The sequence below is a fragment of the Nonomuraea sp. CA-141351 genome (assembly GCF_050944675.1).
In the GTDB taxonomy this organism is placed as follows: domain Bacteria; phylum Actinomycetota; class Actinomycetes; order Streptosporangiales; family Streptosporangiaceae; genus Nonomuraea.
In genome coordinates this window covers 3,202,150-3,317,492 of the sequence record NZ_CP191982.1, presented here as the reverse complement: position 1 = coordinate 3,317,492, position 115,343 = coordinate 3,202,150, and the positions used below count along the sequence as shown (strand labels likewise).

Annotated in this window: 93 protein-coding genes and 1 pseudogene (2 of these 94 only partly in view); 61 read left to right on the top strand and 33 right to left on the bottom strand. The window is 70.3% G+C overall.

What is annotated here, in order from left to right; translation table 11 throughout:
• Positions 1-389, bottom strand: partial view of a TetR/AcrR family transcriptional regulator gene (locus ACQPWU_RS15905; protein WP_433440647.1) — the 5' portion only. It extends 202 nt beyond the left edge of the window; only the first 389 of its 591 coding nucleotides appear in the window; it begins with the start codon at positions 387-389; the stop codon falls past the left edge of the window.
• 87 nt (positions 390-476) lie between these two features.
• On the opposite strand from ACQPWU_RS15905, the gene ACQPWU_RS15900 reads away from it, so the two are divergent.
• Positions 477-1,505 carry a saccharopine dehydrogenase NADP-binding domain-containing protein gene (locus ACQPWU_RS15900; RefSeq protein ID WP_433440645.1) on the top strand — a complete coding sequence of 343 codons (1,029 nt, stop codon included), beginning with the start codon at positions 477-479 and terminating at the stop codon, positions 1,503-1,505.
• Complete coding sequence (locus ACQPWU_RS15895; RefSeq protein ID WP_433440643.1) at positions 1,502-2,338, top strand: NAD(P)H-binding protein; 837 nt, start codon at positions 1,502-1,504, stop codon at positions 2,336-2,338. Before ACQPWU_RS15900 ends, ACQPWU_RS15895 begins: the two co-directional genes overlap by 4 nt.
• 50 nt (positions 2,339-2,388) lie before the next feature.
• Here ACQPWU_RS15895 and ACQPWU_RS15890 read toward each other — a convergent pair whose 3' ends face one another.
• The 9 genes from ACQPWU_RS15890 to ACQPWU_RS15850 all read right to left on the bottom strand — a co-directional run bounded on the left by ACQPWU_RS15890 (position 2,389) and on the right by ACQPWU_RS15850 (position 13,163).
• On the bottom strand, positions 2,389-4,098 hold the full coding sequence (locus tag ACQPWU_RS15890; protein WP_433440641.1) for an ABC transporter family substrate-binding protein: 1,710 nt from the start codon (positions 4,096-4,098) through the stop codon (positions 2,389-2,391).
• On the bottom strand, positions 4,095-6,164 hold the full coding sequence (locus ACQPWU_RS15885; RefSeq protein ID WP_433440639.1) for an ABC transporter ATP-binding protein: 2,070 nt from the start codon (positions 6,162-6,164) through the stop codon (positions 4,095-4,097). The genes ACQPWU_RS15890 and ACQPWU_RS15885 overlap by 4 nt, the downstream gene beginning before the upstream one ends.
• Positions 6,161-7,003 (bottom strand): ABC transporter permease, encoded by an 843-nt coding sequence (locus tag ACQPWU_RS15880; protein ID WP_433440637.1) that lies wholly within the window; start codon positions 7,001-7,003, stop codon positions 6,161-6,163. Before ACQPWU_RS15880 ends, ACQPWU_RS15885 begins: the two co-directional genes overlap by 4 nt.
• 1 nt (position 7,004) lies before the next feature.
• Positions 7,005-7,982 (bottom strand): ABC transporter permease, encoded by a 978-nt coding sequence (locus ACQPWU_RS15875; protein WP_433440635.1) that lies wholly within the window; start codon positions 7,980-7,982, stop codon positions 7,005-7,007.
• A gap of 369 nt (positions 7,983-8,351) precedes the next feature.
• The gene (locus ACQPWU_RS15870; RefSeq protein WP_433440633.1) at positions 8,352-8,672 is read right to left on the bottom strand and encodes a hypothetical protein; all 321 of its coding nucleotides are present in this window, start codon (positions 8,670-8,672) and stop codon (positions 8,352-8,354) included.
• A gap of 62 nt (positions 8,673-8,734) precedes the next feature.
• On the bottom strand, positions 8,735-9,487 hold the full coding sequence (locus ACQPWU_RS15865) for an SDR family NAD(P)-dependent oxidoreductase (RefSeq protein ID WP_433440631.1): 753 nt from the start codon (positions 9,485-9,487) through the stop codon (positions 8,735-8,737).
• A 394-nt stretch (positions 9,488-9,881) separates the two neighbouring features.
• Entirely contained in the window at positions 9,882-11,237 is a 1,356-nt protein-coding gene (locus ACQPWU_RS15860; RefSeq protein WP_433440629.1) for a four-carbon acid sugar kinase family protein, read from the bottom strand.
• Positions 11,234-12,478 carry a RuBisCO large subunit C-terminal-like domain-containing protein gene (locus tag ACQPWU_RS15855; RefSeq protein WP_433440627.1) on the bottom strand — a complete coding sequence of 415 codons (1,245 nt, stop codon included), beginning with the start codon at positions 12,476-12,478 and terminating at the stop codon, positions 11,234-11,236. Before ACQPWU_RS15855 ends, ACQPWU_RS15860 begins: the two co-directional genes overlap by 4 nt.
• A gap of 37 nt (positions 12,479-12,515) precedes the next feature.
• Positions 12,516-13,163, bottom strand: coding sequence for an aspartate/glutamate racemase family protein (locus ACQPWU_RS15850; RefSeq protein ID WP_433440625.1), 648 nt, complete (start codon positions 13,161-13,163; stop codon positions 12,516-12,518).
• An 84-nt stretch (positions 13,164-13,247) separates the two neighbouring features.
• On the opposite strand from ACQPWU_RS15850, the gene ACQPWU_RS15845 reads away from it, so the two are divergent.
• The 6 genes from ACQPWU_RS15845 to ACQPWU_RS15820 are packed head-to-tail and all read left to right on the top strand — an operon-like array spanning position 13,248 to position 18,713.
• The gene (locus ACQPWU_RS15845) at positions 13,248-13,970 is read left to right on the top strand and encodes a FadR/GntR family transcriptional regulator (protein WP_433440623.1); all 723 of its coding nucleotides are present in this window, start codon (positions 13,248-13,250) and stop codon (positions 13,968-13,970) included.
• A gap of 28 nt (positions 13,971-13,998) precedes the next feature.
• Entirely contained in the window at positions 13,999-14,763 is a 765-nt protein-coding gene (locus tag ACQPWU_RS15840; protein ID WP_433440621.1) for an enoyl-CoA hydratase/isomerase family protein, read from the top strand.
• Complete coding sequence (locus ACQPWU_RS15835) at positions 14,763-15,953, top strand: CaiB/BaiF CoA transferase family protein (protein ID WP_433440619.1); 1,191 nt, start codon at positions 14,763-14,765, stop codon at positions 15,951-15,953. Before ACQPWU_RS15840 ends, ACQPWU_RS15835 begins: the two co-directional genes overlap by 1 nt.
• Complete coding sequence (locus tag ACQPWU_RS15830) at positions 15,941-16,969, top strand: hypothetical protein (RefSeq protein WP_433440617.1); 1,029 nt, start codon at positions 15,941-15,943, stop codon at positions 16,967-16,969. Before ACQPWU_RS15835 ends, ACQPWU_RS15830 begins: the two co-directional genes overlap by 13 nt.
• The gene (locus ACQPWU_RS15825; protein WP_433440615.1) at positions 16,966-17,670 is read left to right on the top strand and encodes an SDR family NAD(P)-dependent oxidoreductase; all 705 of its coding nucleotides are present in this window, start codon (positions 16,966-16,968) and stop codon (positions 17,668-17,670) included. Before ACQPWU_RS15830 ends, ACQPWU_RS15825 begins: the two co-directional genes overlap by 4 nt.
• A complete protein-coding gene (locus ACQPWU_RS15820; protein ID WP_433440613.1) occupies positions 17,667-18,713 on the top strand; it encodes an aldose 1-epimerase family protein in 1,047 nt (348 codons plus the stop codon). Before ACQPWU_RS15825 ends, ACQPWU_RS15820 begins: the two co-directional genes overlap by 4 nt.
• Here the strand turns inward: ACQPWU_RS15820 and ACQPWU_RS15815 are convergent.
• Positions 18,706-19,536, bottom strand: a complete 831-nt coding sequence (locus ACQPWU_RS15815; RefSeq protein ID WP_433440611.1) for an amidohydrolase family protein — start codon at positions 19,534-19,536, stop codon at positions 18,706-18,708. The two genes, ACQPWU_RS15820 and ACQPWU_RS15815, sit on opposite strands and share 8 nt — an antisense overlap.
• A 264-nt stretch (positions 19,537-19,800) precedes the next feature.
• Here ACQPWU_RS15815 and ACQPWU_RS15810 point away from each other — a divergent pair, with 264 nt between their 5' ends.
• Entirely contained in the window at positions 19,801-22,206 is a 2,406-nt protein-coding gene (locus ACQPWU_RS15810) for a glycoside hydrolase family 95 protein (RefSeq protein ID WP_433440609.1), read from the top strand.
• A gap of 449 nt (positions 22,207-22,655) precedes the next feature.
• Here the strand turns inward: ACQPWU_RS15810 and ACQPWU_RS15805 are convergent, their stop codons facing one another.
• Positions 22,656-23,741, bottom strand: a complete 1,086-nt coding sequence (locus ACQPWU_RS15805) for an FCD domain-containing protein (protein ID WP_433440608.1) — start codon at positions 23,739-23,741, stop codon at positions 22,656-22,658.
• A 161-nt stretch (positions 23,742-23,902) separates the two neighbouring features.
• Here ACQPWU_RS15805 and ACQPWU_RS15800 point away from each other — a divergent pair, with 161 nt between their 5' ends.
• From ACQPWU_RS15800 to ACQPWU_RS15755, 10 genes are all read left to right on the top strand, one after another.
• Complete coding sequence (locus ACQPWU_RS15800) at positions 23,903-25,174, top strand: ABC transporter substrate-binding protein (protein ID WP_433440606.1); 1,272 nt, start codon at positions 23,903-23,905, stop codon at positions 25,172-25,174.
• Positions 25,171-26,103: a carbohydrate ABC transporter permease gene (locus tag ACQPWU_RS15795; RefSeq protein ID WP_433440604.1), complete on the top strand. Its 933-nt coding sequence runs from the start codon at positions 25,171-25,173 to the stop codon at positions 26,101-26,103. The genes ACQPWU_RS15800 and ACQPWU_RS15795 overlap by 4 nt, the downstream gene beginning before the upstream one ends.
• Before the next feature lie 10 nt (positions 26,104-26,113).
• A complete protein-coding gene (locus ACQPWU_RS15790) occupies positions 26,114-26,920 on the top strand; it encodes a carbohydrate ABC transporter permease (protein WP_433440602.1) in 807 nt (268 codons plus the stop codon).
• A gap of 65 nt (positions 26,921-26,985) precedes the next feature.
• A complete protein-coding gene (locus ACQPWU_RS15785) occupies positions 26,986-28,857 on the top strand; it encodes a hypothetical protein (RefSeq protein WP_433440600.1) in 1,872 nt (623 codons plus the stop codon).
• Positions 28,858-28,865: 8 nt separating this feature from the next.
• Entirely contained in the window at positions 28,866-29,633 is a 768-nt protein-coding gene (locus tag ACQPWU_RS15780; protein ID WP_433440598.1) for a hypothetical protein, read from the top strand.
• Positions 29,630-31,441 (top strand): right-handed parallel beta-helix repeat-containing protein, encoded by a 1,812-nt coding sequence (locus tag ACQPWU_RS15775; RefSeq protein ID WP_433440596.1) that lies wholly within the window; start codon positions 29,630-29,632, stop codon positions 31,439-31,441. Before ACQPWU_RS15780 ends, ACQPWU_RS15775 begins: the two co-directional genes overlap by 4 nt.
• Before the next feature lie 53 nt (positions 31,442-31,494).
• Positions 31,495-34,419, top strand: a complete 2,925-nt coding sequence (locus ACQPWU_RS15770) for a glycosyl hydrolase (RefSeq protein ID WP_433440594.1) — start codon at positions 31,495-31,497, stop codon at positions 34,417-34,419.
• A gap of 529 nt (positions 34,420-34,948) precedes the next feature.
• Positions 34,949-35,092, top strand: a complete 144-nt coding sequence (locus ACQPWU_RS15765; RefSeq protein WP_433440593.1) for a hypothetical protein — start codon at positions 34,949-34,951, stop codon at positions 35,090-35,092.
• A gap of 2 nt (positions 35,093-35,094) precedes the next feature.
• Entirely contained in the window at positions 35,095-35,445 is a 351-nt protein-coding gene (locus ACQPWU_RS15760) for a helix-turn-helix domain-containing protein (RefSeq protein WP_433440591.1), read from the top strand.
• Between the two features lie 358 nt (positions 35,446-35,803).
• Positions 35,804-36,163: a hypothetical protein gene (locus ACQPWU_RS15755; RefSeq protein WP_433440589.1), complete on the top strand. Its 360-nt coding sequence runs from the start codon at positions 35,804-35,806 to the stop codon at positions 36,161-36,163.
• 147 nt (positions 36,164-36,310) lie between these two features.
• Here the strand turns inward: ACQPWU_RS15755 and ACQPWU_RS15750 are convergent, their stop codons facing one another.
• Positions 36,311-36,952, bottom strand: a complete 642-nt coding sequence (locus tag ACQPWU_RS15750; RefSeq protein WP_433440587.1) for a histidine phosphatase family protein — start codon at positions 36,950-36,952, stop codon at positions 36,311-36,313.
• Between the two features lie 155 nt (positions 36,953-37,107).
• Here ACQPWU_RS15750 and ACQPWU_RS15745 point away from each other — a divergent pair, with 155 nt between their 5' ends.
• Together ACQPWU_RS15745 and ACQPWU_RS15740 are read left to right on the top strand one after the other, a co-directional pair.
• Entirely contained in the window at positions 37,108-38,010 is a 903-nt protein-coding gene (locus ACQPWU_RS15745) for an aminoglycoside phosphotransferase family protein (protein ID WP_433440585.1), read from the top strand.
• A gap of 472 nt (positions 38,011-38,482) precedes the next feature.
• Positions 38,483-38,839, top strand: coding sequence for a hypothetical protein (locus tag ACQPWU_RS15740; protein ID WP_433440583.1), 357 nt, complete (start codon positions 38,483-38,485; stop codon positions 38,837-38,839).
• Between the two features lie 381 nt (positions 38,840-39,220).
• On the opposite strand, the gene ACQPWU_RS15735 is transcribed toward ACQPWU_RS15740, so the two are convergent.
• Together ACQPWU_RS15735 and ACQPWU_RS15730 are read right to left on the bottom strand one after the other, a co-directional pair.
• The gene (locus tag ACQPWU_RS15735) at positions 39,221-39,607 is read right to left on the bottom strand and encodes a VOC family protein (RefSeq protein WP_433440582.1); all 387 of its coding nucleotides are present in this window, start codon (positions 39,605-39,607) and stop codon (positions 39,221-39,223) included.
• Positions 39,608-41,113, bottom strand: coding sequence for an MFS transporter (locus ACQPWU_RS15730; protein WP_433440580.1), 1,506 nt, complete (start codon positions 41,111-41,113; stop codon positions 39,608-39,610).
• A 105-nt stretch (positions 41,114-41,218) separates the two neighbouring features.
• Between ACQPWU_RS15730 and ACQPWU_RS15725 the strand changes: the two genes are divergently transcribed.
• Entirely contained in the window at positions 41,219-41,845 is a 627-nt protein-coding gene (locus ACQPWU_RS15725; protein ID WP_433440578.1) for a TetR/AcrR family transcriptional regulator, read from the top strand.
• Between the two features lie 87 nt (positions 41,846-41,932).
• On the opposite strand, the pseudogene ACQPWU_RS15720 reads toward ACQPWU_RS15725, so the two are convergent.
• Positions 41,933-42,121: pseudogene (locus ACQPWU_RS15720) on the bottom strand (hypothetical protein); the annotation flags it as partial.
• A gap of 75 nt (positions 42,122-42,196) precedes the next feature.
• On the opposite strand from ACQPWU_RS15720, the gene ACQPWU_RS15715 reads away from it, so the two are divergent.
• The gene (locus ACQPWU_RS15715; RefSeq protein ID WP_433440576.1) at positions 42,197-42,451 is read left to right on the top strand and encodes a hypothetical protein; all 255 of its coding nucleotides are present in this window, start codon (positions 42,197-42,199) and stop codon (positions 42,449-42,451) included.
• 64 nt (positions 42,452-42,515) lie between these two features.
• On the opposite strand, the gene ACQPWU_RS15710 is transcribed toward ACQPWU_RS15715, so the two are convergent.
• The 3 genes from ACQPWU_RS15710 to ACQPWU_RS15700 all read right to left on the bottom strand — a co-directional run bounded on the left by ACQPWU_RS15710 (position 42,516) and on the right by ACQPWU_RS15700 (position 48,076).
• Positions 42,516-44,615 (bottom strand): ATP-binding protein, encoded by a 2,100-nt coding sequence (locus ACQPWU_RS15710; RefSeq protein ID WP_433440574.1) that lies wholly within the window; start codon positions 44,613-44,615, stop codon positions 42,516-42,518.
• 8 nt (positions 44,616-44,623) lie between these two features.
• Positions 44,624-46,978, bottom strand: coding sequence for an ATP-binding protein (locus ACQPWU_RS15705; RefSeq protein WP_433440572.1), 2,355 nt, complete (start codon positions 46,976-46,978; stop codon positions 44,624-44,626).
• A gap of 225 nt (positions 46,979-47,203) precedes the next feature.
• Entirely contained in the window at positions 47,204-48,076 is an 873-nt protein-coding gene (locus tag ACQPWU_RS15700; protein WP_433440570.1) for a nucleoside hydrolase, read from the bottom strand.
• Positions 48,077-48,183: 107 nt separating this feature from the next.
• Here ACQPWU_RS15700 and ACQPWU_RS15695 point away from each other — a divergent pair, with 107 nt between their 5' ends.
• The 17 genes from ACQPWU_RS15695 (at position 48,184) to ACQPWU_RS15615 (ending at position 71,809) form a co-directional block, all read left to right on the top strand.
• Positions 48,184-49,629, top strand: coding sequence for a pectinesterase family protein (locus ACQPWU_RS15695; RefSeq protein WP_433440568.1), 1,446 nt, complete (start codon positions 48,184-48,186; stop codon positions 49,627-49,629).
• A gap of 33 nt (positions 49,630-49,662) precedes the next feature.
• The gene (locus ACQPWU_RS15690) at positions 49,663-50,907 is read left to right on the top strand and encodes a hypothetical protein (protein WP_433440566.1); all 1,245 of its coding nucleotides are present in this window, start codon (positions 49,663-49,665) and stop codon (positions 50,905-50,907) included.
• A gap of 36 nt (positions 50,908-50,943) precedes the next feature.
• Complete coding sequence (locus ACQPWU_RS15685) at positions 50,944-51,855, top strand: nucleoside hydrolase (RefSeq protein WP_433440564.1); 912 nt, start codon at positions 50,944-50,946, stop codon at positions 51,853-51,855.
• 312 nt (positions 51,856-52,167) lie between these two features.
• Positions 52,168-53,100: a sugar-binding transcriptional regulator gene (locus tag ACQPWU_RS15680; protein WP_433440562.1), complete on the top strand. Its 933-nt coding sequence runs from the start codon at positions 52,168-52,170 to the stop codon at positions 53,098-53,100.
• A 755-nt stretch (positions 53,101-53,855) separates the two neighbouring features.
• On the top strand, positions 53,856-56,192 hold the full coding sequence (locus tag ACQPWU_RS15675) for an Ig-like domain-containing protein (protein ID WP_433440560.1): 2,337 nt from the start codon (positions 53,856-53,858) through the stop codon (positions 56,190-56,192).
• Between the two features lie 16 nt (positions 56,193-56,208).
• Entirely contained in the window at positions 56,209-58,191 is a 1,983-nt protein-coding gene (locus tag ACQPWU_RS15670; RefSeq protein ID WP_433440558.1) for an ABC transporter substrate-binding protein, read from the top strand.
• Between the two features lie 9 nt (positions 58,192-58,200).
• On the top strand, positions 58,201-59,199 hold the full coding sequence (locus tag ACQPWU_RS15665) for an ABC transporter permease (RefSeq protein ID WP_433440556.1): 999 nt from the start codon (positions 58,201-58,203) through the stop codon (positions 59,197-59,199).
• 6 nt (positions 59,200-59,205) lie between these two features.
• Positions 59,206-60,336, top strand: a complete 1,131-nt coding sequence (locus tag ACQPWU_RS15660; RefSeq protein WP_433440554.1) for an ABC transporter permease — start codon at positions 59,206-59,208, stop codon at positions 60,334-60,336.
• Entirely contained in the window at positions 60,311-61,306 is a 996-nt protein-coding gene (locus tag ACQPWU_RS15655; protein WP_433440552.1) for an ABC transporter ATP-binding protein, read from the top strand. Before ACQPWU_RS15660 ends, ACQPWU_RS15655 begins: the two co-directional genes overlap by 26 nt.
• Positions 61,303-62,343 (top strand): ABC transporter ATP-binding protein, encoded by a 1,041-nt coding sequence (locus ACQPWU_RS15650; RefSeq protein WP_433440550.1) that lies wholly within the window; start codon positions 61,303-61,305, stop codon positions 62,341-62,343. Before ACQPWU_RS15655 ends, ACQPWU_RS15650 begins: the two co-directional genes overlap by 4 nt.
• Positions 62,340-63,380: a sialidase family protein gene (locus ACQPWU_RS15645; RefSeq protein ID WP_433440547.1), complete on the top strand. Its 1,041-nt coding sequence runs from the start codon at positions 62,340-62,342 to the stop codon at positions 63,378-63,380. The genes ACQPWU_RS15650 and ACQPWU_RS15645 overlap by 4 nt, the downstream gene beginning before the upstream one ends.
• Positions 63,377-64,558, top strand: coding sequence for a sialidase family protein (locus ACQPWU_RS15640; RefSeq protein WP_433440545.1), 1,182 nt, complete (start codon positions 63,377-63,379; stop codon positions 64,556-64,558). The genes ACQPWU_RS15645 and ACQPWU_RS15640 overlap by 4 nt, the downstream gene beginning before the upstream one ends.
• On the top strand, positions 64,555-65,985 hold the full coding sequence (locus tag ACQPWU_RS15635) for an ABC transporter substrate-binding protein (protein ID WP_433440543.1): 1,431 nt from the start codon (positions 64,555-64,557) through the stop codon (positions 65,983-65,985). Before ACQPWU_RS15640 ends, ACQPWU_RS15635 begins: the two co-directional genes overlap by 4 nt.
• Positions 65,986-65,998: 13 nt before the next feature.
• Positions 65,999-67,375: a DUF5060 domain-containing protein gene (locus ACQPWU_RS15630; protein WP_433445218.1), complete on the top strand. Its 1,377-nt coding sequence runs from the start codon at positions 65,999-66,001 to the stop codon at positions 67,373-67,375.
• A complete protein-coding gene (locus ACQPWU_RS15625) occupies positions 67,372-68,373 on the top strand; it encodes a DUF5605 domain-containing protein (protein ID WP_433440541.1) in 1,002 nt (333 codons plus the stop codon). The genes ACQPWU_RS15630 and ACQPWU_RS15625 overlap by 4 nt, the downstream gene beginning before the upstream one ends.
• Positions 68,370-70,496, top strand: coding sequence for a hypothetical protein (locus ACQPWU_RS15620; protein WP_433440539.1), 2,127 nt, complete (start codon positions 68,370-68,372; stop codon positions 70,494-70,496). The genes ACQPWU_RS15625 and ACQPWU_RS15620 overlap by 4 nt, the downstream gene beginning before the upstream one ends.
• Positions 70,493-71,809: a glycoside hydrolase family 28 protein gene (locus ACQPWU_RS15615; protein ID WP_433440537.1), complete on the top strand. Its 1,317-nt coding sequence runs from the start codon at positions 70,493-70,495 to the stop codon at positions 71,807-71,809. Before ACQPWU_RS15620 ends, ACQPWU_RS15615 begins: the two co-directional genes overlap by 4 nt.
• Positions 71,810-71,930: 121 nt before the next feature.
• Here the strand turns inward: ACQPWU_RS15615 and ACQPWU_RS15610 are convergent, their stop codons facing one another.
• On the bottom strand, positions 71,931-73,805 hold the full coding sequence (locus ACQPWU_RS15610) for a glycoside hydrolase family 127 protein (RefSeq protein ID WP_433440535.1): 1,875 nt from the start codon (positions 73,803-73,805) through the stop codon (positions 71,931-71,933).
• Between the two features lie 103 nt (positions 73,806-73,908).
• Between ACQPWU_RS15610 and ACQPWU_RS15605 the strand changes: the two genes are divergently transcribed.
• The 3 genes from ACQPWU_RS15605 to ACQPWU_RS15595 are packed head-to-tail and all read left to right on the top strand — an operon-like array spanning position 73,909 to position 79,450.
• Positions 73,909-75,615, top strand: a complete 1,707-nt coding sequence (locus tag ACQPWU_RS15605; protein WP_433440533.1) for a hypothetical protein — start codon at positions 73,909-73,911, stop codon at positions 75,613-75,615.
• Between the two features lie 2 nt (positions 75,616-75,617).
• Positions 75,618-78,281 (top strand): family 78 glycoside hydrolase catalytic domain, encoded by a 2,664-nt coding sequence (locus tag ACQPWU_RS15600; RefSeq protein ID WP_433440531.1) that lies wholly within the window; start codon positions 75,618-75,620, stop codon positions 78,279-78,281.
• 17 nt (positions 78,282-78,298) lie between these two features.
• Positions 78,299-79,450 carry a GDSL-type esterase/lipase family protein gene (locus tag ACQPWU_RS15595; RefSeq protein WP_433440529.1) on the top strand — a complete coding sequence of 384 codons (1,152 nt, stop codon included), beginning with the start codon at positions 78,299-78,301 and terminating at the stop codon, positions 79,448-79,450.
• Here the strand turns inward: ACQPWU_RS15595 and ACQPWU_RS15590 are convergent.
• On the bottom strand, positions 79,447-81,165 hold the full coding sequence (locus ACQPWU_RS15590) for an acyltransferase (RefSeq protein ID WP_433440527.1): 1,719 nt from the start codon (positions 81,163-81,165) through the stop codon (positions 79,447-79,449). The genes ACQPWU_RS15595 and ACQPWU_RS15590 overlap by 4 nt on opposite strands.
• A gap of 15 nt (positions 81,166-81,180) precedes the next feature.
• Positions 81,181-84,093, bottom strand: a complete 2,913-nt coding sequence (locus ACQPWU_RS15585) for a glycoside hydrolase family 2 TIM barrel-domain containing protein (RefSeq protein ID WP_433440525.1) — start codon at positions 84,091-84,093, stop codon at positions 81,181-81,183.
• A 161-nt stretch (positions 84,094-84,254) separates the two neighbouring features.
• Here ACQPWU_RS15585 and ACQPWU_RS15580 point away from each other — a divergent pair, with 161 nt between their 5' ends.
• Genes ACQPWU_RS15580 through ACQPWU_RS15565 form a run of 4 tightly spaced genes read left to right on the top strand, consistent with a single transcriptional unit; the run spans position 84,255 to position 90,769 of the window.
• Positions 84,255-85,757 (top strand): alpha-L-fucosidase, encoded by a 1,503-nt coding sequence (locus ACQPWU_RS15580; protein ID WP_433440523.1) that lies wholly within the window; start codon positions 84,255-84,257, stop codon positions 85,755-85,757.
• A 15-nt stretch (positions 85,758-85,772) separates the two neighbouring features.
• A complete protein-coding gene (locus ACQPWU_RS15575) occupies positions 85,773-88,370 on the top strand; it encodes a family 78 glycoside hydrolase catalytic domain (RefSeq protein ID WP_433440521.1) in 2,598 nt (865 codons plus the stop codon).
• A complete protein-coding gene (locus ACQPWU_RS15570) occupies positions 88,367-89,362 on the top strand; it encodes a hypothetical protein (protein WP_433440519.1) in 996 nt (331 codons plus the stop codon). The genes ACQPWU_RS15575 and ACQPWU_RS15570 overlap by 4 nt, the downstream gene beginning before the upstream one ends.
• Before the next feature lie 9 nt (positions 89,363-89,371).
• The gene (locus ACQPWU_RS15565; protein WP_433440517.1) at positions 89,372-90,769 is read left to right on the top strand and encodes a glycoside hydrolase family 28 protein; all 1,398 of its coding nucleotides are present in this window, start codon (positions 89,372-89,374) and stop codon (positions 90,767-90,769) included.
• Positions 90,770-90,773: 4 nt separating this feature from the next.
• Here the strand turns inward: ACQPWU_RS15565 and ACQPWU_RS15560 are convergent, their stop codons facing one another.
• Both ACQPWU_RS15560 and ACQPWU_RS15555 read right to left on the bottom strand, forming a co-directional pair.
• Positions 90,774-91,430 (bottom strand): response regulator transcription factor, encoded by a 657-nt coding sequence (locus ACQPWU_RS15560; protein ID WP_360698445.1) that lies wholly within the window; start codon positions 91,428-91,430, stop codon positions 90,774-90,776.
• A complete protein-coding gene (locus ACQPWU_RS15555; protein WP_433440514.1) occupies positions 91,427-92,419 on the bottom strand; it encodes a HAMP domain-containing sensor histidine kinase in 993 nt (330 codons plus the stop codon). Before ACQPWU_RS15555 ends, ACQPWU_RS15560 begins: the two co-directional genes overlap by 4 nt.
• A gap of 322 nt (positions 92,420-92,741) precedes the next feature.
• Between ACQPWU_RS15555 and ACQPWU_RS15550 the strand changes: the two genes are divergently transcribed.
• The 3 genes from ACQPWU_RS15550 to ACQPWU_RS15540 all read left to right on the top strand — a co-directional run bounded on the left by ACQPWU_RS15550 (position 92,742) and on the right by ACQPWU_RS15540 (position 95,359).
• On the top strand, positions 92,742-94,028 hold the full coding sequence (locus tag ACQPWU_RS15550; protein WP_433440512.1) for an SLC13 family permease: 1,287 nt from the start codon (positions 92,742-92,744) through the stop codon (positions 94,026-94,028).
• Positions 94,029-94,113: 85 nt separating this feature from the next.
• On the top strand, positions 94,114-94,722 hold the full coding sequence (locus tag ACQPWU_RS15545; protein WP_433440510.1) for a hypothetical protein: 609 nt from the start codon (positions 94,114-94,116) through the stop codon (positions 94,720-94,722).
• A 94-nt stretch (positions 94,723-94,816) separates the two neighbouring features.
• Entirely contained in the window at positions 94,817-95,359 is a 543-nt protein-coding gene (locus ACQPWU_RS15540) for a hypothetical protein (protein ID WP_433440508.1), read from the top strand.
• Positions 95,360-95,396: 37 nt separating this feature from the next.
• On the opposite strand, the gene ACQPWU_RS15535 is transcribed toward ACQPWU_RS15540, so the two are convergent.
• Entirely contained in the window at positions 95,397-95,756 is a 360-nt protein-coding gene (locus tag ACQPWU_RS15535) for a nuclear transport factor 2 family protein (RefSeq protein WP_433440506.1), read from the bottom strand.
• Positions 95,757-95,934: 178 nt separating this feature from the next.
• On the opposite strand from ACQPWU_RS15535, the gene ACQPWU_RS15530 reads away from it, so the two are divergent.
• Positions 95,935-96,543, top strand: a complete 609-nt coding sequence (locus ACQPWU_RS15530; protein ID WP_433440504.1) for a hypothetical protein — start codon at positions 95,935-95,937, stop codon at positions 96,541-96,543.
• 4 nt (positions 96,544-96,547) lie between these two features.
• Here the strand turns inward: ACQPWU_RS15530 and ACQPWU_RS15525 are convergent, their stop codons facing one another.
• Positions 96,548-97,429: a MurR/RpiR family transcriptional regulator gene (locus ACQPWU_RS15525; protein ID WP_433440502.1), complete on the bottom strand. Its 882-nt coding sequence runs from the start codon at positions 97,427-97,429 to the stop codon at positions 96,548-96,550.
• A gap of 144 nt (positions 97,430-97,573) precedes the next feature.
• Here ACQPWU_RS15525 and ACQPWU_RS15520 point away from each other — a divergent pair, with 144 nt between their 5' ends.
• Genes ACQPWU_RS15520 through ACQPWU_RS15500 form a run of 5 tightly spaced genes read left to right on the top strand, consistent with a single transcriptional unit; the run spans position 97,574 to position 102,807 of the window.
• The gene (locus ACQPWU_RS15520) at positions 97,574-98,947 is read left to right on the top strand and encodes an MFS transporter (protein ID WP_433440500.1); all 1,374 of its coding nucleotides are present in this window, start codon (positions 97,574-97,576) and stop codon (positions 98,945-98,947) included.
• On the top strand, positions 98,944-99,372 hold the full coding sequence (locus tag ACQPWU_RS15515; RefSeq protein ID WP_433440498.1) for a GAF domain-containing protein: 429 nt from the start codon (positions 98,944-98,946) through the stop codon (positions 99,370-99,372). Before ACQPWU_RS15520 ends, ACQPWU_RS15515 begins: the two co-directional genes overlap by 4 nt.
• On the top strand, positions 99,369-100,592 hold the full coding sequence (locus ACQPWU_RS15510) for an amidohydrolase family protein (protein WP_433440496.1): 1,224 nt from the start codon (positions 99,369-99,371) through the stop codon (positions 100,590-100,592). Before ACQPWU_RS15515 ends, ACQPWU_RS15510 begins: the two co-directional genes overlap by 4 nt.
• A 53-nt stretch (positions 100,593-100,645) precedes the next feature.
• Positions 100,646-101,446, top strand: coding sequence for an alpha/beta hydrolase (locus tag ACQPWU_RS15505; protein ID WP_433440494.1), 801 nt, complete (start codon positions 100,646-100,648; stop codon positions 101,444-101,446).
• Between the two features lie 50 nt (positions 101,447-101,496).
• The gene (locus tag ACQPWU_RS15500) at positions 101,497-102,807 is read left to right on the top strand and encodes a hypothetical protein (RefSeq protein ID WP_433440492.1); all 1,311 of its coding nucleotides are present in this window, start codon (positions 101,497-101,499) and stop codon (positions 102,805-102,807) included.
• Here ACQPWU_RS15500 and ACQPWU_RS15495 read toward each other — a convergent pair.
• On the bottom strand, positions 102,802-103,470 hold the full coding sequence (locus ACQPWU_RS15495) for a GntR family transcriptional regulator (RefSeq protein WP_433440490.1): 669 nt from the start codon (positions 103,468-103,470) through the stop codon (positions 102,802-102,804). The genes ACQPWU_RS15500 and ACQPWU_RS15495 overlap by 6 nt on opposite strands.
• Positions 103,467-104,591: a CaiB/BaiF CoA transferase family protein gene (locus ACQPWU_RS15490; RefSeq protein ID WP_433440488.1), complete on the bottom strand. Its 1,125-nt coding sequence runs from the start codon at positions 104,589-104,591 to the stop codon at positions 103,467-103,469. Before ACQPWU_RS15490 ends, ACQPWU_RS15495 begins: the two co-directional genes overlap by 4 nt.
• Positions 104,592-104,757: 166 nt before the next feature.
• Between ACQPWU_RS15490 and ACQPWU_RS15485 the strand changes: the two genes are divergently transcribed.
• Positions 104,758-105,921: an acyl-CoA dehydrogenase family protein gene (locus ACQPWU_RS15485; protein ID WP_433440486.1), complete on the top strand. Its 1,164-nt coding sequence runs from the start codon at positions 104,758-104,760 to the stop codon at positions 105,919-105,921.
• On the opposite strand, the gene ACQPWU_RS15480 is transcribed toward ACQPWU_RS15485, so the two are convergent.
• Positions 105,922-106,989, bottom strand: a complete 1,068-nt coding sequence (locus ACQPWU_RS15480; RefSeq protein WP_433440484.1) for a C45 family autoproteolytic acyltransferase/hydolase — start codon at positions 106,987-106,989, stop codon at positions 105,922-105,924.
• Positions 106,990-107,319: 330 nt separating this feature from the next.
• On the opposite strand from ACQPWU_RS15480, the gene ACQPWU_RS15475 reads away from it, so the two are divergent.
• Positions 107,320-107,895 carry a Uma2 family endonuclease gene (locus ACQPWU_RS15475; protein WP_433440482.1) on the top strand — a complete coding sequence of 192 codons (576 nt, stop codon included), beginning with the start codon at positions 107,320-107,322 and terminating at the stop codon, positions 107,893-107,895.
• An 8-nt stretch (positions 107,896-107,903) separates the two neighbouring features.
• On the opposite strand, the gene ACQPWU_RS15470 is transcribed toward ACQPWU_RS15475, so the two are convergent.
• The 4 genes from ACQPWU_RS15470 to ACQPWU_RS15455 all read right to left on the bottom strand — a co-directional run bounded on the left by ACQPWU_RS15470 (position 107,904) and on the right by ACQPWU_RS15455 (position 112,009).
• Positions 107,904-108,791, bottom strand: a complete 888-nt coding sequence (locus tag ACQPWU_RS15470) for a TauD/TfdA family dioxygenase (protein WP_433440480.1) — start codon at positions 108,789-108,791, stop codon at positions 107,904-107,906.
• Positions 108,792-108,886: 95 nt separating this feature from the next.
• Positions 108,887-109,612 carry a response regulator gene (locus ACQPWU_RS15465; RefSeq protein WP_433440479.1) on the bottom strand — a complete coding sequence of 242 codons (726 nt, stop codon included), beginning with the start codon at positions 109,610-109,612 and terminating at the stop codon, positions 108,887-108,889.
• 127 nt (positions 109,613-109,739) lie between these two features.
• Entirely contained in the window at positions 109,740-110,858 is a 1,119-nt protein-coding gene (locus tag ACQPWU_RS15460; RefSeq protein WP_433440477.1) for a hypothetical protein, read from the bottom strand.
• A complete protein-coding gene (locus ACQPWU_RS15455) occupies positions 110,855-112,009 on the bottom strand; it encodes a hypothetical protein (RefSeq protein ID WP_433440475.1) in 1,155 nt (384 codons plus the stop codon). The genes ACQPWU_RS15460 and ACQPWU_RS15455 overlap by 4 nt, the downstream gene beginning before the upstream one ends.
• A gap of 306 nt (positions 112,010-112,315) precedes the next feature.
• On the opposite strand from ACQPWU_RS15455, the gene ACQPWU_RS15450 reads away from it, so the two are divergent.
• The 3 genes from ACQPWU_RS15450 to ACQPWU_RS15440 form a co-directional block, all read left to right on the top strand.
• Positions 112,316-113,065: a PP2C family protein-serine/threonine phosphatase gene (locus ACQPWU_RS15450; RefSeq protein WP_433440473.1), complete on the top strand. Its 750-nt coding sequence runs from the start codon at positions 112,316-112,318 to the stop codon at positions 113,063-113,065.
• An 81-nt stretch (positions 113,066-113,146) separates the two neighbouring features.
• Entirely contained in the window at positions 113,147-115,024 is a 1,878-nt protein-coding gene (locus ACQPWU_RS15445) for a M6 family metalloprotease domain-containing protein (protein WP_433440471.1), read from the top strand.
• A gap of 66 nt (positions 115,025-115,090) precedes the next feature.
• A protein-coding gene (locus ACQPWU_RS15440) for an SAM-dependent methyltransferase (protein WP_433440469.1) crosses the window boundary here: on the top strand, positions 115,091-115,343 show its start. The gene runs 542 nt beyond the window's last position; only the first 253 of its 795 coding nucleotides appear in the window; its start codon is at positions 115,091-115,093; the stop codon falls past the right edge of the window.

Sequence of the window (115,343 nt, the reverse complement as noted above, 5' to 3'; positions counted from 1 at the left end):
ATGTGGCCGTACTCGATCTCCCGGGTCGTCTCCCAGCCCAGCACCGACGGCGCATCCAGCAACACGATCTGCCGGAAGCCCGGATCGAGGCAGTGCTCCAGGAACGTCCGGCAGCCGCGCCGCAGCGCGGCCCACGGGTCGCCCTCCTCGGCGGCGACCTGCTCGAGCTTGGCGTCGACCGCCTCCAGCTCCCCCACGAACGCCGCGCGGAACAGCTCCACCTTGCCGCCGAAGTGGTGATAGGCGGCCCCCTTGGTCACCTCGGCCGCGGCGGCGATGGCGTCGATCGACGTGACCGCGTATCCCTGCGCGCCGAACAGCTCCCGCGCGGCCAGCACCAACCGCCCCGTCGTCTCGTCGGATCGCTCTGCCTGGGTACGGCGGATCATCGTGCTGCTCCCATTGACTTACATACTCGCGGTACGTAACTTCGAAGGACAGTTACGTACTCCCAGTATGAATCATGGAGGTGAGCCGTGTCCTCACCGCACATCGCCGTCTACGGCGCCACGGGCCACACCGGACGACTGGCGGCGGCCGAGCTCCGCGCCCGCGGCCGGGACGTCATCCTGGCCGGTCGCGACGGCGGAGCCCTCAAGGCCCTGGCAGACGAGCTCGGCGGGGCGCCCGTGCACCAGGCCGCGCTGGACGACCCCGCCGCGTTACGCGCGCTCGCCGAGCGGGCGGACGTGCTGATCCACTGCGCGGGCCCGTTCACGCACACCGGCAAGCCCGTCGCCACGGCGGCGGCCGAGGGTGGTTGCCACTACGTGGACCACGCCCTGGAGCAGCACCACACGAAGTGGATGTTCGAGGCCATGTCCGAACCCGCCAGGAAGGCGGGCATCGCCATGATCACGGCGATGAGCTTCTACGGCGGGATGGGCGACCTGCTCGCCGGGGCCGTGGCCGGCGGCATGACGGACATCGAACGGGTGATCAGCGCGTACGCGGTGAGCGGCTGGCGGTTGACCGCGGGCGCCAAGAAGACCGCCGAACTGCTGTTCGCCGATACCCAGCGGATCACCTACGCGGACGGAGCCCAGCACGTCGGCTACGTCGAGCCGCGTAACGCCGTCTTCCCGTTCCCGCCGCCGCTCGGCCCCCGCACGATGATCGCCCCCGTCCCGTTCTCCGAGGTGGTCACCGTCCCCAGACATGTGCCGGCGAAAACGGTGGAGGCACAGCTCACGGCGCACACGTTCGAGGAGCCGGAGGCGTTCACCAGCGAGGACGTGGACGCCGGCACCCGGGCGGGCTCCAGCTTCACGGTCGCCGTCCAGGTGATCACCGATAAGGGCGGGCGCGCGGGGCAGGTCAGCGGTCAGGACCTGTGGCGCCTGAGCGCGCTGGCCTCGGTGGAGGCCGCCGTCAGGCTGACGGAGAACCCCGTTGGCCCGGGTGTGTACGGCCCGGCCGAGGCGTTCCCCGCCGGGCCGTTCCTGCGCGATCTGGAGCGGCTCGGCCTGTTCACGCTGACCCTGCCGGAAGAGGAGGAGCGATGATCCTTGTCACTGGAGCGGCGGGCGGGCCCCAGGGTTCGACCGGGCGGCACGTGACGAACCTGCTGCTGGAGCGCGGCGAGGCCGTGCGCGCCTTCGTGCACTCCGACGACCACCGCGCCGAGGAGCTGCGCAAGCTCGGGGCCGAGGTGGTGGTCGGCGACCTGCGGGAGATCGCGTCGGTGCGGCCCGCCATGCGCGGGGTCAGGAGGGCGTTCTTCACGTATCCGGTGACGGCGGGGCTGCTCGACGCCACCGGCGTGTTCGCCGCGGCGGCCAAGGAGGAGGGCGTGGAGCGCGTCGTCGAGGTGTCGCAGCTCGACGCTTCCCCCGAGGCGGGGACTCCGCGGATGCGCCGGCACTGGGTGGCGGAGCAGGTCTTCGACTGGGCCGGGGTGGGCGCGGTGCACCTGCGGGCCGGGGTGTTCTTCGAGAATCTCGCCGTCGCCGCCTCGGGCGGCACGCTGGCACTCCCGCTGGGGCCGCCGGACACGTGGGTCCCGCTGGTCGCGGGTGAGGACGTGGCGAGGGTGGCGGCCGGGGTCCTGCTGGACCCGGGGCCGGCGGAGCCGGTGTGCCTGGTGAACGGGCAGATGGCGACGATCGGGGAGGCGGCGGACGCGCTCGGGGTCCCGTACGTGGATCTGCCGCCCGAGGAGTGGGAGGCGCGGGCGCTGGGTTTCTACGGCGACCCGTACGCGGTCGAGCACCTGACGCACCTGTGGGCGATCTTCCGCTTCATCGGCTCCGGCGACCATCCGCTCTTCCGGGTCACGGAGAGCATCCAGCGCTACGGCGGCCGCCCGCCGATGACGCTGCGGGAGTTCGCCGGATAACGGGAAACCCCCGGCCGGGAAGCCGGCCGGGGGTCCGTCCTACGCGGAGATCAGCCGGTGAAGCCGACGATCGAGTAGTCGAGGCTCTTGTAGCCGCGCGCGCCCCAGTTGGCGAGCGTCTTCTTGGTCGCCTGGATGTCGGGACGCTGGTACAGCGGGATGGTGTGCACCATGTCCCAGACCAGCTTGTCCGCGGCGTTGGCCTTCTCGATGGCCTTGGCCGGGTCCATCTCGTCCACCGCCGCGTCGATGGCGGCGTCGACGGCCGGGTCGCTGGCCTTCGGGAAGTTGCTCTCGGAGCCGGTGTAGTAGATCTGCTTCAGGCCGCCGATGGGCAGCGGCGTGCCGATCCACGAGAACGGCACCAGGTCGAAGTCGCCCTTGATGATGTAGTCGGTGAAGAACTTGTCAAGCGGGACGGGCTTGATGTTGACCTTGATCCCGGCCTCCTTGAGCATGGCCTGGGTGAGCTCGCCCTCCGTCTGCGACACCGGCGTGCCCGTCGGGATGACGAAGTTCAGGTCGAACTCCTTGCCGTCCTTCTTGCGGTACTCGCCCTCCTGCTTCCAGCCGGCCGCGTCCAGCAGCTGCTTGGCCTTCTCCAGGTTGTACTTGCCGAGGTCGCCGGAGTTGTCGACGTAGCCCTTGTGGTTGTTCATGAAGACGTGGTTGCCGAGCGTCTGCAGCGGCCAGTCCATGTCCTTCAGGTCCGACTGGGTGATCACGTCACGGTTGATCGCGTACGAGACCGCGTGCCGGATGTTCTTGTCCTTCAGGAACTCGCTCTGGTTGTTGACCGTGATGTGCCGCCAGTTCGGGCTGAGCGCCTTGCGGATGTCCACATTCGGGACTTCCTTGGCCCGCTTCAGCTCCGCCGGGGCACCCGACGGGATCTCCACGCCGTCGAGCTCGCCGTTGGCGAAGGCGTTCACCTGCGCTTCCGGCGACTCGATCGCCCGGAAGATGACCTTGTCGAGCTTGGCCTTCTTGCCCCACCACTTGTCGTCACGCACGAGCGTGAGCGTCTTGGTGCCCTCGTCGATCTTCTCGACCTTGAAGGGGCCCGCGGTGGCCGGGATCTTCTGCAGGTAGTCCTTCTCGTACGCCTCGGGCGTCTCGATGTGCTTGGCGGGGTAGAGGTGCGGCGACCGGGAGAACTGCCCCATCCACTCCGGGTACGGCTTGGCGTAGGTGACGATGGCGACCTTGTCGGTGTCGCCCTTGGTCACCGATTCGATCTTGTCCCAGCCGTCCGTGGACGCCGGCTTGAACTTCTTGTTCTTGCCGCTGTTGGCCTTCCACGCGGCCTCGAGGTCCTTCCACGTCATCGGCGTGCCGTCCGACCAGGTGGCCTTGTCGTTGATCGTGTAGGTGACGACCTGCTTGCCCGACGACAGGTCGTTCTTCACGTCGGTCAGGTAGTCGGGGTTCGCCGTGAATTGCGCCCCTTCGTCGGACACCATGAGCTGCGGCATGATCGGGTCGAGCATGTCCGCCGTGTCGGCCTGGTTGCCGTCGACGTGGTTGCCGTTCCACTGGGTCGGCCACTGCCCGACCGCGAGCGTCAGCGTGCCGCCGTCCTTCACCTGCTCGTAGGGGACCGGGTTGATGCTGATCGCCGGGGTCTCCGACATCTGCTTCTGAGCCTGCTGCGACTGCTCGGCGCTCGGCTTCTTGGCTTCGCCGCCACCTCCGCCACAGGCCGCGACGGCCAGGGCCAGCACCGCGACGCCCGCGGCCGCACGGTAACGAACCTTCACTTTTCCTCCTGATCGTCCGAGGCCGTGATGACCTCGATCTCCTCCGCGTAGTGGCAGGCGGCGCCGTGGTCCACGGCACGCGCCAGCCGAGCAACCGAGGGCTCTTCGTCCACACACCGCCGCCGTTCCGCCTCGCTGAGCACGGCGAACTTGGGACAGCGGGTGCGGAACCGGCATCCCGACGGTGGGTCTGCCGGGCTGGGCAGGTCGCCTTCGAGCAGGATCCGCACGCGAGTGCGTTCCATCTCGGGGTCCGGCAGCGGGATCGCCGACAGCAGCGCCTGCGTGTAGGGGTGGGCTGGATGGTCGTAGACGTTCTCGACCGTCCCGATCTCGGCGATCCTGCCGAGGTACATGACGGCCACACGGTCGGCCAGATGCCTGACCACGGCCAGGTCGTGGGCCACGAACAGGTACGACAGCCCCAGCCTGTTCTTCAGCTCCTCCAGCAGGTTGATCACACCGGCCTGGATGGAGACGTCGAGTGCCGAGACCGGCTCGTCCAGCACCAGCAGCCTCGGCTCCAGCGCGAGCGCGCGGGCGATGCCGATGCGCTGGCGCTGGCCGCCGGAGAACTGGTTCGGATAGCGCTCCGCGTGCTCGGGGGAGAGCCCGACGAGCTGGAGCAGTTCAGCGACCTTCTCGGCCACGTTCTTCTTGCCGTGCGCGCGCAGCGGCTCGGCGATGATGTCGCTGACCGGCATGCGCGGGTCGAGCGCGGCCATCGGGTCCTGGAAGACGATCTGCAGATCGCGGCGGAGGCCCTTGCGCGCCGCGCCGTCCAGCTTGGCGCTGTCCTTGCCGAGCACCACGACCCGCCCGCCCTGCGGCGGCTGGAGCTGCATGATCTGCTGCAGCGTGGTGGTCTTGCCGCAGCCGGACTCGCCCACCAGCGCCAGCGTCTCGCCCTCGGCGATGTCGAAGCTGATGCCGTCGACCGCGAACACGGTGCCGACGCGGCGCTTGAAGACCGCGCCCTTCATCAGCGGGTAGTGCCTGATCATGTCGTCGAGCTCGAGCACCGTGGCGCGCTCGGCGCGCGGCACGCGTACCACGTCGCTCGGCGGGATGACCGGCACGGGGAACACGTCGGCCCCGGTCAGGCCCTTGTGCTCGATCTCGTGCGAGCGGATGCACGCCACGTGGCGACCACCGCCGAACGGGGTCAGCGGCGGCTCCTCGTCGTCGCACATGTCCACCTTCATCGGGCAGCGCGGCGCGAACGGGCAGCCGGGCGGCAGCGCCGACGGGGAGGGCGGGTTGCCCTCGATGGGCACGAGCGGCCCTTCCTCGCCGTCGACCCTGGGGATCGAGGCGAGCAACCCCATCGTGTACGGCATGCGCGGCCGGTAGTAGATGTCGTCCACCGGCCCCTGCTCGACCGGCCGGCCCGCGTACATGACCAGCACCCGGTCGGCCATGCCGGCGATGACGCCCAGGTCGTGGGTGATCATCACGATGCCGGCGCCCGTCTCCTGCTGGGCGGTCTTGAGCACCTCCAGCACCTGCGCCTGGATGGTCACGTCGAGCGCGGTGGTCGGCTCGTCGCAGATCAGCAGGTCGGGGTCGTTGGCGATGGCCATGGCGATCATCGCGCGCTGGCGCATGCCGCCGGAGAACTCGTGCGGGAACGCCTTGGCCCGCAGGTGCGGATTCGGGATGCCGACCAGGTCGAGCAGCTCGACCGCCCGCTTGGCGGCCTTGTCCTTCCCCATTTTCTGGTGGATGCGCACGGCCTCGGCGATCTGGTCGCCGATCGTGTAGACGGGCGTGAACGCCGACAGCGGATCCTGGAAGATCATGCTGATCGTCTTGCCGCGGACCTTGATCTGCTCGTCCTCGTCCATGCCGAGCAGCTCACGGCCGTGCAGCTTGACCGAGCCGCTGACCACGGCCTTCGGCGGCAGCAGGCCCATGACGGCCAGCGAGGTCACCGACTTGCCCGAGCCGGACTCGCCGACGATGCCGAGCACCTCGCCGCGCTCGACCTCGTAGCTGACGCCGCGCACGGCCTCGATGCCGCCGGGGAAGGTGACGGTGAGGTCCCTGACCTCCAAGATGCTCACGAGTTGCTCCCCGGGTCGAGTGCGTCACGCAGGCCGTCGCCGATCAGGTTCACGCTGAGCACGAGAAGCACCAGCAGGCCCGCGGGGAAGGCGAACAGCCATGGATAGCCGGTGGCGTTGCCGGAGCCGGCCGCGATCAGCGTGCCGAGCGAGACGTCCGGCGGCTGGATGCCGAAGCCGAAGAAGGACAGCGCCGCCTCGCCGATGATCGCGCCGGAGACGTTGACCGTCGCGTCGATGATGAGCAAGGAGGACATGTTGGGCACGATGTGCCGGAAAATGATCTTCCAGCGCGCGATGCCCATGTAGACGGCGGCCTGGACGTACTCCCGCTCACGCAACGAGATCGTCATGCTGCGCACCACTCTGGAGGTGATCATCCAGGAGAAGGCGGCCAGCAGCACCACGAACCAGAGCCAGGAGGAGCCTGCCTTGAGCCGCGGCGAGATGATCGCGATGATGAGGAAGCTGGGCAGGACCAGTAGCAGGTCCACGCCCCACATGAGCACCCGGTCCACCCAGCCGCCGAAATATCCGGCGAACGCGCCCACGACCGCGGCCAGGCCGGTCGAAATAAGCGCGACCAGGAGGCCGATGACGATCGACTTCTGCATGCCGCGCAGCGTGATCGCGTACATGTCCTGGCCGATCGAGGTGGTGCCCCACCAGTGGTCGGCGTCGGGAGGCGACAGGAAGGCCAGGAAGTCCTTGTCCGTCCAGTCGTACGAGCCGAAGTAGGGGCCGAGGTAGGCCAGCGCCACCAGCAGGATCAGGGCGGCGAAGCCGTAGCGTGCCTGATTGTTCCGGATCAGGCGCCGGAGGACGACTTTCGAGCGCATGTCAGCTCACCCGCACCCGAGGATCGAGGGCCGCCACCAGCACGTCGGACAGGAAGGCGGCGAACAGGACACAGACGGCGGTGAAGAAGGTCACCGCGGCGACGGAGTTGACGTCGTTCGCGTTGATCGAGTCGACCAACCAGGCGCCCATACCGTGCCAGGCGAAGATCTTCTCAGTGAAGGTGGCTCCCGTGAACAGCGTCCCGAACGCGAAGGCGAAGTAGGTGGCGACGGGGATCAGCGCGGTGCGCAGCGCGTGCTTGGTGAGCGCCGTCCTGCGCCGCAGGCCCTTGGCCATCGCGGTGCGGACGAAGTCCTGGTTCAGCACGTCGAGCATCATGTTGCGCTGGATCCGGCTGTAGAAGGCGACCAGGCCCAGACTGAGCGAGATGGTCGGCAGGATCAGGTGGTTCAGCCGGTTGACGAACTGGTCCCAACCCGACAGCCGGGGGTTGTACTCGCCGGTGTACTCGATCAGCGTGAACCCGAGCCCTCTGTTCAGGTTGTACGTGGCGATCGCCAGCAGGGTCGCGAGGACGAGAACCGGCACCGCCATGATCACGAACGAGCCGACACCTATTAACCGGTCGCTGAGCTTGTACTGCTTCACCGCGGACCACGCACCCATGGCCACGCCGATGACGAAGCCCACGATCGTGCCGATGAGCATCAGCCGAAGGCTGACCATGATCCGGCGGCCCATCTCATCGTTGACCGAGCCACCGTTCCAGGTCTTGCCGAAGTCGCCGGTGATGACGCCCTTCGCCCACGTGCCGTACCGCACGAGGACCGGGACCTTGTCGTTCAGGTTGTAGGCGTCGAGGGTTCGGTCGATGACCTCCTCGGCGATCGGGGGCTGGCGCCCCTGGTATGCCGATCTCGGGTTCATAGTGCTGGCAGCGAGCATGTACGCCAGACTTGCCGCGATCACAACCAAGATCACATTTATGACCAACCTGCGGAGCAGGTACCTGCCCATTACTCTCCGTTCGCGCTGACCGGGAACACGTGCTTCCATCCGGAGAGGTGTCCCCGCAACGAAAACCCACCTCGTGCCGCATAAATCACTAGCAGCTCAAGATGGCGATCAACGCGCAGAATATAAGCAAAAATGTAACAGTCAGAAACCGTTCGACATAACGGTCAGGTCACTCGCAATAGCCCCACAGGGTCGGTCAGCCGCCTTACCATACCTACCTTGACCTGCGGAAACGCCCCTTATTCAGAGGTCATTTAGGGCATCCGCCGAGGGTCCAGTGTCACAGAATCCGGACATAATTTCATGGTCACGGAAAGTGATCCGCTTCACGTTGAGCTGATCGTCAAGTGAGTTCGGACAGTACCCTGGTCACGGCCTCGTAGGAGTCCCGCACACCGTCGGCGTTGCCCAGGCGGTGGCGCTCCAGCCGGATCGCCCCGAGGTGACGCATCCCATAGACCAGGGAACGCCAGGTCGCGGCCGGGCCGCGGTCCGGTCCAGGTCGAGCACACCGGTGATCGTCGGCTCAGGGGCCCCGGCGGCGATCATGGTGTTGACCGTCCACAGGTCGCCGGCGAGCAGGCGGGGCTCGGTGATCTCGTCGAGCACCGAGCGGTGCTCTTCCGCCAGTGCGGCGGCCTTGCGGATGTCGGCCGCGTCCAGCCCCGTACGGTCGAATGGGAAGCTCACGCACAGCGGCGCAGTGTGTGAGCTTCACGCCCGGCAACCTCCCCGCGCGGCGAAGATGGCCACTACGGCATCCACTTGCCGCCCGCGACGTCGATCGTGAGCCCGGTGAGCCACGAGGACGCCTCGGAGGCGAGGAAGGCCGTCACGTTCGCCACGTCGAGCGGCGTGCCCAGCCGCCCGAGCGGGTGCTCGGCCAGCAGCCGCTCCTTGAACTCCCACGGCATCCGCTCCTCCAGCCGCTCCGTCATGATCGTGGACGGGGCGACGACGTTGGCCCGGATGCCGGTGGGCCCCAGCTCGTACGCCAGCTGCTTGGTCAGCGCGATGACTCCGGCCTTGGCCGCCGTGTACGCCACCGAGGCGGCGGTCGGAGTGCGGGCCGCCAGCGACGACATCGTGATGATCGACCCGCTGCGCCGCTCTCTCATGCGGGGCAGGAAGCTCCCGATGACCAGGAACGTCGAGGTGAGGTTGGCGTTCAAGGTGGTGTGCCATTCCTCCTCGCTCATCTGGTCGATGGGCCGGGGCATCCCGGTCCCGCCGCCCGCGAAGACCGCCAGCACGTCCACGGGCCCGAGCCGCCGCTCGACCTCCTCACGCATCGCCTCGACGGCGGCGAACTCGGTGGTGTCGGCGGCGATGCCGATCGCGGCGCCACCGATCTCCTTCACGGCCGCCTCGATGGCCACCGGGTCGCGCCCGTTGACCACGACCCGCATCCCCTGCTCGGCCAGCACCCGGGCGGTCTCTCGCCCGATCCCCCCGGAGCCGCCGGTAACCAGCGCCACCTTGCCCTGCAGGTCCGGATACATCATGACTTCCACTCCCTCTGCGCATCGCAGCCGTCTCGTGTGAGTCCACGTTGCCGTGTGCGAGGGGCTCAGGTCATCAGGCGCGAGGGGCGTTTCTGACTGCGTCCGCGGGAGTGCGCCAGGGGCGCGGTCCGTACTTCGTAGGTCGTACGCGAGGGTATGTCAGGGCGGCGGCGGCATCCGGCTCGCCCTTGAGGATCGCGACAATCGCGCTGGTGTCGATGATCACGTGGGGAGCCCTGTCTCGGAGTCATACAGGACGTCAGTGGACAGGTCCGCAGCACCCAATCTCGAACGGATCTTCGCAGCGAGCACGAGTAGCTCTTCCGCCATCGTGGTGTCTTCCTCCTGGCGCTTGGCGAGCAGACGCTCACGCCGCTCGCCCAGGGCTTCCTTATCAGCGCGCGACGGCGAGGAAGTAGTCGTCGCCGCCCACCTGGCCGCCCTTCAGCGCCACTTCGAGCTCGTCGCATGCGGGATCGTCCGAGGTCAGTACGCACACAGGGGCGCCAGGGGCCAGCGAGGCGACCACGTCCAGCGAGCGAGCACCGAGGGCTGCCACGACCTGGCCCGACGTGTCGCCGCCCGCGACCACCAGGCGCCGGACCAGCCCCGCTCGGACGGCTACCGAGGCGATGCGGCCGAGGAGGTCCCCGATGGCCGCGGGGTCTCGGGCTGGGCCGCGCGTTGACTGGACGATCGTGTGCCGGCCTTCGCCCAGGCTCTCCGCCACCTGGGCGAAGAGGTCCGCGAAGGAGCCCCAGCCCGGTTCGGTGGTCGCGCCAGTGGCCACATCCATGACGCCGTCGTGGATCGCGCGTCGAAGGCCTTCTGAGGTGTCCAGCACGCGCCACCCCGCCCGCTCGGCCGTGTCGATCTGGCGGGCGGTGATCGGGGAGCGGCTGCCCGACACGACCAGCACCGCCGCACCACCCGATCCCGAGGCCACCGCGGCGGGCGAGTCCGGGGCTGGTGTGCCGTCCGAGATCGTGCCCAGCGTGTCGGCTGGTGCCGAGGTCCCTGTGGTCCAGGCTGAGGCGAGGGCGTAGCTCAGGCCGCCGGAGCCGACGCAATACAGCGGGGCGCGGCCGGCGGCGTCGGCGAGCAGGAGGCGGCCGAGCGCCCGGACGTGGTCCTCGGTCAGCGCGTCCGCGACGAAGGCCGAGTCCTCGCCCGGCGCCCGATAGGCCTCCTCCGACGGCGACGGCGACGACGGCGGCAGGAAGGGCGACGCGGGCAGCCAGCCGACGCGCCCCGCGCCCTGCTCGGTCAGACGGATCCGGAGGTCGGACTCCGACGCGGGCGTGACCGGGTGGTCGCGCATCGGCGGGTAGCGGTCGAGCCGGAGGACCTCGTCGCCCGCCCGTACGAAGTGGTTGGCGAACCACGTGTAGCGCCCCAGCTCGGGCTGGGCGGCGAGCACCGGCACCGGGCCCCGCGCCAGGCCCTCACGGTGGAGGGCCGCGATGACCGCGCCGATGCTCCCGTGCGCAGGAGAAGAGTCGAACGTCGAGCAGACCTTGTACTGGATGACCAGCGGCTTCAGCGCCGCCAGTGCCTTGAGCGCGGGCAGCGCCACCGACACCGGGTCCGCGGACGCCCGGCAGGTGGTGGCGATGCCGATGACGTCGTCCGCGTCGTGCAGGCGGGCCACGTCGGTGACCAGGGAGCCGGTCAGCCCGAACCGCCTGAACTGCCACAACGCGTCGGTCGCCCCCGTGAAGTCGTCCGCGACGAAGGCGAACAGCGTCACTTCCGGATCACCCCGCCGAAGTGCTTCAGCGCCGCCCGTAGCTCCGGCTCGTCCACCTCGTCCAACGGGACGCCCGCCTCGGAGGCCGCCCACGCCTGCCGGATGCTCGCGATCCCCGCCGCCGGCCCGTCCGGGTGGCCGAGCACCCCACCCCCGGCCAGCACCAGCAGGTCGGTGGTCCCCGTGCGTTCCAGGGTGACGGGCGCGGTGCCGGCCCACTGGGCGGACGACAGGACGGGAAGGCAGGGGAAGCCGCCGAGCAGCGGTTCGCGCACCGCAGCGACCGCTGAGGCCACCTCGTCGTCCGTGACGTAGAACTTGCTGTGGAACCCGCCGCAGTGCAGGTGGTCGACGCCTGTCAGGCGGGCCAGCTTCTGGTACGCGACGTGCCCGATCCCGAGCCCCGGATGCCGGGCCAGCGCCCCGATGCCGGTGACGTGCGCGTGGATCGGCACCCTGGCGTGCCGGCGCAGCATGGCGACGGCCGGGAAGCCGACGATGTTCAGGTTGACCATCACGCAGGTGCCGCCGGCCGCCACCACCATGTCGTGGTTGCGCAGCATGCGGTCGGGCTCGTCGCTGATGTTGAACGCGTACATCGGCCGTCGCCCGGTCCGCCGCTCCACCTCGTCGAGGGCGGCCGTGACCGCACGTATCCGCTGAGGGAGCGGGGCGGGCGGGCAGTCGGCGTTCACCTCGTCGTCCTTGATGAAGTCGACCCCGGCCACGCCCAGCTCGCGTACGAGGTCCACGTAGTCGGCGGGGCGCAGCCCGACGTTGGGCTTGACGATGGTCCCGATCAGCACCCCTGAGGGGCGTCCCACCAGCTGCCGGGTGCCCGAGACGGCGAACCGCGCCGGGAGGTACGAGGAGCCGAAGGCCGCGGGCAGCTCCAGGTCGACCAGCTTGAGCCCGGCCAGCTCGCGCAGCTCGTAGAGGTTGCCCGCGACCACGGGCAGCAGGTTCGTGAGCGAGGGTCCCGTGTTCTCCAGCGGGAAGCCGATCTTGACCAGGCCCGCCGTCAAGGGCCCATCCCCGATCGCCCCCGGCAGGGGTTCGGAAGCGGGAGGGATCTCCGTGATGGACAGCACCACGGCGCTGTGGCGGGCGCGCAGTTCGTCGGTCTCGCCGCGCACGCTGACGAAGGTGCCAGTGCTCTGCTCCCCCGCGATCGCGCTCACGGCCTGCTCCAGCGGCAGGCGCGTGAGCACGCGGTACGTGGCGACGGTCAGCTCGCTCACCGCGCGCCTCCCGTGGCCGAAGACACCATCTGCCCGCTCACAGCGCGGCCGCCAGGTGCTCCATGGCGAGAGGTGGGCTGGCCAGGATCGGGACCGGGGCCTCGACGGTTCCGGCCACGCGGGCCATCGACGCCTGGGCCAGCACGATCACGTCCACCTCGCCGCCCAGCGCGACCAGCGCCTCGGCCACCTGGGCGTCGTGCGTGGCGGCGTCCCCGCCCATCAGGGCCTCGAAGGCGCCCTCGCACAACCTGGCCGTCAGCGAGATCTCCCTGTTCAGGGCGGTCGCGCGGCGACGGACCAGGTCGGCGGTGGGTTCGAGGGTGGTGGACAGGGTGGCGAGCACGCCGATCCTGCGGCCGAGCGCGACGGCGCGGTCGGCCATCGGGCGGTCCACCCGCGTCACCGGCACGCCGGTCAGCGGCTCGGCGGCCTCGACGGCGGCGCCGATCGAGGAGCAGGTCACCAGGATGTGGTCGGCCCCGGCCGCCTCCGCGGAGCCGATGTGGCCGGCGACGCGCCGGGCGGTCTGCGGGGTGAGGTGGCCGGCGGCGATGGTGTTCTTGATCAGACTGTCGTCGACGATGTTGAACGTCTCCACTCCCGGCAGGTGCTCGGCGCACAGCTTGGCGAACACGTCGACCAGGGTCGCGGAGGTGTGGATCAGTCCTAGTCTCTTGGTCATGAGCCCCCACTTCATCGGATGAAATCTCATCTTCATCGGATGAAATGCTATGAAAAATCTGGCGCTGGCGGTAGCGTCCAGGGCGTGGCAATCGATCCCAAGCGGGACAGGCACGTTCAGGTCGTCCAGGCCCTCGGCGCCCGCATCGTCACCGGCGAGCTCGCCCCCGGCACGTCCATCCCCATCGAGGAGGACCTCGTCGGCGAGCTGGGCATCGGCCGCTCCGCCGTACGCGAGGGCGTGAAGGTCCTGGCCGGCAAGGGCCTGCTGGAGACCAGGCGGAGCGCGGGCACCAGAGTGCGCCCGCGCGAGTCCTGGAACCTGCTCGACCCCGACGTCCTGAGCTGGCGGTTCGAGCCCGAGCCGCGCCCCGGGGACATCCAGATGCTCGCGGACCTGCGCGTCGCCCTGGAGCCCGGCGCGGCCAGGGTGGCGGCCGAACGGGCGGATGCGACCGCGGTCCAGCGCATCGACGAGGCCCTGGCCGCCCTGTACGCCACGGCCGACGACCCCGAGCCGTTCATCGAGGCCGACCTGGCCTTCCACAAGGCCGTGTTCGCCGCGGCGGACAACGACCTGCTGCTCTACATCTACGACATGATCAGCATCGCCCTGCGGTCCGTACGGCAGGTGCACACCCGTTCAGTCGCGCACAACAAGGAAACGCTGCCCGGCCACGAACGCGTGGCGCTGGCCATCAGGCGCCACCACCACCGCAAGGCCGAGGAGGCCATGCGCGAGGTGGTCGAGGTCGCCCGCGCCGACGCCGAGCAGCATGCCGATAAGCAAGCACGCCTCTGCTGCTAGAACCACCTCCGCAAGAAAGAGCCAACCCTTGGACGTCCTCATCGACGTGGACGGCCCTGTGGCCGTCGTCACCCTCAACAGACCCGCCAAGCTCAACGCGATCACCCCCGACATGGCCGCCGCGCTGCGTGCCTGCCTGAGCCGGGTGGACGCCGACCCCGCCATCCGGGTGGCGGTGCTCACGGGCGCGGGCGAGCGCTCGTTCTGCGTGGGCAGCGACATCCGGGAGCTGGACGAGTACGCCACGCCGTGGGAGTTCCGCAACCGCGGCGACTACGGCGACGCGGTCCGCGCCCTGCGCAAGCCGATCATCGCGGCCGTCAACGGCTACGCCTACGGCGGCGGCCTGGAGCTGGCCATGGCCTGCGACATCCGGCTGGCGGCCGACACGGCGACGTTCGCCGCGCCGGAGATCAAGCTGGGCTGGATCGGCGGCAGCGGCCAGTCCGCGCTGCTGGCCCACTCCGTCGGCCCCGGCAACGCGGCCACGATGCTGCTCACCGGCGACCCGGTCAACGCCGACCGCGCCCATGCGTGGGGGCTGGTCACCGACGTGTTCCCGCAGGACAAGCTGATGCCGGCGGCGCTCGAGCTGGCCGGGACGATCGCCAAGCGGCCGCCGATCGCCGCGCAGACCGCCAAGGCCAACCTCAAAGCGGCCTACTCGATGCCGCTCGACCAGGCCATCCAGTACGAGCGCGACCTGCAGACCGTCTGCTTCGCCACAGAGGACGCCGCCGAGGGCAGAGGCGCCTTCGCCGAGCGCCGCGAACCCGTCTTCGAGGGGCGCTGATGGGCGTCCTGGACGGCTACCGCGTGGTCGACCTGTCCATCGCGATGGCGGGCCCGCTGGCCGCGATGCGGCTGGGCGACCTGGGCGCGGACGTGGTCAAGGTGGAACCGGTGACCGGCGAGTGGCAGCGGCACGCGCCTGCCGGAGGGGCGAAGGGCAACGAGGTCAACGCCTCGTTCCTGTCGCTCAACCGGAACAAGCGCAGCCTCGCCGTCAACCTCAAGTCCGACGAGGGCCGCGCCATCGTGCACAAGCTCGCCACGACGGCCGACGTGTTCCTGCAGAACTACCGTCCCGGCGTGGCGGAGCGGCTCGGCATGGACTACGGCACGATCAGCGGCATCAACCCCCGCATCGTGTACGTCTCCATGTCCGGGTACGGGGAGACGGGCCCGTACATGTCGAGGCCGGGTCAGGACCTGCTGCTGCAGGCCATGAGCGGCGCCATGCTGAGCACGGGCCGCGAGGGCGACCCGCCCGCGCCCGCGGGGACGTACGCCATCGACGCCATCACCGCCTACAGCGCGTTCGAGGGCGCGCTGGCCGCGCTGCTGCACCGCGCGCGCACCGGCGAGGGCCAGCGGGTGAGCGTCAACATGCTGGACGCGGCCATCGCCGTGCAGATGCAGGAGCTGTCGATCTTCACGGTCGGCGGGGTTCCGCAGCGGCGCGGGCAGGAGCCGCACGGCCACACCTACATCCGCGCGCCGTACGGGGTGTTCGCCACCAAGGACGGCTACCTCGCGCTCGGCATGCCCAGGCTGGACGCGCTGGCCGTGGCGCTGGACCTGCCGGAGCTGGCCGGCATGGACGGCGACGCCGACGGCCACACCAGGCGTGACGAGATCACCGCGATCGTCGCCGGGCGGCTGCCGGACCGCACCACCGCCGAGTGGCTGGAGATCTGCGCCCGCCACCACCTGTGGGCGGGCCCGGTGTACGGGTACGCGGAGCTGGTGGCGGACCCGCAGGTCGAGCACAACGGTTCGTTCGTCACCTACGACCACCGCACCGAGGGCAGGGTCACCACGCCCGGCTTCCCCTACGGCTTCAGCGCCACCCCGCCGGAGGTGCGCAGGGGCGCGCCGCTGGTGGGCGAGCACACGAGGGAGCTGCTCGAAGAGCTCGGCTACCCGCCGGAGCGCACGGCCGAGCTGGTGGCGGAGGGCGTGCTGGCATGCGAGGACTGACCTGGGACCATCCCCGGGGGTACGCGCCGCTGGACGAGCTGACGCGGCTCGACCTCGCCGGGCGGAACCCGTACGGGGATGTGCCGGAGCCGGTCGAGTGGGACCGGCAGCCGCTCGAAGGCTTCGAGTCGGAGCCGATCGCCGAGCTGTGCGAGACGTACGACGTGCTCGTCATCGACCACCCCGGGCTGGGCGCGGCGATGGACGCGCTGGTGCCGATGGAGGAGCTGTTCGAGCCGGACGAGCTGGCACTGCTGCGGGCGGGCACGGTCGGCCGCACGTGGGACAGCTATCACCTGGAGGGACGCCAGTGGGCGCTGCCTCTCGACGCGGCCACCCAGGTCGCCGTCGCCCGGCCTGGCATCGAGGCGCCGGGAACGTGGCCGGAGGTGGCGGAGTTCGCCAAGGGCACGCGGACGGCGCTGTGCCTGGGCGGGCCGCACGCCTTCCTGATGTTCTGCGCGCTGTGCTCGGGCGACTTCCTCGACGAGGATGGCGGGCTCCGGGCGCTGGAGCTGATGGCCGAGTTGCTCGCGCTCGCTGATCCGACGGTGTCGCTGCTCAACCCGATCGGCGTCCTCGACGCCATTACGGCGAACGCCTCGGACTACTGCCCCCTGGTGTACCAGTACACCGCGTACCCGCTGGCCTTCTCCGACGCGCCGGCCTGGCCCGGGCGGGCGCCAGGGAGCGTGCTGGGCGGCACGGGGCTCGTGGTCTCCAGGCGGCGCATCGACGCGATCCGCGAGGCCGTACGCGCCCACCTGCGACGCCTGCTGTCGGAGCCGGTGCAGACCGGGCTGTTCCCGGCCTCCGGCGGGCAGCCCGCGGCCCGCTCCGCCTGGAAGGACGACCCTGCGGTCGCCACTATGGAGGCCGCCTGGATCAGGCCGCGCTTCCCCGGCTACATCGCCCTGCAGGAGAGGTCGTCCGCGCTGATCCGCGACGGGCTGCTCGCCCGCGTCAAGGCGCGCGATCTCCTCAGGGACCTGCACAAGGAATGGAGGCAAACATGACCACGGCGCTCGTGACAGGCGCCGCCGGAGCGCTCGGCAGGGCGATCGTCCGCCGCCTGGCCTCCGACGGCCACCAGGTGGCGGCGCTCGACCTCGACGCGAGCGCGCTGGAAGGCGCCCTCAACCTGAAGACCGACCTGCGCGACCCGGCCGCGATCGAGGCCGCGTTCGCCGAGACCGCCGCGCGGCTCGGCCCGGTGGGCGTCCTCGTCAACAACGCTGCCATCTATCCGGCCAGGCCGTTCCTGGAGGTGCCGCTGGCCGAGTACGAGGACGTGCACGCCGTCAACCAGCGGGCCTACTGGCTGGCGGCTCAGCACGCGGCCAGGCAGATGGGCGAGCTGGGCGGCGGCGCGATCGTCAACGTCGCCTCGATCACCATGCACGGCGGCTGGTCCGACCTGGCCGCGTACGTGGCGACCAAGGGCGCGGCGGCGGCGCTGACCAGGGCGCTGGCGCGTGAGCTCGGCCCGCGCGAGATCCGGGTCAACTGCGTCTCACCGGGCGCCTTCCCCACGGCGGCCGAGGAGATCCACGAGGACCCGGAGGCGTACAACCGGCTCGTCCTGGAGCGGCAGTCGCTCCAGCGGCGCGGCACGCCCGAGGAGCTGGCGGCCGTGGTGTCGTTCCTCGCGGGGCCCGACGCGTCGTTCGTCACGGGCCAGACCATCGAAGTCAACGGAGGGTGGGTGATGGCATGACGCCGGACCGCAGGCGGCTGGCCGAGCTGACCGGGGACCTGAGCGCGGCCGGCGGGGTCCGGCTGGTGACGCTCGGGGACGGCCTCGAGCGCGGCATCAGGACGCTGGAGTTCCGCACCGGCTCCGGGCTGGCGTTCGACGTGCTGGTGGACAGGTGCATGGACATCGGGCACGCCGAGCACGCCGGGCGCTCGTTCGGCTGGCGCTCCCCCACCGGCTTCCGCCACCCCGGACTGCACGAGAACGCCGACGAGGACGGGCTGTCCTGGCTGCGCTCGTTCTCCGGGCTCATCGTCACGGCCGGGCTCGACCACACGCTGTTCGGGGGCGACGTGCCCGCCGACGCCTACCGCTACCCGCCCCGCAAGTCCGTACGGCATGGGCTGCACGGCCGGGTGGGCAACATCCCGGCCCGGCTCACCGGGTACGGCGAACGCTGGGACGGCGACCGCTGCGTGCTGTGGGCCGAGGGAGAGGTGCGCCAGGCCGCGGTCTTCGCCGAGAACCTGCGCCTGGTCCGCCGCATCGAGGCCGACCTGGGCGGGAACGAGATCAGGCTTGTCGACACCGTGACCAACGCCGGGTTCGAGCCGGCGCCGCACATGTTCCTCTACCACATCAACCTGGGCTGGCCGCTGCTCGACGAGGGCGCCAGGCTCGAGGCCGACATCCGCGAGACGCTCTGGCAGAGCGACAGCGTGGCCGAGCAGAAGGCCGACCACGTCACCTTTCCGGGGCCGGCGCCGGGGTTCGTGGAGCAGGTGTACGAGCATGCGCTCATCCCCGGCGCCGACGGGCTGCACCGGGTGGCGGTGGTCAACGACCGGCTCGGCATGAAGGTCGCCGTGGAGTGGCCGGCGCAGGAGTTCCCGTACTTCTTCGAGTGGCTGAACCTGCGCTCGGGCAACTACGCGGTCGGGCTGGAGCCGTCCACCCACCACGTGTCAGGCGACGCGGCGGCCAGGGAGGACGGCAGCATGATCTGGCTGGGACCGCAGGAATCGCGGTCGTACCACACGACCTTCCGTGTCTCGATCAGCTGATGCGGTAGGCGCGGCGGGCCGTACCGGCGAAGACCTCGGCCCGCTCGCCTTCCGACAAGCCCGCGCACAGCTCGTCCGCCGCCTGCGCCACCTGCTCGTACTCGGCGGCGAGCAGGCACACCGGCCAGTCGGAGCCGAACATCACCCGCTCGGGCCCGAACGCCTCCAGCACGGTCTCGGCGTACGGCCGCAGGTCGGCCACCTGCCAGGACGCCCAGTCGGCCTCGGTGACCATGCCGGACAGCTTGCAGTAGACGTTCGGGTGGGCGGCCAGCTCCAGGATCCGGCTCCGCCACGGCTCCAGCTCTCCCGAGGCGATGGGCGGCTTGGACAGGTGGTCGAGCACGAACGTCAGCTCGGGCAGGGCGGCCACCGTGTCGATGGCGGCGGGGAGCTGGTGCGGCAGCGTGAGCAGGTCGTACGCCAGCCCGGCGGCGGACACCGCGGCGAGCCCCCGCCGCACGTCGGGCCGGGTCAGCCAGTCGGGGTCCGGTTCGGACTGCACGCCGTGGCGGACGCCCACCAGCCCTGCCGGCAGCCCGGCCAGGGTGTCGGCGGCGTCGGGGGCGGTGAGGTCGATCCAGCCCACGACGCCCGCGACCAGCTCGGACTGCGCGGCCAGGGCCAGGAACTCCCGCGTCTCCGCCAGGTCGTGCAGCACCTGCACCAGCACGGTCGCGGTCACCCCCGCCGCAGCCGCCGGCCCGGCGAGGTCGTCGAGGGTGAACGTGCGGCGGACGGGCGCCATCGGCTCGGAGTCGAGCCAGCCGTGCGGGCGGGCGGCGAGGTCCCAGACATGGTGGTGGGCGTCAATGCGGCTCATAGGTCAATCCAACTCGGTCCGGGGCGGCCAAAGGGCTCGGCCATGGGAGACGGGGACGCCGCTTGGACCGAGCTTCTCCATGATCGGCAAATTAGCAGACCTCCCATCTTTCGGCTAGACCAGAGAGAGGTATGGACATCTGATGACCTTGTAGCGTAAAGATACATCCTACGTTCACCGCGCCTGTGGCGTCCCTGTGAGCGGCTTCCACGCCGGACAGGTCGTACGCATCCACGCGCTCTCTCACTGCCTTCTGGAGTAACTGTGTCCAACGACGGCTACACACGACGAGGCGTACTCAAGACCGGTTTAGGAGCCGCCGCGGGCTCCCTGCTCGTGACCAGCCCGGCATTCGCGTCCGAGCCAGGCAGCAGCCCGCTGGTGCTCTGGTACAACCGCCCGGCGGCGGCCTGGCTCGAGGCGACGCCGATCGGCTGCGGGCGGCTCGGGGCCATGGTCTTCGGCGGCGTCGCCACCGAGCGCCTGCAGCTCAACGAGGACAGCATCTGGGCCGGCGGGCCACACGACTACGACAACCCCGAGGCGCTGGCCGCGCTCCCCCAGATCAGGCAATGGGTGTGGGAGGACAAATGGCAGGCCGCGCAGAACCTGGCGGACAAGAAGTTCCTCGGCAAGCCCAGCGAGCAGGCGCCGTACCAGGTGCTGGGTGACCTCGCGCTGACCTACCCGGGCTCGGCCGAGTTCACGGAGTACCGCCGCGAGCTGGACCTGACCCGTGCCGTCTCCACCGTCACGTTCGTGCGGGACGGCGTGCGTCACACGCGCGAGGCCTTCGCCAGCAATCCCGACCAGGTCATCGTCGTACGGCACACGGCCGACAAGCCGGGCTCGGTGAGCTTCCAGGCGACCTTCTCCAGCCCGCAGACGTCCTCCTCGTCCTCGGCCGGTCGTGACTCGATCGCTCTCGACGGCGTGAGCGGCGACACTCAGGGCTTGAAGGGCGAGGTCCGCTTCCGCGCCGTGGCCAAGGCCGAGGCTCGCGGCGGCACGGTCCGCACGGACGGCGGCACGCTGATCGTCGAGGGCGCCGACGAGGTCACGCTGCTGATCTCCATGGGCTCCAGCTACCGCAGCTTCAAGGACGTCGGCGGCGACCCGGCCGAGGTGGCAGGGCGGCATCTCGTGCGCGCGGGCGGGCAGCCGTACGAGGTGCTGCGGCGCAAGCACGTACGGGACTACCAGGAGCTCTTCGGCCGGGTGGAGATCGACCTGGGCACGACGGAGGCGGCCGCGCTCCCCACCGACGAGCGGATCGCACGCAAGCAGCTCGACACCGACCCCGGGCTCGCCGCCCTGTACTTCCAGTTCGGCCGCTACCTGCTCATCTCCTGCTCCCGCGCGCCCGGCTACGCCGCCAACCTGCAAGGCATCTGGAACGACTCGCTCACGCCCGCGTGGGAGTCGAAGTACACCATCAACATCAACTGCGAGATGAACTACTGGCCCGCCGCACCCACCAACCTGGTCGAGTGCATGGACCCGCTGGTCGACCTGATCAAGGACCTGGCGGAGTCGGGAGCCAGGACGGCCGAGACGCAGTACGGCGCGAAGGGCTGGGTGGCGCACCACAACACCGACGGCTGGCGCGGCACGGCTCCTGTGGACTTCGCGTTCTACGGCGTGTGGCCGAGCGGCGGGGCGTGGCTGTGCCTGATGTTGTGGGAGCACTACCTCTACACGGGCGACGAGCGGCGGCTGCGCGAGCACTTCCCGCTGATCAAGGGGTCGGTGGAGTTCTTCCTGGACACGTTGCAGACCGATCCCAGGACCGGCTACCTGGTGACGAACCCGTCCCACTCGCCCGAGGTCGGGCACCACGAGGACGGCGGGGAGAACGTCAGCATCTGCGCCGGGCCCACGATGGACATGCAGATCCTGCGGGACCTCTTCCAGGCTTTCGCGGAGGCGTCTTCGATCCTGGGCGTCGAGGACGGGATGGGCTCGAAGGCCCTTGAGGCCCGGTCGCGGCTCGTTCCCAACCAGATCGGGCACCTGGGGCAGATCCAGGAGTGGCAGGAGGACTACCGGGGCGACGCCGCGCTGTCGCGCAGCCGCCACACCTCCCACCTGTGGGGCCTGTTCCCGGGCCACCAGATCGACCCCCGCCTCTCGCCCGACCTCGCCGCCGCCGCCCGGCGCACCCTGGAGCTCCGTGGCGAGGCCGGGGCAGGGTGGTCGCTGGCGTGGAAGATCAACTTCTGGGCGCGGCTGCTGGACGCTCCTGAGGCGTACAAGCGGCTGTCGAATCTGCTGCTGCCTGCCCGTACGGCGCCGAACATGTTCGACCTGCATCCGCCGTTCCAGATCGACGGCAACTTCGGCGGGGTGTCGGGGATGACGGAGATGCTCCTGCAGAGCCACGGCGACCAGGTGCACCTGCTGCCCGCCCTGCCCGCCGCCTGGCCCGCCGGGTCGTTCCGCGGGCTGCGGGCGCGGGGCGGCTTCGAGGTGGACGTGACGTGGAACGCCGGCGCGCTGGCCCGGGGGCGCATCCGCTCGGACCTGGGGCGCAAGCTCACGCTCCGGACGGCTCAGCCGGTGACGGTGACGGAGCACGGGCGCCCGGTCGACGCCGACCGCCCTGAGCCGGGCGTGCTCGTCTTCGACACCCGTCGAGGCGCCACCTACGACCTCACGCCCTCGGCCTGAGGCCGCCCCACCGCCCGCCCACCGCGCCCGCTTCGCGGCGGGCGGGCGTCCCTCAGGTGCACCAGGAGGAACGGGGACCGCCACCCGGGCCGGCGCCGACGGACGGCGCCCGCCCTGCGCATATGACGCCGGACGCGGCGCGGCGACGCTGTGGGCCCTCGGGCGCCGCACCAACCACGGCGCCCCATGACGCGCCCGAGCGGACGTCCCACGGCGTGGCGCGCGATGCGCTCGGGCAGGCATCCCATGGCGTGGCGCGCCGAGCGCTCGAGCGGGCGACTCCTCGGCGAGGCGCGCGATGCGCCGGGAAGTCGGCCCAGCGGGGTCCCCACTCACAACGCGCGACGCGCCAGGCGAGCGTCACGAGGGCGGCCACGGGACGGCGCCTCGCCCCTCGGGCGCCGTACCAACGACGGCGCGCCCGAGCGGGCATCCCCGCGGCGGGCGCGTCAGAAGACCGTCTCGGGGGTGGTGTCCGGGCGGGTGCGGGGGCGGGTGCGGGAGGCCTCGCCGCGGGCGTGGGCGGCGAACAGGCGGGCCGCCTCGTCGGGGTCGCCCGACGCCAGGGCCGACACCAGGTCGTCGTGGTGACCGGCCATCGCCGTCCAGTCCCCGTCGTAGAGCGGGTTGCCCACCACGTGCAGGCTCCACAGGTTGGACTCGATCGTCCGCCACAACCGCAGCAGGAACGAGTTGCCGCAGGCCGCGCAGACCCGCCGGTGGAAGGCCAGGTCGGCGTCGCGGAAGCCGCCGATGTCCCCGTCGAGGGCCGCCTGCCGCATGGCGAGCACGTCGGCCGAGAGCTCTCGCAACGTGTCCGCCTGGATGCGGACGGCTGCGCCGCGTGCGGCATACTCCTCCAGCAACACCCTGATGTCGCGGACTTCGCGGGCCTGCTCGTCCGAGATCTCCGCGACGTAGCTCCCCCGGTTGGGATAGGAGATGACCAGCCCCTCGTGCGCCAACCGCTTGATCGCCTCACGAGCCGGGGCCTGGCTGGTGCCGACCCGGCGGGCGATCTCCGCCTCCACCAGCCGCTGCCCCGCCACCAGCTCCCCCGACACGATCCAGCCGCGCAGCAGCGCGTAGACCCGGTCGGACAGCAGCTCCCTCGGCAGCAGCTGGGCTGCGGGCGGCGCGACCTGCTGCTCCTGCCAGATCCGCGCCACCGTCGACTGCGAGAGCCCGAGCTGGCGCGCCATCGTACGGGTCGAGGGCACGGCCGAGCCGCCGGCCGCGGCGGCGATCACGCGCTCGGCCTCCTGCCGCTCCGCGCTGCGCGGCCGGCCGGGCCGCGGCGCGTCCGACAGCCCGTCCAGCCCCCGCTCCACGAAGCGGGCCCGCCACTTCGCCACCGTCGCGGCGCTCACGTCCAGCCGGTCGGCGATCTCCTTGCGGGGCAGCCCGTCGGCGCAGGCGAGCACGATACGGCTACGCAGCCCCAACCCCTCGGAGGACCCCTCCGCCCACTCCAGAAGAGTGGAGCGCTCCTCCTCGCCCAGCACCAGCCGTTTGTCGTCAGTGCGTCCAGACACCGTCCCACCTTAACGTATTTATGACTCAGCTACCCGCTGGAAACTTATTTGTAGCACCACATATCCCCTTGACGAGGGTATGTGACCAACGTATTAAATAATCGCTAATCGAGTAACGACCCATTAAAAGGCGTCGCAGATCTCGCCCCCTTGGAGGTGCGATGCGTTCCCCCCGTCCATTCCTCGCCCCCACCGCACTCGGATGTCTGCTCCTGCTCACCGGCTGCGGCGGGGGCGGCTTCGCCGGCGACTCCCAGGCGAAGCAGAGCGAGGGCGGCCAGGTCACGGTGAGGATGCTGGTCAACATCACCCCGAACCTCACTCAGGCGTACTGGGACGGCCTGGTCAAGCCGTTCGAGCAGGCCAACCCCGGCATCGACGTCAAGGTCGAGGCTCCGACCGGCAAGGGCGTGGCGGACACGTTGCCCCAGCAGCTCGCCGCGGGCAACCCGCCCGACGTGGTCGAGACGCTGACGGCGGACGAGACGCTCTCCAAGCAGATGCTCGACCTGACCGACCAGCCGTGGGCGAAGGACACGCCGCTGGCCAAGGAGGCGAGTCTGGGCGGCAAGATCTACACAGTCGGCGTCGGCGTGCAGGCGCAGTCGCTGGTCTTCTACAACAAGAGCGCGTTCGAGAAGGCGGGGATCGACAAGCCGCCGACCACGCTCGACGAGTTCGACGCCGCGATGGGCAAGCTCAAGACGGCCGGGTGGCTGCCGCTTCAGACCGGCGGCGAGTTCCTGACCGGGCTCCAGCTCCTGCAGTTCACCAACCCGTCGCGCGCCCAGCTCCACCCCACCTGGCAGCAGGACGTCAAGGCGGGCAAGCTCAAGGGGGGCGAGTCGCTCCTGCCGTACCTCGAGCGCTACCGCACCTGGATCGACAAGGGGTACGTCGACAAGAACGCCCTGGGCATGAAGTACGCCGACGCCGAGACCGCGTTCCTGTCCGGCAAGTCGGCCATGTACATCATGGGCAGCTGGTTCACCGCCGCCGAGGCCAAGGCCACGAAGAACTTCGAGGTCGGCGTCTTCCCCGCCCCGGTCGACACCGGCCAGCAGTACCCGGGGCCGCAGGGCGCCACGATGGCGGCCCCCTACATGATCCTCAAGTCCGCCCCGAGCAAGGACGCGGCGCTCAAGCTGGTGCAGTGGCTCGTCACCGACCCGGCGACGGTCAAGAGCCAGCTCAAGCAGGACGGGAACTTCCGCGCCGGCGTGGAGCGCGAGTTCACCCCGCTGGAGAAGCAGGTGCAGCAGATCCTCGACGACGCACCCTCCGGCGTCCCGCAGGGTGAGGGGTACGGCGACGCGACCCTGCCCAAGGGCTTCAACGCCGCCTGGAACACCGAGGTCCAGGGCCTGTACGTGGGCAAGTCGCCCAAGGAAGTGGCCGAGGGCGTGGACCGCTGGCTGGCCGGCCGCAAATGACGCTCACCCGGGAAGCACCCCCAGCCCTCGCCAAAGCACCCGCCCTCCCGAAACGAAAGCGCGGCGACGGATGGGCCACCGCGATCATGGTCGGCCCCGCCACCGTCCTCTACATCGTGATGCTGGTCATCCCGGTCGGCCTGGCGCTCTACCTGAGCCTCACCGACTGGGACGGCTTCAGCGCCGATCCCGCCTTCGTCGGCGCGGCCAACTACGTCGACCTCCTGGACGACCCCGAGCTGCGCCGCGCCGCCCTCGTCACCCTGCTGGTGGCCGTGGCGGGCACGGCCGGGCTCAACCTCCTCGGCCTCGGCTTCGCCGTCCTGGTGAACGGCGCATCCAAGGCGAACACGTTCTTCCGGATCGTGCTGTTCTACCCGCACGTGCTCAGCGCCCTCGTGGTCGGCTTCCTCTGGTCGGCGATCCTCGGCACCACCGGCGCGGTCAACAACCTGGTGACCAGGTGGGGCGGGCAGGTGCTGCCGTTCCTGTCCGACCCGACCTGGGCCACCATCACCATGATCGCGGTGCTGGTGTGGGCCGGGTTCGGCGTCAACGTGGTGCTCTACCTGGCCGGGCTGCAGGCCGTGCCGCACTCGCTGATCGAGGCGGCGCGCATCGACGGCGCGACGCGCCGGCAGGTGTTCAGGAACGTGACACTGCCCGCCCTGGGCCCGTCGCTGACGGTCAACATCGTGCTGTCGCTGGTGACGCTGCTCAAGACGTACGACCTGGTGGTGTCGCTCACGGCGGGCGGCCCGGCCGGGCAGACGCAGACCGTCGCCTACCTCATCCTGTGGAACTCCTTCCACGACGCCCGCCTCGGCTTCGGCTCCGCGCAGTCGGTGCTGCTCATGCTGGTGACGGCGGCGCTGGCGTTCGTGGTGACGAAATTGCGCAGGCGCGGCGAGCTGGCGGCGCACCAATGAGAGGGCACCCGTGAGAAAGACCTTCCTCTGGGCGACCGTCGCCTTGATGCTCATCCCCCTGTACGTGCTGACCGTCAACGCGTTCAAGGGCCAGCAGGACATCCTGGCCAACCCGTTCGGCCTGGGGAACCTCACGCTGGAGCCTCTGGGCAGGGCGCTGACGAACCCGCAGTTCAACGTGGTCAAGGGGTACGCGGTCACGCTGCTGTTCGTGGTGGCGGTGAACGTGCTGTCGGTGGTGCTGGCCGCCCCGGCCGCCTACGTCATCGCGCGCAGCCCCAAGCGCCGTTTCCGGATCCTGATGCTGTTCTTCCTGGCCGGGACGTTCATCCCGGGCCAGGTGCTGGTCATCCCCGTCGTGTACGTGCTCAAGACCCTCGGCCTGATGGGCACCATCCGGGGGTTCGTCCTGTTCGAGACCGTGTTAACGCTACCTTTCTCGATCTTCCTGTACGCGGGCTACATCGCCACCATCCCGGCCGTGCTCGACCAGGCGGCTGCCGTGGACGGGGCGGGCAGGATGCGTACGTTCTGGCGGATCGTCTTCCCGCTGATGAGGCCCGCGGTCGCCACGATGGTCATCCTCAACACCTTCTCGGTGTGGAACGACTTCGTGAACCCGCAGATCATCCTGGGCCCCGGCAGCGGCCTCTACACCGTGACGACCGGCGTCTACGCGGCGGTCAGCCAGTACTCCACCGACTACACGGTGGTCTTCCCGACGCTGCTGCTGGCCATCGCCCCGCTGCTGGTCTTCTTCGTCTTCATGCAACGGCACATCATCAGCGGCCTCACCGCGGGAGCAACGAAAGGGTGAAGATGCGACCTGTATCTCCGGGACCCGCGAGCGATCCCTCTGTCACAGCGACCGTACCGCTCGGCGTGCCGCCGGCCTGGGCGGTGCTCGAGCGCAGGCTGTTCGACGCCCTCGACGAGGCCTGGCGGGCCTTCGCCGCCCGCTACTGCGGGCCCGACGGGCGGCTCATCTACCACGGCCCCGCCGCCGACAGGGACGGCGCCGACGACTTCTACGAGGCGTTCTTCAACTGGCCGGCGCTCTACCAGCTCGGCGGCGCCGACGACCTGCTGGACGCCTCGAAGCACCACTGGGAGGGCGTGACCGCGCAGCTCACCGAGCTGGGCTACCTGGTGGACGAGTTCGAGCGCGGCTATGACTGGTTCCACCAGGGCGAGTCGCTGCTGCTGTTCTACGGCATCTGCGCGGCCGACCCGCGCGACGAGCGCTTCCGCGACCGCGCCCGGCGCTTCGCCGACCTCTACCTGCCCGGCTCCGCCAACTACGACGCCGAGCACGACATCATCCGCGCACCGCACAACGGCGCCGGCGGCCCCCGCTACGGGCTGCAGTGGGAGTGGGCCTCGTACCACACGGACCTGGTCAGCATGCGGCCGTACGGGCTGCCGCTGCGCGACCTGCCCGGCATCACCGAGTGGTCGGACCTGTCCGACCCGAGCAACGCCGCCCGCATGGGCGCGGCCATGAGCGAGCGCCTCGGCCGCGGTGACGTGGCCGTCAACCTGGCCGCGACCACTCTGGCCGTCAACGCCTGGCTGTACGACGGCGACGACCGTTATCGCGACTGGGCGCTGCGCTACATCGGCGCCTGGGAGCGGCGGGCCGAGGCCAACAACGGGATCCTGCCCGACAACGTCGGCCCGTCCGGCGAGGTCGGCGAGCTGCACGGCGGCCGCTGGTACGGCGGCAACTACGGCTGGCAGTGGCCGCACGGCCTCTACAGCGTGGGCGCCGCCGCCGCGATCGCCGCCGTCAACGCCCACCTGCTGACCGGCGACGACGACGCGCTCGCCATCGGCCGCGCGCCCCTGGAGACCGTGTACGAAAAGGCCATCCAGGCCGGCGTGACCGAGACGGAGATGAGCACCAGCGACCGCTGGCTGGCCGAGCTGGGCGACGAGGCGGGCAAACCCACCATGCTGGTGCCCAACCGCCACGACGACCACGGCTGGTTCGACTTCCAGCCACCGCAGCTCGGCCTGCCCGTCTGGCTCTGGCACACATCACTCGGACGCGGGGACTCTGAACGGATAGACCGCCTCCGGGCCGCTTCTGGCTACGACTGGTCCACGGTGCGGCCGTTCAGGAACAAGGAGGAGGCCGGGCACGAGGCGCCCTGGCTGGAGTTCCTGCGCGGCGCCAATCCCGGCTTCCCCGAGGCCATGCTGTCCACCGCGCTCAGCCAGGTGCAGCGGCGGATGGCGCTCATCGACGCCGACCACGAGGACCTGGCCACCATTCACGTGCACCACTGGCAGCGGCTCAACCCGGTGCTCACCGAGGCGCTGCTGCAGCTCGTCACCGGCACCCCGCAGGTGCTCTACAACGGCGGGCTGCTGCCCACCCGGCTGGCCTACTTCGACGCCGACCGCTACCGCCCGGGGCTGCCCCACGACGTGGCCGCGCTGGTCGACTCGGTGCGCCCCGACGGCACCCGCGTCGAGCTGGTCAACCTGGGCCTCACCCGCACCCGCAGGGTCGTGGTGCAGGCGGGCGCGTTCGGCGAGCACGACATCGACCGCGCGGTCGTCACCCGGGCGAGTGAGGGTTACCCGGGCGACCCGCGCTCCTACACCTCTCCCCCCACCACCGAGTCCGAGCAGGAGGTGACGGTGGACGGGCCGCGCCTCCTCGTCGAGCTGCCGCCGGGCCGCCGCATCCGGCTCGACCTGCACACGACCGCGCGCGTCCGCACGCCGTCACACCAGCACTACTGAGGAGATACATGGACGACGCCATCTGGGATCTGCCTGTTCGCGGGCCTCTGCCCGCCAAACCCGATCCCGTCCTCGTGGAGGGGCTGTCCCGGATCAGTTCGGCCACCGCCTGCGCCAAGCTGCACGCCCAGGGCATACGGCGGACCTTCGTCGAGGGACCGCGTCCCATCGCCACGGGGCAGAGGATCGCCGGCCGGGTCCGCACGCTGCAGTTCATGCCGCAGCGCGAGGACATCGCCTCGGGGCTCGGCCAGGAGTACGTCGAGCGGCACACCGCGCTGTGGGCCGTGCTGGAGGCGATCGAGCCCGGCGACGTGCTGCTCGTGCAGGCCTACGGCAGCGCGTACACCGGCTGCTTCGGCGACATGCTGGTGCGCTACTTCAAGCGCAAGGGCGGCGCGGGCATCGTCGTGGACGGCCGGATCCGGGACCTGCCCCGGGTGAGCGACATCGGCCTGCCGCTCTGGACCACGGGCGCGACCCCTCACTACGCCTCGCAGGCGGAGCTGTTCCCCTGGGCGTACGACGTGCCGGTGGCCGTGGGCGGAGCGCTCGCGCTGCCCGGCGACCTGTGCGTGGCCGACGACGACGGCGCCGTGGTGGTGCCGCGCCGGCGGGCCGCGTCGGTGCTCGAGGCCGCCGCCGACCACGAGCAGTGGGAGCGCTACAGCCGCGCCCGCATCGAGGAGGGCGGGGCGCTTTCTGACTACTACCCACTCACCCCCGAGACCCGCGCCGAGTACGAGCGGTGGCGGGAAGTTAAGGAGAGCCAGTGATCCTCAGGTCCCTGGGTGCGGTCGTCTTACTCCTGGGCGCCGTGACGGCCCCGAGTACGGCCGCCGCCAGCGCCAATTGCAACTACTACGTCTCCCCCTCAGGCGGCGACCGCGGCGACGGCAGTGCCCAGCGTCCGTGGAAGTCCATCGAGCAGGCCCGCGACCAGCTCCGAGCCAAGAAGAACCACCAGAACTGCGACATCGTGGTCAACGTCAAGGCCGGCGACTACGTCGTCGACAAGACGATCAACTTCACCGAGGCCGACTCGGGCGAGGACGGCCACAAGATCATCTACCGCAGCGCCGACGGCCCCGGCAAGGCCAGGCTGCTCGGGGCCAAGCCGCTGACCGGCTGGCAGAAGTACAACGACAACATCTACAAGACCAAGGTCGACCGGAACTTCTACACCCTCTTCGAGGACGGCAAGCGCGCCACCACCGCCCGCTACCCGAACAGGACCAGCGACGACCTGTGGTCGCCGTACCTGTTCTCCGTGATGCCCGAGGCGGAATACCAGGCCGTGCACAACTGGCTCTTCTTCGACCCCAAGGACGTCCCCAAGGAATGGGACGCCGACTTCGACAAGAACGCCCAGATGGTCGTCTGGTCGGGCGGGTCGTGGAGCTGGTTCACCGACACCGTGCCGCTCGGCGGGGCCGACTTCCGCAAGAACTTCTTCACGCTCAACTACGACGCCCGCTTCAGCCTCGTCAACAGCCGCAGCGGCTCGCGCTACTTCCTGCAGAACACGCTGCGCTTCCTTGACCAGCCGGGCGAGTACTACTTCGACTTCGCCAACAGCGAGGTCTACTACTGGCCGAAGACCTCGATCGACAAGGTCATGGCCCCGACGGTGAAGACGATCATCTCGCTGACCGGGTCCTCCCCGGATCGGCGGGTGCAGAACGTCTCCTTCGACGGGCTGGCGCTGCAGTACTCCGACTTCGTCGAGTGGTACCGGTACGGATGGAACGGCCCTGGCGACTCGGGCTACGAGCACAAGTACCCGATCTACGACCGGCAGATCGAGATGCCGCGCGACAGGTTCGGCATGATCACGCTGGAGAACACCCGTGACATCGACCTGACCAGGCTGCACATTTCCGACAGCGGTTTCACGGGCGTCTTCCTGAACTTCGCCAACGAGCGGGTGAAGGTGGCGGACAGCCTGCTGGACAACCTCGGCGGCGACGGCATCAAGGTGGAGGGCGGCTATCCGGGCGAGGGAGACATCTCCGGACACCACACGTTCACCAACAACTACATCTACCACGTCGGCGAACTCGTCCCCGGCGACGCGGCCGGCATCGAGCTGATGAGCACCGGCAACAACCAGGTCAGCAACATCGTCGTCAAGCACAGCGCCCGCTACGGCATCAGCCTGGAGGTCCGGCCCGAGATCAAGAACGAGGACAACTACGCCCGGAACAACAGGTTCTCCTACATCCGCCTGGAGGAGACGGGCCTGGACAGCGGTGACATGGGCGCCTTCTACACCTACGGCGTGCACAACGTCGAACCGCACCCGATCGACAACTACGTCACGCAGATGGTGATCGGCGACGTCATCAACGACCCCGCGGGGCAGATGCCGGACTCCGGCACGCGCGGCGTGCACATGGACGCGGGAGGCTGCGGCTTCTCCATCTCCAACGTCGAGGTCGGCAAGGTCAGCGACGACAAGTACCAGGCCTACAAGTGCAACGAGGTCACCAACGCCAACTGGGTGGACGGCTTCGACACCTCGAAGATGGAGTACGACAAGATCGGCGTGACGAGCGCGTTCCCGTACCCGATCCCGAGCTAGGCAACCTCGGGGCCGGGCTTGATCGCCCGGCCCCGCACCCCCTGGAGCGCTCCGTGAACAATCTCACGCGCCGAGGCTTCCTCTCCCTGGGCACCGCCACCGCGCTCGCTCTGGCCGGCTCGCCCGCCTCCGCCACCACTGCGGAGGCGGGCTGGTTCGCGCGGCCGCGCGGGGCCGTCCGGCCGATGGTGCGCTGGTGGTGGCCGGACGCACACGTGGATCCCGCCGAGATCAGGCGGGAGGTGGACCAGCTCGCGGACGCCGGGTTCGGTGGGGCGGAGATCGCGGCGGTGCACCACAGCATCCGCGACAAGTCCGTGCTCGACCCGGCGGGGCACGGCTGGGGCACCCCCGCGTGGAACGCCGCCGTCGAGGCCGCGCTCGACCAGGCGGCCAGGCGCGGCCTCGCCATCGACCTCACCATCGGGCCCTCCTGGCCCGCCGCCGTCCCCACGATCACGCCCGAGAGCCCGGCCGCGGCCAAGGAGCTGGCGCACGGCTCGGTGACCGTGGCCGCGGGCGCCACCTACGCGGGCGAGGTGCCGCCGCCCGCCGTCGACGGGCATCCCGCGCGCACGCTGCTACTGGTCCAGGCGGCCAGGATCGACACCGCGAACTCCACCCGCAAGGAGACCGGCCTCGACCCCGGCTCCGTGGTACAGGTGCCCGTGAGCGACGGGCACGTCGACTGGACGGCGCCGGCCGAGGGCGAGTGGGTGCTGATCGCGTACTGGGAGCGCGGAACCGGTCAGCGGCCCGAGTCCGGCCCGCACACCGCGCCCGAGGCGTACGTGGTGGACCACTTCAGCCGGGCGGGCACCCAGGCCGTGATCGACTACTGGGAGAGTCATCTGCTCACCCCTGCCGTCCGCAAGCTGCTGCGGAAGTCCGGGGGCGCGCTGTTCGAGGACTCCATCGAGATCGAGGCGGGTGGGCTGCCGTGGACGACTGGGCTGCTCACCGAGTTCGAGCGGCGGCGGGGGTACTCCCTGGCGCCGTTCCTGCCGGTGGTCGTGCTGGCGGACGAGGATCCGGTCTTCTCGTACGACGCCGTGCTGACCCGGCATGCCCGCAAGGACTACTGGGACACGGTGTCCGAGCTGTTCAACCTGCACCACTTCACGATGCTGCGCGACTGGGCCCATTCCCTGGGGCTGGAGCTGCGGGCGCAGCCGTACGGACTGCAGACCGACGCCATCGCCGCCGCCGCGATCCTCGACGTGCCCGAGGGCGAGTCGCTCGGGTTCAAGAACCTCGACGACTACCGCTGCCTGGCCGGAGGCAGGGACCTGGCGGGGCGCGAGGTGCTGTCGTGCGAGGCGGGGGCGTACGCGGGCGGGGCGTACACGACCACCTGGAAGAAGCTGCTGCGGACCGTGGGCGGGGCGTACGCGGCGGGGCTCAACCAGGTCGTCCTGCACGGCTTCTCCTACGCGACCGCGCCCGGCGCCGCCTGGCCTGGGTTCGCCGCCTTCACCCCGTACTCCGGAACGGCCGGATACGCGGAGTCCTGGGGGCCGCGGCAGCCCACCTGGGAGCACGTTAGCGATATTTCTGGATATTTCGCCCGCGTGCACCTGGTGCTGCGGGAGGGCCTTCCGCGGGCCGACGTGGCCGTCCTGCGGCAGACCGGCTACACCAAGACCGGCATCGGCGCCGCCTGGTTCACCGCGAGTGGCATCCCCACCGGATGGACCCACCAGTTCATCAGCCCGCCCCTGCTCGAGCTGCCCGCCGCCCGCGTCACGGGCGGGCGGCTGGCGCCTTCCGGGCCCGCCTACAAGGCGCTGTTCGTGGAGGGCGACCGCTTCTACGCCTCCGAGTGCACGATGACCGTCGCGGTGGCGCGGCGGCTGCTGTCGTACGCGCGGGGCGGGCTGCCGATCGTGCTTCTCGGCGCGTGGCGGGCCGCCTCGGTGCCGGGGGTCGCAGGGGACGGGGAGAACGAGCGGCTTCGGGCGGTTCTGGCGGATCTGCTGGCCGAGCCGGCCGTCCGGCTCATCGCGGAACAGGCGGAGGTCCCCGGTGCGCTCGCGTCCCTGGAGGTGCGCCCCGACGTCCGCTACTCGACCGCGTCCACGTTGCTCGTTTCGCACCGGGTGGCCCGGGGCGACATCGACTACTACTACCTCTGCAACGGCAAACACGGCGAGAACGTCAAGCCGCCGGTGGCGCCGATCGACCACGAGGTCACGCTGGCGCGCACGGCCCGGGACGGCGTGCCGTACCTCCTGGACCCGTGGACCGGCCGGGTCGAGCGGATCGGGCTCTACGAGGAGGACGGCGACGGAGGGCTCCGGTTGCGCGTGGCGCTGCAGCCGGGCGAGTCGATGATCGTGGCCATCGGCCGGCCCGGACTGTTCGGGACCCCTTCCTGGAGGGGCCCGCACGTCACCGCGACCGACGCGGACCTCGTCAGGCACTCCGGCGGGGCCCTGGTGCTGCGGGCCTCCCGCGCCGGGACGTACACCGCCCGGCTCTCCGACGGCCGCACGCTCACCGCGTCGATCGGCACGGTCCCCGCGCCCTCGGTGCTGTCGTCGTGGCGGCTCAGGGTGGAGGACTGGCAGCCGGGGCCCGTGAAGGTCGAGCATTCACTGGACCTGGACCGGCTCGCCGCCTGGGCGGACATCCCTCTGCTGGCCGACGTGTCGGGCGTCGGCACGTACAGCGCCCAGGTGGATCTGGAGGACTGGGAGGGCGGGGCTTACCTGGAGCTCGGCGAGGTGACGGACACGTGCCGGGTGAGCGTCAACGGGCGGCGCCTGGATCCGGTGGACCAGATCAACCCGGTCGTGGACGTCGGGCCGTACCTCAGGCGGGGGGCCAACACGATCGAGGTGGAGGTGGCGACGCCGCTCGGCAACCGGCTCAGGGTGGCGGATCCTTCCGTCTATGGCGGGCTCGCCCGCCAGCCGTACGGCCTCATCGGCCCGGTACACCTCGTCCCGTACGGGGAGGCCCGCGTGGCCATATGAGGTTCGCACGCGCCGGGGCAACTCTGTGCAGCTCGGCCGAGGACAAGTCGCGTGCGGGAGGGTATGCCAGGAGGTCCCTGGCGCGGCAGGTAGACGGGTTCCCCAAGCACGGTGCTGATCCCGTCCTGGCCATCGAGATCGATTCTCACCCCGCCACACTCGGCCCAAAGGGTCAGGCCGCGCCACAAGGCCTGGATGGGCGAGCATACCCACCGGACACTCTATGAATTTGACTGACTTCATTACGTGTTCGCGCCGAAGGAAGTAGCCTGGCTCAAAACTTAAGGCTGTCCTTGAATCTGGGAGAATCTCTTGGCGTGGACGGTGAAGGTCACGGACGAATACGCCGCCTGGTTCCGTGTGTTGATCAAGGAGGATCTCGAGTCCGCAATCCAGGTTGCCCAGGCCGTCGCAGCCCTGCGAGAGGAAGGACCCACCTGGGCAGGCCGCTCGTCGACCGTCTCAAGGGAGGCAAGCTGCACCATCTGAGGAGCTTCGTCCGGGATCGCGAGGCCATTCGGAGATAAGAGTGATTTTCGCGTTCGATCCCACGAGGGCTGCGTTGCTACTGCTGGGTGGTGACAAGGCGGGCAACTGGGAGCGGTGGTACAGGGAGAACATCCCACTGACCGAACAGCTCTATACCCTCTACACCAGCGACAGCCAGGAGTGAACATGCCGAAGAGGACGCCGGGAGACTGGGAAGACCTGGAGCTGGAACTGCACGCTGCTGGAGTCGCCCCGGCAGAGATCGAGGCAGGAGTACGACGCCTGCTCGCCGAGGCGAGAGGCCACCAACTGGCCGAAGCGCGGAAGGAACGCGGCTTGGGGCAGAAGGACATTGCGGCGATCATGGATGTGAGCGTCGCCCGAGTTTCGCAGATCGAACACGGCGAGGTGGCCTCGCTCGATGTCATCGCTCGTTATGTCGAGGCACTCGGCGCGCGCCTCGATTTGGTCGTCGACTTCGGCGACCGAACCTTGCGACTGCCTGTCACCGAGAAGCAGGGAGACAGCGCAGCCTGACACCTCTTCGACCATCGCCCGATCAATGGCGAGGGCGACTCTGAAGGCCGGGTTTCCCTGCGACTGTTGTGGGCCAGGATCCGGCGGGACGCCGGACGCAGAGCCCGTACGCCGTCGGCAACGGGCGGCGTGCTGATCAACGCGTGCGCCACGCCGGCGCGATCACGCGCCGAAGGGGATCGACGTCTCAGCGGCCGGCGCAACGTCCTGTCACTCTGACGAGAGCACGTCGAGAAGCGCGCGTGGCAAGATCGGGATAACGTGGCGCCCTCTGGAGGAGATCGACAATGCCGATGGACCCAGGCACCACCTTCAACCATCGCGTCGGCGTGGAAACGTTGCGCGAGAAGGAGGACACGTGACAGTGGCACGAGTACTGGTGGTCGGTCTTGATCCCGCCAAGATCCAGGGCTGGGACCCGGAGCCGGTCCAGGCGGCGATAGCACGCGGTCAGGCCCGTTTCGACGATCATGGTATCGAGGCCGACTGGTGCCAGGTGGCACTCGACGAGAACCCCGCAGGAGCGATCGTGGAGGCGCTGACCCGCAAAGACTACGCCTGCGTGGTGATCGGGGGCGGCATCCGCAAGCACGAGCCGTTGCTCGAATTCTTCGAGAAGGTGGTCAACCTGGTCCGGCAGCACGCGCCTGACGCAGCCATCGCCTTCAACAGCAGCCCCGAGGACTGCGCCGACGCAGCTCTGCGGTGGCTGCGCTAGCTGTTCTGTCCCGACAGGTTGCCGGGCGTGCGTCTTGGGGTTGACGTGCAGCACCGGGCAGCGGATGCAGGCTTCTCTGAACTAAGAAACTGGATGCTCAGCGGTAGCACCTCGCCTCGTTAGCCGTCGAAGCGGTCCAGGTAGAGGTCAGCCGGCTTCGGCGGAGTCGAGATGGCGGGTGTCACCGAGGTTGACGACCGTGCGGTTGTGGTAGAAGTCGTCTTCGCGCAGCGTGGTGATGCTGCCGGATGACACCCGGAAACTGGCATACCCGACCGCCTTGATCGGCATCTTGATCCAGGACGCCACGACGAATGTCAGGCAGCCGCCGTGCGTCACGATGATCTGGTGTTCGCAGGGGCGCTGCAAGATCTCGTCCATGGCCGCGTAGACGCGCTGCGCCAACGCCGCCTTGGTCTCGGCACCCTCCACGCCCTCGTCGTGGTCCAACCGCTCCCCGGCAGCCGGCGGCGGGACGAATCGTTGGTCCAGCCACTCCTGTGGCCTTCCCCCCGCCTCTCCGTAGGATTTCTCCCGCAGTCTTCGGTCCAGGATTGGTTTCACGCCGAACAGCTCGGCAACCTTCTCGGCCGTTTGCCGGGTGCGCTGCAGATCCGAGGAGAACAGCTCCACATCGGCGCCGTCCGGGATCTGGGCCCGCAGTGCCTGGGCGATGGAGGTCGCCGCGCTGAGACCGGCTGGCGTCAGCTGCGAATCATGCCAGCCGCCGACGACCCCCTCGACGTGGTGCGTCGCCTCCGGATGGGTGACGGCGTAGATGGTGCGCATGAGTGAGCTCTTCCTGCAGGGAGCTGTTCTTGAGTGATCTTAAGAGTGGCTCACGAGTTCTCTGAATTTCGATGATCACGGCTCTGTCGCCGACCGTGGTCACGGACTGTCCGCGGCGAGCCGATTCGCCTGCCGCCTCAGTACTGTGACTTCGCATGACCTACACCGAGACCGAGGTCACCGCAGACCTGGTCCGCGACCTGCTGCAGGAGCAACATCCAGACCTTGCAGGGCTGGCCATCCGCGAGGTGGCGGGCGGCTGGGGCAACCAAATGTGGCGCCTCGGGGACGAGTTGGCCGTACGCATGCAGCGCATGGACCCCACCCCGGAGCTCCAGCTCAAGGAGCGGCGGTGGCTACCCGTGCTGGCCCCGCGCCTGCCGCTCCCGGTGCCGACCCCGGTGCGGTTCGGCGAACCGTCCGAGCGCTTCCCCAAGCACTGGACCGTGATGACGTGGGTTTCCGGCGAGCCGCTGGACCACGGCTCGATCAGCCGCGGCGCCCACGCGGCCGACACGCTGGCGGGCTTCCTCCAGGCGCTCCATGTGAACGCACCCGTCGAGGCCCCGGCCAGTTCGGACCTCGGCGCTCACCCCAAGAGGTGCACGGGCGGCTTCGAGCAGTTCTTGCAGGCCATTGACCCCGACGCCGTCGGCGATGTCCGCGCCGTCCGGGCCGTCTGGGCCGATGCCGTCGCGGCCCCCGAGTGGGAGGGCCCGCCGATGTGGGTGCACGGCGACCTCCATCCCGCGAACGTCGTCGTCTCGGACGGAACGCTCTCGGGCATCATCGACTTCGGTGCCTTGTTCGCCGGCGATCCCGCGTGGGACCTCGCCGCCGCGTGGGTGCTGCTACCCGCGGGCACGGCCTCACGGTTCTTCGACACGTACGCGCATGCAGACGAGGCAACGATCCGGCGCGCCCGCGGGCTGGCCGCTATGAAGAGCCTCTTCCTGATGCTCATGGGGCAGAACGGAGATCGGGGTCTTCCCGGCGGCAAGCCGCACTGGGGACCTGCGGGCCGGGCGGCACTTGATCGTGTTCTGAAGGGCATTTGACGCACACTTCTTTGAAATTGTTCTCGATCTTGGTTGAGGGCCGTTCTCCTCGGCGCCGGCCAGGCTGACCTGGAGACCTTCGACCTCGCCGAGCCAGCCTTCCGTCTCGGCTTCGGCGATTCGGGCGATCAAGTTGTCGCGGATCTCGGCGAGCCGTGCCCGCTGTGCCGGATCCGGTCGCAGGAGCGAGCAGCGATCCGCACCCTCACCGAACAGGGCGTACTCCGTGCTGTGAGAGGTCGCGGCACATTCGTGGTCGCGCATCCCCCGCCGAGCGACGGCATGAGTCGAAGGTCAGGCATCCCTGAGGTCGGCGATGCCAGGGGCGGCGGCCGGATGCGCCGCCTCTCCGAAGGTCATGGTGCACGCAGACGAAGTCTCACGCATCGCTAGCCTGGTCGCCTCAACGAATCCTGAGCCCAGCCAGGATTCGATCTTCAACTCGAGGCGAAGAAAGACGGTATGAAAAGCGATGCCCGGCTTACCGCAGGAAGTTCCAGCCCGGATCCGAACCATCTGCTGGGCAGCGCTCGCCTTGTTGCTGGCGGCGTTCGCAGTGTTCGAGAGCGTCAAGTACGGCCTGCCGACCAGCGTGGCGGCACTGATGTTCTTCGCCCTCCCCAACCTGGCGCGACTGGCCCGGATTCCACCCTCCGGGGTGCTGCATCAGGCGGTACATCGTGTGTGGATCCCGCTCGCGGTGCTGATCGGCTACACGTTCGGACCGATCGTATGGCCGCCGCTGTTCACCGCCGGGCTCGGCTGGCTCACCCGGATTGCCTTCGACCGAGCACTTGGGCGTTCGGGTCTTCCAGTGCGCATGAAGTAGCGAGGGCGTCGTGAGCCCGCCCTCGCCTGCTCAGCCGTTCTTCTTGGTACGGCTACCGGGCATCCGCCGCACCGGCCGGCTCCTCGGGTCAGCTCGTATCGACAGGGTGCGATGGATAGGAGCATCCCGAGCAGTTGCCGCATGCCTCAACCACACGAACAGAGCTGATCGCTGAGCGGGATCGTGAGACGTGACGACCACGACCTGGCTTCAGAGGAGAAGACCGTATGTGATGAGGCGATCGCCTGACGAGCTGCAATTTACGCAGTGTCTTGGCAGCGCTTGTCCCTTTCTCGATCTTCGCTAGAACCGCGTCCATGACGACCGTATAGAGGCTGGGGCCGACATCCGCAGTCTCGACAACCTGCCCTCGTCGTCGCCCTAGATCGCCCGGCCGGTCAGGTCGCGGGTGAGTATTTCCATAAGGTGCCCGTCGGGGTCAGGGAAATAGACGCCGCGGCCGCCGGTGCGGGAGTGGTAGATCTCACCCTGCTGTTCGCGATGGGGATCGGCCCAGTAAGCGAGGCCGGCCGCGCGGATCCGCTCGAACGTCGCGTCGAAGGTGTCCTCGGAGACCAGGAACGCGTAGTGCTGCATGGGGTTGTCGGCGAGGTTCATGTAGTCCAGGGTGACGTTGTTGCTCAGGGTGACCGGGGCGAACCGGGCGACGTCGGGGCTGGTTGGTATTCCGAGGATGCCGGCGAGGAACTCGGCGGAAGCATGCCTGTCACGGGCGGGGACGATGGTGTGGTTGAGCTGGATGGACATTTAACCTTCTTCCTTGGCTGTGTGTGTATAGGTCTTCTGCTTGTGCTCGGTGCGTTGTGGTCGTGATGCGGGGATGAGGAGGTAGACGAGCACGGCCATGGCCGCGAGTAGGCCGGTGGCCCAGGCGGTCGCGGTCGCGTACCCGTGGATGAGCGCCGCTCGATGCAGGCTCGGGGCGGTGGGGTGGGTGGCGAGGTAGGTGGCGGTGGCGGTGACCGCGAGTGTGTTCAGGATGGCTGTGCCGATGGAACTGCCGACCTGGGTGGCGGCGTTGATTACGGCGGAGGCGACGCCCGCGTCTTGATGGGTGACGCCTTGGATGGCGAGTTGGAACGCTGGCGGGAACAGCGCGCCCATGCCGATCCCGATCAGTACCTGGGCGGGCAGGATGGTCGCGAGGTACCCGCTGTGGGGAGTCAACTGGGCGATGAGGGCCAGCCCAGATGCGGCGACCAGCAGCCCGCCGGCGATCAGGATCCGCGGCGGGAGACGCGGCATCAGCCGGTTGCCCAGCTGGTAGCCGCTGAGCGCGTTCGCCAGCGTCATCGGCAGCACGGCCAGCCCGGCGCGGACGGGCGAGTAGTGCAGCACCACCTGCAGGTGGTAGGTCAGCAGGAGGAACATGCCGAATGATCCGACGACCGCGGCGGCGACGGCGAGGTAGGCGCCGGCGCGGCTGCGGTCGGCGAGGATGCGCAGCGGGAGCAGGGGATCCGGGATCCGTGCCTGCCGCAGGGCGAACGCGGCCACCATGGCCACTCCGCCCAGCAGCGCACCGAACACGGTCGGCTGCGCCCAGCCACCAGCGGCGGCCTGGCTGCATCCAAGCACCACGGCGGCGAGCCCGCCGGTGGCCAGCACGGCCGAGGCGGCGTCGAGGCCAGAAGAGCCGAATCGGGGTGGATCGGGCAGCACCAAGCGGCCGACGGTCAGCACTGCGCCCGCGATGGCCACGTTGACGAACAAGCACCATCGCCAGTCGAGATAGTCGGTGAGGACGCCGCCTGCCAGCAGCCCGGCCGCCGCACCACTGCTAGCCACCGCCCCGTAGATGGCGAAGGCCCGGGTTCGCTCCCGCTGGTCGGTGAACGTGACCGCGAGCAGCGACAGCACGGTCGGCGCGATCAGCGCGGCGAACGCCCCTTGCAGGGCACGCCCGGCGGCGAGGACCGGCAGCGTGGGCGCCAGCCCGGCAAGCAGCGAGGCAAGCCCGAATCCGGCGAGTCCGATCTGGAAGGACCGGCGCCGGCCGACGGCGTCGGCCACCCGCCCGCCGAACAAGAGCAGGCCGGCGAAGCACACGGTGTAGGCGGTCACTACCCACTGCCGCTGTGCGTCGCTGAACTCCAGTGCCCGCTGGGCTGAGGGCAGCGCGATGTTCACGATCGTGGCGTCCAGCGCAGTCATCAGCTGTGCGGTGGCGATCACGACAAGCGCGAGCCAGCGACGCTCCGGCCTGTCTCGCCCTCGCGGCCGGGACTCGCCCATAGGACGTGCGTCGGTCATCGCATCCACCTCTCATAAACGAAGGGGTATCCTCCGGATACCATAATCGAAGGGATTCCCTCCGTCTAGTGCTAGGGTGGGGGCCGAGTCAGGAGGGAGAGGGCGATGAGAGCCGACGCACGCCGCAACCACGAGCGGCTGCTGGAGGCGGCGCGGGACGTGTTCGTCGAGCAGGGCCCGGGCGCGTCGCTGGAGGAGATCGCCCGACGCGCCGAGGTGGGGATCGCCACGCTGTATCGGCGCTTCACAGATCGCGGCACGCTCATGCACGCCGTCGTCCTCCACGCGCTGACCGGCACCATCGAAGCCGTGCAGCGAGCCCGACACGAGCATCCAGACCCGCTTGAGGCGCTGGCCGCCTACGTCCACGCCGTTTTGGACCTGCGGACCTCGGTGGTGATCCCGACGCTGTTGGTCGCGCTCGATCTAGACGAGCCGCAACTCAAGGCCGCCCGCATCACCTCGGCGCGGCTCGTCGAGGAACTGCTGGAGGAAGCCCACAAAACCGGCAGGCTCCGCACAGATGTGGCCTTCGGCGACATCGGATTGCTGCTCACCCGGCTGTCCCGGCCACTGCCCGGACCGATTTCCGACGAGACCCAAAACGCCCTCGCCCACCGGCACGCCAACCTTTTCCTCGCCGGCCTACGCGCCGACCCGACCGCGCCACCCCTCGGCGGTCCCGCCCTGAAGCTGGCCGACCTGCAACAACTCCAGCCCGACACCCGATGAGGTCGCCACAGGCAGCCCCGCAACCAGTCCATAGCGGTCGAGCCGACCAGGCCGCCTCCTGATCAGCAAGCTCCGTCAGGCCCACAGTCAGGCGATCGCCCGATCGCGCCCCTCTCCGAACCGTTCGACGAGCTCGCCGCCGGTGAATGTCGCCCCTGCCCGGACGAGGGCGACCACCTGCGGCGCATTCACAGCCCGCCAGCAGGTCTGGGCGGACTCGATGAGCTTGAACGCCATGTCGAGCCCGGCAGCCCGCGAGCCGGTCCCCTTGGTTACATCCACGTTCTGGCATCACGCTACGTAACCGCATCCGATCCGGACATCAGTGACAGTCACCCCAGACAGGCGACCTTGAAATCACCCTGGGCCGAGCCGGACGGAGAGCCTCGCAGGGTGCTCTCCTTGGGCGAGGCCAAATGGGGAGACATCATGTGCGAGGGGCACGTCGAGCGACTCCGGCGCGTCCGTGACCTTCTCGCAGCCCGCGGCTATGACACGCGATCGACCCGCCTGGCCTGCTACAGCGCCGCCGGATTCACACCGGACCTGCTCGTGGCGGAAAACAGCGAAGTCCTGCTGGTGACTCCCGACCGCCTCTACTCCTGAGGATTTCACCTAGCCACTCCCGAGCCCATGCTCGGACACCTGTGACCGGGCACGGCGGTGCTCGTCAGGATTCTTCCAGCGCGTAGGCGACCGCCCGGGACGGCCTGAGTCGCTTACCGTCCCGGAAGGCCGCCGTGTACGCCCGTGCCCCCAGCGCGCGACGCGCCTGCTCGGCGCACTCCAGGTGCGACCTCGCCTGGAACCGCAGCTGCAGCGGAGAGGAGGCGGCCGCCTCCCACAGGAGGTGGGCGGCGCCCAGCAGCCGGGCAGCCCGCTCGTGCCGGCCGCGTGCCCCAGCCGTCCACGCCAGCACCTCCAGGCACTGGGGGAGGCCCCACCGGTCGTCGGCGGCGCTCCAGAAGGCGGCCACCTCCCGCATGCTGGCCTCGGTCCGCCGGCAGTCGCCCTGCTCCCAGCAGGCCATGGCGACCGCGAACAGTCCGTACGCGCGGAAGAGCGACGCGTTGCGCTCCTCACACAACCTCACGAGGTCCTCACCGTACGCGGCGGCCCGCTCCGGGCTCATGGTGGCGGAGAAGAGGGCGGCCATGTACAGGGTGACCCCCACGGCGTGGACGTCGCCTCGCGCCCAGTGACGGGTGAGGGCCTCCTCCAGGAGCGCGAGCCCGCCCTCCGCGTCGCCCTCGGACAACGCCGAGACGCCGGAGAGCTGGACGGCGAACGCGAGCGCCGCGTCGTCCTTCAGCTGCCGGGCGAGCGCCGAGCACTCCCGCGTGTCGGCCGCCGCCGCCGGATCGCCCTGGTAGTGGGCGAGCACACCGTCGGCCCACAGGCCCATCACCCTGGCGAGGCCCGATCCGGGCACGAGCGTGAGGCCGCGCCTCAGCCAGTGCCGGCCCTCGTTGAGAGCACCGGCGACGAGCCAGTTGGCCCACAGCACAGAGGCGATCTCCAAGCCGGCGGGGGCGTCGTCTGGCCGGCCGAAACAGAGATCGAGAGCGACCCGCACGTTGGGAAGCTCCAGCTTCAGCGTCCGGAGGTTATCGATCTGGCCGGGATCCACCTGGTCCACGCGCAGTCGCTCCGCCAGCCGGCGATAGTGGTCGATGTAGCGTCGGCGCAGCGCCTCCGCGTCCCCGGCGGGCAGCCGTTCGCGGCCGTACGCGCGGACGGTCTCCAGCATGCTGCAGCGGATTCCAGTGCCGTGCTGCTCCGCTCCGCACAGGATGGACTTGTCCACGAGCCCGGCCATCAGATCCAGCACGTCCTCGCGTGCCAGACCCTGCCCGGGGCAGACAGCCTCCGCGGTCTCCATATCCACACCCCCCGGGAACATCGACAACCGCTCCCACAGCCGTCGCTCTCCTGACGAGCACAGCCCGAAGCTCCACTCCATGGTCGCCCGCAGGGTCTGGTGGCGCGCCGGCGTGCCGGGGCCGACCTCGGCCGGTACTTCCAGGCGCTCGTCGAGCTCGTTCACGAGATCTTCCACCGAGGTCGTACGCAGCCGTACCGCCGCCAGCTCGATGGCCAGCGGAATCCCGTCCAGGCGCCGGGCCAGCCGAGCGACCGCCTGGGCATTGGCCGCGTCGACGAGGAAGCCCGGCCGGATCGTCGCCGCGCGCTTCGCGAAGAGGCGTACGGCGTCGCTCCGGGCGATGTCGCGGGTACTGTCGCCGGGCTGCGGGATCGGCAGTGACGGCACAGGCAGCACCTGCTCCCCGTACACCCCGAGCGACTGGCGGCTGGTGGCCAGGATCTGCAGGCGTGAGGTGCCGCGCAGCAGCCGGTGCACCAGTCGGGCGCACGCGCCGCGCAGATGCTCGCAGTTGTCCAGCACCAGCAGCAGCTGTTTGTCCGCCAGGTGCTCTATCAGCAGGGCCACGAGGTCCGGTGTGGTGTCACGGATTCCGAGCGAGGCGGCCACGGCCGGGGCCAGCAGGTCCTCGTCGTCGATGGTGGCCAGCTCCACCAGCCGGACTCCGTCCCGGTACCTCTGTGGCACGATCTCGCTGACACGTCGCGCCAGCCGCGTCTTGCCGACCCCGCCCGCGCCGGTCAAGGTCAGCAGGCGGGTCTTGGTCAGGATCCGCCTGACCAGGGAGATCTCGTGGCGTCGTCCGATGAAGACGGGAGCGTCGGTCTGCTGCCGGTCCGCCACCGGCTGTTCGGCGGCCGGGCCGTTCCGGAGCGTGTCTTTCACGGGCATGCTCACTCGCCCCCGCGAGGCCCCTCGCCGGTGAGGCGGGCCTGCTCCGCGACCCAGCCGACGATCTGGGTCCTGGAGGTGAAGCCGAGTTTGCGCAGGATGTGCTCGGCGTGACCTTCGACGGTGCGCTGAGCGATCACCAACGCCGCCGCGATCTCCTTGTTCTTCATCCCCCGGGCGATGAGCCGGGCGATCTCCATCTCCCGTGGGGTGAGCGGCGAGCCCAGGCTCGCTCCATCGGATCGGCCGGGGGACGGCGCTTCCTCCATGAGGGCGTAGGCGAGCGCCTCGACAGGCGAGCGCCTGGCGCCTCGCTTGACGGCCGTCCGGAAGGCCTGCTCGCCGAGGACCCGACGCGTACGGACCTCGCATTCGTCGTGATGTCGGATGAGGTGACCGAATCCCAGTAGCGGCGCGCCGATCGCCTCCCAGACGTTGCGCAGGATGCCCAGCAGCTCGCCGGTCCTCGCGTGCTCCTCTTGTGAGGCGGCGATCCAGGCCAGCACCTCGATCGTGACCCCGATTCCGACCGAGTCGTCCAGCGCGTGGAAGACGCGCAGGCTTTCCTGCTCCAAGGCGGTCGCGCGCCTCGTGTCGCCCTGGCGCCAGAGCTCGATGCCGAGCGCCGTCATCGTGTACGCCCTGTGCCAGCTCTCGCCATGAGCGTCGCAGATGGCGATGCTCTCCTCGGCGGCGGCGACGGCGCGTTCCGAGTCGCCGAGGAACGAGTGTGCGAGGGAGAGCCAGGTCAGCGCCTGGACTTCGCCCGCGGGGTCACCGCCGGCGCGATGACGGGTCACCGCCTCCTCGAAGGATCTGACAGCCGATGCGGTGTCTCCCTGGTGTATGGCGACCATTCCGGAGTAGAGCGCGACGTAGCCGAGCACCGGTTGCAGCCCGAGTTGCTCGCCGAGCGTTCTGCTCTCGGCCAGCAACCCGATGGCCGAGGCCTCATCGCCCTGGATGATGGCGAGCCGGCCGCATGCCCACAACGCCCGGGCCCTGACCTCGGAAGGGCCGACAGGGTGCGCGAGCCCCTGTTCGAGCCAGTTGCGTCCTTCGCTCAGGTGGCTGCTGGTGATCCAGTGGTAGAGCAGGTCGCTCGCCATGTCTATGCAGAGCCCGGCGTGCTCGGCGTGGCAGTATTCCAGGGCGGTGCGCAGGTTGGGATGCTCGACGCGCAGCCGGGTCAGCAGCTTGACCTGCGCCGGGCCGAACAGCTGCGCCTGCGCCTCGTGCGAGAGCTGCCGGTAGTAGTCGCGATACCGGCGTTTCAGCTCCTCCTCCTGCCCGGAGGCGACGAGGCGCTCACGCCCGTACTGCCGGATCGTGTCCAGCAGCCGGTATCGCACTCCGTACCGATGGTCCTCCCGGATCAGGACGGACTTCTCCACCAGGCCGATCACCAGGTCGATGATCTCATCGCGGGCGATGCCGTCCCCGGCGCAGACCGCTTCGGCCGCCTCCAGATCCAGGCTGCCGGTGAAGACTGAGAGGCGTGCCCACAGCAGGCGCTCCTGCTCGGTGCAGAGCCCGTGACTCCAGTCGATCAGGGCTCGGAGCGTCCGGTGGCGAGACGCGGTGGTGCTCGATCCCGCGCTGAGCAGCCGGAAGAGGTCGTCCAGCCGGTCGAGCAACTGGTGGACCGAGAGCGCGCGCAGTGGCACGACGGCGAGCTCGATGCCGAGCGGCAGTCCGTCCAGGCGGCGGCAGATCCGCTCGACGATGTCCCGGTTCTCGTCCGTGACGGTGAAGCCGGGCCTGACGGCCGCGGCCCGGTCGGCGAAGAGCCGCACCGCGTCGGCCATGGAGGACGGCGTGCCGTGCCGGGATTCGCGGCTTGGCAGCGGCAGCGTCGGCACCGCGAACATCTGCTCGCTGGTGATTCCCAGTGGCTGCCGGCTGGTGGCCAGGATGCGCAGCTCCGGGGCGGAGCACAGCAGCGTCTGGGCCATCACGGCGGACTCGTCGAGAACGTGCTCGCAATTGTCCAGGACGACCAGCGTCCGCTGCTCGCGCAGGTGCTCGGTGAGCACCTGCATGGGCGGCTGGGCTGAGTGATCCTGAATGTTCAGCGCGGCGACCACAGCCTGAGGCAGCAATGCCGGGTTGTCCAGCTCGGCGAGCTCGACCAGCCAGACCCCGTCGGGGAACGCCCGTCGCAGGTGGGTGGCGACGCGCAGGGCCAGCCGGGTCTTGCCCACGCCGCCGGGCCCGGTGAGGGTCACCATGCGGGCGTGGGCCAGCAGGCGCTTGACTGCCGCTACTTCGTGCTGCCGCCCGATGAAACTGGTCACCTCAGCGGGCAGCCCGCTGGCGTACGTTTGCGCCGAGGTGCGCGGTGTGACAATGGTCATCGATGCCTCGCATCGGCTCGAGCAAAGCCGGTCACCATCGCCGACATGAGCCGATGTAACTAACCTATGCCCATGACGGGTGCTACTTCCCGGACAAAATGCCTGGTCATCGCGGCAAATCTGCCCAGGCGTACCGAATCATTGGCAACCCATGGCAAACACCGGTCTCGCACTTGAAACAGATTTTGCCGACGGCTTGCCCGGCGTCCGTCCGGGCCGCTGTGTTCACGCGGCGGCGGCCACGATGCGGCGGACGATCTCCTGGGCGATGGGCTCGGGCGAGCCCGAGGTGGTGATGCGCGTCCGGCCGCCCCCGGGCGTGAACGTGCTGGAGCCGTCCGCCCCCACCGTGACCCGTCCCTCAGGGCTGAACCCGAACAGGCCGGGCACCAGCATGGTCAGCACCGTGATCGGGTCGTGCGGGCTGTTCCACTCCTCGTTCCAGAGCCGCCACCACTGCTCGATCTCCGCCTTCAGGGCCTTCCCCAGCGCCCCGGCCCCCGAGATGGCGGCCACGTCTGTGGCGTCCATCCGGACCGTGGTGGTGATCTCCAGCCCGGTGACCGTGATCGGCGCTCCGGAGCCGAAGACGATGGCCGCCGCCTCCGGGTCGCTCTTCAGGTTGTGCTCGGGCTCGGGGCCGTCGAAGCGGCCCCCCATGATCCAGAGGTGCCGTACGTCCCGGGCGAAGGACGGGGAGGCCGTGATCGCGTTGGCGATGTCGGTGAGAGGCCCGACCGCCACCACGTCCACCTGGCCGGGCGCGCGGCTCACCTGATCCACCAGGTACGCCGTCGCGTCCCCTTGGTCCACCTGCTCGGTGTCCAGGTCCGTGAAGAGCCTGCCTTCGTGGCCCGCCCACCAGACGGGGCGGTCCGTCAGGGTCTTGCCGGCCCCGGGGACGACGGTCAGGGACCGGTCCGCGAGGCCTGCCAGCCGCTTGGCCAGGCGTGCCCGCAGCAGCGTGTCACCGTAGACGGTGGTGCAGCCGACCAGGTCCACCTCCGGCGACCCGAGCAGGACGGCGAGCGCCAGCGCGTCGTCGACGTCGGTGCCGATGTCGGTGTCGAAGATGACGCGCATGGTCGAAGTATTCATGGTGACTCCGCGCACCGGCAATGCTCCATCCCCTCTTGACCGGCCCCGCGAAGGCGTCTACATATATATTCAATCTTCAATATCCATTCGCTCCTCGAGAGGTGAATGTGAAGGCCACGATCACGGCGCTCATCGCGACGGCGCTCGCCCTGTCCCCCACCGCCCCGGCCACTGCTTCCGCGGGATCGGAGGTCCGGTTCTCGGTGCCCGGGCAGGCGAGGGGGACCTGTGTCGACGCGCCCTTGAAGATCACCTTCCCGGCGCCTCCCACACTCGGCTCGTCCGGCGCGATCGAGGTGCGCCGTGCCGACGGCACGCTGGTCGATCGCGTCGAGGCCGCCGCGGCCAAGGCCGACAAGAAGAACATCGGCGCCGCGCTCTCGGACGGAGGGCTGCCGCACGACTTCTCGTACGAATCGATCATGATCGATGGCAACACGGCCGGCGTCTACCTGCACCGGCAGCTCGAGTACGGGCAGGAGTACTACGTCACCGTCGAACCGGGCGTGTTCACAGGGTTCGAGGGAGTGCGGGAGCCTGGCACGTGGGAGTTCAAGACCCGGAAGCGAGGGGCTCAGGGCCGGCATCTGACGGTTTCCGGAAACGGGACCGGTGACTTCTGCACCGTGCAGGGCGCCATCGACGCCGTTCCGAACGGCAACCAGGAGCCCGTGACCATCGACGTGCGGCCCGGCGTCTACACCGAGATCGTCTACGTACGCGAGGACCGCCCGCACGTCACCGTGCGCGGCGCCGGCGCCGGCCGGACCGTGATCCAGTACGCCAACAACGACCTGCGCAACGGCGACAAGGCGCTGAGCAACGGCGGCCCGGCGGACGTGTGCCCGCGCCGCGTGCTGGAGACCTCGGACCTGCACAACTGCTGGCGGTCGATGTTCGGGGTGGACGCGGCCGACTTCCGGATCCAGGACCTCACGCTGCACAACACGACACCCGACGGCGGCTCGCAGGCCGAGGCGTTCAGGGGCAACAACGAGCGGATCGCGCTCGAGCGCGTGGACCTGCGCAGCCACCAGGACACGCTGCGTCTTCAGGGCAAGGGCTTCGTCACCGGCAGCCGGATCAGCGGCGACACCGACTTCGTGTGGGGCACCGGCACGGTGTTCATCCAGGACTCGGTGCTGGAGTCCACGGACGCCGGTTACATCTCCCAGAGCCGGAACGACGAGACCCGGCCGGGAGCGGTGTTCGTCCGCACCAAGCTGACGCGGGCCCCCGGCGTGCCCGACGGCTCGGTGGTGCTGAGCCGCAGCGCCGTGTGGCGGTTCACGCACAGCCAGGCGGTCTTCATCGACACCAGGATGGACGGCCACATCGCCCCCGCAGGCTGGGCGATCGACCCGAACGACTGCGCGCAGGCGCAGGCCGCGTCCTTCTGGGAGTACGGCAGCACCGACCTGACCACCGGTCGCGCGATCGACACGTCGCAGCGGCTGGCCTGCTCACGCCAGCTGACGGCGGCCGAGGCGAAGCAGTGGAGCGACCCCTCATTCGTCCTCGGCGGATGGGATCCCGAGCCGGGGCGGCGTTGAGATCACGGAAGTTGACGTTGTGAAGGGAACGGAATGGACAGGTCAGCGAGCAGGCGCACCATGCTGGGCGGGGTGCTGGGCAGCATCGGCGCGGCGGCCGTCGCGGTTTCCACAGCTGGTCCCGCCGCGGCGGCGAACGGCCCAGGCGAAGGAGCGGGCGCGCACAGAAGCAAGGGGGCGCCGCGGCCGGTGGCGCCGGTCAACCAGGAGATCGCGGCCAGGTTCGGCCCCGAGTACAAGACCCTGCCCGCCGCCGTGGCGGGCGTGGACATCGAGCCGCTGATCGGCATCGACTCCGCCGCCGACATCGCCGCCAAGCGCAAGGCCATGATCGACTACATCTGGAAGGGCGCGGGTCAGCCCAGGACGCTGCCCACGGTCGAGACCGGCGTGACCGTGCCCGACTTCGCCTCCCTGACCGGGGTGCGCAGGATCGACTGCCTGGCGGTCCCCCTGCGTTACCAGGTCTCCGCCAAGGTGTACGACATCGTCCCGCACCGCGCCTGGAACCGGCGCCTGGCGCTCTACCACAACGGGCACGGCGAGCCGTTCGACACCATGCTCCGCACCGTTCAGCCCCTGCTCGACCGCGGCTACCGGGTGATGGTGTACGCGATGCCCTTCCAGCACTGGAACCAGCAGCAGATCGCCGACCCCGCCGACCCGGCGAAGCTCCTGCCCAACCCCTCCCACCGCGAGCTGCCGCCCTGGGAGAGCGCCGAGTTCTCGACGCTGACCTTCTTCCTGGAGCCGCTCACGGTCTCGCTCAACTACGCGCAGGCCACGTACCAGCCCAGGACCGTGGAGATGATCGGCCTGTCGGGCGGCGGCTGGACGACGACGGTGTTCTCGGCGCTCGACCCGCGCGTCACCCGCAGCTACCCCACGGCGGGGTCGCTGCCGTTCTTCCTGCGTCCCGCCTCCCCCAAGCCGCGCCCCACGACCGGCGACTTCGAACAGACCAAGGACGCGCTGCCCGGCTTCTACGCGTCCGCCACCGCTGACGACTATCTCGACATGTACGTGCTGGCCTCCGTCGGCCCGGGGCGCGGGCAGCTGCAGATACTCAACCGGTTCGACGAGTGCTGCTTCAACGGGGTCGGGCACCGCGTCTACCAGGCTCCGGTGCGCGACCGGGTCACGCTGCTCGCCGGCGGGCGGCCCGAGCAGGGGCGGTGGGACCTGCTGGAGGACGCGACGCACGACGACCACACCATTTCGCCGTACGCGCTGTCCGTCATCCTCTGGGATCTTGACACGACAAATGTCACAACATAATATCGGAATATAGATGCATAGTTGAATGGATATGCAATGATGATGAGCAGGACCTTTTCCCACCGGCGCAGGGTGATCGTCAACAGCGACGCCAAGAATGAGGCGGACGACCAATTCGCCATCGTGCACGCGCTGCTTTCACCGAGCCTCGACATTCGCGGACTGGTCGCCGCGCATTTCGGCAACCGCCGCACCCGGTCGAGTCTGGAGGAAAGCCGGGCGGAAATCGACCTGCTGCTGCGGCTGATGAAGCTCGACGGCACGGTCAGGGTCGAGGACGGCGCGCCGTACGCGCTGCCCGACGCGGGCACGCCGGTCCGTTCGCCAGGCGCGGAGCTGATCGTCGAGGAGGCCATGCGCGAGGTGCCCGAGCCGCTCTACGTGGCCTTCCTCGGCCCGCTGACCGACATGGCCGCGGCCCTGCTCATCGAGCCGCGCATCGCCGAGCGGGACGTGACCGCCATCTGGATCGGCGGCGGCGGGTACGACGGCCGCGGCGGCTCGCCCGGCAGACCCGAGTTCAACCTGTCCAACGACATCGTGGCGGCCAACATCGTGTTCTCCTCGGCATTGCGGGTCTGGCAGATCCCGGCGCCGGCGTACCGGATGACGGCCGTCGGATACGCCGAGCTCGACGCCAAGGTCGCGCCCTGCGGCGAGATCGGCGAATACCTCGTGCGTCAGCTCGTCGAATGGAACGAGCGGCACCACAGCGGGTCGATCGAGTTCCGCGTGCTGGGCGACTCTCCCGCGATCGGGCTGATGCTCCACCCTGACTGCGGGACGTGGGTGGAGCGGCCGGCCCCGAACTTCCGCCACGACGGATCTTACGACTTCTCCATCGCGAACCGGCCGATCCGCACCTATGACTCGATCGACGCCCGGTTCATCCACGAGGACTTTTTCGCGAAACTGCGGGCCTTCTCCGGACGTCAGGCGGCGCTGTGAAGGAGGCGTAAGTGGCGGAAAAGGGGCGATGTCACATGAGTGTGCTGACAGGTGTATGGTCCCGCCGGGAGCTGTCCGGGCTGCCACGTCAGAGCCGGCCCCGCGCACCCGGCCTATCATCGTGCGAGCGTCGCCGCGCGCTAGCAAAATGGCACTCAGCAGTGGCCCGGGCTCGCCACCGGACCAGCAGAAGCGGCGGAGCCGAATCGGAGGCCAGCGATCGTGGGAGCTGAGAGTCAGTTCGAGAAGGGCCGCTCTGGTGGCGAGCCCTTGAGGTTCAGCGGTCGCCGGCTCAGCCAGGAGTCGGAGCGTATGCGGCTCCTGGTGCGGGTCGCCCGGCTCTACCACGAGCACGGGGTCCGCCAGCCGCAGATCGCCGCGCAGCTGCGCATCTCGCAGCCTCGGGTGTCGCGGCTGCTCAAGGAGGCCGCGGAGATCGGCATCGTACGCACGGTGGTCGTGGTGCCCAGCGGGGTGCACGCGCTGCTGGAGGAGGACCTCGAGCGCAAGTACGGCGTGGAGCAGATCATCGTCGTGGACGCCGCCGGCGACAACCACGACGTGGTGGCCGCGCTGGGCTCGGCCGGGGCGACGTACCTCGACGCCACCCTGATCGGCGGCGAGCACCTCGGCATCTCCTCCTGGAGCGCCAGCCTGCTGGCCACGGTGGAGGCCATGCAGCGCCGGCCGGTGCGCGTGGCGGAGGAGGTCGTCCAGCTCATCGGCGGGGTGGGCAAGGGGTCCGCCCAGGTCCAGGCCACCCGCCTGGCCGCCCACCTGGCCGACCTCACCGGCGCCGAACCCGTCTTCCTGCCCGCACCCGGCCTCGTCGGCTCGGCGATGGCCCTTCAGGCGTTGTCGGACGACCAGGTGGTACGCCAGGTGGTGGACGCCTGGTCGCGGCTGACCACCGTACTCGTGGGGATCGGGAGCCTGGATCCGTCGCCGTTGCTGCGCGACAGCGGCAACGCCATCACCGAGGAGGACTTCGAGACGCTGCGGGGGTTGGGGGCGGTGGGCGACGTGTGCCTGCGCTTCTTCGACGCCGAGGGACGGCTGGTCGACTCGCCTCTGGAGGAACGCATCCTGGGGATCTCGGCCGCCGACCTGCTCCGGGTGCCCCGGCGGATCGCCATCGCGGGGGGACGCCGGAAGACCGCGGCGATCCGGGCCGCGCTTCGCGGGGGTTGGGTGAACACGCTCATCACGGATGTGGGCGTGGCGGAACAACTCCTCAAGGACTGACCCCCGGCTCCAGGCGCATTCAAGCCCGGACCCGGGCAACGCGCATGTTGACGTCCGGGTCTGAGCAGCGCGCACCTTGCGCCGAACCGCGCCTTGCCACGTCCCGCCGACCCGGCGCCTGGTGAGGGCGGGCCACATCGCGAGACCTCGCCTGCGGTGAAGGGCTTGAGGTCCAGGGACGCCGAGTTCGGCGAGCACGCGAGCGGCCGGCGGTGCATCGGCTGGGCACCGTGCGCGTTGCGCCGAACCGCGCCATCCCACACCCCACCGACCCGGCGCCTCGGACGCGGTCCCGAAGGGGCGTCCTCTGGCACGCCGTAGCGACGGACCCCGGACGGTTCCGAAGGGCTTCCCCTGGCACGCCGTAGCCGACGGACCTCGGCCGGGGTTCCGAAGGGCTTTTCTGGGACGCCGTAGCGACGGACCCCGGAGGCGGACCCCCACCAGGGGCGCCAACCTGGCGCGCCGCGACGGCGGGATGGCGTGCGGTGGGGCCCGGCGCAACGCGAACGGCCCCAGGTTCGGCGAGCGGTCGCGCGCGAACGAGGCCCAGGGTGCCGAGGCATGGGTGGTTTACCTCATTCTCTGGCTGCGTTGGAAAGCGCTCTTGACAGTCACAACAGTGTCGTTCACGATGTGATGAATCCACTCCATTCATGGCTGAATAAAAATTCTCACCTAGCGGCAGCGTGGTCCGGAGTCGTGCCGAAGGACGGCACAGCCCTGTCTATTCGGGCGGAAAGAGAGCGTTTCCCATGACCGAGGCTCTTGGCTTCGATCGCCAGCAATCAGAATTCAGTCGCCGGGATTTCGTGCGGTCCGCGGCGCTGGTCCCGCCCGCCGTGGCATTGGCGGACATGTCCGGCACGGTGGCAACGCCCAGTCCGAGCCCGAGCGCCAGCCCCACCATCGCGCCGAAGGCGAAGGCGAAGGGCGTGCCCGCCTTCCCCGGCGCCGAGGGAGCCGGGATGTACACGACCGGCGGCCGAGGCGGCGCCGTGTACGAGGTGACCACTCTCGACGACGATGGCCCCGGATCATTACGCGAGGCGGTGGCGAAGTCCGACGGGACGGTCGTCTTCCGGGTCGCCGGGAACATCAAGATCAAGGGTGGGCTCGACATCACGGGCTCGAACCTCACCATCGCCGGCCAGACCGCCCCCGGCCACGGCATCACCGTCATCGGCAACGAGTCGCAGATCAAGGGCAACAACATCATCCTCCGCTACCTGCGCTTCCGTGGCGGCGATGAGCTGGGCACCCCGATCGACACGTTCGGCGCCGAGGGCGTGCGGGACATCATCATCGACCACTGCTCGTTCAGCTGGGGCGTGGACGAGTGCTTCTCCGTCTACGGCAACACCAACGTGACCGTCCAGTGGTGCATCATCTCCGAGGGCCTGGTGAACTCGGTGCACCCCAAGGGCCGGCACGGCATGGGCGGCCTGTGGGGCGGCGACACCATCACCTACCACCACAACCTGCTCATCCACGAGAACGGCCGCAACCCGCGCTTCAGCTTCACCGAGGGCATGAGCATGGTGGTGGACCACCGCAACAACGTGATCTACAACCCCGGCATCACGTCCTGCTACGGCGGCGAGTGGTCCAACGGCGTCAACATCGTCGGCAACTACTACAAGCCCGGCCCCAACACGCTGCCCCCGATCGCCAGGACGATCGTGGCCCCCGGCCGGTTCGGCCAGTGGCACGTCAGCGGCAACACGGTCGAGGGCCACGAGGATATCACGGCCGACAACACGCTCGGCATCACCTACCCGGTCGGCGGCATCACGCTGCTGCCCAGACCGGTGGAGTTCGAGAACGGCATCACGGAACAGACCCCGGCGCAGGCATTCGCGACGGTCCTGGAGCAGGCCGGAGCCATCCTGCCGCGGCGGGACGCCATCGACGCCCGGCTGGTCGACGAGGCGCGCGCCGGCACGGGGCGTCACATCAACTCGCAGAAGGACGTAGGCGGCTGGCTGCCGTTGCCGACCGAGGTGCCCGCTCCTGCCGACAGCGACCACGACGGCATGCCGGACGAGTGGGAGACCGCCCAGGGGCTGAACCCGGAGAGTGCCGACGACGCCAAGACGGTGGACGGCAGCGGGTACACGAACCTGGAGCGCTACCTGAACTCCATCCAGCGAGCCGGGGCCCGCAACCCCGAGGTGGCGATCCTCTCCCCCAAGGCCGACCAGGTGTTCGCGGCGGCCAAGGACAAACAGTCCATCGTCGTCCAGGCCGACGCCAAGGCCCTCGACGGCGCGTCCATCGCCAAGGTCGAGTTCTTCCACGGTGACGAGAAGATCGGCGAGGCCACCGCGGCGCCGTACCAGGCGACCTGGGCGGACGCGACCGACGGCACCTACTACCTGACAGCCCGCGCGACCGACAGCACCGGGTCCGCGACCACCTCGTCACTGGTGCCGATCCATGTCACCCGCACCAGGACCCACAAGCCGTGGACGGCGCAGGACGTCGGCGAGGTGCCCATCGCCGGGAGCACGGCGCTGCAGGACGGTGTGTTCACGCTGAAGGGGTCCGGCAAGATAGCCGGCTGGAAGGACTCCTTCCACTTCGCCCACCAGGCCGTCGGGTTCAGCAAGCGGGGCGAGGTCATCGAGATCACCGCACGGGTGGACGGCATCAGCGCGGGGCACATCGGGGCCGTGGCGGGCATCATGGTGCGCCAGGACCTCGCGCCGAACTCGCCGTTCATGCTGGCCGGCATCGGTTACTCCGCAAGCGGTGATGACGGTGCCGGCATGCGCGCCATGGCCATCAGGGTCGCCTCGAACGGCAACCAGCCCAGCGCCGGCATCTGGCCTGCCGCCGGCGACGATCCGCTTGACCCGAAGAAGCCGTACTGGCTGCGTCTGGTCTGCCGAAGCCTGCTGACCGGAGACAACGAGTTCGAGGCCTTCCTCTCGAAGAACTCGCTGAACTGGGACCGCATCGGCTACGAGCGCATCGCGATGCGGACCGGCCGGTTCTACATCGGCCTCGCGGTCGACGGGAACCAGGAGGCGAACGCCGTACACGCCTACACCTCGGCCACGTTCAGCCAGGTGAAGGTCAATCGTTAGAACGGGAGTACCCCCCATGACAAACCAACCGTTGACGAGGAGGAACCTGCTCCGCGGCGGAGGCCTCCTCCTCCTGGCGACCAGCACCGGATGCAGCTTCCTCGACACCAGCCCCGACACGGGCGGCGCCGCGCAGGCCGCCGACCTGTCGGCCAAGGAGGCCCCCGCGCTGGCCCAGCTGGTCAAGAGCGGCAAGCTGCCGCCGCTCGAGCAGCGTCTGCCGAAGAACCCCCTCGTCGTCACGCCGCTGAAGGAAGCGGGCAAGTACGGCGGCACGTGGACCTCGGCCCTCGTCGGCGAGGACGACATCGACTGGCTGACCAGCACCCTCGGGTACGAGCCGCTCGTCAGGCTCAAGCCCGGCACGAACGGCCAGAAGGGCCCGGACGACATCGTGCCCAACGTGGCCGAGTTCGAGGTCAAGGACGGCGGCCGGGAGTACGTCTTCCGCCTCCGCGAGGGCCTCAAGTGGTCGGACGGCCAGCCGTGCACCGCCGACGACATGATGTTCGCCTTCGAGGACGTGGCGGCCTACCACGACCTGCACACCACCGGCATCTACGACCTCTACCTGGAGAACGGCAGCACCACCGAACGGGTGAAGGTCGAGAAGGTGGACGAGCGGACCGTCCGGTACGTCTACAAGGAGCCCAAGGCGGGCTTCCTGTTCCAGATCGCCGTGGCGACGTTCGAGCGGCCTGGCGCGAACGGGTTCCTGCTGCCCAAGCACTACCTCAAGCAGTTCCACAAGAAGTACAACCCGGACGCCGACAAGGTGGCGAAGGAGGCGCAGCTCGAGGACTGGACACAGCTGTTCATGCAGAAGCAGGACTTCTGGCACAACGCCGACCAGCCCACTCTGCACGCCTGGAAGGTGAGCAACGCGATCGGCCAGGGCACGGCGCTGGTGGCCGAGCGCAACCCGTACTACTGGAAGGTCGACCAGCAGGGGCGCCAGCTCCCGTACATCGACCGGTTCAGGGCGGAGATCCTCAACGACGTCCAGGTCGAGCTGTTGAAGATCATGAACGGCGAGCTCGGCATGCAGCTGCGCAACTTCAACACGCCGGAGAACAAGCCGCTGGTGGCGCAGAACGCGGCCAAGGGCAAGTACCGGATATTCGACGTGGCGAGCCGGCTGAGCAACACGATGATCATCCAGTTCAACCAGACGTTCGCGGACGACGGCCTGCGCGAGCTGTTCAGGAACAAGAACTTCAGGATCGGGCTGTCGTACGCGATCAACCGCAAGGAGATCATCGACGGCGTGTACGCGGGCCAGGGCGAGCCCTGGCAGGGAGCCCCGTCCAAGCGCAACGTGGTCTACAACGAGACGTTCGCCAAGCAGTACACCGAGTTCGACGCCGCGAAGGCGAACGAGCACCTGGACAAGGCCGGCCTGACCAAGAAGGACGCCGACGGCAAGCGCCTGGGCCCCGACGGCAAGCCGCTGGTCGTCACGATCATGGCCAGCACCGAGTTCCCTCACCACACCGCGGCGCTGGAGTTCGTGAAGAAGGGCTGGGAGGCGGTCGGGGTCGGGCTCCGGGTGGACCCGGTCGCGGACACGCTGTTCACCGAGCGCTCGATGGCGAACCAGCCGCAGGCCTCGACGTACACCTGCAGCGACTTCGACATCATCACGGGCACCGGCGGAGACCACTACTACGTGCCGAGCAACAACGGCAGCGCGCGCTACGGCATCCGCTGGGCGCAGTGGTACAGCAGCAACGGCAAGTCCGGCGACGAGCCGCCCAAGGAGGTCCGTGACCAGCTCGAGGCGTTCACCGCGATGCGCACCGAGTACGACTCCACCAAGGCGATCGAGTCCGCCAAGAAGGTCGTGGAGATAGCGTCGCAGCAGTTCTACGCGATCGGCATCAGCACGTACCCGGACGAGTACGGCATCGTCTCGAACAGCTTCAAGAACGTGCCCGACTCGATGGCCAGCGCCCAGATCACACCCGGGCCGACCCAGCCCGAGCAGTACTCCCTCTGAGGGGCCGACGTGCTTGGTTACTTGGGCCGCCGCCTGGTGTACGTGGTGGTGACGCTCTGGGCGATCTCGATCGTCACGTTCGTCATCATCAACCTGCCGCCGGGCGACTACGTCTCGACGCTCGTCGCGAACGCGCAGTCGGGCGGCGAGAACATCCCCCCGGCGGAGATCGCCAACCTCAGGCACCGGTACGGCCTGGACCAACCGCTCGTGGTGCAGTACTGGGGCTGGATCACGGCGATCGTCTTCCACGGGGACTTTGGTCAATCGTTTGCCTGGAACCAGGCGGTCTCCACGCTCATCGGCGAGCGGATCGCCCTGTCGGCGGTGTTGTCGATCAGCTCGCTGCTCATGGTCTGGGCGATCGCGTTCCCGATCGGCATCTACAGCGCGGTCAAGCAGTACTCGTGGGGCGACTACACGGCGAGCTTCTTCGGGTTCATCGGCATGGCGGTCCCGGAGTTCATGCTGGCGCTGGTCCTCATGTACGTGGGCTTCCGCTTCCTCGGCCAGAGCGTGGGCGGCCTGTTCTCCCCCGAGTTCCAGGACGCGTCCTGGAACCTGGGCAAGGTCCTCGACCTGCTGAGCCACCTGTGGGTCCCGATCGTGGTGATCGGCGTGTCGGGCACCGCGGGCATGATCCGGGTCACCCGGGCGAACCTGCTGGACGAGCTCTACCGCCCGTACGTGCACACCGCCAGGGCCAAGGGCCTGCCTGAGTGGAAGCTGCTCCTGAAGTACCCGGTGCGGATGTCGCTCAGCCCGTTCTTCAGCACGGTCGGCTGGCTGCTGCCCGGCCTGATCGGCGGGGAGACGATCGTGTCGGTGGTCATGAGCCTGCCGACCGGCGGCCCGCTGCTGCTGCGCGGCGTCATGAACCAGGACATGTACCTGGTCGGCAGCTTCATCATGATCCTCAGCACGCTGACCGTGATCGGGACCCTGCTGAGCGACCTGGCGCTGGCGTGGTGGGATCCGCGAATCCGCAAACGGTACAAGAGAGAGTAGCGCCGCATGTTCCTCAGGCGACCGACCAAGGAAGTGGGAACGCTGCCGCAGTGGCGGCTGATGTGGCGGCAGTTCCGCAAGCACCGGCTCGCGCTGGCCGGCGTGGCCATCCTGGTGCCGGTGTACTTCGTGGCGATCTTCGCGGAGTTCTTCGCGCCGATGTCCAGCTCGACCGCGAACACGTCCATGACGTACGCGCCGCCGCAGGTGCTGCGCTACTCGGGTGACCTCGGCCTGTACGTGCAGGGTTACCGGACAGAGCGCGACCCCAAGACGTACGAGCAGCGCTACACCGAGGACCCCGGCAGGCGGACCGACGTCGGGCTGTTCGTGCACGGCGACGAGTACAAGCTGTTCGGCCTGATCCCGTCGGACATCCACCTGATCGGCCCGGTCGCCAAGGGCGAGCCGGTCTTCCTCCTGGGCTCCGACCAGAACGGGCGCGACCTGCTGTCCAGGCTCATCCACGGGGCGCGGGTGTCGTTGTCGATCGGCCTGGTGGGCGTGGCGGCGAGCTTCTTACTCGGCATGCTCATAGGCGGCATATCCGGATATTTCGGGGGCGGCGTGGACAACGTCGTGCAGCGGGTGATCGAGTTCCTCATCGCGATCCCGACGCTGCCGCTGTGGATGGCGCTCTCGGCCGCGCTCCCGACCGACTGGGGGCCGCTGACCAGATATTTCGCGATCACAGTGATCCTGTCGCTGATCGGCTGGACCGGGCTGGCGAGAGACGTGCGCGGGCGGTTCCTGTCGCTGCGCGAGGAGGACTTCGTCATGGCCGCGCGGCTGGACGGCGTGGGCCGGCTGTCGATCATCTTCCGGCACATGATCCCGTCGTTCGCCAGCCACATCATCGCGTCTCTGTCGCTGGCCATCCCGGGCATGATCCTCGGCGAGACGAGCCTGAGCTTCCTCGGGCTCGGCCTGCAGGCGCCCGCGGTGAGCTGGGGCGTGCTGCTGGAAGGCGCGCAGAACGTGCGCGTCGTGGCCAACGCGCCGTGGTTGCTGGCACCAGGCGTCGCGGTGGTGATCGTCGTGGTCGCCATGAACTTCTTCGGTGACGGCTTGAGAGACGCCGCCGATCCGTACGGGAACAGGAGGATTCGGCGTGGCCGCAGACGACGTGCTGCTTGAAATCGAGGACCTGCACACGCACTTCCTCCTGGACGACGGCGTGGTGTCCGCTGTGGACGGCGTGGACCTGCGGGTGCGCAAGGGCGAGACGCTGGCCATCGTCGGCGAGTCCGGCTGCGGGAAGAGCGTCATGGCGCGCTCGATCCTGCGCCTGGTGGACCCGCCGGGCCACATCGAGGGCGGGCGGATCACCCTGCACCGTGAGGGCGGCCCCGTCGAACTGGTCGGCGCGGACCGCAGGCTGCTGCGGCAGATCAGGTGGAACGACATCGCGATGGTCTTCCAGGAACCGATGGCGTCGCTGAGCCTGGTGCACACGATCGGCAGCCAGATCGTCGAGGCGGTCCGGCTGCACGAGAACGTCGGCAAGGCCGCCGCCCGGCAGCGCGCGATCGAGATGCTCGACCGGGTCGGCATCCCCATGCCGCAGCGCCGGGTGGACGCGTACCCGTTCGAGCTGAGCGGCGGGATGCGGCAGCGGGCGATGATCGCGATGGCGCTGTCGTGCCGGCCGAGCCTGCTCATCGCCGACGAGCCGACGACCGCGCTGGACGTGACCACCCAGGCGCAGATCCTGGAGCTGCTGCGGGACCTTCAGGCGGAGTTCGGCATGGCGATCATGCTGATCACGCACGACCTGGGAGTGGCCGCGCAGGTGGCCGACAGCATGGCGGTCATGTACCTGGGCCGGGTCGTCGAGTACGGGTCGGCCGAGCAGGTGCTGGCCGCGCCCCGGCATCCGTACTCGAAGGCGCTGCTGCGCTCGATGCCCCGGCTCGGGCGGGCCTCGCGCACGCGGCTGACGGCGATCAAGGGCATGGTGCCGCCGCCGTTCAACCGCCCGGGCGGATGCACGTTCCACCCCCGCTGCGACGCCGTCATGGCCGGGAAGTGCGACACGGTGCCGCCGCGCCGGGTTCCGGTGGGCGACCGCGAGGTCACCTGCCTGCTCTACGAGGAGGAAGCGTGAGCACCGAACCTCTCCTCAGCATCGAGGGGCTGACCAAGCACTTCCCGATCCGCAGCGGGCTGCTGGGCCGCCAGGTGGGTGCGGTGAAGGCCGTGGACGAGGTGGACCTGACCATCGCGGCGGGCAGCACGCTCGGCCTGGTCGGGGAGTCCGGCTGCGGCAAGACCACGCTCGGCCGCTGCATCGTGCGGGCGCACGACCCGACCGGCGGGCGCATGCTCTACCGGCGGCCGGACGGCTCGATGATCGACGTGGCCGGGCTGAAGGAGAAGGAGCTCAAGCCGTACCGGGCGCAGGTACGGATGATCTTCCAGGACCCGCACTCCTCGCTCAACCCGCGCAAGACCCTGCGCGAGATCATCGGCGAGCCGATGCGCGCGCACGGGTACGGCACCAAGGAGGAGATCCACCAGCGGGTCGGCGAGCTGCTCGACCGGGTGGGCCTGCGCCCCGAGTACGCCAACCGCTACCCGCACGCCTTCAGCGGCGGCGAACGTCAGCGGGTCGGGATCGCGCGGGCGCTGGCCCTGTCGCCCCGGTTGGTGGTGGCCGACGAGGCGGTGAGCGCGCTGGACGTGTCGGTCCGCGCCCAGATCCTGAACCTGCTGACGGACCTGCAGGAGGAGTCGGGCCTCGCCTACCTGTTCGTCAGCCACGACCTCGGCATCATCGAGCACGTCGCGGACGTCGTCGCGGTCATGTACCTGGGCAAGGTCGTCGAGCAGGGCCCCACGGAGGAGCTGTACGCCCGGCCGCGGCACCCGTACACCGAGGCGCTGCTGTCGGCGGTGCCCGACCCCGACCCGGCGGCCAAGCGGCACCGGGAGCGGATCAAGCTGCTGGGCGACATCGCCGACCCGGCGCACGTGCCGCCGGGCTGCCCGTTCCATCCGCGCTGCGTGTACGCCAAGGACACCTGTCGTACGGACGCGCCGCCGCTGCGCGAGGTCGGGGGCCGCCGGGTGGCCTGCCACTTCGCGGAGGAGCTGGAGCTGCGGGGCGTGCCCGACCCGGACGTGCGCGAGGTGACCGCATGACGGACCCACGTTTCGACGGCATCGTCCGCCCGTCCGCCGTCCTTCCGAACGCGCGCGAGGCGCTGCTGCCCGCGCCGCACGGCCCCGACAACCACGCCGCCAATCTGCTGCGCACGCGCGACGGCGAGCTGCTGTGCACGTGGTTCAGCGGCCCCCAGGAGGGCCATCCCGGCACGAACGTCGTGCTGTCGCGGCTGACCGGCGACCGCTGGGAGCCACCCCGGATCGTCGCCGCCGACCCCGGACACAGCGAGCAGAACCCGGTGCTGTTCGAGAGCGACGGGCTGGTCTGGCTGCTGCACACCTCCAGCGAGCCGTACGACCAGACGACCGCGCACGTCGTGGCCAGGACCTCGGCGGACGCGGGACGTACGTGGAGCGGGCCCCGCGTGCTCTTCGCCGAGCCAGGGACGTTCGTCCGGCACCCGCCGCTGATCCTGGACGGCGGCGACTGGCTGCTGCCCGCCTACCACTGCGGGAAATCCGGCGACCGCAGCGTCGTCAAGGTCAGCGCGGACGGCGGGCGGACGTGGGACGAGCACGAGGTCCCCGGCAGCCGCGAGCTGGTGCAGATGACCATCGCGGAACGCCCTGACGGCGGGCTCCTCGCGCTGTTCAGGGACCGGAGGGCAGGGCGCATCCACGCCTCGGCCTCCGCCGACGGCCGGACCTGGTCCGCCCCCGAGCGGACCGACCTGCCGAACAACGACTCCTCCGTCCAGCTCACGAGGGTGGGTGGAAGGCTCGCGCTCGTCTACAACGACGCGAGCCTGGAGCGCGACCAGTTCAGATGGGTGACCAAGAACGGGCGGCAGCGCAAGAAGGCGCTGCGCACCCCGCTGGTCCTCGCGGTGTCGGAGGACGGCGGCGCCTGCTGGCCGTACCGGCAGGTGCTGCAGGACGCCGACCCCGAGTACTGGCAGAACGAGCTCGGCTACTCCTACCCGAGCGTCATCGACGGCGGCGGCGGGCGCCTCCACGTCGCCTTTTCCTACCTGCGGAAAACCATCAAATACCTGGAGATTGGCCAGCCATGAGATTCAGGCAGAGCATTTTGTACGGCGCGATGGCGGCAGCCGTGGCCGTCCCGTCGTACTTCACCGACGACGGCGGCGGCGAGGTGCGGGTGGAGCCCACCGGCTCCTACGCCTGCCGCCAGGACGTGGCCGCCCCCGACCCGAACGTCCCCAAGGTGCACGCCGCCGCCATCGCGCAGGCGCCGACGGGCGACATCCTGACCGTCTACTACGGCGGCACCTCCGAGGGGGCGCCCAACCAGGCGCTCTACCTGTCGCGCCTGGCGGTGGGCAAGAAGACCTGGTCGGCGCCCGAGGTGGTGTTCGACGAGCCGGGCAAGGCCGACGGCAACCCCGTGCTGTGGTCGGACGGCAAGCGCCTCTACCTGTTCTTCGTGACGATCGAGGGGCACGGCTGGGAACAGGCCCCGATCCGGCTGATCACCTCGGACGACGACGGCCACACCTGGAGCGATCCGACCTACATCCGCAAGGAGTGGGGGTGGATGGTCGGCACCAACCCGATCCGCATGTCGAACGGCGAGGTGCTGCTGCCGATCTACGACGAGGCCGGGTCGAGCTCGGCCTTCTACGTGTTCAGCCAGGACATGAGCACGTGGAAGGCGTACCCGGAGGAGCACACGAGCTGGATCCGCACGCCGAAGGGCTCGATCCAGCCGACGGTCGTGGAGGTGGAGCCGGGCAAGCTCATGGCGTACATGCGCACCGGCGACGGTGCGATCTACCAGAGCCAGTCCACCGACTTCGCCCGCACCTGGAGCGCTCCCGTGGCCGAGCCCATCGGGAACCCGAACTCGCGGATCGCCGCGCTCAAGCTGGACGACGGCAAGCTGGTGCTGGCCTACAACCCCTGGGTCGAGCACCGCTCCCCCATGCGGCTGTCGCTGTCGCCGGACAAGGGGCGGACCTGGGAGAACTCGGTCGACGTCGAGGCCCAGTCGGGCCCGCAGTTCACCTATCCGGTGATGACGCAGAGCAGCGACGGCTTCATCCACATGGTCTATTCCTACAACCGCAACAACATCCGGCACGTCGTGTTCAACGAGCAGTATCTCCGCGACTCCGTGGGCCTGCTGTCCAACTGGCCCCAGCACACGATCACCGAGTTCAAGAACGGCGTGCGCCGCAACGTCGTGCCCAAGTGCAGTTACACGCCTACCAAGGGGGAGACAGAATGAACAAGAAGGTCCGCGGGCTCGCGCTGCTCGCACTCGCTCTGACCGTAACCGCCGTCCCCTCCAACGCCTCGGCGGCCGCCTGCAAGGACGTGCCGAACAAGTACAACAAGCCGTTCAGCGTCTGCGACGACGAGCTGTTCATCTTCGCGGCCAACTACAAGCCGTTCGAGGCCACCGCCGACGACAACCGGCAGGCGAGCAAGGTCTTCGACGAGGTCATCGGCAACAAGCTGCGGGCCGCGTTCCCCAACGTCAAGATCAAGTACGCGACGTGGGACTACCCGGTCCGCTACGAGGACCTGAAGAAGGCCGGCGTCACGCCCGACATCGTCATCGACGACCCGCGCACCCGCATCGACCGCGACCTCGAGCCGCTGGGCTGGGTCGGCGACCTCACCCCATCGCTGCAGCAGGCCGGCATCGACCTGAGCAAGCTGAACCAGGCGGCCGTCGAGCTGGTCAAGTCGCGCTCCGACGGCGGCGTCTACGGCGTGCCGCTCTTCATCGACGAGCACGTGCTGCTCTACAACAAGAAGATCTTCGACAAGTTCCGGGTGTCCTACCCCAAGGCCGGCATGACGTACGACGATGCGTACAAGCTGGCCAAGAAGCTGACGCGCGACGACGGGCTCGACCACTACAAGGGCTACATGCAGCACCCCGACCAGTACCTCGACTTCAACCAGCTCGGGCTCTACCCGTTCCTGCCGACGACGAGCGAGGAGCCCAAGCCTGAGGACGTCAAGGTGAGCGTCACCGGTGACGGGTGGAAGCAGCAGGTGGAGAGCCTGTACCGGTTCCTGATGATCCCGCGCAACGAGTTCACCACCGTGAACGACTTCATGAAGGGCGACATGGCCAAGCCGGGCCACCTGGCCATGGCTGTGGACACGCTGTCGCGGCTGAACATGTACGCGGGCCGCGAGCTGTTCATCGAGGACGGGGACGAGGAGCAGTTCAAGGAGGACGCGAAGAGCGTCGACATCGGCGTCTCCACGGTGCCGGTGCTCAGCCAGGGCTCGAAGGCGGTCTACCAGCCGAACACGCGGGCCGCGTTCATCCCGCCGGCGGCGGCTCACAAGGACCAGGCGCTGCAGGCCGTGAAGTGGCTGGTGTCAGAGGAGGCCCAGACGGAGCTGTCGAAGCAGGGGGTCAAGGCCGTGCTGCAGACGCCGGACGTCGTGTCGAACTTCGGCAAGAGCGTCCCCGAACTGGCGAACCTCGACACCTCGGCCGTCTACTGGGGCGAGAACGCCACGGTGAAGAACTACCAGAACACGGAGTACTGGGACCTCCCCCTGTGGCAGGTCTTCCGCCAGCACATCCTGCGCGACGGCATGACCCCCACACAGTCGCTGACCGTCACCGAACAGGACGGCATCCCCGCCTACATCAAGGCACAGGCCGCAGCCGGGAAGGACTGGTGACCCTTTGACCACCGTGGAACGCTGGGGCGTCCACGAGCTCGAGCTGGCCGGTCCTGCAGGCGGCAACCCCTTCGCGGAGGTCCGCCTGTCGGCCCGATACCAGTTCCGCAATCGCATCGTAGAGGCCGAGGGCTTCTACGACGGCGAAGGCGTCTACCGCATCCGGTTCATGCCGGACGCGGTGGGTCCGTGGAGCTACACGACCGTGAGCAATGTGACCGAGCTGGACGGGCACACGGGCGCCTTCGAGGTATCGCCTGCCTCCGAGGGCAACCACGGCCCCGTGCGGGCCTGCGGCATCGACTTCGAGTATGCGGACGGCACGCCGTACCTGCCCTTCGGGACGACCTGCTACCACTGGACGCACGACATGGACGAGGAGCGCGAGCAGCGCACGCTGCGCACGCTCGCGGCCTCGCCGTTCAACAAGCTGCGCATGTGCGTCCTGCCGACCGGCGCGATGATGCCGCCCGAGGTGCCGTTCGCCGGGCATGACCCCGACGGGCTGGACAAGACCCGGTTCAACCCGGTCTTCTTCCGCCACCTGGAGTCCCGTATCCAGGATCTTCGCGACTCCGGGATCGAGGCCGACGTGATCCTCTTCCATCCGTACGACGGGGGTCTGCGCGGCATCGAGGACATGGGGCGGGAGACCGACCACGCCTACCTCAGGTACGTCATCGCCCGTCTGGCCGCCTACCGCAACGTGTGGTGGTCGGCCGCCAACGAGTACGACTTCAACAAGTCCAAGACCGTCGAGGACTGGGACGACATCCTGCGTACGATCGCGCGACTGGACCCGTACGAGCACCTGCGCTCGATCCACAACGGGACCCGCATGTACGAGATCGCGACCCTGTACGACTTCACCAAACCCTGGGTGACGCACCAGAGCATCCAGCACTGGGACGTCACCCCGACCGACGAGTGGCTGCGCGCCTGCCCGAAGCCCGTGGTGCTCGACGAGATCTGCTACGAGGGCAACCTCGACAAGCGCTGGGGGAACGTCACCGGCGAGGAGCTGGTGGACCGGTTCTGGGAGGGCATGACGCGCGGCGGCTACGTCGGCCATGGCGAGTCGCTGCTCGGCTTCCAGGACCGCGCCTGGATCAGCAACGGCGGCGGGCTGTTCGGCGACAGCCCGGCCAGGATCGCCTTCCTGCGGCGCATGGAGGAGAGCCGCGGCGACGCCCTCCTGCGGTACCTGGGGCGGCGGCAGCAGGCCCAGGTGACGGTCGAGCTGCCGGCTGACGGCCCCTACCGGGTCGAGCTGATCGATACGTGGAACATGACGATCACCCCGGTGGACGGGGAGCACAAGGACCGGGTGCGGGTCGCGCTGCCGCGCCGCCCGTACCTGGCGCTGCGGATGACGAGGGTTTCGCAATGATCATCAAGGGGATGGCGACGACCGCGCTCGCCTGGCACCTGCAGGATGACAAGCGGCGTGCGCACACGCTCGCCACGCTGGAGTCCTCGCCTTTCGACCGGGTGCGGATGGCTGCCCTGGCCGGCCGGTGCACGCTCGACTCGCTGGAGGAGCGGGTGGCGCAGCTGGCCGGGATCGGGGTGACCGCCGAGCTGGTGCTGCTGCATCCGGACGACGGCATCACGGACGTGGCCGCCGCGGCCCGCTGCCTGGAGGAGGTGGTGCCGCGCCTGGCGACCCACCCGAACGTGTGGTGGTCACTGTCGGCCGACCCGTCGCGCTTTCCCGGCATCTCGGAGCATGACTGGGTGCGCCTGGCCGACGTGGTGGCCGAGGAGGACCCCGGCCACCATCCCTTGTCGATCACCGTCCCGGCCGATTCGCCGCTGTTGTGGAGGCGTGCCTTCACCCACGGCAGCGTGACCGCGCGCAGTCCGCGCGACGCGTGGGTCCAGACCCGGGACCACCACAAGCCGGTCGTCATGGACATGTGCGGTTATGAGGGTGACTCGTCCGATCCGTGGCTGAGCCTGACCCCGCAGGAGGTCGTGGCCCAGGCGTGGGATGGGGCAGTGCGGCGGCGGTGCGTGACGCATGGGGAGTCGTATGTGGACGAGGACGGGCTGACCTGGTCGGAGAGCGGCGGGGCGCTCGTCGGCGACGCCGTGCCGCGGCTGCGGCTGCTGCGGGAGGTGCTCGTCGCCATCCCGGACGAGGCCCGTTACGTCGATCGCGACGCTCCGATGCTCGAGCTGCCCGGGGAGTTCTACCTGGAGTTCTGCGGGGAGCATCGGTTCCCGCAGCGGTCGTACGACGTGCCTGCCGGGCGGTACGAGGTCGAGGTGATCGACACATGGGAGACGACGGTGACGCCGCACGGAGTTCAGGAGGGCCCGACGGTGACGGTCGCGCTGCCCGGGACGGCCGGGCAGGCCATTCGGCTACGGCGGGTGCCATGACGTCGGCGCGCGAGTCACCGGACCAGCAGTCCGGCGACCGGACCGGAGCCGGCGTGCTCGCCTCCCTTTCCGAGCCCGGCGGGAAGGTCGTCGAGGTGGTGGCAGGGCCGGGTGGGCCGGAGGTGCTGCTCGGCCATCGCGACGCGCACGCCCCGCACCTGCGGGTGCCGCTGCGTGGTCTGCTCACCGCCTCGACCGGGCGCCCGTGGCGCATCGAACCCCCCGAGCCCGGCACCGTCGACCTGCGCCAGGCGACGCTGTCCGGAGCAGGCACGCCCCATGGCGTCCCGCACGCGGGGGGCGCGGGCAGGGTCGCGGTGGTGACGGCGCCAGCCGGGGCGTTGACCGCGTACCTGGAGCTGGCCTTCGCCCCCGACGGCTTGCTCACCCTCACCACCACCTGGCGCAACGACTCCGGCACCGAGCTCACCGACATGGCGGCCGGCCTCCTGCTCCCCCTCCCCACCCAGGACGCCCACGTCACCATGCCGGGCGTGCTCTACAACGACAACCCCTCTTCGGACCCCAGTCGCGAGGTCCCCCACATCGGGTACGTCTGCGAGGAGCACCGCCTGCCCATCCCCGCCGTCAACGCCGCCTGGGACGACCGTTACGTCAGCCTCTTCGCCCACCCCGAACCCGCCCGCTCGGAAGAGGACGGCACGGTCGCCTACGGCTCACTTGGCGTCATCCGGTCGCCGGGGGTCACGGTGACGGCGATGACCGGAGTGATCGCGTTCGACGGGAAGCCGGACGTCTGCTACGTCAGCAAGGCCGAGGTGGCGGACCGCCCGATCGGCTACCGGGACCTCGCCCCGGGAGCGACGATCACCACCCGCCACACGCTGGACTGGGGCTCGGTCGAGCCGCGCGGCTTCGGCTTCAGGAAGCTCGTGCACACGGAGCTCTATCGGGAGGAGGCCGCCAGGCCGCTGTCGGCGGACGACATCGTCCGGCTCAAGACCAACGCCATGGACTCGCGCTGGAACGGCGACGGCTACCTCGCCTACGAGGGCATCCGCCACGGCCGCCCCCGCTCGTACCTGTACGGCTGGACCGGCCAGTGCATGAGGCTGGCCCTGTGCGACGCCCTGCTCGGCATCGAGGAGAACCGGCCGGAGCGGATCGAGCGCGCACGCCGCGCCGCGGACTTCTACGTCGAGGGCAGCGCGACGCCGGTGCGCGGCCTGCGCTCCGCTCGCTACCTGGTCGACGACGGCAGATGGGAGATGTTCCGCAAGGACGGCCCGGAGAACTGGGGCGAGTTCGTCTCCAGCCGCGCCCACGGCGAGACGATCGCCGACCTGGCCGGGCTGGCCCTGCGGTTCAGGGAAGCGGGCCTGGAGGTGCCGCCGGAATGGGAGGAGGCGGTGGAGGACGCCGCCGCGATCTTCTGGCACACGCGGCTGCCCGAGGGCGTCGTCCCGGTCGGCTGGACCCCGATGGGGACTCCGGTCTCGTCGATGGTCAGCGCGGCGGGGATCTCGTGCGTGCAGGCCATGCTGGGCGCGTACCGGCTGAGCGGCGAGCGGGTGTGGCTGCTGCGGGCCGAGGAGGTGCTGGCCCGCTACCACCGGCTGCACGCGGCCACGTTCGAGCGGCCGTTCGCGCATGCCACCCTGGACGCCTCCGGCGAGGACAAGGAGGCCGGGATGTACTTCTTCCTGGCCGCCCACGAGATGTACCGGCTCACGGGGCGCGAGACGTACGCGGAGTGGGCGGAGGCGGCGGCCGACTGGCTGCTGACGTTCGTCTATGTGTGGTCGCCGGAGTTCGGCAAGGGCAGCACGTTCGAGCGGCGCGGCTTCAAGGCGTGCGGCTGGCCGTCGGTGAGCGTGCAGAATCACCACCTCGACGTGTTCTTCCCGACCTCCGAGCTGATGGAGTTCGGCCTGTTGACCGGCAAGCCCCGGTACGCGGCCAGGGCCGAGACGATCCTGCACGCCATGGGCCAGGGCATCTGCCAGGAGCCAGGCGACTGGGGCTTCGACGTGCCCGGCGAGCAGGGCGAGGGGTTCTTCCAGACCAACTGGCAGCGCAAGGGCGAGGCGAACACCTGGAACCCGTCCTGGGTGATCGCGCTGCCGCTCTACCACGCGCTCCGTATGAGGAAGGCGTCATGACAGAGGAAGAGGCCTGGCGGTACGCGGACGAACTCCGGGACCGGGTGCGTCCGCCGGAGTTCCCCGACCGCTGGCTCGACGTCACCGAGTTCGGCTCGGGAACGGAGGCGTTCCGCGCCGCCATCAAGGCATGCCATGAAGCGGGCGGCGGCCATGTGCGGGTGCCCCCAGGGACGTACCTCACCGGCGCCATCCACCTGCTCAGCAACGTGGACCTGCACGTGGAGCAGGGCGCGACGATCCTGTTCAGCGCCGACCCCGCCGACTACCTGCCGGCCGTCTACACCCGCTTCTCGGCCATCGAGTGCTACAACTACTCGCCCTTCATCTACGCCTACGGCCAGGAGAACATCGCGGTCACCGGCGCCGGGACGCTGGACGGCGGCGCGGGGCTCGAGCACTGGTGGCCGTGGGTGGGCACGCCGGAGTTCGGCTGGCGGCCGGACACGCCGCACGAGGCCGAGGACTGGGCCGAGCTGCAGCGCATGGCCGCCGAGGGCGTGCCGGTCCAAGAGCGCGTCTTCGGGGCCGGTCACTACCTGCGGCCGAACATGATCCAGCCGTACCTGTGCAGGAACGTGCTGGTGGAGGGCGTGCGGATCGTGCGCTCCCCCATGTGGGAGATCCACCCGGTGCGGTGCGAGAACGTCCTGGTGCGCGATGTCTCGATCTACTCGCGCGGCCCGAACAACGACGGCTGCGACCCCGAGTCGTGCCGGTCGATGGTGATCTCGGGGTGCGTGTTCGACGTCGGGGACGACTGCATCGCCATCAAGGCGGGCCGCGGCCCGGACGGGCGGCGCGTTGGGGTGCCGTGCGAGGACGTCCTGATCGAGGACTGCGAGATGCGGTACCGGTACGGGTCCGTCGCGATCGGCACGGACACCACCGGCGGGATCAGGAACGTGTTCGTGCGGCGGTGCCGGTGGGGTGGGCCCGGGTTGTACTTCGGGCTCTACATCAAGACGAACTCGGTGCGCGGGGGGTTCGTGGAGAACGTCTTCGTGAAGGACATCGAGATCAGCGAGCTGACCAAGGAGGCCGTCTCGATCGACCTTTACCACGGGGACGGGCACGACGGGGATGATCCGCCGCCGATCCGTAACGTGCACGTGGCGGGGGTGCGCAGCGATCGCACGCGCAGCGCGTACCTGCTGCGGGGGTATCCCGAACAGCCGCTGCGGAGCATCTCGATCAGGGACAGCTCGTTCGCGCGGGTGGAGCGGGCGGACGTGGTGAGCGACGTGGAACGTCTGTCCGTCACGGGCGTCGCGGTGAACAACTCTCCCTCGGAGCATGCGACCGGACAATGATCAATGTCACCACCAGTGGATCGCTGGCCATGCCCGGACGGCTGCGTCGTTGCTCGAGGCCGGCCTGACCCATGCGCGGTTCTCCATCAACGCCGGGAATCCCGACAGCTCGTCCGGGGCGTCAGTGCATGGGTGTCCAGATCGTCATCGGGCCGGCTCCGCGGTTGGCCCAGGCATAGTACGGGACGAACGTGAGATCGGCCGGGCCCTCGTGCGCCGGTTCCAGCGGGGTGGCGGCGGAGCGGTAGGGGAAGCCGCCGTCCTCCTCCCGGTGCACGTGGGCCCGGCCGCGCGCGATGACCGGCACCACCTCGGCGAGCAGGCCGATGATCGGGGCGCCGTCGCGTAGGTCCGACGAGGCCAGGCACAGGTCGTCCACGATGACGCCGGGATGATCGGCCTGCTCCAGGCAGTAGACGAGCGGGCCGCGTTCGACGGCGGCCTGGCCGCGGGCCACGTCCAGCCGGGGCACGGCGGCGGTCAGGCGGGGGCGGACAGCAAGGTCCAGGCTGACCCGGTCGCCGGACCGCCACGTCCGCCGGACACGGTGATAACCACCGGGTCCGGCAGACTGCCCGTCCACGCCCGCCCCATCGGCCCACGCCGGGATGCGCAGGGCGAGCGTCCACGGGCGGTCGGGGGTCTCACGGACCACGATCTCGACGCGGCCGTCCCACGGGTAGTCGGTCTCCACCCCCAGCAGGACGTCCCCCGCCCGGACCGCCCCGTTCGCGTACAGGTGGAGCTGGATCCCCCCGTCGTCCCGGGTGGCGAGGTAGTGGCCGAGTGAGGAGAGCAGGCGCATGACGTTGGGCGGGCAGCAGGCGGTGCCGTACCAGTCTTGGCGGCCCCGGGCGGCGGCGCGGCGGTCGTCGGGGTTGGCGCCGGCGCGCACCCGGAGCGCGTTGACGTAGAAGAACCGGTCGCCGCCGAGGGAGATGCCGGGCAGGACGGCGTTGTAGAGGGTGCGCTCCATCAGGTCCGCGAAGGCGGGCTCGCCGGTGGCGATGAGCATGCGCCACGACCACTGCACGCTGCCGACTGCGGCGCAGGTCTCGCAGTAAGCGGTCTCGGGGGCCAGCTCGTGCGGGCCGCCGAACTGCTCGCCGTACCAGACCGAGCCCAGCCCTCCGGTCAGGTACGTCTTGGTCGCCACCATGTCGCGCCACTGGCGGCCGAGCGCGGCGAGCAGGTCGCCGTCGGCGGTCTCGACTGCGACATCCGTGGCGCCGGCGGCCAGGTACATGGCGCGTACCGCGTGCCCCTCGACCGTGACGGCCTCCCGCAGCGGCACCCGGTCCTGGCGGATGCCCGGCCCGTGGTGACCCTTGAGCGGCAGGAGCTCCCGGCCCCGGGTGGCGACCATGCGGGCGGCCAGGGCGAGGTAGGGGCGGGCGCCGGTCTCGCGGTAGAGCTCGGCCAGGGCGGTCTCGATCTCGGGGTGCCCGTCGAGCGTGTCGGCGGGCAGGTCCTTGACGAGGTGGTCGGCCAAGCGGGTGGCGACGCGCAGCAGCGTGTCGTCGCCGACGGCGCGGCTGCCGGCCACGGCGGCCTGCATGAGGTGGCCCGCGCAGTAGAGCTCATGGCTGGAGGCCAGGTCGGAGTAGCGTTCGCGGCCGGTGAGCTGGGTGTGGGTGTGCAGGTAGCCGTCCGGGTCCTGGGCGGCCGCGACCAGGTCGGCCGCCTCCTTGTACGACCTGGCCAGGTCGTCGCTCTCGGCCTGCCCGCGTTCCCAGGCCACGGCTTCCAGCCATTTGTAGACGTCGGAGTCGGAGAAGACCTTCCCGCGGTGCTCCCCTCCGGCACCGCGGGCGGCCAGTTCCAGGTTGGCGAAGGCGCCGGACTCGCGGACCCGTTCGCCGCCCAGGGGGATCGTGACCTCGCGGTTGACCCGCTGCCTGGCGCCCCAGAAGCCGCCTTCGATGCGCCCTCCGTCAGCGGGTCTCAGGGTCACCGCCGCCTCCGGGCGCGGCCGCACCACCGAATCATCGCTCATACGGCCATCCTGCCTCAGGGCCACATATCCAACAAGATATGAATATTTATGTCCAAGAGAGGGCATGGACCCCAGGAGACTTTGTTGATGCGAAGGGACCCCCATGCCCGAAATTCCCGACACGGTGTTGCTCGAAGAACGGGCCGAGCTGGCGATGAACGCGGTGGCCGGACTGCCTGACCAGGACATGGACGGAATTCCGTACTTCAGCGCCGATCTCCTGGCCCGCCCCGCGTCGCTGCGCCACGGCGACTGGGACTGGGGCTCCAGTCACGGCCGGCTGCTGGACGCCTGCCTGCTCGCCAGGCAGATGACGGGCAAGGACACCTGGCGGGACGTCGAGGAGGGCTTCAGGACCAGGCTCATCGGCTTCTTCGGCGAGGACGGGCTGAGCTACCGGCAGGCCCGCCCCGAGGTGGGCTGGCCGGCCAACGCCAACCTCATCGACCAGCGGGCCGTGCTGCTGTCGCTGACCACCTGGTTCGTCTCCGACGGCGATCCCGAGGCCAAGAGGCTGGTGGACCGGCACGTGGCCGCGCTCAAGCGGATCGCGATCAAGGAGCGGGACGTGTGGTTCTACCCCGCCTCCGAATACACCCCCGGCGGCTGGCCCTCCCCCAACGCGATCGCGCTGCACCTGGCCCCCGACCCGGCCTCGTTCAGCGGCCGGTTGATCATGCCGCTGCTCCGCTACCACCAGGCGACGGGCAACGAGGACGCGCTGGAGCTGTGCGGGTGGTTCGCGCGTCTGATCGTCGAGAAGAGCGGCGTGTACAACGAGGACGGGAGCTTCAACCCGGCCCGCGCCTATCGCAGCGGCCACTTCCACACCCGTCTGGGCACGCTCGAAGGGCTCGCCCGGTACGCCCGGCACACCGGTGACCACGAGCTGACCGCGTTCGTCCGCCGCGCCTACGACTGGGCCCTGGGCCAGGCCACCGCGTTCGGCTGGACGCCCGGCGACCTGGCCGACCAGCGGTACGAGCACGAGAGCTGCTCCTTGGTGGATCTCATCGGCACCGGCACCACTCTGGCCCGCTCGGGGCACACCGCCTACTGGGGCGTGGTCGAGCGGTTCCTGCGCAACCACCTCGTCGAGTCGCAGCTGCTCGACCTGAGCTGGGTCGAGTCCGCGCCCGACGCCTCGGGCGACGAGCCCGGCTGGACGACCCACGTACGGGTGGGCGAGCGCGTGCTCGGCGCCTTCGCCGGGTACGGCGCCCCCAACGACTACGTCTGCGACATCGAGCTGGGCCGCGGGCACACCGCGGACGTGCAGGCGTGCTGCGTCGGCTCCGGCGTGCGCGGCCTGTTCTGGGGCTGGAACTCGATCGTCACCGCCGACGACCGGGTGACCCGCGTCAACCTGCTCCTCACCCGGGCCACCCGGCAGGTCACCGTGCTCAGCCATCTCCCCCACGAGGGCCGGGTGGACCTCGACGTGCACGAGGACCTGCCGGAGCTGCGGATGCGGGTGCCCGGCTGGGCCGGGTACGCCAAGGTCCGCGTCTCCCGTCCCTCGGGCGGCTACGACGGCACGCAGGCCGGGGCATGGGCGCCGGACGGTTACCTGTCGATCCCCGCGCCCCGCCGGGGCGAGCGCGTCACCGTCACCTTCCCGGTGCCGGAGGCGACGAGCACCGAGGTCGCGGCGGGCCGCGAGTACCAGGTGCGCTGGCGCGGCGACGACGTGATCGGCATCAGCCCGGAGGGGACGGCCCGGCCGATGTACAGCGGGCGCAAGGTCCACCCCACGGCCCCAAGACGCGAGTACGAGCTGACCCGCCCGGCGACGGAATGGATGTGGTGACGATGGGCTGGTCCCTTCCCGAGGCTCCTTCTTCAGAGCGCCTGCGGCCGTACGACCTGCGGTGCGAGCATCGCCGCACCCCGCTCGGAATCGGCACCCGTACGCCCAGGCTGGTCTGGCGGCTGGCCTCGGACCGGCGCGGCGACGCCCCGACCGGCCACCGGATCACCGTGCGCGGCCCCGGCGGCGCGCCGGCCTGGGACAGCGGCTGGATCGACGGCCAGGATACGCACGCGTACTACGGCGGGGCGCCGCTGGTGTCGTTCGCCCGCTACACCTGGCAGGTCGAGCTGCGCGACGGCGAGTCCGCGCAGTCGTGGTTCGACACCGGGGTCCTGCACCCCGACGAGTGGCGGGCGGCCTGGATCGCCCACGACCCGGAGACCGAGCCCCCGTTCGAGCCGCCCGCGGACGACCGCGAGCCCCGCACCGATCGCACGGCGCACCTGCCGGCGCCCCGCTACTTCCGCCGGGTCGTCGACCTGCGCCCGGCGACCGCCGTCCGGATCGCCTGCACCGCGCGCGGCCTGTACGAGCTGCGCGTCAACGGCCACCGCGTCGGCGACGGCGAGCTGACGCCCGGCTGGACCGACTACCGGCAGCGCGTCCCGTACCAGGTCTACGACGTCACGGACCTGATCGGGGACGGCCCGTTGTGTGTGGGGGCGGTGCTGGCGGACGGCTGGTGGTCGGGCAGCCTCGGCTGGGACGGCAGGCAGCAGGCGCAGCGCTACGGGCGGGACCCGCAGCTCCTCGTCCAGATCGTGGCCGAGCACGAGGACGGCTCCCGCACGGTGATCGGCTCCGACGGGCGCTGGAGGGAGACGACCGGCCCGCTGCGCTACGCCGACCTGCTCATGGGCGAGTGGTACGACGCCCGGCTGGAGCTCGACGGCTGGGACCTGGCCGGCTTCGACGACTCCTCATGGGCTCCGGCCGGGGTCGCCGACACCGGCACGGACGTGCTCGTGCCCTCGGCCGCCGAGCCCGTACGGGTGACGCAGGACCTGGCGCCGGCCGAGATCCGCGTCCGCGACGGCCGTGCCATCGTGGACCTCGGCCAGAACATCGCCGGCCGCGTCCGCCTGACGGTGCGCGGCGCCGAGGCGGGCACCCGGATCACGCTCCGGCACGGCGAGGCGCTCACCGACGACGGCGACCTCTACACCGCCAACCTCCGTTCCGCCGAGGCCACCGACCACTACGTGGCGGCGGGGCGGCCGGAGGAGACGTTCGAGCCACGCTTCACCGTGCACGGGTTCCGCTACGTCGAAGTCAGCGGCCACGCAGACTTCGACGTCGTGGGCCGGGCGATGCACTCGGACACTCCGGTGGCGGGCGAGTTCTCCTGCTCCGACGCCATGGTGCGGCAGCTCATGAGCAACGTCCGATGGAGCCAGCGCGACAACTTCGTCTCCGTGCCGACCGACTGCCCGCAGCGGGACGAGCGGCTCGGCTGGACGGCAGACGCTCAAGTGTTCCTGCCCACGGCCTGCTACAACGCCGACGTGGCGGCCTTCTTCACCGGCTGGCTGGCCGACCTGCGCTGCGCGCAGGACGCCGTGGGCGGAGCGGTGCCGGACGTGGTGCCGCACGTCATGACCGGGCGGCACGGCACGCCCGGCTGGGCCGACGCCGCCACGGTCGTGCCCTGGCACCTCTACCGGGTGTACGGAGATGAGCGGATCCTGCGCGACAGCTTGCCCAGCATGCGCCAGTGGGTCGACCACGTCGAACGCCACAACCCCGGCCTGATCTGGCGCAATAAGGTCGGCAGCCACTACGGCGACTGGCTCCAGGCGGGGGTCCAGACCTCCCGCGACGTGATGGCCACCGCCTACTTCGCACTCAGCGCGGACCTGACGGCGCGGGCGGCGCGGGTGCTGGGCGACCCGTCGGCCAAGCGGTACGCGGCGCTCCGGGCACGCATCGGAGCGGCGTTCGCGCGGGAGTTCATCGCGGCCGACGGGAAGATCACGGGCGACACGCAGACCGCCTACCTGCTGGCGCTCGCGCACGACCTGGTGCCCGCCGGCCTCGTGCCCGCCGCCGTCTCCCACCTGGTGGCCGACCTGGAGCGGCGGGGGCGGCTGCTGACCACCGGGTTCGCCGGGGTGGCGCTGCTCGGGCCCGTCCTGTCGGAGCACGGGCACGCCGACCTGGCGTACGCGCTGCTGCACGACGACCGATACCCCTCCTGGGGGTACTCGATCAAGCGCGGCGCCACCACCATCTGGGAGCGCTGGGACGGCTGGACGGAGGAGGCCGGCTTCGGCCCCGTCGCGATGAACTCCTTCAACCACTACACGCTCGGCTCGGTCGGGGCGTGGCTGTACGGCGGGGTCGCCGGGCTGGGGCAGGAGGAGGGCTCCGTGGGCTTCCGCCAGCCGCTGATCCGGCCGCTGGTCGGGGGCACGCTGCGGTGGGCCTCCGCCGCGTACGACACTCCGCTGGGGCGGCTGGCCAGCAGGTGGGAGGTGGATGGCGACGTGCTGCGGCTGTCAGTACGAATTCCGCCCGGAGCGGTGGCCACCGTGCACGTGCCCACCACGGATCCCGCGTCGGTGCGTGAATCCGGTGAGCCGGTGGTCGGCGTGGGGCAGACCGGCTCGGCCTTGGTGTGCCGGGTGGAGTCCGGCCGGTACTCGTTCACCTCGGCATGGTGATGTCCGGTGGCCGCCCGGTGACCACCTGGGCGGCCGCCGCCGAGGCGCTCGGGGCCCGGCTGTGGGAGGTGACGGTCCGGAACGTGGTGCGCACCTCCGTGGGCGGGACAGGGCTGCGGGTGCGGCTGACCAACGCCTTCGGCAAGCGGGCTGTGACGTTCGGGCGGGTGCGCGTGGGGGCGTCGCGGGCGGGGGCCGCGCTGGAGCCGGGGTCGAACCGGGTGGTGACGTTCGGCGGGTGTGCCGGGGTGACGGTGGAGCCCGGGGAGACGGTGCTCAGCGATCCGGTGGCGGGAGACGTCGGGGCACGGCAGCGGCTCGCGGTGAGCGTGTACGTGCGGGGCGAGTGCGACACGCTGACCGGCCGCAACCGCGCCACGGCCCCGGCCTATCCACCGCTCGGCGCGTGGGAGCCCGCTGTTTCTCCCGCCTACCGGTCCCTCCCCGGCGATCACGCCGCCGACGAGGGCGATGACGCGTACGTCGAGCCCGTCTCGGTCTGGCACTGGCTCGACGCGCTGACGGTGATCGCGCCAGAGCCGGTGCCTGTCGTGGCGGCGCTCGGCGACTCGCTCACCACCGGCGTGGGCTCTGAGACGGGGCACGGCTGGACCGACCTGCTCGCTCTCCTCACGGGCCTGGCGGTGGTCAACGAGGGCGTGTCGGGCGGGAAGGTGCTCGCGGCGGAGACCGGCCGTCCGGCGGAGGAGCGGCTGGCCCGCGAGGTGCTGACCAAGCCGGGCATCGGCACCGTGATCCTGCAGGCCGGCGTCAACGACCTCGGAGCGGGCGCACGGGCGGACGACCTCATCGCCGCGTACCGCCGCATGGTGGCCACGGCGCATGCGGACGGGGTCCGCGTGGTCGGCGGGACGATCACGCCGTTCGCGGGCGCCGAGTACCACGCCCCTGACGGCGAACGGGCCCGGCAGGCGGTCAACGCGTTCATCCGGCAGGGCGACGTGTTCGACGCGGTGGCCGACTTCGACGCCGCGCTCCGCGACCCTGCCGAACCCGCCCGGCTGCTCCCCCGCTACGACAGTGGCGACCACCTGCACCCGAGCACGGCGGGCCACCAGGCGATGGCTGCCGCGATCGACCTGCCGTCGCTGCGACAGGGCGGCCCGGCACACGTCCCCGGACCGCCGTCGTCTCGGCAGCGGCTCTAGCCCGGATACCGGACCGCCGGCTCCGGGCGGTGGATCCCTCGCGGCCGGTATCCGAGGGCGTCGGAGATCCCGAGGTAGTCGGCCAGCAGCCAGATGATGGCCAGCCACATCTCCGTGCCCTGCAGCCCGGGCGTGCGTGCCGCGCCGCTCCCCCCGCTCAGCGCGAAGCTGAGCCCGGCGCCGTCGTGCCAGCCGCCCAGCGCGCGGGCGAGGTGCTCCCTGGCCCACGCCTCGCCCTCTGCCCGGCGGTGCCGGGTCTGCCTGCCCAGCAGCCATAGGGGGTGGATGACGTCGAGCACGTTGCAGGCGTTCCCGGTGCCGGCGCCGAAGTAGCGGGGGTCGCGGGCCTGGGTGAGCACGGTGTCCACGGCGCGCTCCGGGTACGGCAACGGCATCCCGAACTGCGCGAACGTGCCCCGCGTGAGCCGGTAGAAGCCGTTGACCACCATCAGCCACCCGGAGTCTGCGTCCGGCTCGCCCCACATGCCGTGGGTCTGCCGGACACGGGTCAGCAACCAGCCGTACAGGGCCTCGACCTCGCCACGCAGTCCGAAGTCGGCGAAGTTGCGGTAGAGGCCGGTCCCGATCGAGTCGACCATCGAGCCGGACGCCCACGCCTGCCGGTCCCAGTCCAGGCCGTCGAGCAGGGCGGTCAGGTCCTTCGACGCGAGGCCGTGCACGGCGTGGACGGGGTGGCGGAAGGCGGTGCCGAGCAGGTCGAGCGCGTATCCGACGCAGAGCACGTGGTACGCGGTCACGCCTTCCAGCTCCTGGCTCCCGCCGTCCGTGGTCGCCGACTCGGGTGAGCCCGGGGCGCCGATCTCCGGGACGAGGCCGGTGACCGGGTCCTGGCGGTCCCGGAGGAAGGAGACGATCTCCTCGCGGGCCGGGGTCGGGGGCGGGCCGCCGAGCAGCAGGTCGGCGATCTCCACCGCGTCGCACCAGGCCCGCACGGTGGGGTCGGCGCCGGGGCGGTCCACGTACCGTTCGCCGGTCCAGCAGCGCGCCAGCACCGCCACGGCCTGCTCCCGCGCCCGCCCGGCGAACCCGGCCAGCCGCACCTCCAGGTCCTCGCCCACGGCGGCACGCGTCCCGCCCGCAGTAGGGCTCGTCCCGCTCGCGGCGGGGAGCGCCTCGTTGCCCACAGTGGGCCGCGGGGTGCGGCGGTCGCGGATGGGGCGGGCCGGGTTGCCCGCGACCATGGCCCAGGCGGGCACGTCCTTGGTGACGACCGCGCCCGCCCCGATGACCGCGTGGTCGCCGATCGTCACGCCGTCGAGGACGACCACGTTCGAGCCGATCCACACGTCGTCGCCGATCCGGATGCCCTTCGACGTGATCGCCTGGCGGAAGACCGGGCGGTCTGGCGCGGTCCCGTGGTTGAAGCCGAGCAAGGACGTGTGCGCGCCGACCCTCACCGCGTTCCCCATCACGATGTTCCCCCGCACCACGGCGTACGGGTTGATGGTGCAGTCGTCGCCCATGACGATGTCGTCGGTGACGTACGCGTGGGCCGCGATGTAGCTGTAGTCGCCCATGCGCAGGCTGTCGGCGTACACGGCCGCCAGCGGCGAGACGAACACCTTGCCCGCCGCCTCGATGTCGGCCCTGGCCCGCAGCGCGTCCATGTGGCGCTTCTGGGCGAGGCGGTCCTCCTCGGTCGCCTGATCCCAGAACAGCCACGGGCAGAAGTCGAACTTGGTCGGTTCCGTCATGTGATCAACATCCTCTCAGGCGGTCAACGTCATCGACCAGGAGTAGCGCCGGACCGGCAGCCGGTACCGCTCGGGCAGGGCGGGGCCGCAGGAAGCGCTGCCGATGCCCTGCTGGCCGTGGTCCAGGTTCAGCCAGACGCGGCCGGAGTCGCGCAGGTCGTGCGGGCGGCGGGCAGCCTGCAGGTCCTCGCTCGTCCACCGGCGGGCGGTGAAGTCCAGGTGCGGCTCTCCGTCCACGCGCAGGGTCGGCAGCCCCGTGCCCGACAGCTCCAGCCAGCGGGTCTCGATGTGGTTGCCGTTCTCCTGCGGCACGACGTACGGGGTCTGGAGCGTGTCGATCGGCAGCGCGAACCGGCCCACCCGCGCGGCCGCCCGGCTGTCGGCGTACGACTCGCCCGGCCCGCGGCCGAACCACTCGACGTCGGTGTAGCCCCCGGGCAGGGCGAACCTGGCACCCATGCGCGGCGGGCTCACGTCGAGGTGGCCGTACTTGGTGTCGTCCCAGTCGCCGACGGGCTCGGCCTCGATCCGCAGGTGCAGCGCGCCGTCCTGCCATCGCCAGGTGTACGTGGTGCGGAAGCCGAGGGTCCGGGTGGCCGGGCCGCTGCGGCCGTGGACGACCAGTGTGCGGTCGTCGGGTTGTTCGATGTCACCGGTTCGGTGGAGGAAGCGGTCGAGCCCCACGGCCTCCCAGTCGGCGGCCAGTGCGTTCCTCGGGCCCTGGCCGCGGTCGTTCTCCGTCGGGGCGCGCCACACGTCGAGCACCGGCCCGTCCAGCTCGACGTCGTGCAGCCGGGTCAGCCGCCCGGTCCTCGCGTCGAACACCGCCCCACCCAGCCGCAGCCTTCCGCCGGACGCCTCGCTCGCCGCGGCCGGCGGGCGGCGGCGGTGGGTGCCGTTGCCGAGCCGGGCCTGGCCGAAGGCGACGACGTGACCGGCCGGTGCCCAACGTGCGGCGGTCGCGAGCACCGCCTCGACGGTGATCCACGTCTCGCCCTCCGTCGCAACCGCCACCTGGGGCAGTGGCACCCGCACCGTCTCGCGCGGCCCGCACGGCGGCACGGGCAGCGCCCCACCCTCCCCCACAGGCGAGCCGTCCACTTCGACGTGCCAGCGGAACTCCAGATGGCCGAGGTCGATCAGGTCGTGCTTGTTGACGATGACGGCTTCCCCGGCCGCCGCGTCGACCGCGATCCCGACCGGCTCGATGGCCTTGGCCAGCTCCGCCAGGCCGGGCGACGGCGTGCGATCGGGAAACAGGAGCCCGTCCAGGCAGTACCGCCCCCCGTTCGGCTGGTGGTCGATGTCACCGCCGTGCCGGAAGTACGGGCGGCCGAGCGAGTCGTGTCCCGCCAGCCCGTGGTCGATCCACTCCCACACGAACGCCCCGCAGAACCGCTCGTACGACTCCAGGATCGCCTGGTAGTCGGCCAGCGAGCCGGGCCCGTTGCCCATGGCGTGGGCGTACTCGCACAGCAGGAACGGCAACCCGCGGCGGCGCACGTCGTCGGGCGAGTCCGGCACCACCCCCTCAGGCGTGTCCTCCTTCCGCTCCCCGATGCGCTCCAGGTCGTCCGGCGACGGGTACATCAGGCTGTAGAAGTCGGAGTGGCGGTAGCTGGGGTCGCGCTCATAGTGCAGCGGCCTGCTGGGGTCGTGCTCCCGGATCCACTGCTCGATGTCGCCGAACGCCGGCCCGCTCCCGCTCTCGTTGCCCAGGGACCAGATCACCACGCTGGGATGGTTCTTGTCGCGCTGGACCATGCGCCGGGCGCGGTCGAGGAGCGCGTCGCGCCACATCGGCTCGGCCGGTGGGTTGCCCTCCCAGCCCGCGTAGATGAACCCGTGGGTCTCGATGTCGCACTCGTCCACCACCCACAGACCGTACTCGTCGCAGAGCCGCAGGAACTCGGGGTGCGGCGGGTAGTGGGCGGTGCGGACGGCGTTGACGTTGTGCTGCTTCATCAGCTCGATGTCGCGGATCATGGTGTCGCGGTCGAGCGCGCGGCCGCGCTCGGGGTGGTGCTCGTGCCGGTTGACGCCGCGGAACAGCACCGGCGACCCGTTGATGAGCAGCCGCCCGCCGGCGATCTCGACGGTCCTGAAGCCGATCGGCAGGTCGATCGTCTCCCCGGCGGCCTTCAGTGCGCCGCGGTAGAGGCGTGGGTGCTCCGCGCTCCACGGCTCGACGCCGGGGACGGTGACCTCCTCCCCTGTGCCGACGGACAGGCCCAGCTCGGGGATCTCGACCAGGCCGGGGGCGTCGGCGGTGACGCGGAGGGTGCCGGAGCGGTTCGAGGCGTCATAGGAGGCGTGGACGGTGAGGTCGTCGATGCCGCCTGAGGGGCGGGCCAGCAGCTCCACGTCGCGGAAGATGCCGGGCAGCCACCACATGTCCTGGTCTTCGAGATAGCTGCCCGACGACCAGCGCTGCACGCGAACGGCGAGGAGGTTGCCGCGCGGGCGGACGAGCCCGGTGACGTCGAACTCGAACGGCAGCCTGCTGCCCTTCGAGTGGCCGAGCAGCGAGCCGTTCAGCCACACCGTGCCGCAGGAGTCGACCCCCTGGAAGCGCAGCACGGTCCGGCCCTGGGGCCAGTCAGCGGGCAGGTCGAAGCCGAGGCGGTAGTCGCCCGTGGGATTGCCGTCGGGCAGTCTCGGCGGGTCGATGGGGAACGGGTAGGCCGTGTTGGTGTAGAGCGGGCGGTCGTAGCCCTCCAGCACCCAGTGCGACGGCACGCGGATCGTGTCCCAGCCGGTGTCGTCGAGTGCCGGGCCGGGCAGCGAGGGGCCGGTGCCCTCGGCCGTGTCCGAGAGGCGGAAGCGCCACCGGCCGTTGAGCGACACCCGCGGCGCGTCGGAGAGGAAGTCCGCGCGCGCCGCCCGCCGCCCGCAGCCCGGCGCCGGGTCCTCGTGGAAATCGACCATACCGAACGTCCCTCCGAGACAAAACGTTTTAACGGTATACGTCGGGACCAGCGCTGGCCACCCCGTGGAGCCCACAAGGCTGCGGAGTCGCTGATGCATTGACAACAGATGATGAATAAATATACCATAGGTAAATCGTTTCAATAAGTAGGTGCGCCCCATTGAGCGAGTTTCTGCCGGACTGGAAGTCGTTACGCCGTCACCGCATCCCCGACTGGTTCGGAGAGGCCAAGTTCGGCATCTGGTCGCACTGGGGGCCACAGTCCGTGGCGAGCTCCGGCGACTGGTACGCCCGCCACCTCTACGGCATGCAGCCCTGCTCCGAGCCCTGGGAGCGAAAACGAGCCGACCGCCAGCACGCCCACCACCGGAAACACTTCCGCCCGGGAAAAGGCGCGAAGGACCTCTTCCATCGCTGGCACGCCGAGCGCTTCGACCCCGAAGAGCTGATCGGCCTGTACGTCTCCAGCGGCGCCCGCTACTTCGTCGCCCTGGCCGCTCACTGCGACAACTTCGACCTGTGGGACTCGTCGAAGCAGCACGCCTGGAACGCCGCCCGCATCGGCCCGCAGCGCGACATCGTCGGCGCATGGGAGCGGGCGGCCCGCGCGGCCGGGCTGCCGTTCGGGCTGAGCTTCCACAACAACTGGACGTGGCGCTGGCTCGACGTCGCCCACGGCGCGGACCCGGCGACCGGCGAGTCGCACGACGGCGCGCTGACCAGGCACGACGGCCCGGGCACCTGGTGGGAGGGCCTGGACCCGGCCGAGCTGTACCCCGACAAGCACGCGCCGGGAGCCAAGCCGCCGCCACAGGTGGCGGACCGGTTCTACGCCCGCGTCCGCGAGGCGCTCGACCGCTACCGCCCCGACCTGGTCTACCTCGACGACGGCCGCCTGCCGTTCGACGCGGGCAGCGTCGTCGAGTCGGAGCCGGTCAGCACGCGAGGGCTCGAGCTCCTCGCCCACTACTACGACACCTGCCCGACCGGCGGGCTCGTGACCATCAAGGACGTCCCCGACGCCGACCGCACAGCCGTCGTCCTCGACTGCGAGCGCCGCCAGCTCGACGACGCCCAGCCCCATCCCTGGCAGTTCGACACCAGCGACGGCGAGTGGTTCGACTGCTCCGACGACGACCCGATGTTCCACCCGCGCAAGAACTCGCAGCAGATCATCCACACGCTGATCGACGTGGTCAGCAAGAACGGCTGCCTGCTGCTCAACGTCCCCCAGCGCGCCGACGGCACCGTGGACGGCCGGGCCCGCGCCCTGCTGAGCGAGGTGGGCGACTGGCTGAGGGTGTGCGGCGAAGGCGTGTACGGCACGACGCCCTGGCTGCGTCCCGCCGAGGGAGCGACGGGCATGGGCGACACCAAGGGCTACGAGGGCTACAACGAGGCCGACCGCGCCTACCTGCCGAGCGACATCCGCTTCACCAGGCGCGGCGACACGCTGTACGCCACCCTGCTCGCCTGGCCGCAGGACCGGACCGCCGCGATCATCAGCCTGGGCGCCCGCATGGGGCTGCTGAAAGGCCGCCCGGCCAAGGTCGAGCTCCTCGGCCACGGTCCGCTCACCTGGCGGCTGACCGAGGAGGCGCTCCACGCCGACCTGCCCCCGGACCCGCCCACGAAGGCCGCGTACATGATCAAGATCACCTGACTTGGAGCCCACGCCATGGTGACGAACCTGCGAACGTGCGACCTGACCGACCCCCTCGGCATCGAGATCACCCGCCCGACACTCAGCTGGCAGCTGACCGGCGCCACGACGCAGACCGGTTACCACGTACAGGTCGAGCCTGGCTTGTGGGACAGCGGCGAGGTCAGCGGTCCGGAGCAAAGAGTGGTGTACGGCGGGCGCCCGCTGACCAGCCGCACGGCCGCGCGCTGGCGCGTGCGGATCCGCGACGCGAACGGCGAATGGTCCGCTTGGAACCCGGCCGCGCGCTTCGAGCTGGGACTGCTGAGCCCGGACGACTGGACGGCCTCGTGGGTCACCCACCCCGGCTGGTACGACGAGGGCAACCCGCGCGCGGGAGAGGGCAGGCCGCTTCCGCTGCTCGAAGGCGAGTTCGCCCTGGCCAAGCCGGTCGCCCGCGCCCGGCTCCACGTCGCGGGACTCGGCGTCTACGTCGCGTCGGTCAATGGCGCGCCGGTGACCGACGCCGTGCTGGAGCCGCCGTACACGGACTTCACCAGGCGGGTCGTGTACGCCACGCACGACGTGACGAAGCTGCTGCGCGACGGCGGGAACACGATCGCCGTCGAGCTGGGCCCCGGGATCGCGCACGTGTTCCCGCACCAGGACCGGTACATGAAGTTCTTCGGCTCCAAGCAGGCCCCGATGGCGATCGCCCAGCTCGAGGTGGGCTACGCCGACGGCTCGGACGACCGGTTCGTCACGGGCGCCGACTGGAGGGCCGCCGAGGGCCCGACCGTGCGCTCGCACTGGTACGGCGGCGAGGACCACGACGCCCGGCGCACCGCCGCCGAATGGCGCCCCGTGACCGTCAGGCCCGACCCGACGGACATCCTGCGGTCGCGGGCCTGCCCGCCCATCAGGGTCACCGAGCGGCTGTCCGCGAGCGCCAAGCTGGTAGCCACTGACGGCACGCCGGTCTTCGACGTCGGCACGGTGGTCGCCGGCTGGGCCGAGCTGAGCCTGGACCTCCCGGCCGGGCGCTACCTGCGGCTCGTGCCCGGCGACCAGCTCGACGCGTACGGCCGCGTGGTGCAGTCGAAGCCCACGACCGGCGCGCCGATCTTCAACACGTACGTGACCAAGGACGGACCGCAGACCTGGCACCCGCGCTTCCGCTACGACGGCTTCCGCTACGTCGAGGTCCAGGGCCTGCCCGAGCACGTCGGCGCGGAGGCCGTGACGGCGCTGGTGCTGCGCGCGGACAACGAGCGGATCGGCAGCTTCGAGACCTCCGATCCGCTGCTCAACGACATCCACACGATCATCGACCGCGCGGTGCGCGGCAACATGTACAGCGTCCTGACCGACTGCCCCCACCGCGAGAAGCTGGGCTGGCTGGAGCAGGCCCACCTGCTCTTCGACGTCGTCGCCTACAACTACGACGTGGCCGCGTACTGCCGCGAGCTGCTGGTCACCATCGCCGAGGCGCAGACGGAGGACGGCCTCGTCCCGGACATCGCCCCCGAGTACGTGGTCTTCGATGGCGCCTTCAGGGACGACCCGAACTGGGGCGGCGCGATCGTGCGCATGCCCTGGCAGATCTACCGCTGGTACGGCGACCCATCGGCCATGGAGCGGCACTACGACGCGATGCGCCGCTACGTCGACTACCTGACCGGGAAGGCCGAGGACGGCATCCTCGGCTACGGGCTCGGCGACTGGTTCGGCCTGGATGACTCGGCGCCGGTGCCGCTGGTGGGCACGTGGGGCTACTGGCGGGCGGCCCGCACGATGGCGAAGGTCGCCGGCGTGCTGGGCCGCGACGACGACGCCAAGCGCTATCGGGCGCTGACCGGCACGATCACGGCCGCGTTCACCCGCGCGTTCTTCAAGGGGGAGCGGTTCGGGGGCGGCGGGCAGGCGTCGGAGGTGCTGGCGCTCGACATGGGCGTCGTCCCCGACGAGCTGGCGCCGGGCGCCCTGGACCGGTTGAGCGAGGCCGTGCGCGACGGCGCCATCACGGTCGGGGAGATCGCGCTGCCCGCCCTCTACCAGGTGCTGACCCGCGCGGGGCAGCACGAGGCGCTGTGGGGGTTCGCCACCTCGACGAGCCACCCCAGCTACGGCTACCAGGTGCGGCACGGCGCCACCGCGCTCACGGAGGCCTGGGACGGACCGACGAGAGGGCTGTCGCAGAACCACTACATGCTGGGCGCGATCGACGCCTGGTTCTACCGCGGCCTCGGCGGCATCGGCCAGGCGCCCGGGTCGAACGGCTTCCGCAAGCTGCTGATCGAACCCGCCACGCCCGGCGACCTGGAGTCGGTGCGGGCGAGCACCGGCACGCCCTACGGAAGGGTCGCGGTGTCCTGGACGCGCGGGGACGGGGAGTTCGCGCTCGACGTGGAGGTCCCGCCGGGGTCGTCGGCGGAGGTGCGCCTGCCGGACCTGGGGCTCGCGCGGCACGCCGTGCCCGATGAGGCGGTCCCGCTGGAGGGCCGCGCTTATGAGGTGCCGGCCGGGCGGTGGACGTTCACGGAGCGGGGAGCCGAGGCCGGAGAAGGAAGCCCTTCAGGCGTAACCGCGCAGGCCGACCAGCGACCGCGACCAATGAACGGAGCGGGCCGATGATCGACGTGTACGACGCCGCGCGCGTCAGAACGCCGCACAAGGCGGGGCGGCTGCTGGTCGGGCCGTCGCGGGAGCCGGGCAGGTTCGACAGCCTCTTCGTGGACTGCCCCTTCCTGTGCTCGGACGGCGGCGAGTACCTCATGACGTACGTCGGCTTCGACGGGACCGGGTACCAGACCGCGCTGAGCCGCTCGGCCGATCTCGTGTCGTGGACTCCCGGCGAGGTGATCCTGCCGCGTGACCCCGGCCACCCGTACCGGGGCTACAACGCGGCGCTCACCTCGATCGTCCGGGACAACCGCCTCGACTCCCCCGGCCAGGTGACCTGGCGGGACGGCCGGGCGGTCGGCACGTACCACGCCTATCCGGAGCCCGGCATGGAGATGGGCGCGGCGGTCATCGGGTTCTGCGTCAGCGACGACCTGCGTACCTGGAAGGACACCGGGTCGGTGCTGCGCCCGCAGGACGGCGGCGCGTGGGAGCGCGGCGGCCTCTACAAGTCGTGGCTGCTCCGCCACGAGGGCCTCTACTACTGCTTCTACAACGCCAAGAACCGCACCTACGACGGCTGGCGCGAGCAGATCGGCTACGCCGTCTCGCCCGACCTCGAGCACTGGGAGCGCCCGGACCCGGGACCGGTCGTGCCGCACGGCGGCGAGGGCGCCTTCGACGAGCGCTTCGCCTCCGACCCGTGCGTGCTGCGGGACGGCGACTGGTGGGTGATGTTCTACTTCGGGCTCTCCTTCGACGGGCACGCCCGCGAGAGCTACGCCGTCTCCCGTGACCTGCGGACCTGGCGCAAGAGCGGCGAGGTCCTGATCGACGTGGGGCCGCCCGGCTCGGCCGACGACACCTACGCGCACAAGCCCGCGCTCGTCTCCCGCGACGGCCGCCCCTACCACTTCTACACGGCGGTACGCCGGGTCGAGCCGTACCAGGTCGGCGAGCACACCCTGGTCGAACAGCGCGGCATCTCGATGGCGCACGGATAGGAGGACACGATGGACAGGTCCCGCAGGAGGTTCCTGGCCGCAGCGGCCGGCGCCGTGCTGGCGCCGCAGCTGATCGGCCGGGCGGAGGCGGCCACCGTCTCGGACCCCGGCGCCTCGGCCTGGGCCAGGGTGCCGCAGATCAGGCGGCGCATCCGGCCGCCCCGCTTCCCGCGCCGCACGTTCCCCGTCACCGACCACGGGGCGGTCGGCGACGGCGCCTCGATGTGCACCGACGCCTTCAAGCAGGCGATCGCGGCCTGCACCGCGGCGGGCGGCGGGCGGGTGCTCGTGCCCGCGGGGACGTACCTCACCGGTGCGATCCACCTGGCCGACAACGTCGAGTTGCACCTGGAGGCGGGCGCGACGATCACGTTCAGCCGGAACCCGGCCGACTACCTGCCGGTCGTGTACACCCGCTACGAGGGTGTCGAGCTGATGAACTACTCCCCGTTCGTCTACGCCTACGGCCGGACGAACGTCGCGATCACCGGCAGCGGCACGATCGACGGCCAGGCCGACGCCACGCACTGGTGGGACTGGTCGGGCGACCCGCCGCCGGCCGAGAAGCCCGACAAGAACCTGCTCGCGACCATGGCCGAGCAGGGTGTGCCGGTGGCGGAGCGGGTGTTCGGCGAGGGCCACTACCTGCGCCCGAACCTGATCCAGCTCTACCGGTGCCGCAACGTCCTCATCGAGGGCGTGACGGTCAAGGACTCCCCCATGTGGAACATCCACCCGGTCCTGTGCACCAACGTGACCATCCGCGAGGTCACCGTGGACAGCCCGAACGGCCCCAACAACGACGGCTGCGACCCCGAGTCGTGCGTGGACGTGCTCATCGAGCGGTGCGAGTTCGACACTGGAGACGACTGCGTGGCGATCAAGGCCGGCAAGAACGCCGACGGCCGCCGGGTGAACGCGCCTTCCGAGAATGTGCTCGTCGACTCCTGCGTGATGCGCGACGGCAACGGCGGCGTGACCATCGGCAGCGAGACCACCGGCGGCGTGCGCTGGGTCTTCGCCTGGAACTGCACGATGAGCAGCCCCCACCTGGAACGCGCGATCCGCGTCAAGACCAACCCCGACCGCGGCGGCTACGTCAGGGACGTCTACTTCAAAGACATCACGGTGGCGCAGGCAGCCGACTCGGTGATCGAGGTGGCGCTGAACTACGAGAACAAGGACACCGGCCCCTACTACCCCGACGTGGGCGCCATCGACGTCCGCCGCCTGCGGGCCGGGCGCGCGCCCAGGGCGTTCTACCTGATCGGCAACCCGGCCAACCCCGTCAGGGGCGTCCGGGTGACGGACAGCGTGTTCGAGGAAATGACCGAGGACGACGTCGTACGCGATGTGACGGACCTCGTCCTGCGCGACGTGTGGATCAACGGCCACCGCGCAGGCTGATGTCCTAGGGCTCCACGAGGCCCGCGCGGATGGCGTAGCGGGTCAGGTCGAGCCGGTCGCGCATGCCGAGCTTCTGCAGGATGTTCGCCCGGTGCCGGTCCACGGTCTTCACGCTGATGACGAGCGTCTCCGCGATCTCCTTGGCCGAGTTGCCCTCCGCGATCAGCTTGACGATCTCCTCCTCCCTGGGCGTCAGGATGCTCTCGGGCATGCGCTCGCCCTCACGCGAGCGCTGCAGGTAGTCGCGGATGAGCGCGGTGACCGCGCCCGGGTAGAGGAACGGCTCGCCGCGCATGGTCGCCCGGCACGCCTCCAGCAGGTCCTGGTCGGCGACCGACTTGAGCACGTACCCCGAGGCGCCGACCTTGAGCGACTCGAAGAAGTACTGCTCGTTGTCGTACATCGACAGGATCAGGATGCGGATGCCGGGCGCGCGGCGGGAGATCTCGCGGGCCGCCTGGAGGCCGGTCATGCGGGGCATCGCTATGTCAAGGATGGCCAGGTCCACCGCGTCCTCGGAGGCGGCCGCGACGGCCTCGGCGCCGTCGGCGGCCTCGGCGACCACCTCCAGGTCGGGCTCGGCGTCGAGGATCATCCTCAGGCCCCTGCGCACCAGCGCGTGGTCGTCGGCCAGCAGGATCCGGGTCTTGGCAGTGCTCACCAGGTCGGGCTCCGATCGTTCGGGATGGTCAGGAAAACGCGGGTGCCCTCCCCGGGCGGGGAGTCGACGGTCAGGCGGGCGCCGATGAGGAGGGCGCGCTCGCGCATGCCGCGGATCCCGGCCCCGTCCTGGCGTGCGCCGCCCCTGCCGTCGTCGGTGACGCGCAGGGTCAGCCGGCCGTCCTCCGTGGCCAGCGACAGCTCGGCGCGGGTGGCGTGGGCGTGCCTGGCGATGTTCGTGAGGCTCTCCTGGGCGATCCGGTACAGCACCAACTCGACGTCCGCGCCCAGCTCGGGCAGGTCGTGCTGGACCGAGCGAACCACCTGGACCCCGCTCATCTGGGAGACGTCGCTGCTCAGAGCGCTCAAAGCGGCGTGCAGCCCGAGGTCTTCCAGTACGCCGGGACGCAGCCGGCGGGCCACCTGCCGGACCTCGTCGAGGCTGGCGCGGACGGTCTCCTGCACGCCGTGCAGATCCTCCTTGAGCTCGGCCGGGGCGCGGTCGACCACCCGCTTCAGCCCGAGGAGCACCACGGTGAGGCTCTGGCCGATCTCGTCGTGCAGCTCGCGGGCGATGCGCCTGCGCTCGCCCTCCTGGGCGGCCAGGGCGTGGCCGCTGCTCGCGCTGCGCTCGGCTTCGAGGCGGTCGAGCATCGCGTTGAACGTGCCGATCACGTGGGTGAGGTCGCTGTTGCCGCTGTCGGCCAGCCGGTCGCCGGTACGCAGCAGGTCGACGCGCTGCATGAGCGTGGTCAGCGCGTCCAGCGGGGCCAGGCTGCGGCGCAGGAGGATCGCGTTGGCGGCGAGCATCAGGGCCAGGCCCACCACCAGCACCGGCACCTCGGCGAGGACGACGGGTGCGGAGACCGTGGCGGGTGAGATCACGAGCACGAGCGTGGCCACCGCGAACACCAGACCATTGATCAGGAACAGCCGCCGGAACAGCGCCTGCGCCGGGCTCCTGGTCGTCCTCTTCGCCACGTCGGTCATTTCACCAGCCTCTTTGTCCCCAGGTGCGGTTGTCCATCCGGCCTGACCCCCATCCTGCGGGACGGCCCTACATGCTCTGTCCCTCCATAGATGGGTGCTGGACCCGATGGCGCCGGTCACGGCCGGGTGACGAGACTGGGGCGGAGCCGCCGCCCGTTCGAAGGAGCACCTCGATGCGGCGCGCGCGACGAGGCGATCATCCTGGAGCGGCGGCTCACCAGCCAGAAACCGTTCCGACTCCGGAGGTCATCGTCGTGTGCCGCAAATCCCACCTTGTGCCCTCATGCCCCGCCGGCCAGTCCGGGCCGCCGGGGCGTGACGGATGAGTGCTGTCGCCGCCCTCGCGATCTTCCTGGTCGCGTTCTTCTTCATCGCCACCGAGAAGGCCGACAAGGTCAAGGTGGTGCTCATAGCCGCCGGGCTGATGACCGTCCTCGGCCTGATCCCCGGCGCCGACGTGTTCTTCTCGGAGCACGAAGGCATCGACTGGAACGTCATCTTCCTGCTGCTCGGCATGATGATCATCGTCGGGATCATCAAGCAGACGGGGGTCTTCGACTACCTCGCCATCTGGGCCGCCAAGCGGTCGCAGGGCCGGCCGTACCGGCTGATGGTCATGCTGATGGCGATCACCGCCGTGGCCTCGCCCTTCCTCGACAACGTCACCACGATCATGCTGGTCGCGCCGGTCACCGTCATGGTGTGCGACCGGCTGCGCATGCCCGCCCAGCCGTACCTGATCGCGGAGGTACTCGCCTCCAACATCGGCGGCGCCGCGACGCTCATCGGCGACCCGCCCAACATCATCATCGGCAGCCGGGCGGGGCTGACGTTCAACGACTTCCTGGTCCACATGGCGCCCGTCGTGGTGGTCATCTTCGTCGTGTTCGTGCTGCTCACGCGGGTGCTGTTCCGCCGCTCGTTCCACTACGACGCCGAGCACGCCGCCGAGGTGATGACGCTGGACGAGCGGCGGGCCATCACCGACCCGCGGCTGCTCGCGCGCTGCCTGCTGGTGCTGGGCGGGGTCATCACCGGGTTCGGCCTGCACGCGGTGGCGCACGTGGAGCCGTCGATCGTGGCCCTGCTGGGGGCCGGGGTGATGCTGCTGGTGTCACGCGCGGACGTCTCCGAGGTGCTGCGCGAGGTGGAGTGGCCCACGCTGGTGTTCTTCATGGGGCTGTTCGTCATGGTCGGGGGCCTGGTCCACACCGGGGTCATCACGGCGGTCGGCACCTGGGCCCTGGACGCGCTCGGCGACGACTACTTCGTCGCGGCCACCGCGCTGCTGTTCGGCTCCGGCGTGCTGGGCGCCTTCTTCGACAACATCCCGTACGTCGCCACGACCGCGCCCATCGTGGAGGGCGTGGTGGCCCAGGCCCCGGACCCGCAGACCGGGCAGGCGCTGTGGTGGGCGTTCGCGCTGGGGGCGGACTTCGGCGGCAACGGCACGGCGGTGGCGGCCAGCGCGAACGTGGTGGCCCTCGGCATCGCCGCGCGCACCGGACACAAGATCACCTTCTGGCAGTTCACCCGGTACGGCGCCGTCGTGACCGCCTTCAGCACCCTGATGGCGTGGGGGTACGTCTGGCTGCGCTACTTCGCCTGACGGAGCAGGTCACGGGGGCGGATCAGGGGAAAGTCAGGGGCGATCACCGATGAGCGTCCCCGGCGCCGGGAGGCATCGTGGTCTCATGAACCGCCTCACCCAGATCTCCTTCACCGCCGCGCCCGCCGCGCTGCTCGGCGGCTGGCTCCTCATGCGGCCCACGGGCGCCGACATCGCGGGCGGCCCGTGGTGGACGGCCGCGTATGCCGCCTGCCTGGCCGGGTTCCTGATGTTCGGCGTCATGACGCTGGGGCTGCGCGGCATGGCCGGGCCGGTGCGGGGCGGGCGCCGCGTGGCGGTGGAGGCGGCCACGGGGGTGGCGCTGCTGGGCCTGGCCGCCGCCGTCGTGCGGCTGGGGATCGACCTCTACGCCGGGTTCGGAGGCGACCAGGGCGCGGGGTTCGAGGCGATCGTCTACGGGACCGCGGCGCAGGTGTTCTTCGGCGCCCTGGTGGCGCTGGCGGTCATCCTGGCCGCGCTGCGGCGGGTCACGGTCGTGAGCGCGGCCGTGACGACCCTGGGCATGGTGGTGCTGGCCGTCGGGATGTATCAGACGGGCGAGGAGGCGGCCCTGGCCGCCGTGGGCATCGCGCTCATGTGGCTGGGCACGCTGCTGCTGGGCCGGGGGACGTCCGGCCAGGCCCCGCGGTTGGGGCAGGGCGTCGGCTCCCCCGAGGTCAGGGCCGGACGCTGAAGAGCACGGCCGGCACGATCGACACGAGCCTGGGGTGGGTACGTAAACCCCGACTTCTCCCGAACCCTGACACACGCGAAGGAAGTGGTTCTCCGTGCTCTACCTCTTCGGTTTCGAGCGGATCGGCGTGGCCGTGAGCGACATCTACTTCGTCGACCCCAACCCGAACGCGGGCCAGGAGGGAGCCGAGCGAGGCGTACGCCTGGAGCTGCGCAGGCTTGAGCCGGGCGAGCTGAAGGGGTCGATCTACTCGGCACGGCCCATCACCGTCGACCGGCCCCTCTGGCGGGTCGACCTGCTGGAGTCGGTCTCCGGCACGCCGGGGAGCTTCGACCGCACCCACCATCACCCCACTCTGCGCGAGTGGGAGCCGGGTGAGCGGGTGTTCGACGAGCAGCTCTCCGCGGAGCCGCTGAAGTGGCTGGAGGAACGGCTGGCCGACCTCGAAGGCGTGCTCGACGACGCCGGGGTGGACCGCGGCGAGGCGAGCCCGGCGGACGTGGCGGGACTGCGCGAGCGCGCTCCGGAGATCATCGACGCCGTCGCCCGCCTGCTCGACGGCGTCCGCTCCGGCGTCCTCGCCACCCCGCCCAGCGACGCGCCGGGGGCGGGCATCGTCCGGGCCAGCTGGCTCTAGCCACGGCCGTCCGGGGGCAGCGTCCGCCGGAATCGTGCTAATCGGTCCCCTGGCCCAGTGCCCCGGTGTCGAACACCAAGGTGTCCGCCACGATCTTGCCATCCCGTACGACCAGGTGATCGACCGCCCGGATCGTGCCGAACGGCCCGGTCTCCATGTTGTACGTGATCAGGGCCTGCTCACCGTCGCCGAGGCTGGCGAGGATCTTCACCCCGATGACGGCCTGGGCGAACTGCCCCACTGCCTCCGCTACGGCCCGCGCCCCGGTGAGCCGGACCCTCGGGCTCTCGAACACGACCTCCTCGGCCAGGTAGCGGGCCAGGGTGTCGATGTCCTGGCGGCCGAACGCCTCGATGAAGGCCACCGCGACGTCGGCGGGCGCCTGGGATTCGCTCATGGGTGCATGTCTCCTTCGACCTACTTGATCCGCATTGGGTCGCCGGTTACGACCCACCCCATATAGACCCGCGCACCAGCCAAAACTCATCGCGGCCGGTATCGGCCAGTAACGCGAAGGCGGCATCGGTGGATGTTCTCGGTGATTGGCGCGGACTTCCAGACGGGCGGTTTGGAACGTGACAGTTCCCCCTGTTGAGCCGAAGAAAGACCATCGAGCTCAGATCATCGTCGCGATCATCGGTGCCTGCGCCGCGATCATCGCCGCTCTGATCCCGGTCGTGCTCATGCAGGTGAACAAGCCCGACGACAAGCCCACCACCAGCCCGCCGCCCGCGACCACCACGATGGCCGCGCCCTCGCACGCCACATCCAGCCAGTCTGAGACAGCCGAGCCGGTCGGCGAGAGTTCGCCGGACGAATCGGTCTCCGTGCCCGAGGGCTACCAAGGCACCTGGAGCGGCAGGATCGACTGGCTGGTCCCCGGCTGGGGCTCGTACAACACCACGCTGACCATCACGCCGGGCTCGCTGACGGCGATGGTGGGCCAGTTCAACACGAACGGCGGCCAGTGCAGGGGCCTGCTCTACCTGGAGTCCGGCGGCGGCCCGGTGGTGCTGCGGCTGTCGACCACGTACAACGTCGGCTCCTGCTCGGTCCTGGCGGACGTGAAGCTGACGCTGAACGGGGACGACGAGATGGACTACGAGCTCGTCGGTGCCCAGTTCGTCAACGGGTACGTCAATCAGCCCTCGCCACCGGCGCGGGGCGTGTTGCGGAGCGGATGACCGCTCACGCCTGGGGACCGGTGGGGCGGCGGTGCAGGAGGCCGAAGCGCGTCCACATGGACTCCGCCGCTTCGATGGCGGCCCCCGTACGGGCGGGGTCCAGGGCGGCGAGGTGGGTGACCAGGGCCTGGGCGACCGCCATGCCCGCCGTCAGCGACGGGAAGAACGCCTCCCCCTCCGCCGGCACGATCACGACCTCCTCCGCCGCGTCGGCCAGCGCGGGGCTGGCCGCGTCCGTCAGGGCGAACACCCGCACCCCGCGCGAACGGGCCACGTTGGCGGCCAGGACCGTGCTCTCGTACAGCCGCCAGAAGCTGATCGCCACCAGCACGTCGCCCGCCCCGATGGCGGCCACCGCGTTGGCCAGCTCCGCGTCACCGTTCGTCACGGCCGCGACGGGATAGCCCGCCAGGCGGGCGTTGTGCGCGAAGGCCAGCCCGACGGCCGCGTAGCTGCCGTCGGCCACGATCACGGTACGGCGGGCCGCGGCGATGGCCTCGACGATCCTCAGCAGCACCCTCTCGTCCAGGCGGCGGTGCAGCAGCGCGAGGCTGTCCAGGTCGCGCCGGAGCGAGCGGGAGCTGGGCGAGCCGGAGCCCCGGTGCTCGGCGGCGACCTGGCCGGCGCTCAGGGAGGACAGGTACCGGGCACGAAGCTCCTGCTGGAGCGCCGGCCACCCCGCGAACCCGAGCGCCTGAGCCGTGCGCGTCACCGTCGCCACGTTCACCCCCGCGAGCTGTGCCAGCTCACCGGCCGACCCGAACGACGCCCGGCGCGGCTGCGAGAGCAGGACCTCGAGCACGGCGGCCGCCTTGCCGCGCAGCCCGCGTGGGGGCATGCGGGCACGCAACCAGTCTTCGAAGCTGTCCGTGGCGTGCTCTGTCACGTGTCCTCTCCAAGCGTCCCGGCGGTACATGCTACGCGCTCGTAACAATCCCAACTTGCAAAGACCATTGCATTTCCGACATTTCGCACTATATGTTGCTGCGCAATGCCTTGAAGGGCCACGACCTGGGGAAAGGTGTGTTCGATGACCTTGTTGGCCCGTCTGGATCGGCTCCCGCTGAGCCGACCCCACTACCTGCTCCTCCTTATCGGCGGCCTCGGCTACACCTTTGACGGCATGGACTCGGCCGTCGTCGCGTTCCTGCTTCCGAGCGCGCAGGACGCCTGGAGCCTGTCCAATGGCGAGCTCGGCCTGATCGGGTCCGCGACCCCGTTCGGCTTCCTCTTCGGCGCGACCATCGCGGGCCTGCTGGGCGACCGCATCGGCCGCAAGAAGGTCATGATGTACGCGCTCGCCTTCTACGCCGTCTTCTCCGTGATCGCCGCGTTCTCCCCGAACTACGAGGTGTTCCTTGGGGCCAGGGTGCTGGCCGGAGCGGGCGCGGGCGCGGAGAGCGCGATCATCGCACCGTTCCTGTCGGAGTTCGTGCCGGCCAAGCGGCGCGGGTGGTTCGTCGGCGCGCTGGCCGGATTCTTCTCGTTCGGGTTCGTGGCGGCCGCGCTGGTCGGGCGCTTCGTGGTGCCGACGATGGACGACGGCTGGCGGATCGCGCAGCTGCTCACCGCGCTGCCGATCGTGATGCTGCTGTGGTGGCGCCGCTCGCTGCCCGAGTCGCCGCGCTTCCTGCTGCAGAACGGCCGCGTGGACGAGGCCGAGTCCGTGATCGCGGACCTCGAACGCCGCGTCGAGCGGGCCACGGGCGAGCCGCTCCCGCCGGTGCCCGAATCCGGGGTCGAGCCCGCCACGAGCACGACCAAGGTCAACCTGTTCAGCGCGCTCCGCTTCCTGTGGAGCCCGGTCATGGCCCGGCGCACGGCGGTCATCTGGCTGGTCTGGTTCGTGATCACGTTCTCGTACTACGGGTTCTTCTCGTGGATCCCCACCCTGCTCGTGCAGCGCGGCATCACGGTGACCAAGAGCTTCGAGTTCTCGATCATCATCTATCTGGCGCAGGTGCCCGGCTACTTCTCGGCCGCCTGGCTGTCGGAGCGGCTCGACCGCAAGAACACCATCGCGATCTACCTGTCCGGCTCGGCGGTCAGCGCGTTCTGGCTGTCGCAGATGGACACGCCCGCCACGATCACGCTCGCCGGCGCGGTGCTGTCGTTCTTCCTGAACGGCACGTACGCGGGCGTCTACTCGTACACCCCCGAGGTCTTCCCCACCTGGATCCGCGCCACCGGCACCGGCCTGTCGAGCGCGTTCGGGCGGGTCGGCAGCATCCTGGCTCCGACGATCATCGGGCTGTCGGCGGCGAACCTCGGCTTCGGCGGAGTGTTCGGCCTGACGACGGCGGTGCTCGTGGCCGGGGTGGTGTGTGTGGTCGTGTTCGGCCTGGCCACGGCCGGGCGATCACTGGAAGAGCTGACGGAACCCGCCAAGGAGACGACCCGATGACCGTATTGACCGAGCTCGAGAACAAGGTGCGGCAGGAGGTGGGAGTGCGGCTGTTCACCGTCCTGGCCTGGGTGCCGGAACGGCGCGCGCTGCGCCGCGTCCACAGCAGCCATCCCGAGCAGTACCCCGTGGGCGGGGAGAAGACCGTGGAGGTCGCCCAGGGCTGGCTGACGCGGTGCATCGAGGGGCGCGAGCCGTACTTCGGCAAGGACCGGGCCGCCGTGCGGGAGATCTTCGCCGACCACGAGCTGATCGAGAGCCTGGGCTGCGGGTCGATCATCAATGTGCCGGTGGTTCATCAAGGGGAGGTGCTCGGCGTGCTGAACATCCTCGACGCCGAGGGCAGCTATGACGAGGACTCGGTGGCGGCGGCCCGCTCGCTGGCCCCGCTCGCCGTACCGGCGCTTCGTGGAGGTGACGTGTGAGCGGCCTGCTGCTGCGTAACGCCCTGGTCCTCGACGTGGCGAGCGGCGAGTACGCCGAAGGCGACCTGCGCTGCGCGGACGGCCGCGTCGTCGAGGCGGGGCCCCGGCTGAGCGCGCCGGAGGGCACGCGGGTGATCGACGTCGCGGGCGCCCACGTGGTGCCCGGGCTGATCGACGCGCATGTGCACGTCACCGCCTCCACCGCGAACCTCGGCTCGCTCGGCTCCATGCCTCCCTCGTACGTCGCCGCCCACAGCGCCCGGATCATGGGCGACATGCTCGACCGCGGCTTCACCACGGTCCGCGACGCGTCCGGCGCCGACTTCGGACTTGCCGACGCCCAGGCGGAGGGGCTGATCCGGGGGCCGCGGCTGCTGTTCTGCGGCAAGGGGCTGAGCCAGACCGGCGGCCACGCCGACTTCCGCGGCCGCGGCGAGCACCTGCACGACGACCACCCGTGCTGCGCGGGCGTCGGCCGCGTCGCAGACGGCGTCGACGCAGTGCGCGCCGCGGCCCGCGACGAGCTGCGCAAGGGCGCGTACCACATCAAGGTCATGGCCTCCGGCGGCGTGGCCTCCCCGACCGACCGCATCGACTCGACCCAGTACTCCATGGACGAGCTGCGCGCGGCCGTCGAGGAGGCCGCGGCCGCCAACCGGTACGTCGCCGCCCACGCCTACACCGCCAGGGCCGTCAACCGGGCGCTCGAGGCCGGAGTGCGCTCCATCGAGCACGGGAACCTGATCGACGACACGAGCGTCGAGCTGTTCCTGCGGCACGACGCGTTCCTGGTGCCGACGCTGGTGACGTACTGGGCGCTCAAGCAGGAGGGGCCCGCGTTCGGGCTGCCCGAGCGGAGCTGGCGCAAGGTGGACGAGGTGCTCGAAGCGGGCCTGGCCGCGCTGGAGCGCGCCGCCCGGGGCGGGGTGCGGCTGGCGTACGGGACGGACCTGCTCGGTGGCATGCACCGGCACCAGAACCACGAGTTCCGGCTGCGGCGCGAGGTGCAGCAGCCGATCGACGTGCTCCGGGCCGCCACGGCCGGCGCGGCGGAGCTGGTGGGGATGGCGGGCGAGCTCGGCACGCTGGCCGTGGGCGCGCACGCCGACCTGCTGGTGCTGGACGGCGACCCGCTGACCGACATCGACGTCCTGGCCGACCCGACCCACATCCGCCACGTCGTCCAGGCGGGCCGGGTCGTCTCCGCTGAGGTCCCCTAAGACCCCACTCGAGAACGGCCACCCAAAGACAGGCGACGTTGCATAGTGGCAGGGTGACGACGCTGACGCGCACCGCTCTCGTGGTCGCCGCCGTGCTGCTCCTGCTGCTCGCCCTCCTGTGGGTGTTCCAGCGGCACCTCATCTACCTCCCCGACCGGACCCGGGTGCCGCCCGCCGGAGAGGTCGTCCCGGGCGCGCGCGATGTCTCGTTCACGACCTCCGACGGGCTCCGGCTCGGCGCCTGGTACGTGCCCGGCACCCGCGACGTGACCGTCCTGATCGCCGGCGGGAACGCGGGTAACAGGCGAGACCGCGCCCCGCTGGCCCGCGCCCTCTCGGAACACGGGCTGGCGGTCCTGTTGATGGACTACCGCGGCTACGGCGGCAATCCGGGCACGCCGACGGAGGAGGGGCTGTACCGCGACGCCCTGGCCGCCCGCGAGCTCATCACGGGCTCCCGGGTCATCTACTTCGGCGAGAGCCTGGGCGCGGCCGTCGTCACGAGGCTCGCCCTGGAGCGCCCGCCCGGCGGCCTCGTGTTGCGCTCCCCGTTCACCGACCTGGCCGCCGCCGGACGGGCCAACTACCCGTTCCTGCCGGTCAGGCCGCTGCTGCGGGACCGCTTCCCGGTCGCGGAGAGCATCGCGAAGATACGGGCACCGGTCGTGGTCGTGTATGGCACGCGGGACACGATCGTGCCCCCGCGCCTCAGCAGAGCGGTCGCCCAGGCGGCGGGCGGCCAGGTCACGACCGTCGAGGTGGCCGGGGCGGGCCACAACGACCTGGCCATGCTGACCGGCCCCGACGTCGTGGCCGCCGTGGTCGGGCTGGCCGAGCGGCTCGGCCGCCAGTAGAACGGTCATAATGGGCAGCCGGCCATTCCGTTGATCTTCGAGGTGACCGCATGAAGCGATTACACGTCGGCGTGAGCGTCCTCGGCGCGGGGGCGCTGCTGGTCGCGGGCTTCCTGCTGCTGCGCGACGGCGACGACGGCGCGCCGTCGCGCGACCACCTGGCGGTCGCCGCGACGGTGATCCGCCCGAACGTGCTGGTGGACGCCCAAGGCACGGTCATCGAGGAGCTCACCGGCGACTGCACGGCCCGCCGGTACCCGTACGTGTGCATGCGGGTGAAGAGCGAGCTCGGCGAACAGCTGCTCGCCCGCGGCGGCCTGACCATCAAGACGACGATCGACCCACGTATGCAGCAGGCCGCCCAGCAGGCCATCGACCAGTTCGTCAGCCGCGACGACCAGCCGATCGCCGCCCAGGTCATGATCGTCCCGGGCACCGGTGAGATCAGGGCCATGGCCACCAGTCAGGTCCCCGTCAAGGTGCCCGCCTTCCAGCAGGGCACCACCGCGATGGTGTACACGCTGACCGCGGCGCTGGAAGGCGGCATGCGCTACGACGACGGCTTCCCGTACGCCGGCGGGTACCGGGCGCCGCGCTACTCGGCGTTCAAGAACTGCAAGGGCGAGAACATCGGCGACCCGTCGGTGACCATCACCAACCAGAAACGTGACCACGGCGAGTTCACGACGCTGCGCTCGGGCACCTCGGCCGCCGAGAACACGTTCTTCATGAAGCTGACGGAGCAGGCCGGCCTGTGCGAGAGCGTGCAGGCGGCCAAGCGCCTCGGGCTGAGCCGGGGCGACGGGATGCCGATGCGGGAATACGAGACGTTCGCGCTGGGCGTCAACGAGGTGGACCCTGTCTCGGTCGCCAACTCGTACGCGACCCTCGCCGCCCGGGGCAAGCACTGCGAGCCCAGGGTGGTGACGGAGGTGCGCGACGGGGCGTTCGTTCGTTCCTTCGCCGCTCAGTGCCAGGAGGCGCTGGAGCCGCCGGTCGCCGACGCGGTGAACGGCGTGCTGTCGGAGGCGCTGAGCGGAAGCCCCCTCAGGGGCCTCGGCCGGGACGCGGCGGGCATGGAGGGCACCGTCGACTCCTTCACCGCCGCCTGGTACGCCGGCTACACCCCTGACCTGGCCTCCGCCGTCGCCCTCAGCCATCCTCTCGACCCGTACCGGCACAGGCTGTCGGACATCACCCTCGGCGGCCGCCACTACCAGGACGTGTACGGCACGTCGGTCCCCGGCCCCATCTGGAAGTCCTCGATGGAGGCGGCCCTGACCGGCATCCCGGAGACGGCGTTCGTCAAGCCCGACGCCGGCCGGTTCGGCGGCTGCCGCGACCACTGCGCCCGTTCATGAGGGAGGGGTGAGCAGGGACTCCAGCTCGGTGACCGCATGATCGCGGTGGACGTTGAGCGTCGTCACGGCCTCGTCGGCGGCGCGGCGGCGGAGGGCGTCGAGGGTGGCGCGGTGCTCCTTGACGACCCGCTCCCTGTTGCCCGCGTCGCCGTAGTACATCGAGCGGTAGGCGTCCGTCGTGTCCCAGAGGGTCCTGATCAGGCGGGCCAGGCGAGGCATGCCCGCGCGGTCGAACAGCGTCATGTGGAAGAGCCGGTTGGCCGTCGCCATGGCCGGCACGTCGCCTGCCGCGGCGGCCCGCTCGACCTCCTCCTGGGCCGAGTCCAGGCGGTCGAGGTCGGCGTCCGTGAGGCGGGCGACGGCGAGGCGGACGGCCTCCTCCTCCAGCAGCTCGCGGATGCGGTAGACCTCGCGCAGGTCGTCGAGTGAGAGCGTGGCGACGCAGTAGCCCTTGTGGGCCTTGTAGGTGACCAGGCCCTCGCCTTCGAGTGTCTTGAGCGCCTCGCGCAGCGGGACGCGGCTCACCTGGAGCTCCTCGGCCAGCGCGTCCTGCCGGATGGGTGTGCCGGGGCGGAGGCGGCCGGTGGTGATGGCGCGGCGCAGCTCGGCCAGCACGAACTGCTGGGCCGTCGGCGGCCTGCGTCGTGCCTCGTCCGAACTCACTGGCCCAATATCTCACGAACCCACGCCTCGTCCTGCCCGAGCTGGGGCGGCGGGCGGCGGTAGGAGGGCGGCGTGGCGCTGAGCCGCAGGGGGTTGGCGACCTGGCCGACGCCGTCGAGCCGTACGGAGGGCTCCAGGCCGAGCTCCTCGGCCAGGGCGAAGGCCGCGGCCAGGTCGTTGATCGGGCCGCAGGGCACCCCGGCGGCGGTGAGCGCCTCGAACCACTCATCGGCCGTGCGGGCGGCCAGCGCCACGTTGAGCTCCGCGACGAGCTCGTCCCTGGCGGCGACCCGGTCCGCGTTGGTGGCGTAGCGGGCGTCCTCCGCGAGGTCCGGGCGGTTCAGCGCCTTGCAGAGGGCCTGGAACTGCCGGTCGTTGCCCGCCGCGATCACGATCGGGCGGTCGGCGGCCTCGAAGACCTCGTACGGGACGATGCTGGGGTGCCGGTTGCCCATCGCCCGGGGCACCACCCCGGCGGCGGCGTAGGCCGAGGCGTGGTTGGTGAGCGCCGAGAGGAGGGAGGAGAGCAGCGAGACCTCGATGCGCTGCCCCTCGCCGGTGCGGTCGCGGTGGCGGAGCGCGGCCAGGATGCCCAGCGCGGCGTGCAGGCCGGTGATCACGTCCACCAGCGCCACGCCCGCCTTCGTCCCGGGCCCGTCCGGCTCCCCGGTGACGCTCATCAGCCCGCCGACCGCCTGCGCGATCAGGTCGTACCCGGGCAGCCCGGCTCCGGAGCCCGACCCGAACCCGGTGATCGAGCAGTACACCAGCCCGGGGTTGAGCTCGCGCAACGAGGAGTGGCCGAGCCCCAGCCGCTCCATCGTCCCGGGCCGGAAGTTCTCCACGAGCACGTCCGCCCTGGCCGCCAGGGCTCGCGCCACCTCCATGTCGGCCCGCAGGTCGAGCGCGATCGACCGCTTGTTGCGGTTGACGCCGAGGAAGTACGTCGCCTCACCGTCAGCTGCATAGGGCGGTCCCCAGGCCCGGGTGTCGTCCCCGGTGCCGGGCCGTTCCACCTTGATCACCTCGGCCCCCAGATCGGCCAGCAGCATCGTGGCGTACGGCCCCGCCAGCACCCTGCTGAAGTCCGCCACCAAGAGCCCCTCCAGCGCCCCACTCACGCGGGCGCCCCGAGGTGGACGGTCATCGGGTGGGTGAAGAACCCCTGCTCCTTGGGCCCGAAGCCCCAGCGACCGCCGATGAGATTCAGAACGTCCATGGTCAACGCAGCCTAACTATGTAATATTGGATTTTCAATATTGGATCCAAAATACAGAAGGAGTCCGGATGGTCACCCCGACCGCGCTGTTCGCCATAGACACGCTGCTGACCGACGAGGAGCGGGAGATCAGGAACACGGTCAGGCGCGTGTGCGACCGGGAGATCCGCCCGCACGTCGCCGCCTGGTTCGAAGCCGGGGAGCTGCCGGCGCGCGAGCTGGCCCGCACGCTCGGCTCGGTCGGCGTGCTCGGCATGCACCTCGAGGGTTACGGCTGCGCCGGCATGGGCGCGGTCTCGTACGGGCTGGCCTGCCTGGAGCTGGAGGCGGCGGACTCCGGGCTGCGCAGCCTGGTGTCGGTGCAGGGGTCCCTCGCGATGTACGCCATCTGGAAGTACGGCAGCGAGGAGCAGAAGCAGGAGTGGCTGCCCGCGATGGCGGCGGGCGAGCGCATCGGCTGCTTCGGCCTGACCGAGCCGGACTTCGGCTCCGACCCGGCGGGCATGCGGACCACGGCCAAGCGCGAGGGCGGCGACTGGGTGCTGAACGGCACCAAGATGTGGATCACCAACGGCTCGGTCTCGGACGTGGCGGTGGTCTGGGCGAGGACGGACGAGGGGGTCAGGGGCTTCCTGGTCCCGGCGGGCACGCCCGGCTTCACCGTGAACGACGTCAAGCACAAGATCTCGCTGCGTGCGAGCGTGACGAGCGAGCTGGTGCTCGAGGGCGTGCGCCTGCCGGACGAGGCCATGCTGCCGGGCGCCAGGGGCCTGTCCGGGCCGCTCGGCTGCCTGAACGAGGCGCGGTTCGGGATCGTGTTCGGGGCGATGGGGGCGGCGCTCGACTGCCTGGAGACGACCATCGCGTACGCGGGCGACCGGGAGGTGTTCGCCAGGCCGCTGGCGTCGTTCCAGCTCACCCAGGAGAAACTCGCCGACATGGCGCTGGAGCTGGGCAAGGGCCTGCTGCTGGCCGTGCACCTCGGCAGGCTGAAGGAGGCGGGCACGATCACCCCCGAGCAGGTGAGCGCCGGCAAGCTGAACAACGTCCGCGAGGCCCTGGAGATTGCCAGGAAGTGCCGCACGCTGCTCGGCGCGAGCGGCATCACCCTGGAGTACCCGGTGATCAGGCACGCCGTGAACCTCGAGTCGGTGCTGACCTACGAGGGCACGTCCGAGATCCACTCCCTGGTCCTGGGCAAGGCGCTCACCGGGATCGGCGCTTTCCACTGATCAGAACGTCTGCCAGGACGCCTCGGTGACCTGGCACGGCCCGCCCTGGTGCACCCGCAACCGCCCCGCGGGCAGGTCCAGCGCGATCGTGGCGACGGTCTCCCACCGCTGGTTGATCGGCTGCGTCTGGTCCGGGTGGGCGCAGACGGGCGCGTCGTCGGGGCCGTGGCTGAGCATGGCCAGCGCCCGGGTGGTGTGGTCGTCGCTCTTCAGGCCCTCGGTGTTGGCCTGCAGGTGCTGGAGCCTGGCGTACGTGCTGGGCCGGTCGGTGGCGTGCCGCTCCCCCACCGCCAGGTCGGGGTCGAGGAAGTGGTTGCAGTGCTGCAGCACGCCGCCCGGCTGCGGCGGGATGACGGCGACGCCGGCCGGGGAGATCTCGATCGAGGCCGCGTCCGACGAGGTCACGGCCGTGATGACGGTGGATGCCGAGACCGTGGCGGAGCGCGCGATGTCGGCGGCCTCCTCGACCGTGGTGGCGTCGTCCAGGATCCTGCGGGCGATCAGGTGCACGGGCACGCCGAGCTCGGCGGTGTCGCACTCGTGGCGCAGGATGTTGAAGTGGATGCCGAGCCCCGCCGTGTTCACCCCGATCTTGGCCAGCGCCCCGGCCTCGGTGAACGTCCGCACGACATGCCCGGGACTCGGCTCCAGCTCCCAGAGCATGGGCGCGTCGCGCAGGTGGTCGTGCCAGTCCCAGGTCTGCACCGTACGCGGCGGCAGGTCATTGCCCGGGAGCACGACGGAGGTGGAGCACTCCCCCTCGCCGGTCGCGTCGATGGCGGCCAGGATCTCGGTGCGCGCGTTGACGACGGCGACCTGCCAGGGCTCCAGACCGGCGCCCGCCGCGATCCCGGCGATCTCCTCCGCCAGGTGCGGCGCCCAGTCGGCGCTGCGCTCCAGCGCCTGCTTGCCCCACGCGCGGACCTGCGCCGTGGTGGCGCCCGCCACGTGGAACAAGTCCGAGTAGCCGGCGAGGTTGGCGATGATCGCCTTGCGCCGGTGCGTGCCGAGCTCCTTGCCACGCGCGCGGGAATCGATTTGTGTCGACGTGAAGGTGGGAAAAGTCATGAACCATCCATCAGGTCGGCGAGCCGGGGGGTCTCGGTGGCGAACGAGGCGCGGACGCGCGTACCGTTCGGCGTCGATGTCCTGGCTCAGCTTGAACATGCTTCTCGATATGCACATGCATACAAAAGGCCACTACCCCAGGTGGCAGCGCGGCGAACCTCTCCCTTCACGCTCCCAGGAGGGCGAGTGGAGCGACTCCAGCGCCGCTTCACCACGCCGACCGGTCCGACCCGTCCCATCACGTGCACATCCGGTAACTGCGGGTAATGAAATCTGTGCAAGTAGCATGTGAGCGAGGGCGAGGTTCCCGACACTTGGTGGGTGACCGCAATGGCGACGTTCGAACCGACCGCGGAGCGCAAGGTTGTCCTTCCTCCGCCGCCGTACACAGTCGACGACCTGCTCAAGCTCCCGGACGACGGGAACCGCTACGAGCTCTTCAACGGGAGCCTACTGGTGAGCCCTGCCCCCACATCCCCCCACCAGCGCGCCATCTTCCGGCTCCAGATCATCCTCAACGATGCGGCACCGCCTGAGTTGGAGCCGCTGGCAACCGTCAATCTGCGAGTCACTGACAAGGACTATTACATCCCCGACCTTGTCATCGTGCCCGCAGACACCGCCCAGCTCATGTTCTCGCCCGAGGAGTTGCACCTCGCCGTGGAGGTGGTCAGCCCGAGCACCAAGATGCGGGACAAGATTCTCAAGGTCGGGGCGTATGCGGCGGCGGGCGTCCCCGTTTACTGGCGAGTCGAGCTGGACGAGGGGCCGGCACTCTATGTCTATGAGCTCAATGGCGACAGCTATGACCCTCCGACCGTCTACAAGGCAGGTGAGGTCGCGAACCTGACGGTGCCGTTCCCGATGAGCTTCGACCCCGCCGATCTCGACCGTCCACGGCGCTGACCTCCTCCTCAGGTCGTGGTGAGCCAGAGCCGGAGGAGATGGCGGCGGCGGTGCGGCTCCGGGTGGTCCTCGTAGGCGGTGCGGCTGTGCAGGACGACATGGTTGTTGAGGAACTGCATGTCGCCCTCCCGCAGATCCATGGTGAGCGTGAAGCGAGCGTCGTTGGTCAGTTGGTCGAGGAGTGCCATGGTCTCCTCCTGCGCCGGTGTGAACGGCGGGACGGTGGCGCCGCGCTGGGCCGAGCGCAGGTAGTCGGGGCCGTACGCGACGGACACCCCTCCACCGGGACGGGCCACGCAGATCGGCTTGGTGTAGAAGCTGTCCGGGCCGTCGCCGGTGCGGCGGTCGTGCCACCACGGCTGGTAGAGGAGCTCCGCCAGGTCGGGGCGGGTGCGGACGAGCTCGTTGTGCACCGCCACCGAGCTGACGATCGCGCTGAGGCCGCCGGATCTCGCCGGGCGCACGCACAGGAGGGCAACCACATCCGTGGGGTCGCTGTGGAAGCCGAGACGGCCGCTGTGCTGGTAGCTCTTCGCGCGGGACGGGTCGGCGCCCGTGTCGCGGACGTGCATGAGCGGCTGTGCGCCGGGGCCTTGCGGGACGACGGCGCCGACGTGGCCGGCGAGGCCGAGCGCGGCCGTCTCGCACTGCTGCTCGGTCATCTCCTCCACGGGCACCCCCTGGATCAGGGCGAAGCCGCGGCCGTCCATGAGCTCGTCGCGGACCCGGTGGAGGATCGGGGCGAGCGTCGGCAACGGGAAGCCCTCGAGGTCCCCGTGGACGGCCGCGAGCACCTCTCGCTTGTGCGCCTCCGTCAGCGGGATCCGCCAAGCATCGCCGTCGCGGAGCTCCGCACCCAGCCACTCCCCCGGTCCCAGAACCTCCGTGACCGCCATGCGTGCCACCACCTCTCCGTGAGCCGTTCGTCTCGACTCACCATGCCCTTCTCTCCTGGCGGCGGCAGCACCTCATCGCCCACGGCATAACGTCTTCACCCAGAGCGGAAGGAGCGAGAAGTGCCGGCGGCCCGCGACGTGTACACCGTCACCTCGTCCGGCTGGACCAGACCGTCCTGGATGGCGCAGATGAGGAGCTTCTCCTTGGTCGGCGCGGGGCGGCCCGCGGCGGCGTACTTGACCCTCGCCCGGTCGATGTACTGGCGTACGGTGCGCTCCTTGATGCCCATCCTGGCCGCCACCGACGCCTTCGACATCGACTGGAACCAGAACAGCAGCGCCGCACGCTCCTTGTCCGACAGCTGCGGCCGGTGCGGGCCCTCGTCCGTGGCGATCGCCTGGGCCATGGGCAGGGTGACGGTCGGCCGGTCGGCCGCCACCTCCAGGATGGTCTCCAGGCAGGACTCGCGCGTGGCCCGCCCCTTGCCGATGAAGGCCGAGGCGCCCGCGTCCAGCACCGCCCGCACCGTCTCCGGCTCCTCGTGCTCCGAGAAGACGATGACCCGCTGGCCGCTCGCGCACAGCTCGGCGACCCGGTCCACGACCATGGTGCCGTTGAGGTTGAGGTCCAGCAGGAGCACGTCGGCCGCCACGCCGTGGACCGACTCGATGGTGGGCCCCTGAGCGACCAGCTCCACCGGGCTCGGCCCGCCGAACCACGACCTGACGCCGTCCACCACCACCTGATGGTCCTCCACCAGGGCGACCGTCACCCGCCCGTCGCCGTTCCGGTCCGCCCCCGGCTCCGTCTCCCGTCCCATCCGGTCCGCCCCCACTCCCGTCGCCTCGCCGATCCGCTCCGTCCCCAGTTCCGTCGCTTGATCGAGCGGGTGCGTTACGGGTTCGCGCGCCGGCCCCCTCCGACCGGCGCGCTCCCCGCCCCACCCCTCATGGGCCCTGCCAAATGCTGTTGACCCACACGTCCCCTCCCTGCCGCTGGTAGGTGACGACGACCCCGCTCGGCTCGTGTACCGGAGTGGTGCTGATGGGCAGGTCGTCGCTGTCGGCCACGACGGCCACGCTCACCAGGGTCGACATCGCGGACACGGTCACCCTGGCCCGCGACCGCGCACCGTCCAGCGCCCGGACGGGCGCCCTGAGCAGATCCTCCCGTACGCCTTCCGGCAGCACCGGCATCCGCTGCCCGAACGGCGGCGCCGTCACCAGGACCTGGCGCCGTTCGGCCGCGTCGATGCGCTCGCGCAGCACGGACACCAGTTCGTCGGGTACGTCCTCCCGCTCCGTGATGAGCCGGCGCAGCCGCATGGCCCCGGCCGTGCAGTCCTCGCGTACGCGGGGATCCCCTGGGTCGGCCCCGTCGGCGAGCTGCTTGAGCAGCGACTCCGCCACGTCACGGATCGCGGCGTACCGGCGGAGCCGGTCGGCGTGGATGCGCTGGGCGGACGCCCGCCAGGCGTCGTCGGCGATCAGCCGGCGGGCCAGCAGCGCGGCGTCCTCGGCCCGGACGCGGAGCGTGTGGCAGCCCGCCGCGTACCCGAGCTGGAGCGTGATGCTCCCGACCATGACCATGAGGTACTTGGCGATGGAGACCCGGTCGACCGTCCCCGTCACGATCATCGCGGCCAGCATGACGCCGGCGTTGACGGAGAGGAACGCGATCAGCTCTCTCCGCCAGCGGGGCCGGTTCCACAGGAGCATGACGCCGAGCCAGCCCACCGAGCCCCAGCCCCAGTCGGCGGCGCCCAGCAGGTCCTCGGGGCGGCAGGACACGATCACCGCGACGTCCACGGCCAGCACGGCGACAGCCGGCCGGCCGGCCCTGGTCAGGCCGCCGAACGTCCCTATCAGCGATCGCGCGGCGATCACCGCGATCGCCGTGTAGCCGATCCAGGCGACCGCCGCCAGGCCCGGCCAGCGGAAGGACGGCCAGCCCGCGACGGTGACGGTGAGGTCGTAGCCGATGTGCCAGGCCGCGGTGATCACCACGGCGCCGATGGCGGTGTAGCGGGCGTAGCGCTGGGCGACCTCCTCGATGTCATCGGTCATGGCCGCCACCACAGGCTCACCCGGGTGCCCTGGTCGCCGGACCGGATGTCGGCACCGGCGTTCGGCAGCGAGCGCATCGTGTCGAGGATCGACCCGCGCACGCCGAACCGGTCGGGCGGCACCCGCGCGGGGTCGAAGCCGCCGCCCGCGTCCGCGACCTCCACCCGGATCTCCCCGTCGCGGCGGCTGGAGACCAGCTCGGCCTCGCGCACCCCGGCGTGCAGCGCCACGTTGGCCAGCGCCTCGGTGACCGCGCGGGCGAAGCGCTCGGCGACCTCCCCCGGCACCGTCTCCGGCGTCAGCCGCCTGCGGACGGCCAGCCCCGTCGCCCGCCCCGCCACCTCGTCGAGCAGGGCGTCCAGGGCGATGGGCGCGTACCGGGCGCGTGGCCTGTCGCGCAGCTCCTCCAGCGCCGCCAGGTCGGCCGCCGCCTGGCGGCGCAGCGTGCGCGATGGCCCCTCGTACGTGCCCAGCCCGACCATCGTCAGCGTGTGCAGCGACGTCTCGTGGACGCTGCCGACCTGGCGCAGCTCGTCCTCGCGCCTCAGCCGATCGACGACGAGCGCGATCTCGGCGCGGGCGCTGTCCCGCAGGAACGCGTCCGCCGAGGCGGCGGAGCGGCGCAGCAGCGTCATCAGCACCGCGATGGCGAGGATCTGCACGAGGTGGATCCCCAGCGTCCCGGCCACATCCTGGTACGGGGAGGCCAGCCGCATCCCGGCCAGGTACGCCACCGCCACGACCAGTCCGGCGGGCACCGCCGCCCAAGGCCGCCACGCGACCCCCGAGACGACGATGGTCATCGTGACCAGCCCCGCGATCCAGCTGGATCCCCCGTCGAGCGCCGCCCCCGCGACGAGATGGCGCTGTGCGAGGCAGAGCGTGATCGTGATGGCCGCGTCACCCGCCACGAGCCAGGCGGGAATCCGCTCCCTGCGCCGGGCCACGCGCAGGAACAGCCCGGTCCACACGAGGTCGATCGCCAGCGAGGGCGCCAGCCAAGCCGCTGACACCGGCGGTACGGCGGCGAGGATCGCGGCCACGACCGCCACGAGGCCCACCACGCCCCGCGCCCCCGCACAGGTGCGGGCGATGGTCCGCTCCATGTGCCTGGCCGCCGAGTCGTATCTCGTGGAGCCGGAGTGAGACATGGGCCGCCTGCTCGTGATGAGAGCACAAGAGGGGCTTCACAATAACGCATCCGGTATGAGTGGGCACGGTGTGAATACGGCCTTTTTGCGGAGGCGGGTGGAGACATGTGGCGCATGGTCGTTTCCTCCGTCCGGCACTCCTCGCGGCGTTCACCGCCTCATCGCACCGTGACCCGCCATGCGCCCGGCTGGCATGACGGCTGATCGGCCGTCATCCGCTACGACGGCCGATCAGCCGTCAGCCGCGTCTCCTCACAGGAGCGTGTACTGGCTGCGGGTCGCGACGATGCGACGAGAGGGGACCTCATGACCTTCCTGGTGATCTCCATCCTGGCCGGCTGTCTGTCGGTGATGACGGTCCGCGGCCGGCAGGGGAACTGGCCGTCCGGCATGCCGGTCGCACGGCCGCGCCTGGTGGCGGCGGGCGGCACGTACACGGGCTCGCGCGGCCGGCCGTCGGACGCGTACGTCATCCAGGAGCGGCTGGTCGCGGCGGCCCACGGCGCGGGCGGCGAGCCGGCCCACACGGCCGCGGCCCTGGCGCTGGGCGCGGTGGTCGCCGCCAGGCCGCAGTACCAGGAGGACCTCGACGAGTGCGCGCAGATCGCGCACCGCGCCGTGCGCACCGCGACCCTGCGGAGCGGCTCGGCGCACGACCTGGTCAGCACCATGGACGTGGTCGTCCTCGATCCCGGCGAGAGCCCGTCCCTGCGGTTCGCCCACGTCGGCAACGGCGCGATCTGGCACTGCGCGAAGGGCGGCGAGCCGCGGCCGCTCACGACGTCGCACTCCTTCGACGACGGCCCGCTGCTGCGCGCGCTCGGTCTGCCGTCCGCGCTCAACCCCGAGGTCGGCGCCGTACCGCTCCGCCCCGGCGACCGCGTCGTCATCGTCTCGGACGGCGCGATCAGGGCGCTGGGCGCGGCGCGCATGAAGGAGCTGCTCAGCTACGGCGCGTCACCCGGCGCATGCCTGGACCGGCTGTACGACGAGATGGCCGCGGCCGAGCCCAAGAACGACGCCACGGTGATCATCGCCGACTACGTCACGGCTTGAGTACGGGTGTACTCAGGCGAGTTCGCCTGCCCTCGGTGACTATCGGAGGGAATCTCCCACACTGGACACCGGAGGGCTCGGATGAGCGCCATATTCGGAGAGACGCTGAGCTTCACCCAGGCGGAGGGCGATGAGGTGCGGCTCGTCGTGTTCGGCGACGAGCACTACGCCCGCTACGAGACCCTCGACGGCTACACCGCCGTCTACGACGCCTCCGCCGGCGGCTACTGCTACGCCGACCTCAAGGACGGGCGGTTCCAGTCCACCGGGGTCAGGGCCGACTCCCACGACGCGCCCGGCGGCGTGCCTCGCCACCTGCGCGAGTCGGGTCCGGTCATGGCCGAGGCGCACCGGCGGCGCAGGCCCGGCACGCTCTCGGCCGAGGCGGCGGAGGACTCCGCGCTGACGTTCGGACCGAGGGGCGGGCTGCTGGAGGGCCGCAGGCTCAGCGTCGGCACCGTACGCGGCCTGACCATCCTCGTCGACTTCCCCGACCAGGCCACGACGGTCGCCCCGGCGCAGGTGGACGCGCTGCTCAACGCCCCCGGCTATCACGAGAACGGCAACGCGTGCTCGGTCAACGAGTACTACAAGACCATGTCGAGCGGCCTGCTGGACTTCACCAACGACGTCGTGGGCCCGTTCAGGATGAGCCACGACATCACCTTCTACGCCGACCCCGGCAACCACGACGTGCTGGTCCCGGAGGCGCTGCAGGCGGCCGTCGACTCGGGCGTCGACCTCACCCGGTACGACTCGCTCGGCCAGAAGGTCGTGGACGCCCTGATCGTCATGTACGCCGGCAAGACGCAGTACATCAAGGACAGCGTGCTGTGGCCGCACAACAGCGTCATCGAGCTGGAGTTCGGCGACATGCGCACCCACTTCTACCTGGTGACGAGCATGGGCGAGGGTCCCGAGCAGCTCACGATCGGCACGTTCTGCCACGAGACGGGCCATCTCCTGTGCCGCTTCCCCGACCTGTACGACTACGGCCAGCGCGACGGCGACGACTTCGCCAGCTCGGGCCTCGGCCTGTACTGCCTGATGAGCGCAGGCAACCACCTGAACGGCGGCAAGACGCCCGCGGCCGTCTGCGCCTACCTGCGCGACCTCGCCGGCTGGTGTCCCGAGAAGGTGGACCTCAACCGGGGCGGCGTGTTCCAGGCCGAGCACGGCGACTACCGCAAGGCGTTCCGCTACTCGACCGGGACGGACGAGGAGTACTTCCTGGTGGAGAACCGCTCCAAGCTCGGCCTCGACCTGCAGCTGCCGGCCGGCGGCCTGGCCGTGTACCACTGCGACACCCGCGGCACCAACGAGCTGCAGGACGGGACGCCGCTGCACCACTACCAGATCGCGCTGCTGCAGGCCGACGGCCACCTCGACCTGGAGAACAACCTCAACATGGGCGACAGCCGCGACCTGTACGGCCGGGTGGACGGCACGGCGCTGTCGCACTCGACCGTGCCCGCCAGCCTGCTGTGGAGCGGAGCCGAGTCGGGGCTGACCCTGTCGGCGATCAGCGACCCCGGCCAGGCCATCCGCTTCAAGGCGGGCCCGGTGGGGGTGAACGGCGCCGCGTTCAGCTCGGTGTCGCGCCCGGCGCTGCGCATCCCCGACAGCGATCCGCACGGCGTGGCCGACACGATCACGATCGAGGCCGAGGGGACCGTACGGACGCTGAAGGTCCTCATCGACCTCGACCACAACCACCCCGAGGACCTGCGGATCGTGCTGCACTCGCCGACCGGCCGGCGCATCGTCCTGTCGCACATGGCAGCCCTGGACACCTCGAAGCTGCTGGAGTACGCCACCGAGCCGCCGTCGGCCGTGACGCCGCTGGTGGGGCAGCCGGCGGGAGGCGGGTGGACGCTGCGGGTGAGCGACCTCTCCCCGTCGCACGCCACGGCCGGGATCCTGAGCGCCTGGCGGCTGGACATCGTCACGGGCACCTGACCGCACCTCGAGCGCGTGTCACGGCCGTCTGACGCGCGCTCGACCGGATGTCATAAGATCGTGATCGTGACCGCTCCCCACGGCATCAACCCCAACGTCCCCCATTCGGCCCGCGTCTACGACTACTGGCTGGGCGGCAAGGACAATTTCGAGGCGGATCGCAAAGTGGCCGAGCAGACCATGGCGGCGGTGCCGGGTGTGCGCGAGAGCGCCAGGAACAACCGGGCCTTCCTCGGCCGGGCCGTGCGCCACCTCACCCGGCTCGGCGTCCGGCAGTTCCTCGACCTCGGCACGGGCATCCCGAGTCAGGGCAACACGC

Excerpts from the sequence above, each read along its gene's own strand:
- ACQPWU_RS15620 (WP_433440539.1), top strand. The coding sequence starts at position 68,370 with ATGACGTCGGCGCGCGAGTCACCGGACCAGCAGTCCGGCGACCGGACC.
- ACQPWU_RS15485 (WP_433440486.1), top strand. The coding sequence starts at position 104,758 with ATGGTCACCCCGACCGCGCTGTTCGCCATAGACACGCTGCTGACCGAC.
- ACQPWU_RS15520 (WP_433440500.1), top strand. The coding sequence starts at position 97,574 with ATGACCTTGTTGGCCCGTCTGGATCGGCTCCCGCTGAGCCGACCCCAC.
- ACQPWU_RS15470 (WP_433440480.1), bottom strand. The coding sequence starts at position 108,791 with ATGGCGGTCACGGAGGTTCTGGGACCGGGGGAGTGGCTGGGTGCGGAG.
- ACQPWU_RS15450 (WP_433440473.1), top strand. The coding sequence starts at position 112,316 with ATGACCTTCCTGGTGATCTCCATCCTGGCCGGCTGTCTGTCGGTGATG.
- ACQPWU_RS15835 (WP_433440619.1), top strand. The coding sequence starts at position 14,763 with ATGGGCGTCCTGGACGGCTACCGCGTGGTCGACCTGTCCATCGCGATG.
- ACQPWU_RS15635 (WP_433440543.1), top strand. The coding sequence starts at position 64,555 with ATGAACAAGAAGGTCCGCGGGCTCGCGCTGCTCGCACTCGCTCTGACC.
- ACQPWU_RS15760 (WP_433440591.1), top strand. The coding sequence starts at position 35,095 with ATGCCGAAGAGGACGCCGGGAGACTGGGAAGACCTGGAGCTGGAACTG.
- ACQPWU_RS15615 (WP_433440537.1), top strand. The coding sequence starts at position 70,493 with ATGACAGAGGAAGAGGCCTGGCGGTACGCGGACGAACTCCGGGACCGG.
- ACQPWU_RS15685 (WP_433440564.1), top strand. The coding sequence starts at position 50,944 with ATGATGATGAGCAGGACCTTTTCCCACCGGCGCAGGGTGATCGTCAAC.
- ACQPWU_RS15780 (WP_433440598.1), top strand. The coding sequence starts at position 28,866 with ATGGACGACGCCATCTGGGATCTGCCTGTTCGCGGGCCTCTGCCCGCC.
- ACQPWU_RS15500 (WP_433440492.1), top strand. The coding sequence starts at position 101,497 with ATGAAGCGATTACACGTCGGCGTGAGCGTCCTCGGCGCGGGGGCGCTG.
- ACQPWU_RS15815 (WP_433440611.1), bottom strand. The coding sequence starts at position 19,536 with ATGAGCCGCATTGACGCCCACCACCATGTCTGGGACCTCGCCGCCCGC.
- ACQPWU_RS15600 (WP_433440531.1), top strand. The coding sequence starts at position 75,618 with ATGGGCTGGTCCCTTCCCGAGGCTCCTTCTTCAGAGCGCCTGCGGCCG.
- ACQPWU_RS15445 (WP_433440471.1), top strand. The coding sequence starts at position 113,147 with ATGAGCGCCATATTCGGAGAGACGCTGAGCTTCACCCAGGCGGAGGGC.
- ACQPWU_RS15610 (WP_433440535.1), bottom strand. The coding sequence starts at position 73,805 with ATGAGCGATGATTCGGTGGTGCGGCCGCGCCCGGAGGCGGCGGTGACC.
- ACQPWU_RS15740 (WP_433440583.1), top strand. The coding sequence starts at position 38,483 with ATGCCCGGCTTACCGCAGGAAGTTCCAGCCCGGATCCGAACCATCTGC.
- ACQPWU_RS15700 (WP_433440570.1), bottom strand. The coding sequence starts at position 48,076 with ATGAATACTTCGACCATGCGCGTCATCTTCGACACCGACATCGGCACC.
- ACQPWU_RS15680 (WP_433440562.1), top strand. The coding sequence starts at position 52,168 with ATGCGGCTCCTGGTGCGGGTCGCCCGGCTCTACCACGAGCACGGGGTC.
- ACQPWU_RS15830 (WP_433440617.1), top strand. The coding sequence starts at position 15,941 with ATGCGAGGACTGACCTGGGACCATCCCCGGGGGTACGCGCCGCTGGAC.
- ACQPWU_RS15590 (WP_433440527.1), bottom strand. The coding sequence starts at position 81,165 with ATGACGGAACCGACCAAGTTCGACTTCTGCCCGTGGCTGTTCTGGGAT.
- ACQPWU_RS15640 (WP_433440545.1), top strand. The coding sequence starts at position 63,377 with ATGAGATTCAGGCAGAGCATTTTGTACGGCGCGATGGCGGCAGCCGTG.
- ACQPWU_RS15875 (WP_433440635.1), bottom strand. The coding sequence starts at position 7,982 with ATGGGCAGGTACCTGCTCCGCAGGTTGGTCATAAATGTGATCTTGGTT.
- ACQPWU_RS15570 (WP_433440519.1), top strand. The coding sequence starts at position 88,367 with ATGATCGACGTGTACGACGCCGCGCGCGTCAGAACGCCGCACAAGGCG.
- ACQPWU_RS15545 (WP_433440510.1), top strand. The coding sequence starts at position 94,114 with ATGAACCGCCTCACCCAGATCTCCTTCACCGCCGCGCCCGCCGCGCTG.
- ACQPWU_RS15460 (WP_433440477.1), bottom strand. The coding sequence starts at position 110,858 with ATGACCGATGACATCGAGGAGGTCGCCCAGCGCTACGCCCGCTACACC.
- ACQPWU_RS15515 (WP_433440498.1), top strand. The coding sequence starts at position 98,944 with ATGACCGTATTGACCGAGCTCGAGAACAAGGTGCGGCAGGAGGTGGGA.
- ACQPWU_RS15850 (WP_433440625.1), bottom strand. The coding sequence starts at position 13,163 with ATGACCAAGAGACTAGGACTGATCCACACCTCCGCGACCCTGGTCGAC.
- ACQPWU_RS15745 (WP_433440585.1), top strand. The coding sequence starts at position 37,108 with ATGACCTACACCGAGACCGAGGTCACCGCAGACCTGGTCCGCGACCTG.
- ACQPWU_RS15555 (WP_433440514.1), bottom strand. The coding sequence starts at position 92,419 with ATGACCGACGTGGCGAAGAGGACGACCAGGAGCCCGGCGCAGGCGCTG.
- ACQPWU_RS15820 (WP_433440613.1), top strand. The coding sequence starts at position 17,667 with ATGACGCCGGACCGCAGGCGGCTGGCCGAGCTGACCGGGGACCTGAGC.
- ACQPWU_RS15585 (WP_433440525.1), bottom strand. The coding sequence starts at position 84,093 with ATGGTCGATTTCCACGAGGACCCGGCGCCGGGCTGCGGGCGGCGGGCG.
- ACQPWU_RS15480 (WP_433440484.1), bottom strand. The coding sequence starts at position 106,989 with ATGACTTTTCCCACCTTCACGTCGACACAAATCGATTCCCGCGCGCGT.
- ACQPWU_RS15465 (WP_433440479.1), bottom strand. The coding sequence starts at position 109,612 with ATGGGACGGGAGACGGAGCCGGGGGCGGACCGGAACGGCGACGGGCGG.
- ACQPWU_RS15670 (WP_433440558.1), top strand. The coding sequence starts at position 56,209 with ATGACAAACCAACCGTTGACGAGGAGGAACCTGCTCCGCGGCGGAGGC.
- ACQPWU_RS15475 (WP_433440482.1), top strand. The coding sequence starts at position 107,320 with ATGGCGACGTTCGAACCGACCGCGGAGCGCAAGGTTGTCCTTCCTCCG.
- ACQPWU_RS15565 (WP_433440517.1), top strand. The coding sequence starts at position 89,372 with ATGGACAGGTCCCGCAGGAGGTTCCTGGCCGCAGCGGCCGGCGCCGTG.
- ACQPWU_RS15550 (WP_433440512.1), top strand. The coding sequence starts at position 92,742 with ATGAGTGCTGTCGCCGCCCTCGCGATCTTCCTGGTCGCGTTCTTCTTC.
- ACQPWU_RS15825 (WP_433440615.1), top strand. The coding sequence starts at position 16,966 with ATGACCACGGCGCTCGTGACAGGCGCCGCCGGAGCGCTCGGCAGGGCG.
- ACQPWU_RS15750 (WP_433440587.1), bottom strand. The coding sequence starts at position 36,952 with ATGCGCACCATCTACGCCGTCACCCATCCGGAGGCGACGCACCACGTC.
- ACQPWU_RS15535 (WP_433440506.1), bottom strand. The coding sequence starts at position 95,756 with ATGAGCGAATCCCAGGCGCCCGCCGACGTCGCGGTGGCCTTCATCGAG.
- ACQPWU_RS15725 (WP_433440578.1), top strand. The coding sequence starts at position 41,219 with ATGAGAGCCGACGCACGCCGCAACCACGAGCGGCTGCTGGAGGCGGCG.
- ACQPWU_RS15625 (WP_433440541.1), top strand. The coding sequence starts at position 67,372 with ATGATCATCAAGGGGATGGCGACGACCGCGCTCGCCTGGCACCTGCAG.
- ACQPWU_RS15705 (WP_433440572.1), bottom strand. The coding sequence starts at position 46,978 with ATGACCATTGTCACACCGCGCACCTCGGCGCAAACGTACGCCAGCGGG.
- ACQPWU_RS15660 (WP_433440554.1), top strand. The coding sequence starts at position 59,206 with ATGTTCCTCAGGCGACCGACCAAGGAAGTGGGAACGCTGCCGCAGTGG.
- ACQPWU_RS15645 (WP_433440547.1), top strand. The coding sequence starts at position 62,340 with ATGACGGACCCACGTTTCGACGGCATCGTCCGCCCGTCCGCCGTCCTT.
- ACQPWU_RS15865 (WP_433440631.1), bottom strand. The coding sequence starts at position 9,487 with ATGATGTATCCGGACCTGCAGGGCAAGGTGGCGCTGGTTACCGGCGGC.
- ACQPWU_RS15575 (WP_433440521.1), top strand. The coding sequence starts at position 85,773 with ATGGTGACGAACCTGCGAACGTGCGACCTGACCGACCCCCTCGGCATC.
- ACQPWU_RS15800 (WP_433440606.1), top strand. The coding sequence starts at position 23,903 with ATGCGTTCCCCCCGTCCATTCCTCGCCCCCACCGCACTCGGATGTCTG.
- ACQPWU_RS15880 (WP_433440637.1), bottom strand. The coding sequence starts at position 7,003 with ATGCGCTCGAAAGTCGTCCTCCGGCGCCTGATCCGGAACAATCAGGCA.
- ACQPWU_RS15795 (WP_433440604.1), top strand. The coding sequence starts at position 25,171 with ATGACGCTCACCCGGGAAGCACCCCCAGCCCTCGCCAAAGCACCCGCC.
- ACQPWU_RS15895 (WP_433440643.1), top strand. The coding sequence starts at position 1,502 with ATGATCCTTGTCACTGGAGCGGCGGGCGGGCCCCAGGGTTCGACCGGG.
- ACQPWU_RS15690 (WP_433440566.1), top strand. The coding sequence starts at position 49,663 with ATGGACAGGTCAGCGAGCAGGCGCACCATGCTGGGCGGGGTGCTGGGC.
- ACQPWU_RS15675 (WP_433440560.1), top strand. The coding sequence starts at position 53,856 with ATGACCGAGGCTCTTGGCTTCGATCGCCAGCAATCAGAATTCAGTCGC.
- ACQPWU_RS15455 (WP_433440475.1), bottom strand. The coding sequence starts at position 112,009 with ATGTCTCACTCCGGCTCCACGAGATACGACTCGGCGGCCAGGCACATG.
- ACQPWU_RS15735 (WP_433440582.1), bottom strand. The coding sequence starts at position 39,607 with ATGTCCATCCAGCTCAACCACACCATCGTCCCCGCCCGTGACAGGCAT.
- ACQPWU_RS15605 (WP_433440533.1), top strand. The coding sequence starts at position 73,909 with ATGCCCGAAATTCCCGACACGGTGTTGCTCGAAGAACGGGCCGAGCTG.
- ACQPWU_RS15730 (WP_433440580.1), bottom strand. The coding sequence starts at position 41,113 with ATGACCGACGCACGTCCTATGGGCGAGTCCCGGCCGCGAGGGCGAGAC.